We start from the raw sequence: 82,224 nt of genomic DNA on the forward strand, positions 1-82,224 counted from the left end.
TGTGACGCTCCAGGGCGTTACTGATTCCGACGGCGTCGCCCGCCAGCCCCTGGCCCCGACCCGCGAGGGCTACACCTTCGCCGGCTGGACCTACGACCGCGAGGGCACCGATCCTGTCGACTTTGATAACCCGCTCGTCGGCGGTAGCAAACACGCTACCCTTTATGCTCAGTGGAATGCCGTTGAGAAGGACAACCCCATCGACGTCCTCTACTTCGCCAACGGCGGTGTGTTCTTTGACGGCAACGTGACACTCCAGGGCGTTACCGACGGCGACGGCGTCGCCCGCCAGCCACTGGCCCCGACCCGCGAGGGCTACACCTTCGCCGGCTGGACCTACGACTCCAAGGGCACCGACCCGGTCGACTTCAGCAAGCCGCTGGTCGGCGGCGGCGACCACGCTACCCTGTTCGCTCAGTGGACCGAGGACAAGGGAGCTGACGTTGACGAGGGCAAGAACGTCAAGGATGTCCTCTACTTCGCCAACGGCGGTGTGTTCGTCGACGGTAATGTGACGCTCCAGGGCGTTACTGATTCCGACGGCGTCGCCCGCCAGCCCCTGGCCCCGACCCGCGAGGGCTACACCTTCGCCGGCTGGACCTACGACCGCGAGGGCACCGACCCGGTCGACTTCAGCAAGCCCGTCCAGGGCGGCGGCGACCACGTGACGTTCTACGCCCAGTGGACCAAGAACGAGACGCCTGCTGTCCAGACGCACAAGGTCAATTTCTATGTTGATGGTTTCACCACTACGGTTGAGGTCGAGGACGGCAAGACTGTTGCTCAGCCCAGTGATCCTTCCATCGACGGCTTCAACTTTGTCGGCTGGTCTTCTTCCAAGGAGTCCTTCAAGAAGTTTGACTTCTCTACTCCTATCACTGAGGACACCACTGTCTACGCTTTCTTTACCGCTAAGACCCCCAAGTCCGAGACTTTGAAGAAGGATGAGGGCAAGAAGCAGGTTGCTGCTGACAAGAAGGACGAGGCTAAGGCCGAGAAGAAGGACGCCGCTGCCCTTCCTACCACTGGCGACCCGATCTTTGTAGTGGCCTCAGCTGCTTCCCTTGCCGGCGCCGTGGCTGCCGCCGTGGGCATGTACATGACCAAGCGTCGCGAGCACTAATCTCTACTAGTGTTTACCTCCGGGCTTAATTAGCCCAAACCTGATAACCGCGTGGGGACCCGACCCCCACGCGGCTTTTATGTTTTAGTTATCTTGCTGAGTTTTGTCGGCTCCTGCATCCGTATTTAGATGTCCGCGTCATATAAAGGAGCGCCGCTGCGATGCGTGCAGCGGCGCTCCTTTGCGTTGATTCTTATTGTATGTGCTCGGCCCTAGGCCAGCGCGCGTACGTTTGAGGAGATCTTCAGCACCAAAAACTCGGTCGAGGAGCCCAGCTTGAGCAGGTCGCCGTCGTGGATAGGAATCTGACTGTCCTCGTCATCGGCGGTGCGCAGCGAGCGTGGCTTTTCGATAACGGTGGTCGTGCCGTTGCGTGTCACCAGCACCGTTCCGTTGGTGGAGTGCAGTCCGCTTGCGAGCCATGTGCCGTTGGAATACGCCACGCGCAGGTGCCGGCGGGATACATCGGGTCCTACGTTGGTGATGGCGTTTTGGTCGTGCGCAAAAGAGCCTAGTACCGTACCCTCGGGATCGAGGCTCAAAGGATAGATCGGCGGCAAGGCCGAGCCGTCTTTCGAAAGCCTGAGCAGTCCCAGTTTTGCAGGAGGCTCGTTGACCTTGCGGTTAGTACCTTGTACCTGGACGACCTCGGCGGTCTCGAGCGTGCCAAAGGTCTGGGCCAGTTGCGTTATGGCAAAGTCTTTGACCTCGGAGGCGGCGGCATTGGGATCAGCCAAGCATCCGCAGACCGTTAGCGCAAGGAGCTCCAAAAGGCGCCGGTCGCTTTGCTTGAGGCCCGGCATGACGGCGATGCGGTCAAAGATATTGCGCAGGATGGAACCATCGAGCCCCCAGTGTTCGAGCGACGTTGCCATGCGCTCGAGGGCGCGCGTCGTAATGACTTGCTGGCGAGCGTTGGCGGCCGCTGGACTGCTGCCGCTGCCGATTTTTGCAGCGGCAGCCAAGTTCTGGACGCTCTGCGAAAAATCGGCAAACATTTCGGGGTCGATCTTGTCGGTACCCGGAACGACGTGCACCACGCGTCGCGATAGAAACGTCTTTTCGGCAATGCGAAACCTAGGGGCCGGTTTGGCGCCCAGCGGCTTGTCCGAAACCAAGATACGCGCCGCTTCTCGATTATTGATCTGCAGGTCGCACTTAAGGAAATCAAAGAGCACCTCGGAAGGTGTTTCCGCGCGCATGATGCGAGGCTCCTTTCTGGTATCCGGTGAAGGTGTTAGATGCAAAAGCCGGGTAGGACATAGGTCTTTTGGTCTGGTTTGTTTCCGGGCGTTGCCCAGCTAAATACGTCGCCGTCTTTTCCAACGCGGTTAAAGTACGTCGAGTTGGCGCCCTCGCTGCAGTCGGCGCTGGGGGTGCGCTCCCAGTAGCAGATCTTTTTGCCAGCGACGGTGCGGATCATGGCATCGTTGGTGGTCAGACCGCTTACGCTCTGCTCGCGATAGAGCTGGTACTGCTCGCCTTCTCCGCTGTAGAGGGTAGAAAGGTACTCGTAGCCTTCTGCGAACGTTTCGGGCGCCTGGTAGCCGCACAGCTCGCTCATGGACGGCAGCCACAGCTTGTCATCGGTGGCGGTGATGCTGGAGGCGTCTTTGGTGCCGCCGGTGTTGTTGGTGAGCTTACGCACCGAGCGGATCTGATTACGGAGATCGTCGGGCAGCGTAGCCATGCCCTTGTCCGCCAACCATTCGCGAAGCGACGATTGCTCCCAACCGCCCGTTGCGGCGCTGTCGTTAACGGCGCGCATGGCGATGGGGGTACGGAACATAAAGGTGATGCCAGCGGGAAGGCCGTCATCGGTGAGTGTGTCTGCCTTAAAGCCCACGATCTGGACTTGTGCCTTGGTCCCGTCGGAAAGCCTGACGGTCTTGGTGTTCTCGTTTTCGAGCGACTGCTTGCTGTTTACCAGGTGGTAGGTTTCGGCAATCTCGAGCACCTTTTTGCTGGAAGATGTTTCTTGGATTTTGCGGGAGATCAGGGCGAGTTCTTCCCAGGTGTAATCGTCGAGTGACGGCTTGATGCCGTGCGCCAGGTCGATAAGCCCCCAGCATCCTGTGGCAATGGCAGAGCCTGCTATGCCGGCAACGCAGACGCCGCCGAGCACGAGCGCAGCGCGACGCGAGATGACTGGGTGGCGCGTCTGAGCCTTGTCGGAGCAGGAAGGCTTCGGTTGCTGGCTAAAGTCGACCGGGGTGGGCAGCGGCGTGCGCGGCTCAAAATCTATGTCTTTAATCCAGGCATCGAGCTTGCCGACAATCGTAGACAGCGGCGCGCGCTGGGACTGCTCGTTATGGATGCCGCTCATGATGACATCGACAAGCACTTGGTCGCCGGGTACGCGTGCCTCAAGCGGCTCGTGCTCGTGCTCGATCTTGTACAGGTAGGGCGACTGGTCCATATGCTCGTTTAGGCGATATGGCGTGTGGCCGGCATAGAGCGTGTAGAGTACGCTGCAGAGCTCGTATGTATCGATGCTGGGCGACGTACGCAGCGGCGCCAGCTCGGGGATGTCGTTGGAGAGCATCTCGGGTGGGGCGAACTCGGGGGTGCCGTTGCGCCAGATGCCGGTGGACATGGTAAACGAGGGGTCTGAGCGCTTGATGCTCGAGCTGCCCAGATCGACCAGGCAAAGGTCAAAACTGCAGTGTGCAATCTGCTGGGCAAGGGACCGGAGCGTCGTGCGAATGATGATATTGCGCAAGGAGATATCACGGTGTACAAACGGCGCATCGAGCTTTTGGGCACCCAGGAGAATCTCTCCCAGGCGTTTTCCAATCGCGGCGACGGTGTTTGCGGGAATGTGGCCGCCCTCGGCGGGGTCGGTTAGCTCTGCCGCAGCATCGCGAAGGGGCAGGCCTTCAATCCACTCCATAACGATGACCGGTACGGAGCCGGTATAGCCGTAGCCATAGGTTTTGGGAAAGCCGTCCAACAGTGAGACGGCTGCAAGATTGCGATACTCCTCGGTAAGCGTCTTGATGTCCGAGGGGCTGACGGCGGAGCCGTCTTCATCACAGCCGCTGAGGGGCCACAGCGTCTTGAGCGCAAAGGTCTCGCCCTCGGTGTTGGCGACCTTGCGAAGATGGTGGGAACCGCCGCCGACTGCCCCGCAATCCAACAGGGTGGTAAAGCGGCGAATAGTATCGGGGTCTTCGGTGGTCGCAAACATGGCGTTTGGTTCAAAGGGGGACAACGCGATGATATTCATATCCGTGTCGTACGTCACGGGGCGATCCTTTCGAGAAAAAAGTGCATGGCGATAATGTTAGTGAAAAGGTAGCGCAACCGTTGCCTTAATCGAAAAGGTGCCGTTATTTGCATGGGTTGATGCAAATAACGGCACCTTGTGCGTCGAAGATGTGTGGGCGGGCTAGTCTGTGATGCGAATGACCAAGAAGCGCGTCGTGGCGCCCAAGCAAAGCGTGTCTCCGTTGTGAATCTCGACGGGGGTGTTGGCAAAGTTGGCGGGGCGCTCGCGTCTAGGCGGTTCGATAGCATGTCGGCAGCGATCGACGCCCGAGATCAAAAACGATCCGTTGGTGGAGCCGAGGCCCTGCGCAAGCCAGCGTCCGTCTTGGAGCCAAATGCGCAGGTGCTGACGCGAGACATCGGAATCGACGTCGGTGATGGCGTTCTCGTCGCTCGTCAGCGACCCGATAATGCTGCCCACCGGGTCCGTGGTAAGGGGACGCAACGGCGGTCGTGCCGAGTTGCCCACGACGCGCAGCAGCCCCAGGCGAATGTCTCCCGTGGGGCGCGCGGTTGTCGAGAAAAATGAGGTGACGGTTGTCTCGACCGTGCCGAGTGTCGAGAGCATCTGGTCGGACACAAAGGACTCGGTGTATTCGATGGCGCGGGCGGGGTCGCCAAGGCAGCCGGTAACGATAAAAAAGACCAGATGGATGTAGAGGCGGTTTTTAATGTCGCTATCGTCAGTGGTCTCGATGCGCTCGACGCCGTTTTTAAAGAGCATGCCGTCGACGCCGCAATTGGTAAGGGCATCCTGCATGTCTGGGGCGCACGATTCCATATAGCGTTTAGCGACCCTGCACAGCGATTGGGGGTCGGAGCCTCGGTTTTGTATGATGAGGTTGAGTATCTGGCGCGCACTTTGTTCAAAGGGCGCAAACAGCGACTCGGGAAGGTCACCGGGTTTGGCGTGAACGATTTCGCGTGAGATAAACGACGGGACCGTCAAGCGTTCGGAGATGAGGCGTCCACCGTAACGGGCGTTGCCGTCCATGAGAATTTGCGCGGCGTTACCGTTGTTGATGCGACCGAGTGACTTGAGCCCGGTGTACAGTGCACAAGATGGAGTGTCGGCCATTTATTTTCACCCCCCCCCCCTCATCAAAAAGTGACATTGAATACGCAATTATCCTCAATTATAGGCGCTTTGCAGCTCGAAATGCTCGCCATGGGGCGCGGACGGTGTAAATTGCTGCCAGAAGACAGCAAATTAAAAAGAGGAAAGCGGATTAATTAGCTGGGAAACGCGTTGGCAAGACCGTTGTGGGCAACATTTGGCATGATGTCGCTTTGGCTTTTGGTCACGGGACCGTGCGGTACCATAAGCGTCAATGAACTTTGACGCACGACCCGCCGAGCTTGCCCCGGCGGGCTTTTGGCGTTGCGATGCCGGAGGAACAGCATGCTCATTCACCGTATAGCCGCGCAGCTCTACACTGCCGAGGCCTTGCAGACCGTCGAGGCCGGGCTCGACGCCGGCGAGGATGTGACGCTGGCCGTGTCGCAGTCGGGCCGCACGCTTATGGCGGCTGCTCAGTTTGCGCGCCGCCCGCGCCCTACGGTCTACATTGTGAGCGGCGAGGACGCGGCCGATCGCGCCGCGCGCAGCCTTGCCGCCTACGTGGGCCTGGCGCACGTGTGCCGCTTTCCCGAGCGCAAGGACTATCCGTGGCGCGAGCAGGCGCCCGACGATGCCGTGGTGGCGCAGCGCTGCGAGGCTCTGGGGCGTATCGTGCGCGGGGACAACTGCATCATGGTTGCCTCGGCCCGTGCATTGCTGCGTTGCGTGCCGCCAGTCGAGAGCCGCTACTGGGAGTCCACGACCTTTGCGGTGGGCGAGGAGATTCCTTTTGACGAAGTGCCGCAGCGCCTGGTGGGCATGGGCTACACCAATGCCGGCGCCGCCGACGCACCCGGCCTGTTCCGCGTGCACGGCGACACCGTCGAGGTATTCCCCGCACAAGAGAAAGCGCCCGTGCGCATTGAGTTCTTTGGCGACGAAATTGATCGCATTCGCCGTATGGTGAGCTCCACGGGCCAAACCATCGGCAACGAGGACAGCATCGAGATCTTCCCGTGCCGCGAGCTGGCGCTTACCGACGAAGCCGTTCACAACATGCACGTGGCGCTCTATCGCGCAAGCCAGAGCGACAGCAAGCTGGCGGCACTGCTCGAGATGGTTGATGCGCGTATCGTCACACCCGAGCTCGACCGCTTTTTGCCGGTGATGTACGGCCAGACCGTGAGCCCGTTGGCGCACGTGAGCGGCAAGGCGCTTGTGGTTCTGTCCGAGCCGCGCTCGCTGTTCGACGACTGCCTGCGTGCCTACGAGGATATCGAGGCGCGCGCCGGCGAGGCGGGGATTGACCGCTTGGACGGCCTGTACGTGCGCGCCCAGCAGCTCGACTTTGGTGCTCAGCAGCGCCTGAACTACGTGAGCCTGATCCGCGCCGGCGGTGCGGTTACGGCAGAGCTCAAGATTGAGCAGCCGGCTATCGCAGGCTCGGACAACCGCTTTATGACGCGCGTTCAGGAAGTCGTGGGCAAGCGCTATGCCTGCGTGTTTGCCATTCCCGACCGCGGAGCGCGCGAGTCGATGGAGCTCACCTTTGGCGACGAGGGCATTACCTTTGAGGAGTCGCTGGCGGCCGCCCCCGAAAATGCCGGCGTTATTGGCGAGCGCGTACGCGTGGCAGCGGCAGATTCTGCCGACCGTGCTGTCCGCCAGGAGGCCCATGCCTCGATCCGCGAGCGCCGCGTCGACGCACTCAACGCCCGCTCGCTCGAGGCGGGCGCCGCCCAGGCTGCCGCCGGTGCTGCCGTACCCACCATCTCGCGCGGACGCGTGACCTTTGTGGATGCTGCCCTGCCGCAGGGCGTGGTGGTGCCCGATGCCAACCTAGCCGTGTTCTCGATCGCCGATCTCAATGCCCGCATGGACGCCAACCGCGCGCGCAGCCGTCGCAAGGTGGACATTACGCAGATCACGTTTCCGTTTAAGCCGGGCGACTACGTGGTGCACGCTACCCACGGCATCGCGCTCTTTAGCGAGATCGCGCGCCAGGAAGTGGGCGGCAAGGAGCGCGACTACTTTTTGCTGGAATATGCCGACGGCGACAAGCTCTACGTGCCGCTCGAGCAGGTCGACCGCATCACGCGCTATGTTGGTCCCGACGGCGACAAGCCGCGCCTGACTAGGCTCAACACCGCCGACTGGACGCGTGCCACCAACAAGGCGCGCAAGAACGCCAAAAAGCTGGCGTTTGACCTGGTCGATCTGTATACGCGCCGTTCTTCGATTACCGGTATCGCCTGCCCGCCCGACACGCCCGAGCAGATCGAGATGGAGGAGAGCTTTCCTTACGACGAGACTCGCGACCAGCTGGAGGCTATCGCCGATATTAAGGCCGACATGGAGGCGCCCAAGCCCATGGACCGCCTGCTGTGCGGCGACGTGGGCTTTGGCAAGACCGAGGTTGCCCTGCGCGCGGCGTTTAAGTGCGTGGACTCCGGCCGTCAGGTCATGGTGCTCTGCCCCACGACCATTCTGGCCCAACAGCACTACGAGACCTTCTTTGAACGCTTTGCCCCGTTTGGCCTCGAGGTCGAGGTGCTCAGCCGCTTTCGCACGCCGGCGCAGCAGAAGCGCGCGCTCAAGGCGTTTGCCGAGGGCACGATCGACGTGCTCATCGGCACGCATCGTTTGCTTTCGGCCGATGTGAACCCCAAGAACCTGGGTTTGGTGATCATCGACGAGGAGCAGCGCTTTGGCGTGCAGCACAAGGAGCAGCTCAAGAACCTGCGCGAGCAGATTGACGTGCTCACGCTTTCGGCCACGCCTATTCCGCGAACCATGCAGATGGCCACGAGCGGCGTGCGCGACATGAGCCTGATCACCACGCCACCGACCGGGCGCCGCCCCGTGATCGTGCACGTGGGGGAGTACGACCCCGACGTGGTGAGCGCGGCGATTCGCCTGGAGGTGGGCCGCGGCGGCCAGGTGTACTACGTGTCCAACCGCGTCAAGACCATCGACGACGCCGTGGCACGCGTGCACGAGGCCGCGCCCGAGGCGCGCGTGGGCGTGGCGCACGGCAAGATGAGCCCGCGCGAGGTCGAGGACGTGATGATCGAGTTTGCGACCAAAAAGATCGACGTGCTCATCGCCACGACCATCGTGGAGAGCGGCATAGACAACGCGACCGCCAACACGCTCATCATCGAGGATTCGCAGCGCTTGGGTCTGGCGCAGCTCTACCAGCTCAAGGGCCGCGTGGGCCGTTCTGCCACGCAAGCCTACGCGTACTTTATGTTCCCGGGCGAGTTGCCGCTCACCGAGGAGGCTACGGCACGCCTGACCGCACTCTCCGAGTTCCAGGACCTGGGCAGCGGCATGCGTATCGCCATGCGCGACTTGGAGATTCGCGGCGCCGGCTCGCTCATGGGCGCCGAGCAGCACGGCAATCTGTCGAGCGTGGGCTTTGACCTGTTTACGCAGATGCTGGGTCAGGCCGTGGCCGAGGCGCGTGGCGACGATGATGCCGGTGTGGAGGCCGCGAGCGTGGGTATTAACCTGCCGGCCGACTACTTCTTGTCCGAGGAGTACCTGCCGGCGGTGGATCAGCGCGTGCTCGTATACCGTAAGCTTGCGGCGGCCGGGGACCTGGAGAGCATCGACGAGGTGCAGGAAGAGACCGAGGCCGCGCATGGCGAGCTGCCGTTGGCGGGACTCAACCTGTTCAATCGCGCGCGAATCCGCATTCGCGGCGAGCGCCTGGGGCTCGAGAGCGTTACACTCAGCGGCGGTCGCATCACGTTTTTGGGCGTCGACGTTCCCAAGAAGGTGGCCTATGAGCTTAAGACCCGCTATGGCGCGGTAAACTTCCCCAAGAGCCGCAAACTGTCGGTGCCCTACAAGGCGGGCGCCGGCGCGGGCAGCGGCCTGGGTCGCGGTCTCGACGCCAACGACGGCACCGGCCCCGTGGCCGCGGCACTCATGCTGCTGCAGCAGCTGGGCACGTCCGACGATGACTAACGGGTCGACGCCGTAAACGCTCCATTTGGGCAATCTGGTTCCATCGAAAGGAAAGCATGTTCGGGTACATTTATAAGAAAGATGCCGCTGCTATCGCGGTTATCCTTGCCCTCTGCCTGGGCGTGGGCAGTTTCTTCGATTATCAGATCTCGAGCGCGCTGTTCAACATCGGCAGCGTGTACGGCCGCTTTATCGAGGCGGCCGGCGAGCTGCCGTTTGAGCTGACGGCGAGCGTCGCGGGCGTTATGCTCGTGCGCGCGGTGCGTCCCGACTCCAGGGGGAGCAAATGGCTCGCCGTGCTCGGCATCCTCGTCAATGTTGGCCTGACCGGCTACGAGATCGCTTCGTCCCTGAGGGTTGGCGGCAAACTCATCGTGGCTCAGTTGGTGCTGACGTTTGTGCTGGCCATCGTCGCCAACCTTATCGTCTATCGCCTCACGCGCACGACCGAGCCCGACGAGCTCACACGCTGGGCGCTCATGGTGCTTGCCGTGTGGGTCGCTCAGGCCATCATCCTCAACGTGATCGTCAAGCCGCTGTGGTCGCGCCCGCGCATGCGCGTGGTCGAGGTGACGCCGGGGCTCGAGTTTCAGCCGTGGTGGGTGATCGGCAACCCCGACAAGCGGGCCTATATTGCCGCCGGTGTAGCCAAGGACGGCTTTAAGTCGTTTGCGAGCGGACACGCGGCGCACGCGGCGATCGGCCTTATGCTCGCCGGGCTTCCCGCAGCGGCCTTTAAGGAAAAGCCGTCGCGCCGTCGTGTGGTCTTTTGGACGGCGGCTGTGGTTGTGGCGTTCGTCGCGTTTGGCCGCATCGTGATCGGAGCGCACTTTTTGAGTGATGTGAGCTGCGGTTTTGCTCTGGTGCTGGCACTTGAGTGCCTTGCCGCGCGCATTGCCTATCCCAGCGGCGTACAATAGCTCCGTTTGAATCATCTGGCCGATACCCGGTAAGAGAGGATTGCCATGCTCGCGTTTAACAACGATTATTCCCACGGCGCACACCCGGCGGTGCTGCAGGCGCTCGTCGACACCAATATGGAGCCGCAGCCCGGATACGGTACCGATGCACATACCGAGCGTGCCAAGCAGCTTATCCGCGAGGCCTGTCAGGCCCCCGATGCCGACGTGTTTTTTCTGGTGGGCGGCACGCAGGCCAACGCGACGGTGATCGACATGCTGCTCGCGCCGTACGAGGGCGTCGTTGCTGCCGAGACTGGCCACGTCGCCTGCCACGAGGCGGGCGCCATCGAGTTTGGCGGCCACAAGGTGCTCACCATCCCCGGCTACGAGGGCAAGATGCACGCCGAGGACCTTGAGAACTATATCCAGGTGTTCTACGAAAACGAGAGCTACGAGCATACGGTGCTCCCGGGTGCCGTGTACGTGAGCCTATCGACCGAGTACGGCACGCTGTACTCCAAGGCCGAGCTCGCGGCGATTCACGCAGTGTGCCAGAAGCGCGAGATTCCGCTGTTTGTGGACGGTGCTCGCCTGGCCTATGCGCTGGCGGCCGATGAGTGCGACATTACCCTGCCCGAGCTGGCGCAGCTGTGCGACGTGTTCTACATCGGCGGTACCAAGTGCGGCGCGCTCTGCGGAGAGGCTGTGGTGTTCTGCGGTATGCACGCCCCGGCGCATCCCATTCCGCGTATTAAGCAGCATGGCGCGCTGCTTGCCAAAGGCCGCCTGACGGGCGTGCAGTTTGAGGCGCTCTTTACCGATGGCCTGTATTTTGAGATTGGGCGCCAGGCGATCGAGACGGCTCAGGCGCTTCGTCGCGTGCTGCACGAGCGCGGCTACCAGTTCTTTTTGGAGACGCCGACCAACCAGCAGTTTGTGATTCTGCCCAACGAGGACATGGCCCGCATTCGCGAGCATGCCTCGATTGAGTACTGGGAAAAGTACGACGAGACCCACACGGTGGTGCGCTTTTGCACCAGCTGGGCCACGACGCAGGAGGACATCGACGCGTTGGCGGCTGTCCTGTAGCCTGATGTAGTGACAAGGGGCTGCCCTGCGCCTGAGCTTGGCGCAGGGCAGCCTTTGTTTTTGAGGGGGAAGGGTTGTATGACCGAAATATCCGAGCCGACGATTCGCCTGGCGACGCCCGACGATGCGCCGGCGTTGCTTGCCATCTATGAGCCGTATGTGCGCCATACGGCGATTACCTGCGAATACGAGGTGCCGAGCGTTGAGGAGTTCGCCGGGCGTATCGAGCGTACGCTCAAGCGCTACCCGTATTTGGTGATGGAGCTGGACGGGCGTCCGGTAGGCTATGCCTATGTGAGTCCGCTCAACAGCCGCGAGGCATACGACTGGTCGGTCGAGACGTCGATCTACCTGGCGCGCGATGTGCGCCACGGCGGGCTGGGCCGCAAGCTGCACGATGCGCTCAAGCAATGCCTGATCGCGATGGGCATCACCAACATGTGCGCGCTCATCGCCGTGCCGCACGACAAGGACGACGAGTATCTGACGCACAACAGTCAGGATTTCCATGCCCATATGGGGTATCGCCTGGTGGGTGCCTTCGACCGCTGCGCCCAAAAGTTCGGTCGCTGGTACGACATGTGTTGGATGGAGTTGGTCCTAGCCGAGCGCACGCCCAACCAACCCAAACCAACCTGGTTCCCCGACCTCCCCAAACCTACCATTTAGGGACAGGTTTATTTTGGCAGGTTAGCCGATGGGTTCGGTGTATTTGGCGCGGTCGGTGCGTTGGATGCGCTTGGAGACATGGAGCGGTCGGCCGTCGGTGTCGTAGACGTAGTCGGTGATCAGGATCAGCGCCTGCCCGCGCTCAACGTTGAGCAAAAACGCCTCGTTTTGCGAGGCATAGCACACCTCAAAGGTCTTATGCCCCTGTGCCGGTGCGCGATGGAACTCCTGTCGCAGCGTGGCGTAGAGCGAACCGTTGATATCGCGATCGATGAGCGTCTCGAAGCTTGGCGGCAGGTAGGTGGTCTCCAGGCACAGCGGCGCGTCGTCCAGGTAGCGCAGGCGGACAAGTTTGACGAGCTTGCTGCCCACGGCGGCGTCAAAGAACTTAGCTATGCTGCCGGCCGCCTTGGCAAAGCCCGAGTCCACGGTGCGCGTGGTGGGCTTCATGCCCTGGCCTTCGACCTGCTTGGTATAGCTCGAAAACACCAGGTTGTTCTCGTGGAGCGCGGGCGTGTCGGCCACAAAGGCGCCACGCCCGCGCTCGGTGCGCACCAGGCCCTCATCAACGAGCACCTTAAGGGCGTGGCGTACGGTGCTGCGTGACAGCCCCGATTCGTCCATGAGTTCCATCTCGGACGGCAGCTTGTCTCCGCGCGCATACGTGCCGGCAGCGATGCGATCGCGCAGCGTGCCCGCCAAGCGCTCGTATTGGGTCAGTCTCCTCTTGACCGAAATACTCATACGGCTAACCTGTATCCTACTTTTATACCTAGTCAATCAAGCATATATCTTATATATCCATAAAACTGCTGGCAATGAGCCGGTGAAGGGCACGTACCTTTTCCTTTCACCAAGATTGAGCTGAGCAATATAGCGCATCTAGATATTAGTCAACTCATAATTAGTTTAGTTCTATAAGTTTTACTAATTAGCCATCTATTGACCGTTCGCCTCTAAAAATCTACCGTTTGTCCGGATTAATTGGATAATTAGTGTATACAACATATAAGACGTATATGATGACTTAAGTCAGACAGGTACAAGATCCGGACTTGTATGCTGCCCTTCGCAACATAGGATGTTGTGATTAGGAATAGTTGGAAAGGAGACGGTAATGAATCAGCTTTATGCAGCAGTAGCCGTTGGCCTCGTGGGTGTCATTTGTATCATGGACTCACGCATGTTGGGTCGATTGAGCGTTGAACGACCTCTTATTGGCGCGACTATGGTCGGTATCGTATTGGGAGATATTCCTACCGCTTTGGCGGCTGGCGCAACGCTGGAACTGATGAGCATTGGCCTGATTAATGTCGGTGCTGCAATGATTCCCGATATGAATATGGGATCAATTGTTGCTACGGCGTTTTGCATTCTGACGGGCGCTGGCCCAGAGGCTGCATTGACTATTGCGGTTCCCGTAGCTGCCTTTGGTCAGGCACTTGGTCTTGCGGTACGTATGGTACTCGCGGCGTTTTCCCATAAAACGGACGTTCTCATTGACCAGGGAAAGTTCAAGCAGGCGCTTCATCTGCACATTATTTGGGGAAATGTCCTGTATGCGCTGATGTATTTCGTTCCCATTTTCTTGGCAATCTATGCGGGAACTGATCTCGTGCAGGCTATTGTGGGCATGATTCCCGATTGGGTGACTAGTGGCCTTGGCCTTGCTGGAAATGTTCTTACGGCGCTCGGTATGGCTCTGCTGCTTAACATTATGCTCACGAAGAAGATGGCCCTGTTCTTCTTCGTTGGATTCTTTGCTGCCGCTTTCCTCAGCATTAACGTGACTGCAGTTGCTATCTTCGCAGTTCTGCTCGCATTTATACTCTCGGACATCAAGTTTAATAATGGCGGAAGCCAGCTCGCGGCGCAGTCGGCAGATGATTACGATCCGCTTGAGGACGACGACTAGGTATCGAGGAGGTCATTAAAATGGTGGAGCAGACTGTTGGAGCTCAGGCATCCGAAACTACTGAGCTTAAAAGCCTTGAACCGCAAAGCGTTTCTGAGAATAAACGACTTTGGCAATTCTTTTGGCGAACATGGGCGATTCAGGCTTCGTGGAATTACGAGGGCCAAATGAATCTGGGCTTCCTGTATTCAATCGCCCCTACTCTTGATCGAATCTATGCGGATGAATCGGACCCCGAGATTCTGCAGCGAAAGAAAGACGCTTATCATCGCCACACCGCTCTTTATAACATTACGCAGCAGCTTAATAGCTTTGTGCTTGGACTTGTTGCGTCCATGGAGGAAGAGTATGGGCGCGATCCGAAGAACTTTAACCCTGAAGTTATCAACAGCTTAAAGGTTTCGCTCATGGGTCCGCTTTCGGGCATCGGTGATTCGTTGCTCGAGGGAACCCTTCGAATTATTTCCTTTGGTCTGGGTGCGTCTCTTGCCGCTCAGGGTTCAATTCTCGGTCCAATTTTGGCTCTTTTGATTTCAGGTATTCCTAAAGCCCTCATTACCTGGTTCGGCGGAAAGATCGGATATACGCTCGGCGCTGATTATGTCAAGCAGCTACAGGGTGGCGGCATGATGGAGCGTGTCATGTATATGGCGAGCGTAGTCGGTTTGATGACCGTGGGCGCAATGATTGCCACCATGGTTGGGATTACGACTCCTCTGCAATTTCAGGACGGTGCCGTAGTGCTTCAGGATGTCTTGGACGGCATTTTCCCGGCAATGATTCCTCTGGCAATTACCATGCTGTTCTACTGGCTTCTTAAAAAGAAGGCAAGTCTGACAGTTCTCCTTCTCGGTGGTATCGCAGCGAGCCTTATCGCTAGCTTCTTGGGCGTGCTCGCTTAGACCTTGCTTTAAGAGGGATCAGACTAATATGTTTTAAATTAGGGGCATCGACCGTGTCGGTGCCCCTAATTTCGTCTAAAGTGATTCTGGATTGATGCCTTGTTGGTACTGTTTATAGAAAGTCGTTTTCAATGGCGTGATGACGAATCAGCTAATACTCATCGCTGCGCTGATCGTCTTCGACTAATGGGCATCCAGGCTTAAGTCAAGAGAACCGGGCTTATAGGACAAAATGCGTGTCCACATTGGGGGGCATCGGCGCAGGTCGATGCCCCTTTTTCAGCCGTTTAAATTCCGAGTCCGTTTTTAACCATTCGGGCAGAATATGTGTCCGGTTGCTTATCGTTCCCGCGGGTCGATGACCTTTTCCAGAACCGTTAAACCCTTTCGGAAGAGGTGCCCATGCAGGCCGTTTGCCGGATCGCTCGCCCTTTTTAGAAGAGGTGGATGCAGAGATGTGAATATGGGGGGGGGTACATGCGGGCTCCGGGCATGTTTACCCCTTGTGTCTGCGATTGTTCCTGCGCGGGTGTTTAGAACTGTCCGCGAGCAAATATAGGGTAGATTGGTTTGCGCGAGATTGTCGAGGCATTTGCCTTATTAAAATGTTAGAAGACTGCTGTCAGCGGTCGCTGAGGTGTGGCGTTTTGGTGCGACGAGGTGTCTGAGCGAATTCTTAGCCCTTGCTCCACGGCCTATAGTACATCCCAGTTGCCGTTAAACGGTTCGATACTTGTTTTCGTCGCCATTGGATTGCCAAGCGATGCGGAGGCGAGGGATTCCCATATTGGGTAACGGACTAAGGCATGGGAGGCTTTTGGGCTGAAGCGAGTACGCTGGTCGTTGCGGAACGCGATTGACTAATCTTTGTGGGCCTTGCGTTGCAGCGACTGGGGCGTGCTCGAGGTGATGGAGGGGTGCGAATGGTGGTTGAAATCGGGAAGACGGTCGGATCTCTATCCAAAGCCGGCAAATAGGGTTAAGTCTGCATGAACTATCAGCCGTATTCCAGGCGCTTGGATGCCGGATTGACTTGCTTCGAATCGGGCGTTGCTCCAACTATTTCGGTAACAAACCTGCTCTGGCTAGGCTCCATCTGTTACGTTAACTCCTCCTTTCATGCCTCTTTGAGGTCCGCTAGAACGGCAACGTCTTTTCAAAGAAAATGGGCATCAGCTGACGCTGACGCCCATTTTCAAAGCTGCTTGTCATCAAATTATCGTGTGCCAGCCGCCCCTATGCCCTCAATGCTGCGGTAGGCCTCTAAATAGGCAGACATCGAGCGTGCGTCTGCTGCCATTGGATTCGTGAGTGTTTCTGAATCCGTGCATTCAACGCTTAGAACTCCTGTGTAGCCGTTGCGCTCAAAGGTCATAATATCTTCCGCGATATTTCGATTGCCATCACCGAGTGCGAGATGAAGCGAACGTTCTCCTGTGTCAACATAATGCGAATGAATCAAATTAGCGCCAAATGCATCGAAATATCCCTGTATGGTATCTCCGGCGCTGACCATTGCACCGATATCGAGGCATACCTTAAGGGCCGTTTCATCAACCATCTCAAGTAGCAACTCGAGGTCCTTAACAGTATTGGCAATTCGCGATTCCGGTGCTCGAAGTGCTTCAATGGCGAGATTTATGCCTTGCGACTCTGCATAGTGTGCAACTTTCTTGAGCATAGATGCACTTCGCTCTCGTGCTTGTTCTACCGGTTCATCGTAGTATGCCCAACCGCTGGTAACTAATACCTGGCTTGCTCCAAGCGTTTTTGCAACATCGATCGCACGGGTAAAGTATGCAAGGGTGCGATTTTGAATTGACTCATCCTTTGCGGCCATATTGTGCGGCTTGGGGTTGCATTGTTCGGGGCAGATGCCGTGAACACGTACACCGAATTTATCCATTAATGCTAAAACGCGTTCCGTTGGATCGTTTTGCTGGTAATCCATAAAAAAATGCTGCGGGGATGTCCACAGCTCAACGCACGGATAACCCAGCTTGGATGCGTTTTCAAAAAAAACGTCCAAGTCATAAAACATGTAATGATGGTTCATGGTGGCAAGTTCGATGCGTCGTCCGGTCATCAGTTCTCCTTTCAGATAAAATGGTATTAAACGTCACAGACGTTATATATAATTATAGCCAAGGAAGTGCCCCATGCCAGTTTGCTTGTCTGTTCGCCGTGAACGGTAGCAAATAGCCGGCAAACGGAAAGAAATATATTATCTGGACATACACGTATATAACGTCTATGATGTAGACAACCGATAGGAGGTAATGATGAATCAGATAATTCTTGCATCGCATGGTGGGCTTGCCGCCGGAGCCCGCGATACACTTGAAATGATTATCGGAGATGTATCACGTGTCCATGTCATTTCATTGAAAAGAGATGATAAGGACCAAATTGACGAACGTACGATTGATTTGATCGATTCCTTTGATGCGTCCGATAAGGTTTACATTTTGACGGACATGATGGGCAGCAGCGTAAATAACTCAATGGTATCTGTCTTGTCAAAGAGGGCTTCAGTAAGTGTGATCGCCGGGATGAACTTCCCTTTGATTCTTGAGATAGCATTGTCGAGCGATCCGCTTCCGCAATCGCGGCTTGATGAAATAATTGCTCAGAGCAGGGCGGGTATTCAGGATGTAGCTGCCCTTTTGGCTCAGAAGGCACAGGAAGATGAGGAGGACGACCTATGATTAAGCTTGTTCGTTTGGATTACCGCTTGGTTCATGGACAGGTTCTGGCAGCATGGGTAAATCAAATCAGCGCACAACGAATTATTGTCGTTGACGACGCTGCGGCCAATGACGAGATGAGGTCTGCTGCATTAAAGTTGGCAAAACCTGCGGGGATCAGGCTCAATATCTTTACAACGGAAAAAGCCATTGCAAAGATGCCTAAGATTCTTGAGCTAAAAGAAAACATCATGATGGTATTCGGTACAACTAGGGCCTTAGTTGATGTTTGCAGTGCGACTGGTGCAATTACTGAAGTGCAGTACGGCGCGACCTTTAACAAAGAAGGCTCGAAGCAGATTGACCAAAGCGTTTTCCTGGACGATTCGGAAATCAACGATACGCGCGAGCTGCTTGGAATGGGGATTAAGCTCTACAGCCAGCAGACTCCGTCATTCCCGAAGGGTCCAATTACGTCTGTCTAGTGGTTGCTGAGTAGCGCAACATCCGACGCGAATGATGGATAAATTCGTGACCGCCATCGTGGGCGGCATCGCCCTCTCCGCGGCCGGCATCCTGGCCTAGTCGCGACCAAGCGCCTAACCGCTTTCCCCGGGAGGCCTGCCTGGCATCCCATACCCCAGGCAGGCTTCCATCCCTATACGTGACAATGGGACAGTCCCTTTGTCGCATCCTTAACGGGCCGACGAGTCGGTCCAAATCACGGTAAACCTGCGTGCGTCCGGCAAAGTGGCGCCGCAAAAATCGAAAGGAATGTGTCAGATGTACGAGATCGACCTTAACCTCCCTAAGCAGATTGTCGCTGACGTCCTGTCCAACCACGAGATCCACAGCGTCGCCTTCGTTGGCTGCGGTGCTTCCATGTCCGACCTTTACCCCGCCAAGTACTTCCTGGCCAACAACACGGACAAGCTGAACGTTCAGATCTTCACCGCTAACGAGTTCAACTACGACACGCCTTCCTGGGTCAACGAGCACACCTTCGTGATCACCTGCTCCCTCGGTGGCTCCACGCCCGAGACCGTCGAGGCCAACAAGACCGCTAAGAAGCACAACTGCCCGGTCGTCTCCCTCACCAACAAGGCCGGCTCCGCTCTGACCGTCGACGCCGACCACGTCATCATCCACGGCTTCCACGCCAACTACGCTGCCAAGTGCGAGAAGCCCGGCTATGCCATCGCTCTTGCTCTCGAGATCCTTCAGCAGACCGAGGGCTATGACCACTACGAGGACATGATCACCGGCCTCACCAACGTCTTCGACCTCTGCGAGAACGCCGCTCAGTCCTGCAAGAAGCTCGCCAAGAAGTTCGCCGAGGACTTCAAGGACGACAAGATGATCTACTTCATGGCTTCCGGTGCCTCCGAGAAGATGGCTTATTCTCACGCCGCCTTCCTGTTCACCGAGATGCAGTGGATCGACGCCGCCGCCTACAACACCGGCGAGTACTTCCACGGCCCGTTCGAGGTTTCCACCGAGGGTAAGCCCTACGTCTTCTTCATGTCCGATGGCGCTACCCGTCCGATGGACGCCCGCGCCCTCACCTTCCTTGAGCGCATGGGCGCCAAGGTCGCTCTGATCGACTCCAAGGACTACGGCCTGGCTGACGCCGTGCCCGCGAGTGTCGTCACCTACTTCAACCCGCTGCTGCACCTCGCCGTTATGCGCGAGTATGGCAACCAGATCGCCGAGGCCCGTCAGCACCCGCTGACCATGCGTCGCTACATGTGGAAGCTTTCCTACTAATCACAAGTAAGTAGACCTTACGGGTTGATTGAGAGGGGATGGGGTTTTCGCCCCGTCCCCTTTTTTGCTTTGGGGGCGTGTTTGTCGCGCCGCAAACCCCAGATAAAACCTACCAAAATAAACCTGTCCCTTTTTGGCAGGTGGAAGGAGGAGCGTATGATCAAGGCAGTGCTGTTTGACATGGACGGCGTGCTGGTCGATACCGAGTGGTTCTACAACCGTCGCCGCGTGGCGTTTATGGAAGAGAAGGGGTTCCACTTTGACGAGATCCCCGACCTTTCGGGGTCTAACGAGTCGGCCATTTGGAAGGCGCTGGTGCCCGACGATGTTGAGCTGCGTGAGCGCCTGCGCGTGGAGTACAAGCAGGTCTACAGCCCGCACCACCCTGTTCCGTATGCCGAGCTTCTCAACGAGCAAACGGAGCCGGTGATGCGTGAGCTGCATGAGCGCGGTGTGAAGTGTGCCATCGCGAGCTCGTCCTATCGCGAGCTGATCGACGAGCTGGTGGAGATTGCCGGCATCGCCGACGTGCTGGACTACACCATCAGCGGTCACGAGTGCAGTGCGTTTAAGCCCGACCCCGAGATCTACCAGCGTGCCATGGAGGCGCTGGGGGTGGAGCCTGCCGAGTGCCTGGTTATCGAGGATTCGCCTCTGGGCATCGAGGCTGGCAAGCGCTCTGGCGCCCGCGTCCTGGCGCTGCGTCCGCACGAGGGCGTCAACCTGGACCAGTCTGCCGCCGACGTTGTCATCGACAATCTGTGTGACATCCTACCTGCCATTTAGGGACAGGTTTATTTTGGCAGGTTTTATCTGGGCAAATGCCGAATTCGCCGTGAAGGGATCGCTCTCTTCACGGCGTTTTTCTTTTGAGTGGTTTTACGCGGTCCTTCTGATGGTTGTCGAGAGAGGGTGAATTGAGGCGCCCCCGCACGCTCCATGCTACAATCGCGGGCATGCCCCACAACTATATCTGCCTTCGAAAGGAGCCTGCGTGGCGGATGCCATCGATCAGCTCACGGACCGAGTGCTCGTACTCGGCCGCCTCACCATCGGCCGCCGTGCCATTACTGCCGTGGCAGTCACGGTCTCTGCCGTTCTCCAGACATTCCTGATCCAGGCGTTCATTTGGCCCGCTGACCTGCTTCCGAGTGGTCTTACCGGCGTCGCGGTCCTTCTCGATCGCGTTACCTCGCTAGGCGGCGTTCACATCGACATTTCGCTCGGTATGCTCGCACTCAACATCCCCGTGGCGCTCCTATGCTGGAGCGGCATTAGCAAGCGCTTCGTCATCTTCTCGATGATGCAGGTCGTGCTCTCGTCGCTGTTCCTCAACGTTTTTCACTTCGCTCCATTTTTGGGCGACAAGATCATGCTCATCATTTTTGGCGGCGTGGTCTCGGGCCTGGGTGCTGCCATCGCGCTTAAGTCCGGCGCATCCACCGGCGGCACCGACTTTATCGCGCTGTGGGTTTCCAACCACACGGGCAAGACCATCTGGGGCGTCATCTTTGGCTTTAACTGCTTTATCCTGGCAATCTTTGGTTTTATGTTTGGCTGGGACAAGGCGGCGTATTCCATTGTGTTTCAGTTTATTTCGACCAAGACCATCGACAGTTTCTATCATCGCTACGATCGTGTGACGCTGCAGATCACGACGCGCAAGGCAGACGAGGTCATGACTGCCTACGTAAACCATTTTCAGCACGGCATTAGCTGCGCCGAGGTCGTCGGCGGATACAGCCGCGAGAAGATGTACCTGCTGCACACCGTTGTCTCGACCTACGAGAGCCAGGACATTATCAGGCTGGTATGCGAGGTTGATCCCGGCGCCGTGATCAACGTGTTCCACACGCTCAACTTTGTGGGCGGTTGGTGGGGCGGTCATGTCGACGAACCCATGCCCACGGCTGTTCCCGATCCCGATAAGCCCGCACGCATGGCCAGCAGGCAGGTGCGCCTCAGCGAACAGGACAGCTTGCAACAGGACGACGGCAAGTAAGGTATTTGGCATTTTGCCGGCTCTGCTCAATCCTGTCCCTTTTTGGTAGGGAGGGTGTATCGTTTTATCGTTATGAGGTAACATAAAACTAGACGTTATATACGTATTTGTTATTCCGATATTTCGATAAGAGTGATTAGATATGCCTGCACCCAAAAATGCGCCGCTGTACCAGCAGATTTACGACGAAATCAAGGATTCGATCGAGAAGGGTGTTTATGCACCCAAGGAGCGTATCCCGTCCGAGCTTGAGCTTGCCGAGCAGTACGAGGTGAGCCGTATTACGGTGCGCCGCGCCGTAGAGGAGCTGTGTTCCGATGGCTATCTGGTTAAACAGCAAGGCCGTGGCACGTTTGTCTCCACGCCGCACATCAACCGCCAGTTTCATGCCTCGATGCTGCAGACGTTTACCGCGCTGTGTGCCGACAATGGCATGAAGGCCGGCGCGCATGTAATCGATCGCCAGATCGTCCCGGCGCGCCAAAACGAGATGGAGTTCTTTGGCCTGCAGAAGGGCGCGCTGCTGCTGCATATCAAGCGCGTGCGTACGGCCGACGGCGAGCCCATCTTTGAGGAGAACATCTTTGTGCCCTTTGACGCCTACCGTGAGCTGTTGACGGCCGATCTTGAGGACAAGTCGATTTTTGCCGAGGTCGAGCGTGTTGGTGGAACGCCGATTGCCTCGGTTGGCTACCGCACGGTCGAGGCCGTTCGCGCCAATGCCGAGCAGGCGGCCGAGCTGGGCATCGCTCCGCACGATCCGCTGCTCAACCTGCGTGCCGGCTTTACCGGTCCCAATGGCGAGCCGGTTTTGCTCGGCAAGCAGTACTACGTGGGTAGCCGCTACGTTATGGTCATGTAAGTTACGCGGTTTTACCAAACCGCGTAACGGCTCGACGCTACGCCTTTGGTTCCGCCGTTCTAACGAACGGCGGACCGGTCGACGCTGCAAACGCCCCTAAGCGGCAATCTGACGTTCAATCGTCGGTCGCGTACCGAAGTACGTTTCCCTCCTCTTTCACGTCACCTTGCTCGCTTAGGGGCGTTTTCGCTGACTTATGCTCAACCAGCGACGTTTCCGCGCTTGTCAAGAATGTCCCCAATGACTACCCGCAGAATGAGCGTGGACAATCTCCCGTTTTTTGCTTGGTGACGGGTTCAAAGTGGGAGATTATCCACGCTCGTTCCCATCGGATTACATTGCCCGTGACCGGCAGCCGTGCGGCACCGGTCCGCGTGGCGGCGTATAATCGGCGGCAGATGACTTGGACGTTAGGAAACCATGACCGATAGCATGCAGCAGATGGCGCTCGATACGCTCGGCGCCTATTTTGGCTACACCTCGTTTCGCCCGGAGCAGGACCGCATGGTCGATGCGATCCTTGCCGGCCGCGATGCGCTGGGCGTTATGCCCACGGGCGCCGGCAAGTCCATTTGCTACCAGGTGCCCGCGCTCATGCTGCCCGGTATCACCTTTGTGGTGAGTCCGCTGCTGTCGCTTATGGAGGATCAGACCCGTGCATTGCTCGCGGCGGGTGCGCGACCCAGCTATCTCAACTCCAGTCTTACTCCGGCCCAGCAAAACACCGTGCTCAAGCGGGCGCGCGAGGGCCGCTACCAGCTTATGTACGTGGCGCCCGAGCGTCTGCTCGAGCCGCGCTTTTTAGCTTTTGCGCGGGAGGCCGCGGCCGCCGCCGGCATTGGCGTGCCGCTCGTGGCCATTGACGAGGCCCACTGCGTAAGCCAGTGGGGCCAGGATTTCCGTCCCGCCTACCTGCAGATTCGCGAGTTCATCGATTCCCTGCCGCAGCGCCCCATCGTGGCGGCCTTTACCGCTACGGCGACCGAGCGCGTGCGTGCGGACATTCAGCAGATGCTCGGCCTGCAAAACCCCGCGACGGTGGTGACGGGCTTCGATCGCAAGAACCTCTACTTTGGCTGCGAGGAGATGGGCGACAAGGCCAAGGCCGCGTGGGTGCGCGACTATGTGATCGCACATTCGAGCGAAAGCGGCATCGTGTATTGCTCGACTCGCAAGACCGTCGATGCGCTGGCAAGCGAGCTTGCCGAGGCGCTGGGCTCCAGCGGCATTCGCGTTGGCCGCTACCATGCCGGCATGGGCAACGACGCCCGCCGGCAAAGCCAGCGCGCCTTTATCGACGACGATATCCAGGTAATGGTTGCCACCAACGCCTTTGGCATGGGTATCGACAAGCCCAACGTGCGTTACGTGATTCACAACAACGTGCCCGAGAGCATCGAGGCGTACTACCAGGAGGCGGGCCGCGCCGGCCGCGATGGCGACCCAGCCAGCTGCCATTTGCTGTGGAACGGCAACGATTTTCGCATGCGTCGCTTTTTGATCGACCGCGGTGATGCTGCCGACGAGGCGCTCGATGACGAACAACGCGCGTGGGCGCTCCAGAATCGATATCGCCTGCTCAGCCAGATGGAGGGCTACTGCAATACCACCGGCTGCCTGCGCGAATACATGCTGCGCTACTTTGGCGACGAGGCTGCGGCCGAGCATACCGCCGCGGCCGGTGCTAGCGGTGCCGCCACGGACGATGCTGAGGGCTGCGGCAACTGCAGCAACTGCCTCACGCAGTTCGAGGTCGAGGACGTCACCGATATGGCCCGCGCCGCCGTGCGCTATGTGGCTACGCGTCCCATGCGTTTTGGCAAGTCGCTGATCGCCGACGTGCTCCACGGCGGCAACACCGAGCGCATTCGCCAGATGCATCTGGACGAGGACCGCGGCTACGGTGAGCTGTCGAGCGAATCGGTCGGGCGCATCAAGGACATCATCGGGCAGCTGTGCGGGCGGGGCTACCTGGCCACCTCGCAGGGCCAGTATCCGGTCGTGGGGCTGGGCCCGCGTGCCGGCGAGGTCGAGGACGAGGCGTTTGCCTTTACCGTTAAGCGTCGTGCATCCAAGCGCAAGGCCTCGGCCCGCGCCCGCCGTGCGGTGGATCTGCTGCGCGAGGAGGCCGAGCTGGATCAGCGCCCGCGCGTGGGCGACGATGCCGAGCTGTTCGAGCGCTTGCGGGCACTCCGCAAGGAGATTTCGACCGAGCTGGAGATGGCGCCGTACATGGTCTTCTCCGATAAGGCGCTGCGCGGTCTGTGCCGCCTGCGCCCTCAGACGCGCGACGAGCTTATCCGGGTCAACGGCATTGGTGAGAAAAAAGCCGACGCCTTTGGCGAGCAGTTTATGGCGGCGATTGAAGAGTTTGAATCCGAGCATGCACGGGATGGAGCGTAACGATGGTAGCCGATAGCAAGACCGACCGTACTGACGTGTCCGCCGTGCCGCTGTACCAGCAGGTTATGGACGACCTAAAGGGCGAGATCGCGCGCGGCGTGTACGCTGCCGGCTCGCGCATTCCTTCCGAGATGGAGCTCGCGAAGTCCTACGGCGTGGGGCGCATTACCGTGCGTCGCGCCATTGAGGAGTTGTCGCGCGCGGGATATCTCAACCGTCAGCAGGGGAGGGGCACGTTTGTGTGTGCGCCCAAGCTCAAGCGCAAGATTGTCCAGAAAGGCGACGTCCAGAGTTTTACCGAGGCCTGCGCTGCCAACGACATGGCGGCCGGAGCGCGCCTGGTGTCGCGCACGGTGGTTGCGGCGACGCGCGAGGACGCGGCGTTTTTTGGCGTGGAACCCGGCTGCGAGCTCATCGTGGTCGAGCGCGTGCGCACGGCTGATGGCGTGCCCGTCATGCTCGAGAACAACGCCTTTGTGCTGGCCGACCATCCCTATCTGCAGCAGCTTACCGACGAGGACCTCGCCGACAATTCGATTTTTGCGCTCGTTGCCGTGCATTCGGGCCGCGCACCGCTCAAGTCCGATCCCTGTACCGTGGAGATCGCGCTCGCCGATGCTCAGACGGCCCCGCTGTTGGAGGTGCCGGTCGGCGAGCCGCTCTTTTATATGGAGGCGTACTTTACCGATGCGGACGAGCGGCCCTTGCTGCTCGGGCGCCAAAAGATCGTGGGCTCGCGCTACGTGTTCGACATCTAACGTCCATAGATAGAACAATACAGAACAAGTTCGGTGAAATGAATTCACCTGCGACAGCTTGCGTGCTATAAATAGGACAACATAGAACGACCGCAGGTACAAGCTGTCGCCGCTCAAAGTCGCCACACAGGGAGGAACGTCACCGTGAACACACACGATCTGGTTCAGGAAATTATCGAGCGCAAGGGTAAGATCGAGAATGTCTTTTGGATCGCCTGCGGCGGTTCGATGATTGACCTTATGCCGGCCAATGAGCTGCTCAAGCGCGAGGCAACCACGTTTACTTCGACGGTCTACACGGCGCGCGAGTTTTGCCTTATGGCCCCCAAGAGCCTAGGGCCGAAGTCACTTGTCATCGCCTGTAGCCACAGCGGCAACACGCAAGAGGTCGTCGACGGCTGCGAGATGGCGCTGGCCGCCGGTGCCGAGGTCGTGACTATGACTGACTACGCGGGCTCCAAGATCGATAACGGCAAGTGGACCACCTGGGTTTACCCGTGGGGCAAGGGCGAGTCGCAGGCCGAAGTTCCGCAGGGCATCGGCGCTCTGATCGCCGCCGAGCTGCTCGACCAGCAGGAGGGCTACGAGGCGCTCGCCGACATGTACGCCGGCCTTAAGCAGATGGACACACTGCTGCCCGCTGCCCGCGAGAAGGTCAACGCCGAGCTGGGCGATCGCTTTGCCGAGCTCTGCCAGCAGCACGAGTTCTTCTATATCCTGGGCTCCGGCCCCAACTTTAGCCAGACCTACGCCATGGCCATCTGCTCGCTCATGGAGATGCAGTGGCAGCACTGCTGCTACATCCACTCCGGCGAGTATTTCCACGGTCCCTTCGAGGCTACCGAGCCCGGCGTGTTCTACTTTGTGCAGCTTGGCGCTGGCGAGTGCCGCCCCATGGAGGAGCGCGCACTGGCATTTCTCAACACGCACACCGATACAGTCATGGTGCTCGATGCGCTTGAGTACGGCGTGGGCGAGGTGCCCGCCAGCGTGCGTTCGTACCTGGAGCCGATCTTCTTCTATGCGATGAGCTGTGAGCTGCGCGCCGCCCGCGGCAAGGTATTTGACCACAGTCCCGAGGTTCGCCGCTACATGGGCGTCGAGCAGTACTAGGTAACGGGGAACGCGATTTTTCATGACGGGGCCTTCGCCAAGCGCGGGCCCCGTTTGCGTTACGGCGCCCCTTTTTGTTTGTCGAAAACGAAGTCAAATACTTTTCCCGAGAAGTGAACGACCTATTTTGGACCCCCGAAGCATCGACATTTTTTGACGCCAAAACAGCAGGAAAATCTTAATGAAACTGCAGGAAATGGTCTCTATAAAGTGCCGATGCTTCGAGGGCTCGTTTTTGCTCGTTCACTTTTCAGGAAAAGTATTAGACCTAAATCTGCAAGCGTGTCGCGTGAGTCAAAAAGCGGGCCGCGCCGGTGGGTTTCCGGCGCGGCCCGCTTTACATTGTGTCCGTATGAGTGAGTTGTCGCATCAACCGGCGGACTACTTGGCGTCGTAGGCCTCGGCGTCCCACCAGTCGAGCTGGGCGATGTTGTCGCGGATGTGCTGACAGCTCTTGTGGAAGCCCTCGAGCTCGTGCTCGGAAAGGTCGAGCGTGTAGACCTCCTCGACGCCCTCGGCGCCGATCACGCACGGCAGGGAGGTAAAGATGCCCTCCTCGCCATATTGGCCGGTCATAAGCGTAGAGGCCGAAAGCACGGCGTGCTCGTTGTGCAGCACGGCGGCGCAGACGCGCGCGGCGGAGTTGGCAACGGCGTACTCGGTGCACTGCTTGCCGGCGTAAGTCACATAACCGCCCTTGCGTGCGAGCTCCTCGACTTCCATGTGGTCGAAGGCGTACTTGTCGGGGTTCTCGGCCTGAAGCTCGTTGAGGCTCTTGCCGGCGATGGTTGCGGCCTTAAAGGCGGCCAGCTGGCTAAAGCCATGCTCACCGATCATGTAGGCATCGATGGACTTGGGGCTCACCCCGACCTTCTTGGAGATCTCGGTGCGCAGGCGGGCAGAGTCCAGGCCACAGCCCGAGCCGATGATCTTCTTGGGATCGTAGCCGGTCAGGTGCCACAGCTCGGTGCACACGACGTCGCAGGGATTGGAGATGCTCACGAAGATGCCGTCGAAGCCGGCATCGACGATGCGCTTGGCAAAGGTGCGGGCGGCGTCGGTGGTAAAGAACAGCTCGCCGTCGCGGTTGCCGGCGGCCAGTGCGACCTTGCCGGCGGCGTTGACGATGACGTCGCAGCAGGCCAGCTCCTCGTAGTGGTCGTAGCAGTTGACGATCTTGGTGTTGTACGGGACAAACGAAAGGGAGTCGCGCAGGTCCTGGACCTCGGACGTCACCTTTGCCTCGTTGATATCGCAGAGGTACAGCTCATCGGCAATGCCCTGCATGAGCAGGCTGTTGGCGACATGTGCTCCTACGTGGCCCTGGCCGACCACACCGATCTTACGCGTCTGGTACATATACGTATCCTTTCGGCCGAGTTTTTCGCATCGAACCATTGTAGCGTCCTGCTGCCACTTTGCTAGGCTAAAGCGCCGTAGATTTTTGGGACATGCCTTAATCTCTACTTTTGGAGTGATTTGGGCCGCTGACGGTGTCTCGGGGCGATGCACTCGCGCGGATGGGGCCGCTCGTTGTACCATAGCTGCAACTGACTCGTAAGGAGCATCCATGCCCATTCGCATCCCCGACGCCCTCCCTGCCGCCGCGCAGCTCGAGAGCGAGAACATCTTTGTCATGACCGAGTACCGCGCGCTGCACCAGGACATCCGTCCGCTGCGCGTGCTCATCCTCAACCTCATGCCAACCAAGATCGCCACCGAGACGCAGATCATGCGCAAGCTCTCCAACACGCCGCTGCAGGTAGAGGTGGACCTGCTACGTACCAAGACGCACGAGGCCACGCACGTGAGTGCCGGCCACCTGGAGACGTTCTACCGTACGTTCGATGACATCCGCGATATCCACTACGACGGCCTGATCATCACGGGCGCGCCGGTGGAGCAGATGCCGTTCGAGGAGGTCGACTACTGGCCCGAGCTCTGCCAGATCATGGATTGGTCCACCACGCACGTGCACTCTACGCTGCATATTTGCTGGGGCGCACAGGCAGGGCTCTACCATCATTACGGTATCCAGAAGTGCGACCTGCCGGCCAAGGCGAGCGGCGTGTTTGAGCATTATCTGGTGAAGCCGCAAAGCCCGCTGGTCCGCGGCTTTGACGACCGCTTCTATGCCGTGCACTCACGCAATACCGATGTGCGCCGCGAGGACGTGGAGGCCGAGCCGCAGCTTGAGGTCGTGGCCGTATCAGACGAGGTGGGCCTGTACATCGTCAAGTCGACCGACAGTCGCCGCTTCTTTGTCTTTGGCCATCCCGAGTACGATACCGACACGCTGCGCCTGGAGTACGAGCGCGACGTGAAGCGCGGGCTCAACCCCCAGGTGCCGGCGCATTACTTCCCAGGTGACGACCCCACCGCCGAGCCGCGCAACGTCTGGCGCAGCCAGGCCCAGCTGCTCTACACCAACTGGCTCAACTACTACGTCTACCAGACCACGCCCTACGACCTGGCCCGCGCCGGCGAGGAGCACTAGGCTACGGCTGCGGTTGCGGTTGTGGCTGCGGCTGCGGCGTGACGAGCGTGGATTTTCGGATGCCCATCTTGCGGGTGCGATACAACGGCGGTTAGGCGCTGATGATGTGGGGTAGCGGCAGGTCGTGGGTGTCGGTGGGAACGTGGTCGACACGCTGATCGTCAAAGGCGATGCCGATGATTTGGCATGCGGGCGAGAGCGTGGGCAGGTAGCGGTCGTAGCAGCCGCCGCCATAGCCCAGGCGCGCGCCGGTGTGGTCGAAGGCTACGAGCGGCACGACGATCATATCGAGCGCCTCGGCAGGCACGATAGGAAAACGGCTGCTGTCGACGTCCGTGGCTGCGAAGGCCCGCGTAGGGTGGGCGATAAACGGGGCCTCGGACGCATCGCCGGCAGCAACTGCCCGCATGCACATGCGCTGGCCACAAGCCACGGTGTCAGCTGCCGAGAACATGCACGGATAGGCCACGCGCCAGCCGTGTTTTGCGGCCGCTGCGGCAAACGCGGCAGGATCTGCCTCGGAGCCCATGGCGGCATAGACGGCAACGGTGCGCGGGGCCACGGGACCCGAGCCGCCCAGCAACTCAACGAGCCGCGCGCATACAGCAGCAGACTTTGCCGCCCGCATATCCAAATCTAGAGCGTCGCGTCGGGCAATTACCGCCCGCCGCAACTCGGCCTTATCCATCCCGGCCCCTCTCTCAAACCTACCAAAAAGGGACAGGTTTATTTTGGTAGGTTTTATCTGGTCAAATGTCGAAACCACCACGCAAACCATCGCAAGGGGAGCAGTTCATGGACACCTTCGTGGGTTTTGACGAAGAGTGGGTGTTCGCGGCGGTGTGTCTCGATCTGTAACAGTAACTCGGCAAAATCGGGCCTAGATGTTACAGATTTAGACAAAGGGCCGGCGTCATCCGAAAACGTCTCGATTTGTAACATCTGGAGCCAATATTGCTGCCTAGATGTTACAGATTTAGACAAACTGGTGTGACGGGCTGAGCTGTCCCGCCCAAGCAGCGGCAAAAGAAAAGGTAGATTTTCAGGCATGTCCCAAAAATCTACCTTTGCTGTGCGTTAGCCCAGCAGGTCGATGACGTTGAAGCCGGCGTTGCTCTTGGCGATGACGTCTCGGCCGCCAAAGACGCAGGTGGGCGAGACGGCTGCGACGCGCGTCACGTCGGCGCCGAGCGAGCGCAGCTCACCGGGCGTGGCGGCGAGCATCTGGGCGCGGCGCTCCTCGCGTGCATGCGGATCGAGTCCGGCCAAGTAGGTCGTGTTGCGGCGTTTGGTGAGCGCGTACGGCTTCACCGGCGCATCCATGCCGCTCACGCAGCTCACAATAAAGCCCTCAAAGGCGGCCACGTCGGGCTCAAAACCGCCGAGCCATTCGCCTGCGCGCGCCACGCGCTCAATCGAGGGGTCGATTGCCGGGTCGCGGTAGGTGTAGAACGCCGCCTGACGCTCGCCTGCCGCGCGGAATCCGCAGCCGTACGCCCCGCCTTTCACGCGGATCTCGTTCCACAGGTAGTCGTAGGAGAGCGCGTTGGCGGCAACCGCCCAGGCGCCCGTCACGTCAATGCCCAGGCGACGCGGGTCGCATGCGCTTGCCGCAAAGCAGATGTCGCTGGGGATGACAAAAGCCTCGTGGCGGTCGCACGGCGTCGGCACCACGAGCGTGTCGCGGCCGGCAACAGCACCGTTGCCCGCGCCCAACCCCAGGTCGCCCGCGGCGGCCCAGTACGCGTCAAAGTCCTCATCGCTGCCGGTAAAGCTCGCCAGACAGCCATCGGACACAAAGATGCGGCCTGCCAGCTCGGCAAGCTTGGCGCGCAGATCGTCCAGACGCTCATCAAAGTGGTCGAGCAGATCGCGCAGGAACAAGTAGAAGTCCACGCCCGAAAGCTGCTCGCGCACCACGGCCGAAGGCGAGCTGTAGCTCATCGCGCGACCAAGAGCCGCCGAGTGACCGTTGTTGATAAAGCCCTGCTCAAGCCCAATGCGAATCTGCGTGAGCACGTCGCGCACGCGGTCGGCGTCGGCATCGAGCAACAGCGTGCTCGACCACACCTCGCGCGGCAGGCTCGCCAGCGCATCGATCTTCTCGGACAGGGCGCCGGCGCTCACCAGCAGGTAGGGGCGCACGCCGTCCACGTCGGGCTGGGTCATGACCTCGGTCGTAAAGCTCAAAAAGCCCAGCTTGCCGGCGATGAGGTTGTCGAGCTCCTCGGCCGAGTGCTCGCTCGTGGGCAACTGCTTGAACAGGCGGCAGAGCAGGGTCACATAGGGCAGGTCTTCAAACGCGACGCAGCTCAGGTCGAAATACTGCATGGCGTAGGCCAAGCGGTTGGTGGGGATGCCGTGGCGCAGGCAGGGGATGGGCGCGGTCGTGTCCACGACCAGCGGCGGCTCGGGGCGCGCCTCGCCAATGTCGGACACGCGCAGGCGTGGCAGCGTGGCCTTGGCCTCGGGCGCGTCATCCGCCTCCTGCGCGGCGCGCAGCGCGGCCGTGCGCTCGACCACATCGGCCAGCTCGGCATCGGTCATGGCATCGCGCTTGGCTGCCAGCTCGGCGGCTTCGGCGCCCTCCGCACCCTCGGCGGCATCCACCGGCACCAGCTCGACCAGCGCCATGTGGTCGTTTTCCAGCACCAGCTCGCGCAGCAGGTCCTCAAAGTAGCTGCCGTCCAGCTCGCCGCGCAGCTCCTCGTACACCGGGCCGTATTTGAGCGCCAGCGTCGCGGCGTCGTCATCGTAGAGCCACGTGCTCAGCGCGTCGCACGCAATGGCCACGCCGTCGGCGATACCGTAGTCGCGCTGGCGCAGGTCGTATTCGTTGCTGCTGATGATGGCCTCCAGGCGCTCGCGCGGAACGCCGTGCTCGCACAGGTCGCGGCAGGCGTCCTGGAACACGCGGCGCAGCTCGCGCGCCACGCCGGGCTGCGCGTTTTGCAGCATGATGAGCTCGTAGGGCTGCAGGCTCTCGGCCGCGGTGTAGCTCACCACGTTGCCGCCCAGGCCGGCGGCAAGAATGGCCTTCTTAACCGGCGCCTCGTTGGAACCCAGCAGTGCCTCGAACAGGATGTCCGCCGCGATCGTGCGCTTGCGGTCGAGCGCGCTGCCCAGCACAAGACCCAGGCCCACCAGGGCGTTCTCGGGCGTGGTGGCCATCTCGACGCGCTTGTACTCGCAGGTCACGGGCGCCTGCACGACCAGCGGATTGGGCGCCAGCGTGGACGGGTCCTCGCCGGCGGCGACGGCTGCGTCCATGCGGCGACTCGCGGCACTCGGCTGCGACAGATAGCGCTCGTCCAAAAAGGCCAGTGCACGGTCCACGTCCAGGTCGCCGTAGAGCGTGATGTAGGAGTTGGAAGGATTGTAGTGGCGCGCGTGCGTGTCCAGGAACTGCTCGTAGGTGAGCGCAGGGATCGCGCGCGGGTCGCCGCCGCTCTCGTGCGCATAGGCGGTGTCGGGATAAAGCGCGGCGTTGACGGCATCGTCCAGCACGCTCATGGGGTCGGACAGCGCGCCCTTCATCTCATTGAAAACCACGCCGTTATAGCGTAGCGTTCCCTCGCGCAGGCTTGCGGAACTGCCGTTGCCCTCGCCCTCGGCGCCCTCCGGCAGGTCCAGCTCGTAGTGCCAGCCCTCCTGCTCAAAAATGGTGGGCTTGGTGTAGATGGCCGGGTTGAACACCGCGTCCAGGTACACGTCCATCAGGTTGTACAGATCCTGCTCGTTGGTGGTGGCGACGGGGTAGATGGTTTTGTCGGGGTAGGTCATGGCGTTGAGGAACGTCTGCATGGAGCTCTTGATCAGGTCGACGAACGGCTCCTTGACGGGAAATTTGGCCGATCCGCACAGCACCGAGTGCTCGAGGATATGGAACACGCCGGTGGAATCGGCCGGCGGCGTCTTAAAGCCAATGGCAAAAGCCTTGTTTTCGTCGTCGCACGCCAGGTACAGCAGGCGAGCGCCCGAGGCGGTGTGGCGCAGCACGTAGGCGTCCGAGTCGAGCTCGGGCACGGTCTCGCAGCGCTCGACGGCAAAGCCGTGACAGGTGGTGCCGGGCACCAGCAGCGCGGCGGCAGCGGCGCGCGGGTCGGTTGAGGTGGTGGGCATATGCAGTCTCCTTTGACGCCCCAGCGGGGGCGAATCGAGTCGAATCCTCGTGAGTATACCCATATGGGGCCGCGGCTCTGCGGCGAACTGGAGACGATGCCGGCGGATTGGACAAAGGCCCCGCGTGCCCGCCGCGCGAGCGTGGATATTCGGTCACACGAGCGCGGATTTTCGGACCGTCCAAAAATCCTCACTCACGTGGCGGCAACCAAGATAAGGCGGCCAGCGCCGGCTTGATGAATGGTGCCGAAAGACGTCCTATGCCTGAGCGTCCGCGTGTCCGTCCATCAAGAACAGCCTAAGAACCAGCTTGATGGCATATCCCGGTTTGATTTCTGCCGCGTCAAAGACGTGGCGCTCGGCGAGCTCGCTGCAGTATGCATAGATGTCGCGGATAAGGTCCGCGCCCGAAAGCGTAAACATGTAGCCTGCGTCCGAAAGCGCATTGGGCGCGGCGGGCAACTTGGCCATGTGGCAGAACGTTTGCAGGTCGGGCGCCATAACATTCTGGTAGTCGAGGTGGCCGCTGGCATCCTGTGCGGCAAGCTCCAATTGGCGCACAAAATCCAGCGCCGCTGCTAACACAAAGCTCGGCGTAGGCGCATTGACGTCCTGAGTGGTCGCCACAAGCCTGCCCGCCGCCTGCGTGACAAGCCAAGCGACCTCGCGCTGGCAGCGCACGGCCTTGCGCGTCACCGGCTTGATGGACGAAGAAGAAACGCTTCCCTTAGGCGGATTCGAAGCAGCCATAAGACCCTCCCATGAACAATCCGGCCCAATAAGCCCGGATGAAACACGTGCTACATCAGTATACAGGGGAGTGGGATAGCGGGGTATGAGCGCGCCAGCGGCAAACCGAGAGCATCAACGATGTGCCGATCGCGGAATGAGATCTCGTAATAATTGACTCTCGGCCATATTATTGAGGGGCATGACCCGCGTTCGTATGGTTGTAGGTGCTGGCGATGAACGACATTGACCTTGCTGTTCCGTTGATGGATGGACCAAGCTATGACCGTGCCTGCAGTCTCGTGCCTTCCGAATACGTTGAGGCATGGGAGTGGTTTCTGGGTGAGGAGCAGCGCGGCGGCGTTTGGACCAGCCTTCCGCACCGCACCAAGGAAGATAGCCCTCAGTATCAGTATCGTTTGAGAATTGGCGCGGACTTCTTTCCCGTAACGCGGGATTCAGGGATCTTCTGGCCGGGCCAGGATCGGGTGAAGCAAGATCCCAATAAGATCTTTGCGCTTTCGGTCCATAACTCTAAAAAGAGCTTCTACACCGATGTTCCTCCGCTCTATTTGGATGACGGTACGTGGGTCATTAAGTATTCGGTTCAAGCGCCAGGCGTCGTTGGTTCTCGAGACCAGAATTACAACCGTAAAATGCTCAACTGCATGGAATATGGCGTACCAGTCGGAGTCATATTTGCAACCGAGGTGGGCTATAAGGTGCTTGGCCTTGCGTTTGTTGAACGGTTTGAGCCCGAAAACGGCTGGTTTGTTCTGCATGGTCCCGTTCATAAAGGCGGACCGGACCCTCGTTTTGCATCCGACATGAGCTATCTGAAGCACATGCCAGTCGACATTGAGTTTGCCGGGCAGAGTGCGACCGATGACGAAAAAGTTCGCTATGCGTTGAGACGCGAGCGATTGGGGCAGCAATGGTTCCGCAAGCAGCTCATTGCCGCCTATGATGGTCGCTGCGCGGTGTCGGGTTGTGGGGTTAACGAGGCACTGGAGGCTGCACATATCGAGAATTACTCGGGACCCAAATCACAGGTTGCCAGCAATGGCATTCTGCTTCGGCGCGATTTTCATGCTCTATTCGATGCTCATCTGATTTCGTTTGAGCCTGTTTGCGGCGAATATCGGCTGTGCGGATCGTACCTGCTGGATAAGACCGACTACGCTTCCTTTGCAGGTGCGACGCTAAGGCAGCCGAATGAGCGTCAGTGGCGACCCAATGCGGTGTTTCTCGAGGCCCATCGCATTGAGTTTGATCGCTCGGAAAAGAAGCGTGAAAAGGCGGGGCTTCTGCCGTATTAGCGTATTTGGCTTCGGCGGTCTTTTACGATCGTGTTGTTTGATCGGATCGCGTGGCGATGCAATCTCGTGCACGCCCGCCGGTGCATGCTCTTCCTGATTTGGATAGCGAGAGAGGAGCGCGTGTGAGCTGGCGAGGCGATATTGCGATGGGGAAATACGGAAAACTGCCGTGTGCCCTTATCGACAACAATATGTTTCCGGGCGTAGAGGTTGATTGCGGGTCGTTTGCTGTCGCCTGTCCTTGTTGCGGCTCGCAAATATCGTGTCTCGATATTCGGTTCATCGATGCGCGCGACAGACTCAGCGACGAAGTGAGAAAACGGACGGGCGTTCATATGCCGGTGCATCCGGAGAAATGCCCTGTTTGCGGCCTCGATATCGTGTACGACGTTTGCGACGGGGGATAGGTGATGCGGAGGAGCTGGCTGTGAAGGCCTCTCCGTCTCTACAAATAAATTCCCTCACCGAGTTGCTTGTGGAACTTGGCGTGATGGTCGCGTGCCCAGGTAAAGAGTGCCTGGTCAAAATTGGTATGCGTGGCCGGAACGCCAAAGACGCCGGCAACTTCGACGCGCACAAACTCCAGTGCCGGCAGCTTGTTGATGGCAGTGAGGGCAAACGGGGACGTGGGTTCTTCGAACAGATAGCGGCTGCCTTGCAGCGCGTCGCAACTGGTGCACGTGTTGCCGAGTGACGGGGCTTTGGAGGCTCGCGCGCCTACGGGCTTGTAGCCACAGCGCTTAGAAAGATAGTCGCGGATCTCGCCCGGGACGCAGCCAAGAGCGGGAACAATGGCGAGTGCGTTGGCATTGGTCGTGTCGATGGCAATGTGCCCGGCCTTGTTGGGTGCGTGAGCGATGGCGATGCCCTCGTCGTTATCGGTTCGATAGGGAATGCCGAAGGCCGCGACCGAGGTCTCTTTGTGGCATTTCCAGCATTCGCGCTTGCCCAGTACTAGATATATATACGGCGCAGAGGGGTCGGATCGGTCAACACCGGGCAGCCACTCGGCAAAGGGCTCGGGATTGACGCCGCTGGGTACATACCAGATCTTCTTGGTCCGGTCCCATTTGGCGCCCAGCGCCTTGGCTTCTTCTTTGCGCGAAAAGGGAACATCGAGCTCGGTGCGCATGGTGGCTCCTTGGTGCTGCAGGTGTAAGTGGCTCAAGGATACCGCAGGGCGTGGACGTTGTGGCGTTTTGCCGAGAAGCCGCGGTGCGGACTGGTTGGTTACGCCTTGGATAAACTGGCAAGTAGATGGTCGGCTTTTGGCCAGTTGAGCGGCAACCTTGCCAAAAGCTTGACGGATTGCGGTTTGGGCATCGTCGAATGAACACTTTGGCGCACCTCGGCGAAAAAACCGCCGGTCGTTTGTCGGAAACTTAACAGAACCGCCAGCCGCCGCCGGCGTGCGTGCTATCTTCGCGCCATGAGGTACTTTATCGTTTCACATAACGCCGCATTGGCGCTGTTGGCGCACATGCCGAACCCTCGCTTTGGGGATTCGGAGCCAGAGGTCGTGTCGATTGCAGGTGCCTGTGCGCTCTTGGACCAAGAAGCGCAGGAGGTTATCGATCGCTATGACCTGGGGATCGAAACGCTGGATTTGCTGGTGCCGTCGCGCGCCGGCCGTCGGCAGAGCAAGCATGTTAAGACGCATCTGTGCACCAACGAGCTCCCGGCGGGTTCGTTTATCTCGCTGGGCCACTGGATGGGCGACCTTGATGCGTATGTGTGCTCTCCCGAGCTGGCGTTTTTGCAGGCTGTGCACGATGGCGATATGGCAGCGGCCGTCTATGCCGGCTATGCGATGACATCGGATTACCGGCTGGATAACCTTGCTCCCGGTGGGGTAACAGGCAGGGATGCGGGCATGCGCGATAGCAGGCTCACGACTAAGGAGCTCATCGAGGCGTATATCGAGAAGTCACCCAAGGTGAGGGGTATCGCGAAGGCAAAGGCGCTGCTTGCATATGTGATCGAGGGGTCGCGCTCTCCGAGGGAGTCGGGGCTCTGCATGTTTATGTCGTTGCCTGCGCGCTACGGCGGGTATGCATTGGGCAAGGCCGAACTTAACAAGAAGGTCTTCATTCGCGATGGATACAATGATGGACGTGATCACAAGCTTCGCGTGTTGGAGCGCACACCCGACATAACGCTTACGGCTAAAGTCGAGGTGGGCATGGATAAAGTAAAGGCCGGGCTGCTGCCAGAGGTGCTGACCGCGATGGTCGATTACGATAGCGATGCCATTCATGACGGACGCGAGAAGATTTACAAGGATGCCGAGCGCCGCAACGAGTTGGAGCTGTTGAGCGGCGTGGCACACTTCACCGTGACGACTGAGCAGGCAAATGACTACGACAAGCTCATCCGGCTGTGCGAACGCATCCGACGGAAGCTGCATCGGAACAAGCGACCCATTTTTAACAAGCCCATGAGCGAGGAGCAGCGATACTTTGCCCTCAAGCGCGTCGAAGCGAAGCGGTTTAAGCTTTGGCAGGCCGTAATCGAGGCGCGTCAACATTGGTAGGGGCGGTTGCTGGGCATGGGACCAAGGGTCTCATTGTCAGGTCTAATACTTTTCCCGAGAAGTGAACGAGTCAAAACGGACCCCCGAAACATCGACACTTTTGGTGGCTTATTTCCTGCGGTTTTATCATTGGAATCCTGCGGTTTTGGCTGTAAAAAGTGTGGATGCTTCAGGGGTCCAAATAAGGTCGTTCACTTCTCGGGAAAAGTATTAGACCTGGTTATGGGAAGGCTGTCCGGATGTGGCCGCGAGGCTTGCGAAGGCCAGATCGGGGCGGTCGCCAAGGCTGTTTGGGTAATTTTGGGGCTGATTGGGGCGGTCGCCAAGGCTGTTTGGGTGATTTTGGGGCTGATTGGGGCGATCGCCGGGGTTGTCTGGGCGACTTTGGGTGTGGCAGGGGTAATTGTCGGCGATACCGAAGCAACTTGGGGTCTGCCGGGATGATTGCCGGTTATGTAGAGGCGGTATCAGCCTCGATTGGGATGGTTATTGGAGCTGCCGAAGCGGTTTTGGGTGCCACGGCGCCCTTTTGGCTTAGCAGATAAAACAAAACAGCCCAGAGGCATAGCCTCTGGGCTGCGAACATTTGGTGGGCGTTACAAGATTTGAACTTGTGACCTCTTCCGTGTCAGGGAAGCGCTCTCCCCCTGAGCTAAACGCCCGATCAAGGGTGCGCAAGTGCGCAAGGGATAATATAACGGAGCTTGAACTCGGTGGCAAGAATATTTTTTAAAATCGCTAACGTTGTGGAATCAAAGGGCTTTGTCGCGCCCATTTTAAAAGAGCTCGCTGCCGCGATTTGGCTATCGCATAATGCAAAGCCGTTACAATGCCGAACCATGGAAGAGACGTCTGCGGAATTGTCCTACCGATAAGCGGACAAGCCCCCAGCTGGTGCCTTCGCCGTGGTAAGGTAAGCCGAATTGTTTCCAGGCTGTTTCGGGGGAGCGGGATGAGCAGAGAGCGTGTCGAGCAGGTCGAAGGCACAGGGGCTTCGGTGCCGATGACCGATATATCGAACATTGATGTGCCCGAGGGCACCGATGAGCTCAGCCGCAGCACCCGCCGTGCATGGCGCGACCGCCTCAACGACGCCCAGACGCGCAAGATGATCGTGGGCATGTTGGCTACGCTCGTGGGCGGCTCGTTTTGGGGCTTCTCGGGCACCAGCGCGAGTTTTTTGTTCGATACCTACCATGTCGATACGCTGTGGCTTATGAGCATACGACAGATTCTCGCCGGCCTGCTCTTTATGGCTGTGGTTGTCACGCGCGACCGCGCACGCCTGGTTAAGCTTTGGACGACGCCGACCGACCGCAAGCAGCTGTTGCTCTTTACCGCCTTTGGCCTGCTGTTCAACCAGTTTTGCTATCTTTCGGCCGTGCGCCTGACCAACGCCGGAACCGCGACGGTCCTTCAGTGCCTGCAGCTGGTCATCATCATGGGATATACCTGCATCACCGATCGCCGCAAACCGCGCATGCGCGAGGTTATCGGTATTGGCCTGGCCCTTGGCGGCACGTTTTTGATCGCCACCGGCGGTGATCCCACCAGCCTGAGCATCTCGCCGCTCGGTCTGGTTGCGGGCCTTATGTGTGCGGTCAGCGCCGCCTGTATGGCGGTGATTCCCGCCAAGATCCTGCCCGAATACGGCAGCCCCATCGTTACAGGCTCTGCCATGCTCACGGCAGGCGTGGTCTCGTGCGTTTTCGTGCAGCCGTGGGCCCATATGCCGGCGCTCGATGCCGCCGGCGTCGAGGCGCTCGCGGTGTTTGTGGTCGTGGGCTCGTTTTTGGCGTACATGCTCTATATGCAGGGCGTCAAGGACATCGGCTCGGTGCGCGCGAGCCTCATCGGGACCGTGGAGCCGGTCTCGGCAACCATTACCAGCGCCGTTATGCTGGGCACGGTATTTTTGCCCACCGACCTGGCGGGTTTTGCCATGATTATCGTAATGATGTTTTTAACGGTGTAGTCGACGCAGCGGCTGATACAAGTTAAAAACTGAATAGGGATTCGCGCATGTTGCGTGTAATCAGGACGCATGTCTGGAGTTTAGCTGCGCGCGTTCAATATGACATAAACTGATAACGTTTATCGACTTTTGTATTGCGAGGATTTCTCTATGGCTGGAAATCATTTTAAGGGTAGCGGAGACGGCCGTCCTGCGGTCCCGCCGCGTTCTAACGGGGCGGGAAGGCCCAGCGCTCCGGGTGGCATTGGCCAGAACGGCGCCGGCAATCGCACGTCTCCGGGCGAGACGGCGATGTTTACCGCTCTGTATGAGCAATCTCAGAAGGCAAAAAAGGCCGCCCGCGCAAACGGTCAGGCCGCTGCGACCGGGGCTACCCCCGCAGTGCCGCCGCGCGAGGTCTCCGCAAATCCCGCGGGCAATGCGGGCAGCGCCAATGCTGCCGGCAACGCCTCGTCGTCCAAGGATGTAGGAATCACGGGCAACTTGGGCACGATTTACACGGGAGCTTCCGAGACCGGCACGTTTGCCCGTCTGGACGATAGCGGTGCCGAGTTTGTGGGCTCGGGTTCTAAAGAAGACTATTACGATTTTGGCCTGAACTACGGCGACGGCACTTCGTCGAGCACGACGTCGGACGGGCTGGTCCGTCATCGTCATCGCAAGGGCGAGAACAAGAACCGTTATGCCGCCACAGCGGTCGTTGCTGTCGTCGCGGTTGTCCTCGTTGCACTTGGCGTGAGCGGCTTCATGTTCTTTAACTCGGCAAAGACCGTGAAGGCCCAGGCAAAGGAGGCCGTGGGTATCGTCGCAGACCTTAAGGGTAAGGTCACGTCGGGCGATTTTTCGACCCTGCCCGACGATGCGAAGAAGATCAACGACCTTTGCAGCAGCATGAAGGCGGAGACCTCGAGCCCGCTGTGGACGATGGCCTCGTTTGTCCCGGTGTACGGCAGCGACATTAATGCCGTCCGCACCATGGTCGACGCTCTGTCCGATGTTTCGAGCGGCGCGCTGGTCCCCATGGCCGATAATCTCGCTCAGGCAACGCCCGGCAAGCTGTTCCAGGACGGAACAATCAACGTGTCCGCGCTGCAGGCGGTCGCCGATTCGCTCTCCGATAGCTCGAGGGCGTTCAAGAGCGCCAATGAAAAGATTCAGGGTATTGGCGATACGCATATCGCCCAGGTGACCGAGCTGGTCGATAAGGTAAAGGACGGCTTTGCCACCCTCAACGGCGCGGTTGACGCGGCGGAGAAGGTCGCCCCCGTTCTGCCCCAGATGCTCGGCGCCAACGGTCAGACGCGCAACTATCTTGTGTATGCCATGAACAACGTCGAGATTCGTGCTTGCGGCGGTTTTGGTGGTTCGCAGGGCCTGATTTCGGTCACCGACGGCCAGATGTCGATCGGTGACTTTGTTCCATGTATTGCGCGTAGCAAAGACGAGGCGGTTGAGAGCGTCGACGAAGAGGACGAGGCACTGTTTGGTGACCACAGTAACCTGTACAACTCTGGTAATGCGTATTCGCCCGATTGGCCCCGCAACTCGCAGCGTGTCGCCGCGCTGTGGAAGTCCCAGTATGGGCAGGACGTTGATGGCGTCGTCGGCATCGATCCGGTGTTCTTGCAGTACCTGCTGGGCCTTGTCGGTAATGTCTCGCTGCCTGATGGTACGGTCGTCGACGGTACCAACGCAGCGAAGGTTCTCATGCACGATGTGTACTGGAACTATCCGGTCGAGGAGTCGGACGGCATCTTTGCATCCGTCGCCAGCGCTGCCTTCGACAAGATCCTCGGTGGCATCGGTGACGTCGACGTTACGAAGCTTGTCGGTGCATTCGAGCGCGGTGCCGAAGAGGGCCGTCTGATTGCTTGGATGAGAAACAATGATGAGCAGAATGCCATCAAGGAGACGGGCATTGACGCTTCGCTGCCCGATCCGGATGATCCGAGTGCCGATCCCGTTGCCGGCGTTTACTTTAACAACCTGAGCTTCTCCAAGCTCGATTGGTATCTGAACGCCGATACGCAGATTGGCCAGGGCATCAAGAACGGCGACGGCACGTGCTCGTATCGCATCACCGTTACCCTGACGAACATCATGACGCAGGAGGAGGCAGGCAAGCTGCCCGACTACGTCGCGGCGAGCGCGCCCGACGCCGCGCGCGACGACGAGCGTCTGAATGTCTCACTGTTTGCCCCGACGGGCGGCAACATCAGTGGCCTTACGGTTGAGGGCACCCAGTTTGGTCTTGGCGCCGCTACGTGGCATGGAATCCCCTTCTATTCGGGCACCGTTGACCTGCATGCTGGCGAGACGACGACGATCACGTATACGCTGACCACGTCGGCCGAGGCGGGGGACAAGCCGCTTGCGCTGCGTCAGACTCCTACATGCCAGGCGGCTCGCGATAGCGCGTCGGCGTAGGGTTTTTCTGGTAGCGCAGATAATCGAGTACCATTTTGGGGCGGACAGGCAATCTGTTCGCCCCTATTTTGTAAGGAGATCGCATGAAGTACTTTGGCACCGACGGATTTCGCGGCGAGGCCAACGTTGGGCTGACCGTGGAGCACGCGTACAAGATCGGCCGCTTTGTGGGCTGGTATTACGGCGCCAGGCGCGGGGCCAAGGCGCGCGTGATCGTGGGTAAGGACACGCGTCGCTCGAGCTATATGTTCGAGGCGGCGCTGGTGAGCGGTCTGGTTGCGAGCGGTGCAGACGCCTATATGCTGCATGTGATTCCTACGCCGGGCGTGGCGCACCAGACCGTGGAGGGCTGCTTCGATTGCGGCATCATGATCAGTGCGAGCCACAATCCGTTTTGCGATAACGGCATTAAGCTCGTCAACAGCGACGGCTTTAAGATGGACGAGGACGTGCTGGAGCTCATCGAGGACTACATCGATGGCAAGGGCGAGGTGCCGCTGGCCACGGGCAACCAGATTGGTGCCACGGTGGACTATATGCAGGGCCGCAACCGCTATATTGCCTCGCTCATCGCGAGCGCGAACTTTTCGCTGCAGGGCGTCAAGGTCGGCATCGACTGCGCCAACGGCTCGGCGTCCTCGGTGGCCAAGCCGGTGTTCGACGCGCTGGGCGCCGACGTGCGCGTGATTAACGCCGCGCCCGATGGCTTTAACATCAATGTGGACTGTGGCTCCACGCATATGGAGCGCCTGCAGCGCCACGTGGTGGAGCAGGGCCTGGACGTGGGCTTTGCCTACGACGGCGATGCCGACCGCTGCCTGGCCGTGGACGAGCGCGGCCGTGTGGTCGACGGCGACCAGATTCTGTATGTGTGCGGCGTGTATCTTAACAAGCACGGGCGACTCTCGGGCGGTACCGTGGTTCCGACAATCGCCAGCAACTTTGGCCTGGTCAAGTCGCTGGAGCTTGCCGGTCTGAGCGCCGTGACCAGCGGTGTGGGCGACCGCCACGTGTATGCCAAGATGCGCGAGGGCGGCTACAGCCTGGGTGGCGAGCAGACGGGCCATACGATCTTTGGCGATATCGAGCGTACGGGCGACGGCATAATGACCTCGCTGCGCGTAATGGAAGTGATTCGTGCCGAACGCGAGACGCTTTCGCAGCTCGCGGTGCCGTGCAAGCTGCTGCCGCAGGCGCAGGTTGCCGTACGCGTGGCGGACAAGGATGCTGCGCTGGGCAACATGGGCGTGCAGGCCGCCATTGCCGAGGCCGAGGCGTCGCTGGCGGGCGAGGGCCGCGTGCTGGTGCGCAAGAGCGGAACCGAGTCGGTGATTCGCGTTTTGGCCGAGGCCCCCGACCAAGACGCCGCCGACGCCGCCATGAAGCGCATCGCCGCCGCGCTGGAGGCTCTGTAGTTACGCGGTTTTACCAAACCGCGTAACCGCTCGACGCTACAAACGGCCCCAAGCGGCAATCTGTCGCTCATTTTCAAGGGCGCGACCAGAAGGTCAGCGCCCTTTCATTTCACGTCACCTTGCTCGCTTGGGGCCGTTTTCGCTGACGTTGCCAAGACATCGACGTCAACATGGTTGGCGTTGGCGATGGCGTGCTGGTCAATCCTTACAGCTGGTACAGCGTGGTGAACTTGTCCTGCAGGTAGCTGCAGTAGTAGCGGGCATCGAATGCCATACCGCACGCGCCCTTGATGAGCTCCGGCGCGTCCTTGGCGCGGCCCCACTGCCAAATGTGCTCGCCCAGCCAAGCACGGACGGGTGTCAGGTCGCCGCTCGCACAGGCGCCGTTAAGGTCGACACCGTCGCGGCACATGGCCGGCACAAACATGGCATCGTAGGCGCTGCCCAGCGCATACGTGGGGAAGTAGCCAAACGAGCCGCCGCTCCAGTGCGTATCCTGCAGGCAGCCGCGCGTGTCGTCGGGAACAGGAATGCCCAGGTACTCGTCCATAAAGCGATTCCAAAGCGCGGGGATGTCCTTGGCCGTGGCCTCGCCGGCAAACAGCATGCGCTCAATCTCGTAGCGCACCATAATATGCAGCGGGTAGGTGAGCTCGTCGGCCTCGGTACGGATCAGCGACGGCTGAGCGATGTTCACGGCGTGGTAGAGCGTGTCCTCGTCCACGTTGCCGTAGACCTCGGGCGCGTGACGGCGCAGCACTTCGAGCAGCGGGCCCATAAAAGCGCGACTGCGGCCTACGGTGTTCTCAAAGAAGCGGCTCTGGCTCTCGTGAATGCCCATGGAGGTGCCGCCCTCCAGACACGTGCGCGCGTAAGCGGGATTGACGCCCAGCTCGTACATGGCGTGCCCCGCCTCGTGGATGATGCTATAGACGTTGGAGATGCAGTCGTTCTCGTAGATGTGCGTGGCGATGCGCGCATCGCCCACCGAGAAGCCCTCGCTAAACGGGTGCTCGGTAAAGGCGAGCGTGGTGTCGTCCAGGTTAAGGCCGACGAGCTTCATCAGGTCGAAGCTCATGGCGCGCTGGGCGGCCTCGGGCACGCGGGCATGCAAAAAGTCGGCAGTAGGCTGCTGCCCGCGCTCGCCGATGGCGTGCACGAGCGGCACGACGGTGGCCTTGACCTCGTCACAAAACGCATCGAAGCTCTTGGCGGAAAGGCCGCGTTCGTACTGGTCGAGCCAAACATCGTATGGGTCGCGCTTGGGGTCCATGAGCTCGGCCTGATGCTTAAGTTGGGCGACGATTCTATCCACGTAGGGCTCAAAGCTCGCCCAGTCGTTGGCCGTCTTGGCCTTGTGCCACACGGCGTCGGCCTCGCAGGTGAGCCTGGTCCAGGCTTCGGCTTCTTCGGTGGGAATGGCGCTTGCCTCGCGCTGGTCGCGGCCGAGCACACGGATCTCGTCGAGCAGCTGCGGGTCGTCGATCTTGCCGCCGGCGACGGTCTCGTGTGCCAGCGAGCCTACAAGCTCGACGGACTTTTTGCTGGTCAGGAGCTTGTGATGTTCGCCGGCAAGGGTACCCATAGCATCGGCGCGGGCCGCAGCACCGTTGGCGGGGGCAATCGTCGCGCCATCGAACTCGGCAATCTTGAGCAGGTACTCGCGGGTCCATAGTTTGCCTTCGAGCTTGCGGAGCTTCTTGATGCCCTTGCCCGCCTTGGCGTTCTTAGAGGCCTTGGCCACGGCGGCCTTGGCCTTCTTATCGAGTTTCTTTCCCATACCTATATCCTTGATCTCGCAGACCGGACGCCACGGGTGGGCGTGCGGCCAGTTTGCACAGCTATCTGCCTTGTACCCAGTGCGAACAAAACGGAACGCGGCGATATGCTCGCAGAATGTGTTATCCTATAGCCCAATGCGTTGACGGAGAGGGTTTTGCCCGCCGCGTCGCCGGCAAGAGAGGGAAGGTCATGGGCTGCAAGCCTTCCTGCGGTGGCAAGGGCCAAGCGTTCACTCCCGAGCAGCAACCTCAACGGGCGCGCGGCCAGCGGCGGCGAAGCCCCAGTAGGGAAGCCGTGAGCCTCGCGATAAGGGGCACAGAGTGGGCACGGCGGGCCAGACATCCGCCGGGTCAAACAAGGTGGTACCGCGGAATTCAACCGTCCTTGGGCAATGCACATGCCCGAGGACGGTTTTTTGTTACCGAACCGGGCCGCGTTTTTGCAACGCCAGACGGCGGCAGTCGTCCTGGCGAGCGGGGAACGCGAGAGACGAAAGGGAAGACATGAGTCTGATTGATGATCTGGTCAAACTCGAGGAAGAGGCCAAGGAGCTCGTCGCAGGCGCCGACGACGCCGCCAAGCTCGAGGCTGCGCGCGTTGAGCTGCTCGGCCGCAAGGGTCGTATTACCGGCCTGATGCGCATGATGGGCAAGCTCGCCCCCGAGGATCGCCCCGTGATGGGCAAGCGCGCCAACGAGATGCGCCAGCTGATCGAGGGCATGCTCGACGAGCGCACCACCGAGATGAAGGCCGCCGCCCTCAAGCACGCACTGGAGCACGAGGCCGTCGACATCACGCTGCCGGGCATTCGTCCGCAGATCGGCCACCAGCACCTGATCAAGCAGATCATCGAGGAGGCCGAGGATATCTTTAGCGGTATCGGCTACACCGTCGAGTCCGGTCCCATGGTCGACACCTCCTACTACAACTTCACCGCGCTCAACGCCCCCATGGATCACCCGAGCCGCTCGGCCCGCGACACCTTCTATGTGGTCGACAACAACCCCGGCAGCGTCGCGCACCCCGAGGCGCATGCCCACGGCGAGTCCGACGTGCTGCTGCGCACCCAGACCTCGGGCGTGCAGATTCACACCATGGAGTCGCAGAAGCCGCCCATCTACATGATCTGCCCGGGCACCGTCTACCGTCCCGACACGGCCGACGCCTGTCACCTGCCGCAGTTCAACCAGATCGAGGGCCTGGTCGTCGACGAGGGCATCACCTTTGGCGATCTTAAGGGCACGCTCGACTACTTTGTTAAGTGCATGTTTGGCGAGGACCGCAAGACGCGTTACCGCCCGCATTTCTTCCCCTTCACCGAGCCTTCCTGCGAGGTGGACGTGAGCTGCCACGTCTGCGGCGGCAAGGGCTGCAACTTCTGCAAGCACAGCGGCTGGATCGAGATCTTGGGCTGCGGCATGGTCGACCCCAACGTCCTGATCAACTGCGGCATCGACCCCGAGAAGTACACCGGCTTCGCCTTTGGCATTGGCGCCGAGCGCGTCGCGGCCCTGCGCTACGACCTGCCCGACCTCAGAACGCTCATGACAGGCGATATGCGTTTCCTGAATCAGTTTTAAGTTGACCTGTCCCGGCGGCTTCCCGAGCCACCGCACCTTGCCCCTCAAACCGTCGCTTGCGTACCCAAGTACGCGGCGCTCCTCTTTCGGGGCAATCTGCGGCACCTCGGAAACCCGTCTCCGTAGCTGGAGTTTTCCGTCTGTTTATTGCAGACGTTACAGATGAAAGGAGACCAGTTAGATGCGTGTTTCTTACGACTGGCTCAAGACCATGATCGATATTCCGGAGGATCCCAAGACCCTTTCGGACGAATATATCCGTACCGGCACCGAGGTCGAGGCGATCGACACCGTGGGCGAGTCCTTCGACCACGTGGTGACCGCCAAGGTACTCACCAAGACCCCGCACCCCGATAGCGACCATATGTATGTGTGCTCGGTCGACGTGGGTGACAAGAACCTCGACGCCGACGGCAACCCCGCTCCGCTGCAGATCGTCTGCGGCGCGCAGAACTTTGAGGCCGGCGACCACATCGTCACGGCAATGATCGGCGCCGTGCTTCCCGGTGACGTCAAGATCAAGAAGAGCAAGCTTCGCGGCGTCGTGTCCATGGGCATGAACTGCTCCGCGCGCGAGCTCGGCCTGGGTGGCGACCACTCCGGCATCATGATCCTGCCCGAGGATACGCCCTGCGGCATGCCGTTTGCCGAGTACGTGGGCTCGAGTGATACCGTGCTCGACTGCGAGATCACGCCCAACCGCCCCGACTGCCTGTCCATGATCGGCATGGCCCGTGAGACCGGTGCCATCTTCGACCGCGATTTCCACGTTGAGCTGCCCGCCATCAAGGCGGAGACCGGCCGCGCGACCGACGACGAGCTTTCGGTCGAGATCGCCGACGAGGGCCTGTGCGACCGCTATGTCGCCCGCATTGTGCGCAACGTGAAGGTCGGCCCGTCGCCCGACTGGATGGTCAAGCGCCTTAACGCCCTGGGCGTGCGTCCGCACAACAACATTGTCGACATCACCAACTACGTGATGATGCTCACCGGTCAGCCGCTGCACGCTTTTGACCTGGACACCTTTGCCGAGCGCGATGGTCATCGCCGCGTGGTGGTTCGCGCCGCCCAGCAGGACGAGAAATTTACGACCCTCGACGGCGAGGAGCGCACGCTCGACGCCGGCATGGGCCTCATTACCGACGGCGAGCGTCCCGTGGCGCTGGCCGGCGTTATGGGCGGCATGGATTCCGAGATCGAGGACGACACCGTCGACGTGATGCTCGAGAGCGCCTGCTTCGACGCCGGTCGCACCTCGCACACCAGCCGCGACCTGTCGCTGATCTCCGACTCCTCCATCCGCTTTGAGCGCCAGGTCGATGAGACCGGCTGCGTGGATGTGGCCAATGTTGCCTGCGCGCTCATCGAGGAGATCGCCGGCGGCGAGGTCGCTCCCGGCTTCGTAGATGTGTTCCCCGCGCCCAAGACCATCGACAGCATCAAGCTGCGCCTGGCCCGCGTGCACGCCATCTGCGGCGCCGACATCGAGCCCGATTTTATCGAGCGCTCGCTCACCCGCCTGGGCTGCACCGTCGAGCGCGACGGCGAGGACTTTATGGTTACCCCGCCGAGCTTCCGCCCCGACCTGCCGCGCGAGATCGACCTGATCGAGGAGGTCCTGCGCCTGTGGGGCATGGGCCGCGTGACAGCGACCATCCCGGCTGCCAAGAACCACATCGGTGGCCTGACCCGCGAGCAGAAGCTCACCCGCAAGGTCGGCGAGATCCTGCGCGCCTGCGGCCTCAACGAGACCACGACCTTTGGCTTTGCCGCCCCGGGCGACCTGGAGAAGATCGGCATGTCCACCGAGGGCCGCGGCTGCCCCGTGGTACTTATGAACCCGCTGGTGGCCGAGCAGACCGAGATGCGCCGCTCGCTGCTGCCGGGCCTGCTGCAGTCTGTGGCCTATAACGAGGCCCATGGCACGCCCAACGTGCACCTGTACGAGGTCGGCAGCCTGTTCCACGGCCGCGAGAACGCCAGCCTGCCCAAGGAGACCAAGTCCGTGGCGGGCGTGCTCTCGGGCCAGTGGAGCGAGCAGTCCTGGAACATGAAGTACCGCAAGCTGCGTTTCTTCTTTGGCAAGGGCATCGTCGAGGAGCTGCTCGCCCAGCTGCGCATCGAGAAGGTTCGCTTCCGTCCCGTCGAGGGCGAGGGCTATGCCTTCTTGCAGCCGGGCCGTGCCGCCGAGGTTCTGTCTGGCGGCACCGTGCTGGGCTGGGTCGGCGAGATCCACCCCGAGGCGCGCGAGGCCATGGGTATCGACGAGGTCGTCGTTGCCTTTGAGCTCGACCTGGACAAGCTGATCAAGGGCGCCCGCAACCAGGAGAACTACCGCGAGTTCTCGCAGTACCCGGCTGTTGAGCACGATCTTGCTATCGTGGTCGACAACTCCGTGACTTGCGAGGACCTTGAGCGCCGCATTACCAGCGCCGGCGGCAAGCTGCTCGAGGGTGTGCGTCTGTTCGACGTCTACCGCGATCCGGTCCGCGTGGGCGTGGGCAAGAAGTCCATGGCCTTTGCGCTTACGTATCGCTCCGACGACCACACGCTTACCAGCGAAGAGGTCGAAAAAGCGCACCAGAAGATCGTCACCAAGGTGTGCAAGGGCGTAAACGGCGAGGTCCGCGGCTAGGTCCTGCACTGGGGTATGGGTCAGCGGTGGCTGCTGCCGAGCCTTACATGACTGCTATCCTCGGTATAAGGCACTGCTGAGCCTGCATATATGACACGCGCATTGCATAACGGCGTGCTGCTTTGTCGGCAGTGCGCCGTTTTGCTATGATAGCCCGTGGCGTGTTACGAATCTGACAATACGTAACACTGGCAAGGTGATTTAAGCGGCGTTGTAATTCTGTGCGCCGATAACCGGGAGGCGTACATGCACATTCCAGATAATTATCTGTCCCCGCAGACCGATGTCGTCATGGCAGTGGCGATGGTCCCTGTGTGGGTTCACTGCATCAAAAAGGTGCGCGCCACGCTCGACCGCGAGCACATGGCGTTCCTGGGTATCTGCGCCGCATTCTCTTTCTTGCTCATGATGTTCAATGTGCCGCTGCCCGGCGGTACCACGGGTCACGCCGTCGGCGGCGCGCTCATCGCGCTGCTGCTGGGCCCGGAGGCCGCGGCCATCGCGGTTTCGGTCGCGCTGGCGCTGCAGGCGCTGCTGTTTGGCGACGGCGGCATCCTGTCCTTTGGCGCCAACTGCTTTAACATGGCCTTCGTGCTGCCGTTTGCCGCCGCTATCGTGTTCCGTGCGCTCAACAGCCGTTTGCACGACAAGAGCTGGGGCACCTCGGTTTCGGCCGTCGTAAGCGGTTGGGTCGGCCTGTGCCTGGCGGCCCTGTGCACGGCGATCGAGTTTGGTATTCAGCCGATGTTCTTTACCAACGCTTCGGGCGCGCCGCTGTACTGCCCCTTCCCGCTCTCTATTGCCATTCCGGCCATGATGATCCCGCACATGTTGGTAGCCGGCGTGGTCGAGGGCGTGGCGACGGCCGCCATCTACGGTTTCATTAAGAAGACGGCGCCGAGCGTTATCGTCGGGCCCGAGGCCGCCGATGGCCAGCTTGCTGCCGGGGGCGCTGCCGCCAAGAAGACCTCGCTGGTCCCCACGCTCATCCTGGTCGCCGTGCTTGTCGTGGCCACGCCGCTCGGCTTGCTGGCCACCGGTGACGCATGGGGCGAGTGGGACGCTGAGGGCGCCGCGACCGCCGTTCAGGAGGCTGGTGACGACAGTCTGCAGACTTCGGTCGGTCTCGATACCCCGACCTTTGCCGATGCCCTGCCCACGGGCGATTATCTGCAGGCCTATTCCGAGGAGCAGGGCCTTGGCTTTGCCGGCCAGGCCGCGATGTATATCCTCTCGGGCGTGATTGGCGTGGCGGTGCTCACCATCGCCTTTCGCCTGATCTCGCTGACGGTTAAGGAAAGCGGAGCCCATGGCGACGGTCGAGCTGCCTAGCTGGCTTGCGGCCGAGCAGCGTTATGAGCCCGCGGGGGCTCGGCATCGTGTGATGCAAAAGAATGTCCTGCACCTGGCGAGCCTGCTTGAGCGGGTTCGCCTAGGTGGCGGCGTGCATAAGGGCGGGTCGATTATCGACCGCGCCCTTTCTTCCGTTTCGGCGCCAGTGCGTTTGGTGGGGATGTTCGTCTGCGTCCTGTGCGTATGCCTGACGCAGAGCCCGCTGTACTTGATGCTGATGACAGCGATCGCGTTGGTGCTCGTTGCGGTGCGCCCCGTACGCGGGCTGCGCGCGACCTTTGTGCCGGCGTTGGCTGCAGCGGGGTTTGCCGTGGTTTTGGCGCTGCCGGCCCTGCTGCTGGGTGCTTCTGCCACGGGCGCCATGCTCAAGATTGCGCTCAAGACATTCATTAACGTGACGCTGGTGCTGGGTGTTTCGTGGACGCTTACCTGGAGTCGCATGTCGGCCGCGCTTAAGATGCTGCACCTGCCCGACGAGGTTATCTTTACGTTTGATATGGCGCTCAAACACATCGAGGTGCTGGGTCGCACGGCGCACGACCTGTGCGAATCGGTCATGCTTCGCAGTGTGGGCCGCGCGCCTGCAGGATTTTCGCGTACCGATTCGATCGCGGGTATCATGGGCATGACCTTTATCAAGGCGATGGAATGCAGCCGCGCGATGGACGAGGCTATGCTTTGCCGCGGTTTTGCCGGCGCATATCCGGCGCCTGCACGGAACGGATTTGGCTGGCGCGACGCGGTCTATGCGGCCGTTGTGGTGCTGCTCGCCGTGTTGTGCGCGGTGCTGTAGCGCGGGCGGTCAAGCCGTCGATGTGAATAGGGAAGGGCGACGTTTTGGCAAACGATACAAATGGTGCGATGGGTGCGAGCGGTGCTGCCGGCGCCAAGGCCACGCCGCTCATCGAGTTTCGTGACGTGGTGTTTTCCTATGCGGGCCATACGGTGGTCGATGGCGTGTCGCTGCAGGTTAATCGCGGTGAGCTGGTTGCGCTGCTTGGACCCAACGGCTGCGGCAAGACGACGATCATGCGGCTTATCAACGGCCTTGAGCTTGCGGATGCGGGTACGTACCTGTTTGATGGACATGTGGTCGATGCGGCATATCTCAAGGATTCCGCGATGGCCCAGCGGTTCCATCAGCGCGTGGGCTTCGTGTTCCAAAACGCCGATGCACAGCTCTTTTGCGCCACGGTCGGCGAGGAGGTCGCGTTTGGCCCGGCTCAAATGGGGCTTTCGGCGGACGAGCTTGGGCGCCGCGTCCGTGATGCCATGGAGCTGTTTCAGGTTGCCGATCTGGTCGATGCCTCGCCCTATCAGCTTTCGGGCGGGCAAAAGAAGCGTGTGGCGCTGGCTGCCGTCGTGTCGATGAACCCCGATATTCTGGTGCTCGACGAGCCTACCAACGGACTTGACGAGGAATCTTGCGACATCGTGGTCAACTTTCTACTGGCTTATGTTGCTGCCGGTAAGACGGTCTTGATGAGCACGCATCATCAGGATTTAGTACGACGTCTTGGGGTCCGTGCGATTTATATCGATCGATATCACCACGTGGTCGAGGCTCCCGTGCCATCATATGGAACCGAAAACGGTGCAGCAGAATAGTTGCCGCATAGTGGGGTTGCGGCCGCGCGCGTGACTTGCTGCGAATGGTATAGTTATCCGGGTTTTTACGGGGGTAGCTATGCCAAGTTGGAATATTCATATCGCTCAGACGGAACGACTTCTGGCGCGTGCCGGCGCGCTTGCCGATAACGTGCGCGACCGCAATGCCTTTTTGTTTGGCAGCGTGGTTCCGGACATTTTTGTGGGGTACATGGTTCCCGGTATTGCCGACCCCATCCCGTATCGCATCACGCACTTTGCCAAGCCCGAGCCCATTCCTAAGCCACGCGAGCATGAGTTTTGGGACACCTATGTGGCGCCGTTGCTTAAAGGTGCGCCGGCGGGTGCGCCGGCTGCAGCGACCTCGATTGTCGAAGAGCGTGAAAGGCTCAATCGGGTGCACTATCCGCAGCGCTACAAAGACGCCGAGCCGGTTGACGGCCCCGGCGCCGCCGAGTTTTCGCTCGCGCCCGATGACGTGGCGCAGTCGCTGCTCGATTTGACGCTGGGCGTTTGGTCGCATCTGGTGGCCGATACCGTGTGGAACACGCGCGTGAACCAATATCTCGAGGCGCGCGGCGGCAAGCCGTGCGAGGAGTTCCGCATTAAGAAGCAGGGAGACTTTGACTGGTTTGGCAAGACGCTCGGCATCGTTTCTATCCCGCGTGCGACCGATCGCCTCTATACCGCGGCGGCCCAGTTTGGTCAGTATTCGATTCCACAAGAGTATGTGCTCAAGACCATTGGCGTTATGCACGAGATTGTGCGCGAAAACCCCGGCGATCCGGATCATCCGCCGTACCGTCTGCTGACCGAAGAGTTCTTTGACGCAACGTTTACCGAGGTCGTCGAGCTAACCGAGGCGGGTTTTGCCGCCCGCGTTGCCGCTTCTGACGTCCCCGCAGTCCCTCTGATCGCTAGCTGCTAGCCGGCTGACTTCGCGGTGAACAGTTCATCCCAATTGACCAATAGCTCCCGCCGAAGGGTTTCTGCGGCAGTGAGTTCCAGCTTAGATTTTGGAACGTAAGGGAGCCCCGCCTTTTTATGAACTAGCTCGGCGATGCAGTTAAAGCTCTTCGTGTCCTTGATTTGATCATAGGTTATCTGGATAGCGTCATAGCCCATGCTTGTGAGGGCGGTGGTGCGCTCGGCATCGGAGAGGCTCGCGGCTTCGCTGTCATGGGCGGAGCGGCCTTGGCATTCCAGAATGACGCCCATGCTGTCGGTGCTGCTCTCTATGAGGATATCGGCGTAGCAGCAGGTTTTGTCATACAGTGAGCGCGCGGCGTCGCTGAGTGGGATGCGCACGTTGTTTGCGATATTGATGCCCATGCCGCCCTCGTTGCGGGGGAGCGAGACAAGCATGGAGGTCTGTACTTCGAAGGGCGAGGCGGTCTGTCCCGTCATGTGCTCGGCCGCCCAGCGCAGTTGTTTAACGCCGCGCAGGCCTGCGGCCTGCTTGGCGAACGCGGCGATATCCGCTGCGGAAAGAAGCGGCGTGCGCTTCCACAAGTTGGTGTCATTGCCCTTGGTGTCGACAACACGTTTCCAACCACAGTCGGGCGGAATGAGCTTAAGCGAAATTGCTTCATCGAGCTGCTGCTGAGCCCGTTTACAAGGCGTGAACACTGCAAAGGAGCCGCACATCTCGTAGCAAGCCATGAGTAACTGGTTGCGTGAGACCTGCGTAGCAAGGTTGAGCAGCGTAAACTCGGGCGACGTGACATCAAATCCATGCTCAGTCTGCCTAAACGACCCAGGAGGCGGCTCTTGGGTTAGCAGACGGCTATGAAATAGCTTTCCGTTCGCGCGCTGTTTTCTTTCGCCCACGAATCTCCAGACTGGTGTGCCGAGCAAGTCTTTAAATACTGGTTGTTTTGAGTAATGCACCAAGCGATGGTCAAGGTCGGGCGGCAGGATTGCCGGATAGAGTCCCAGTATCTGGGGCGGTATGCGATAGTACTGAAAAGCCGTGGGTCCGCAGGCAAGAAATGACATAGCGATCCGATCGTTTGAGCGTAGTTTGGGCTAGAAAAGCTATCGGTTTCGGAAGTGCGGGGAAAAAGACAAACAGGTCAACCACAAGCGGTATTTAAGCCAACTTTATCAGGGGTTTTGTTGAAATAAAAGGGCTTGTGCTCGGGGGTAGGCAATTTTTCCCCGCACTTCCGAAAACGTGGTCGATTTAGACCTTGCTAAAACGATTTATCAGCCCTGTGTGAGGTGTGGGTTTGCCACCGGGCGAACACTTTTAGCGCTTGGGGCTTTATTTTTTGGGCCTCGGAGGGCGGATTTCGCGCTTTTGGTAAAGAAATGGGTGCGTGTCATGCCGTGCGGTAGGCATCGGCGCACAGAAAAAGGGCCCGAAAGGCGAAGCCTTCCGGGCCCTTTTTAATGCAAATGTGCTTGCAAGTGCGATTTAGCGCACCTGAGCGACGTAAGCGACGTTGGTCGAGGAGACCTTGTCCTCAAGCTGGACGCTCATACGGGGATCGCCGGCGGTAGCGACGGTCAAATCGCCGGTCTCGACGTAGCCGAGCTCCTTAGCGGTCTCGATCGCCTTGACGATCGTGCCGTTGACGGTGCCCTGGGTAATCTCGGCCTTGTGCGGGATAACGCCCCAGTACATGATCATCTGCTGGACGGCCCAGTCGTGGCGGGAGAACGCGCAGATCGGCATGTTGGGACGGAAGTGCGAGATCAGGCGAGCGGTACGGCCGGTGGTCGTCGGCACGGTGATGCACTTGGCGCCAACGGTGGTGGCCATGTTCACAGCGGACATACCCACAACGTTGTTGACGACGCGGGTGCCGTGAGCATCGGCCGGAACCTCGAGCGGAGCGTGAGCCGGGAGGTACTTCTCGGTCTCGAGAGCGATGCTGGCCTGCATCTTGACGGCCTCGACCGGGTACTTACCGGCAGCGGACTCGCCGGACAGCATGACGGCGTCGGTACCGTCGTAAATGGCGTTAGCAACGTCGGCAACCTCGGCGCGCGTCGGGCGCGGGTTCTGCTGCATGGAGTCGAGCATCTGCGTAGCGGTGATAACGGGCTTGTAGGCCGCGTTGCACTTGGCGATGATCTCCTTCTGGATGTGCGGAACGAGCTCGGGCTTGATCTCGATGCCCAGGTCGCCACGGGCGACCATGATGCCGTCGGAAGCCTCGAGGATCTCATCGAAGTTCTCGACGCCCAGGGCGCACTCGATCTTCGGGAAGATCGTCACGTGCTCGCCGCCGTTCTCGCGGCAAAGCTCACGGATGCCGCGGACAGACTCGCCGTCACGGATGAAGGAAGCGGCGATGTAGTCGATGTTCTCGGTCAGGCCAAAGAGGATGTCCTGACGATCGCGCTCGGTGATGGCGGGCAGCGAGATGTTGACGTTGGGCATGTTGACGCCCTTGCGCTCGCCGATCAGGCCGTCGTTCTTGACGACGCAGGTCATGTCCTGGCCGTCGACGGACTCGACCTCGAGAGCAACCAGGCCGTCATCGATCAGGATGAGGGAGCCCTTCTCGACCTCGGAGGGCAGAGCCAGGTAGTCGAGGGAGATGTGCTCAGCGGTGCCGTGGAAATCCTCGGACGTGGGCTGAGCGGTGACGACGATCTTGTCGCCGGTCTTGACGGCAACCTTCTTGCCGTCGACCAGAAGACCGGTGCGGACCTCGGGGCCCTTGGTGTCGAGCAGGATGCCGACGGGCATACCGAGCTCCTTGGAAATACGACGGACGCGCTCGATGCGACCGTGGTGCTCGTCGTAGGAGCCGTGCGAGAAGTTAAAACGGGCGACGTTCATGCCCGCCTTGATCATCTCGCGGATGGTCTCGTCGCTATCGCAGGCGGGACCCATGGTGCATACAATCTTAGTGCGCTTGTACATTCAGACCTCCATCTGACATCGTCTTGCGCTGATAGATAAACCATAAGAAATAAAACTGAGTTGATTATAACGAAATACCGACCGAATACCCCAAAAAATCGACCGTATGCCGAATTAGAAGTTCATTTTTTACGGAAAAAACGGTATATGAAAAAACTTTATCAACCGCTCTAACCGCTGCTATCTGGGCGATATTTTAGTTTGGCGACGCGCCTAAGAAAAAACGTTTTATCAGTATTGAGCATCACACGGTCCGCATCGTTGCATACGGACCATATTTCCAAATGGATTGTTTTGGCTAGACGCGTCGCTTTGGGGTACCATAGCTCCACTATCAACTGCCGCTCAGCACGGCAGCCTTGATGAGCCCTTGCCCTTCTCCTGGGAATTATGATCGGGCATCAATCTGCTGAGTGGCCCGAATCCCAGGAGGGGACTCTATATGCAAAAGGAATACCTGTCCGCCGCGGCGGAGGTGCTCAGCGACCAAGGTGTCGATGAGAACCTCGGCCTGAGCAACGACGAGGCGTCGTCGCGCCTCGCCAAGACAGGCCCTAACAAGCTTGAGGAAGCCGAGAAGACGCCGCTGTGGAAGCGTTTCTTTGAGCAGATGGCCGACCCCATGGTCATCATGTTGATCGTTGCCGCCGTTATCAGCGCGCTCACGGGCATGGTTAAGGGCGAGGCGGACTTTGCCGATGTCGCCATCATCATGTTCGTCGTTATCGTCAACTCGGTGCTGGGCGTGGTCCAGGAAGCCAAGAGCGAGGAGGCCCTCGAGGCCCTTCAGGAGATGAGCGCGGCGCAGTCCAAGGTTCTACGCGACGGCAAACTCGTGCACCTGCCGAGCGCCGAGCTCGTACCCGGCGACGTGATCATGCTCGAGGCGGGCGACTCCGTCCCGGCCGACTGCCGCGTGCTCGAGAGCGCCACGATGAAGATCGAAGAGGCCGCGCTCACCGGCGAGTCGGTGCCGGTCGAGAAGCACGCCAACGTGATCGAGCTTGCCGCGGGCACCGATGACGTGCCGCTCGGCGACCGCAAGAACATGTGCTACATGGGCTCCACCGTTGTGTACGGCCGTGGCCGCGCCGTCGTGGTCGGCACCGGCATGGATACCGAGATGGGCAAGATCGCCGGTGCCCTGGCCGAGGCCAAGGAAGAGCTCACGCCGCTGCAGGTGAAGCTCGCCGAGCTCAGCCGTATCCTCACCATTATGGTGATCGTCATCTGCGTCGTGATCTTTGGCGTCGACATCGTCCGCCACGGCGTGGGCAACGTCCTTACCGACCCGACTGCCCTGCTCGACACCTTTATGGTCGCCGTCTCGCTCGCCGTCGCTGCCATCCCCGAGGGCCTGGTCGCCGTCGTGACCATCGTGCTGTCGCTTGGCGTGACCAAGATGGCCAAGCGCCAGGCAATTATCCGCAAGCTCTCTGCCGTCGAGACTCTCGGCTGCACGCAGACCATCTGCTCCGACAAGACCGGTACCCTTACCCAAAACAAGATGACCGTCGTCAAGCACGAGCTCGCTGCGCCTAAGGAGAAGTTCCTGGCAGGCATGGCGCTGTGCTCCGATGCCCAGTGGGACGAGGAACTGGGTGAGGCCGTGGGCGAGCCGACCGAGTGCGCGCTCGTCAACGATGCCGGAAAGGCGGGCCTCTCTGGTCTGACTGCCGAGCACCCGCGCGTGGGCGAGGCCCCGTTTGACTCGGGCCGCAAGATGATGTCCGTGGTCGTTGAGACCCTGGACGGCGAGTACGAGCAATACACCAAGGGCGCGCCCGACGTGGTGATCGGCCTGTGCACCCACATCTACGAGGGCGATAAGGTCGTCCCCCTGACCGAGGAGCGTCGTGCCGAGCTCGTGGCCGCCAACAAGGCCATGGCCGACGAGGCCCTGCGCGTGCTGGCGCTGGCAAGCCGCACCTACACCGAGGTCCCGAGCGACTGCAGCCCCGCCGCCCTCGAGCACGACCTGGTCTTCTGCGGCCTGTCCGGCATGATTGACCCGGTCCGCCCCGAGGTCGCCGACGCCATCCGCGAGGCCCACGATGCCGGTATCCGCACCGTCATGATCACGGGCGACCACATCGACACCGCCGTGGCCATTGCCAAGCAGCTGGGTATCGTCACCGATCGCAGCCATGCCATCACCGGTGCCGACCTCGATCGCATGAGCGACGAGGAACTCGACGCGCACATCGAGGACTACGGCGTGTACGCCCGCGTCCAGCCCGAGCACAAGACCCGTATCGTCGAGGCTTGGAAGTCGCGCGACCAGATCGTGGCCATGACGGGCGACGGCGTCAACGACGCCCCGTCCATCAAGCGTGCCGACATCGGCGTTGGCATGGGCATCACCGGTACCGACGTTACCAAGAACGTTGCCGACATGGTGCTTGCCGACGACAACTTCGCCACCATCATCGGTGCCTGCGAAGAGGGTCGCCGCATCTACGACAACATCCGCAAGGTCATCCAGTTCCTGCTTTCGGCCAACCTTGCCGAGGTGTTCTCGGTGTTTATCGCCACGCTCATCGGCTTTACCATCTTCCAGCCGGTGCAGCTGCTGTGGGTGAACCTGGTTACCGACTGCTTCCCCGCGCTCGCGCTGGGCATGGAGGATGCCGAGGGCGACATCATGAAGCGCAAGCCGCGCAACGCCAAGGACGGCGTCTTTGCCGGCAATATGGGCCTGGACTGCGTGGTCCAGGGCTTGATCATTGCCGCTCTGGTGCTGGCGAGCTTCTTTGTGGGCGTGTACTTTGACATGGGCTACATCCACATCTCCGATATGATCGCCGGCGTCGCCGACGAGGAAGGTGTGATGATGGCCTTCATCACGCTCAACATGGTCGAGATCTTCCACTGCTTTAACATGCGCAGCCGTCGCACGTCGCTGTTTAAGATGAAGAAGCAGAACAAGTGGCTGTGGGCCTCTGCCGCGCTGGCGCTGGTGCTGACGGTGATCGTAACCGTGCAGCCGACGCTTGCCGAGATGTTCTTTGGCCCCGTGACGCTTGAGCTCAAGGGCGTTATCGCCGCGCTGGGCCTTGCCTTCCTGATCATTCCGCTGATGGAGAGCTACAAGGCGATCATGCGCGCAGTCGAGAAGGAGTAACGTACCTGTCCGGGTCCGCCCCACGCCCTTTCTCCCTCACTGGTCCTCGCGCTTCGCGCTGCGGGATCGTTCGGGAGAAAGGGCTTCCGGGGCGGGCCCTGCGGTATCCTTGCTGGCTTTTCTCCCGCGCGGATGATAAAGGGCTGAGGGAAAGTTTGTGAGCCGGTCGAGCGTTTGCTCGACCGGCTCTTTTTGAGTTAGGGCTTTGCCCGGCCAGCTCTTTTTGATTTAAAATACCTGCTCAGTTGTGATTTGTGGTGCTGGGAGGCGCTTGTGGGCAAGGCTAGGGCTAAGGCGAAGAAAAAGACGACGGGGGCGCGGGCCAAGCGTGATCGTCGTCGGAAGCTTGCGACCGAAGCCCCCGCGTCTGCCGAGGAGCTGCTGGCGAGCGTGCCGGGACTCGATGCGCTGCAGGATGTTCCGGCGTTTGGCGATCTGCCGGTCGCCGCGGCTCAGCAGGCAGCATTTGACGATTTTTGCGCCCAAGCCGAGGAGCCCGAGCAGATGCAACTGGGTGCCGTGGTGCGCTTAGATCGCGGGTTTCCGCTGGTGGCGACGGCCGACGATACCTTTCGTGCCGAGCATGCCGTGGGGTTTGCCAAGTCGCGCGGCGAGGACGAGGTACTGCTGCCGGCTGTGGGCGACCGTGTGGCGGTGCGTCGTGCACCCGGGCACGACATGGGCGTAATCGAATGCGTCCTGCCGCGACGCACGAGTTTTGAGCGTTGGCGTGGCCGCGCCCGCGGCGAGCGTCAGGTGCTTTGTTCCAACGTGGATAGCGTGCTGATCGTGCAGGCACTTGGCGCCGGCGAAGTGCTGCTCGACCGCGTGGCGCGCTCGCTGGTGTTGGCGCTCGACTGCGATGCCGAGCCGGTGGTGGTGCTTACCAAGGCCGACCGCTGCGAGGCCGCGGAACTCGAGCGCGATCTGGATCGCGTGCGCCGTCTGGTGGGCCCGGACGTGCGCGTGATCGTGACGTCCTCTGCCGAAGGCCGTGGTTTGGATGAGGTGCGCGCCTGTGTGCCGGCGGGAACGTGTGCCATGATCCTGGGTGAGTCGGGGGCCGGAAAGTCGACGCTGCTCAATGCGCTGCTGGGCCACGATGCGCTGGCTACCGGTGGTGTGCGCGAGCGCGACGACCAAGGCCGCCATACCACGGTCGCGCGCGTGATGGTGGCGCTGCCGGGCGACGCCGGCGTCATTGCCGACGCTCCGGGCCTGCGCAGTTTGCCACTCGTTGGTCACGAGCGGGGCCTAGCGCGTGCCTTCCCCGAGATCGTCGAGGCGTCGCGTGCGTGTCGGTTTGGCGACTGCACGCATACCCACGAACCGGGCTGCGCCGTTCGCGAGGCCGCCGATGCCGGGCAGATCGATGGCCTGCGCCTGGAAACGTTCCAAAACTTGGCGTCATCCATGCGTGTGAGTGCCCAAATGCTCGATCCCGATGTCCATCTGTAATTGAATTTATCTATGACAGCCGTCTTCCAACTGTGCGGGAGGCGGCTTTTTTACTGGCGATGCGCCCTTAAATGAGCGTTTTGCCGACGCGCTGACCAAAACCTTGCCGCGGGCTTGACGGGTTGGTCAGCTCTTGGCTGGTAATTGGTTTGACACTTAAAACCAAGATGGTGATCGCGCTGTTTTGTTGCTTGGCCGCTCGGACAATAGTGGTACGGGCATCCCATCCGCCCAGTGCTGTCTTGAGAGGAGCTGCCGTGAACAAGAGCAAGCGCATCGCCATCAGTCTGGCAGCGGGCGTGCTCGCCGCGGCACTCTGCATGGTTTACGGGTCATCGGTTCGTTCGCGGGCTGAGCAGGCCCAGGCCGAAACCTTGGCCAAATACGGCGGCGATCGCGTCGAAGTTTGCGTTGCCGCACGTGATATCGATGTGGGTGAGACCCTCGACGAGACCAATGTCGTAACCCAAGAGTGGCTCGCGAGCCTGCTGCCGCGCGATGCGGCGACCGAACTGCGCCAGGTGCGTGGCGACGTGACGACCTCGCGTATTCCCAAAAATGCCGTGGTCTGCGATGTCTACACCAAAGCCGAGAGCCATACGCTCGAGGTGCCCAAGGGCAAGGTTGCCGTTTCGGTGGCGGTCGATGCCGAGCATTCGGTGGGCGGAGCCGCAGGCGTGGGCAGCTACGTGGATGTGTACGTGCAAAAAGACGGCGTGACCGACCGGCTGTGCGGCGCGTATGTGATCGATACCAGCGACGAGGCCGGTGCCACGCGCGAAGGCAAGGTCGAGTGGGTGACGCTGGCGGCCGACCCCAAAGACGTCAAGGAATTGCTGGGAGCCTCGGGCAAGGGAACGGTCAGCTTGACGATTCCCGCCACGGCACGCGGCAAAAAGAGCGGAGGCGACGAGTGATGAAGGCGATCTGGCTTGCGTGCTGCGCGTGTGGCGATTACGGACTGCTGCAGCAGGAAGTCGAGGGCCGCGATGCGGGCGCGCAGGTGCTTCGCGTGGGCGACCTAGACGGGTTGGTGTCTATGGCTCGGGCGTTTCCTTCGCGCCGTGGCGCTGCCATTATCGCGGCATCCCTGTTTGATACTAAAGATGTGAGAGAGACCGTCGCGCGCCTGACTGCCGAAGGACGCGTGAGCCGCGTCGTGGTGTTGATAGAGGCGCTCGATCCGTCGGATATCGAGGGGCTGTTTCGCGCGGGGGCGACCGAGGTCATCGCTGCGCACAGCATATGCGGCAGCGGACATGTGGGCGAGGGAGCGGTTGATTCCGATTGGGGCGTGTCGCCTGAGCCCGATGTTTTTGTTGATAGGGAACCCGGGGCGCCTCGCGCTACAAGAGGCCCGCGTGTTGATGACTATGGGAAAGCGGAAGCCGAGCATGTTCGGCGCCCCCCGGGCCCCCTTGCGTGTGATGACGCCGGAGCGTCGGTGCCGTATGGCGAAGACCTCCTGGCCGTAGATATGGGATACGTGCACGGCGTGAGCCTGGCCGATGGACTCGATGAGGTCGAGGGCCTTGTCGCGGGTGATGGTCCGCACGTCGACGTGACAGCGGAATCCCCAGTTCCGCCCCTACCGTTTGAGCAGCCTGCCGTGCCGGCGTGGACGCAGCACTTGGGTGCGGCTGGCGAGACGGGGGCGTTGCCGCCTACGTCGTCAGCCCCTGCGCCGCTGGCAGACGCTGCGTCGACGTCGCATCGAGCTCCGGTCATCTGCGCCGTCTCGGGATCGGGCGGCTGTGGCAAGTCGACGATTGTCGCCACGATGGCGCATGCCGCTTCGTTGCTGGGTCTGCGAGCTGCCGTACTCGATTTGGACCTAATGTTTGGAAATCTCTATGACTTGCTGGGCGCCGATGCCCCGCATGACATGGCGACACTTATCGAGCCGTCGGTCACGGGCGCACTTGCGGAGCCAGATGTGGTCGCTGCATCGATGCGCGTTGCCCCAGGCGTTACGCTTTGGGGGCCTGTCGCAGCGCCCGAGCGCGCCGAGCTCATGGCGCGTCCGGTAGAGCTGCTGCTCGACATCTTGCGTCGTGAGTCCGACGTGGTCCTTATCGATACCTCGGTCTTTTGGGGCGATGCCGTGGCGGCTGCGGTGGCAGCGTGCGACCGTTGCCTTGTCGTGGGTGATGCGGCAGTTTCTTCCGCGACGTCTGCAGCGCGCGTCATTGAGCTGGCGAGCCGTGTGGGCGTGCCGCGCACGCGCATGAGCGCCGTATTCAACCGATTTGGCGCGCGTGGGGCGGACGAGGATGTCGCCATGCGCTTTGAGATTGCCTGTGCGTTGAGCTCCAAGATTCGTATCGCCGATGGCGGGCAGGATCTCGCCGCGCTCATGGCGTTTGGGCGCGCTGACGAGGCAGTGGGGCAGACCAGCGCTTTCGCGACCAGCGTGCGCGAGGCCACGCGTGAGATGCTCGTGGAACTGGGGTGCGCCGTCGGCCCTTGGAGCGATATGGTCGCCGACCGTGCAACGCGCACCGAACGCCCGCGCATCCGCCTTCCCTGGTCGCGTGAGGGTGATTGCCGATGAGCCTGCAAACGAGAATTAAAGCAGCCGGTGCGGCAGCGGCGACGGCACCTGTCGATGTGGGACGGCGCCGTGCGGTCAAGCGCCGCACCAAGCGGGCCGTGATGGACCGCGTGGGCTACGACGAGGTGGCACGCATCAGTGCCTACATCGATCCGGTTCTTGCCCGCTCGGAATTGCGTCCTGCGGTGGAGGCGGCACTCAACGTGGAAGAACCGACCGACCTGGCGACGCCCGAGCGTGAGACCATCATCAACGAGATCTTGGATGACGTGGTGGGCTTGGGCCCGCTGCAGCCGCTCATCGAGGACGACACCGTCACCGAGATTATGGTCAACGGTTGCCGCTCGGCTTTCTTTGAGCGCGGCGGGGTCTTATACCCCATCGAGCATGCGTTTGAGGATGACGAGCAGATTCGCGTGCTCATCGACCGCATCATCTCGCCGCTGGGCAGGCGTATCGACGAGCGCAGTCCCATCGTCAACGCCCGCCTCAAGACAGGTTATCGCGTCAACGCGGTGATTCCGCCCGTGGCGATCGATGGGCCGATCCTCACTATCCGCAAGTTCTCGGATCGCATCTGTTCGTTGGACGAGCTTGTGGGCCTGGGGTCGCTGCCGCTTTGGTATGCGCAACTGCTTTCGTGTGCGGTGTCGCTGCGCCAAGATTTGGCGGTTGCGGGCGGTACGGGGTCGGGCAAGACTACGCTGCTCAACGCGCTATCGTGCGAGATATCTACCGGCGAGCGCATCGTGACGATCGAGGATTCCGCCGAGCTCAAGTTCGCGCATCACCCGCATGTGGTTCGCCTGGAGGCGCGCGAGGCTTCAATTGAGGGTGAGGGTGCGGTGACAATCCGCGACCTGGTGACCAACGCCCTGCGTATGCGTCCCGACCGTATTGTGGTGGGTGAGGTACGCGGTGCGGAATGTTGCGACATGCTGCAGGCCATGAACACCGGGCACGATGGGTCGCTCACCACGCTTCATGCGGGCACCGAGCAAGAGACCGTGGTGCGTTTGACGCTGCTTGCGCGCTATGGCATCGATCTGCCGAGCGAGCTTATCGAGGAACAAATCGCTATGGCGCTTGACGGCATCGTGATGTCCGAGCGCCATGCGGACGGCCGGCGTTTTGTGTCCTCCTATTCGGGGGTGCGACGCGGCGCGTCGGGTGGCGTGGAACTCGAGCGCTACGTGACCTTCGATGCCGCCGAGCGCACCTGGACCCTCAACCGCGAGCCGCCGTTTATCGCAGAGGGCTTGCGCTCGGGAACGCTTACGCAGGAGGAGGTGGACGAATGGAGGTCGTTGTGCCCCTCGTCGTAGGGGGCCTTGCCGGGTTTTCGGTCGCGACGGTATGCGGAGTGGAGCCTCATGTGCCGAGGGTGCCGCCGGCGGAGCTGGTGCGCCATATGTTTAAATCGGTGGCCGAGAAGCTGCCACGCGAGCTGGTGAAAAATGATCTGCTGAAAAAGATCGCCCGCTCCTGGGTATCGTTGGTTCCCGTGCGCCGCATCGGTCTTGTCGTTGAGGATGATGCTTCACGCTTAGCGTTCCTGTTGCTATCGAGTGGCGTCTGCTGCCTTGCACTTGCCGTGGTGTCGCTATCGCCCATCGGCTTTGTTTTGGGAGCGGTTGCGCCCTTTGCCGCGGGCGCCGCACGCGACATCTTTGACCACCGACGCGAGCAGCGCGATGTGGAGGAAGCCATGCCCGAGGCCTTTACGGCACTTTCCATGTCGCTTGCCTCGGGACATTCGCTGGCCCAGGGCATGCGGTTTGTGGGCGCTCACGCGCAAGAGCCGGTGCATACCGAGTTTCTGCGGGTGGCGGCGGCGATCGACTGTGGCATTTCGGCTGCCGATGCGCTCGACGACCTGCTTGTCCGCATCGACGCCCCCGGGCTTTCGCTTGTCACGTTGGCGCTCAAGGTGTCGCAGCGGACCGGTGCCCCGCTTGCCGATCTGCTGTCCGAGGCGTCGAGCATGGTGGGGGAGCGTATTGAGCTTAAGCGCCGCCTGGATGTCAAAACGTCGCAGGCGCGCATGTCGGCGCATATGGTCGCGGCGATGCCGGCGGGTATGTGCGCGGTGCTGGCCCTGCTTTCGGCAGATTTTCGCTACGGTCTCGCAACGCCGGTAGGCGCCGGTGCCGTGGTTCTGGGGCTTGCCCTTAACGGCGTCGCCCTAATGGTTATCCGACGCATTATGCGGGTGGAGCTGTGAGCGCCCTGGTTGCCGCCGCGGCTTGCCTGTGCGCCTTCGGCGTATTTGTCGCGACGGGCCTGGAGCACTCGGATGTGCGCAAGACCATGGAGATTTTCAGGGGCGAGGCGGTGCTGGTCGTTGCTGCGGCCCATTCGGTGATCGATGCCGCTATTGCGCGGGTGAGGGGCGCATTTGGCGTGGACAACTCAGCGCAGGTTTCGCTCGGCGAGGTGTCCGAGATGATTGATGTGGTGCGCCTGGGGCTTTCCGCCGGCCTTTCGTTCGATGCGGCGCTCGAGATCTTTTGCGCCAATCGTCGATCGGCGCTGACTGTTCGGCTTGAACGGGCATGCATGGCGTGGCAGGTGGGCGTGGGAGCGCGCGAGGACGAGTTGTTGGCGGCCGCGCAGGACCTGGACGTGCGGGCGCTCGAGACCTTTGCCATTACGGTGGGTCAAGCGCTCGCCCTGGGTGCCCCGCTTGCCGAGACCCTTGCTGCCCAAAGTCGCGAGATCCGCGCCGCCCATCGTGCCGCGGTCGAGCGCGAGATTGAACGAGCGCCCGTCAAGCTGCTGATTCCCACCGGCACGCTCATCTTGCCGGCACTGCTGTTATCCATATTGGGCCCGCTGCTGGGAGCAGGCGGGATGATGTAGGGAGGAATACATGAACAAAATGGCTGACGTTATGGGTAGGGTTTGGAGTCGGACGCTTTATCGTGCAATGCGTTCCTGTCAACGTGCCAAGGCGCTGGTGCAGGAGGAAAGCGCGCAGGGTACCACCGAGTACGCCATCTTGGTCGGCGTGCTCGTGGTAATCGCGATCATTGCCATCGTTGCATTTAAGGGCAACGTCGAAAAGCTATGGAACGCGATCAAAGACGGCATCAACAGCCTGTAGAAGGCGGGCATTCTGTTGGCGTGCTGCTGGTGCTCGCTTGCCTGATTGTGGCGATTGCGGCGACGCTCTGGGGGCTGAATGCCGTGCGACAGCAGCGTTCTGGGGCCGTCGCGGATGGGAGCTCGGGCGCGGTGGCGCCTCCCGATGACAAAGCGCGGGACACGGCCGACAGGGATGCCGCCGTCGCGGCACAAACTTTTCTGCGCGCCCTCGACGAACGGGCGGATGCTGCGGCGGGTCCATCTGCGGACAACGCAGTCGCAGCCCGGCTGACATGGGCCGAGGAGCGGCCGATGACCGAGGCAACGGCGGATATGTTACGCGCCTACCGCGAGGTGCCAACGGCCCAGCTCGCCCTGAGCGGCTATCTCGATATTAAGGGCAACGTATGGGGCGCCATCGTGCGCGATGGGCGCGGCTGGGTCGATATGGTGACGGTTGCTGCGGATGCCGGCGACGCCTCGTGCCGCTTACGCGCGGTGCGCTTGGTTCCGCAAGCATCGGGGTCAAAGGAGGGATCGTGAAATGCTTGACGTTTTGCGCGAGGAGTCTGCCCAATCGACCGTTGAGTACGCCATCGTCACCATGGCGCTGCTTTCCATCGTGCTGGCGATTGCGGGGCTTTGGCGCGCCGGCACCGACGGACGCTTGGCGGCGTTGGCTGCACGGGCGGCGTCCCATGGCGTCGCCTCGACATCGGTTATCGACGCCGCCGCAGGCGCCAAAGACATCGCGCTCTATTGATATCGCGCGCGAGGATTGGGCGCAGTCCACGGTCGAGGCCGCTTTTTTGCTGGCGACGTTTTTGACGCTCATCCTGCTTGTGCTGCAGCCGGTGTGCCTGCTCTATACGCGTGCGGTCATGGAGTCTGCCGCCGCCGAGACGGCGCGGCTCATGACCACGACGACGGCGGAGGACGACGACCTCAAGGAGTTTGCCCGCCGCCGTCTCGCCGCGGTGCCCGATGTCTCGATCTTTCACGCCGGCGGACCGCTGTCGTGGGATATCGAGCTTGGCCGGGCGGGCGCAGGGGGCGTTTCGTCTGTATCTATCGCGGGTGATGTAAAGCCGCTGCCCGTGATCGGCGCGTTCGCGCAGGCCATGGGCAATGTGGGGGGAGGAGGAAATGTTGAGTTGAAAGTCGACGTTTCGTACCGATCGCGTCCCGGATGGCTGGAGGGAGACTATGATTCGTGGATTGCCGCGTGGGATTAGGCGTCGCCTGCTTCGAATGATGCGAGGGCTCGTGTGCCGTTGCCGGTCGAATGCCCGCCGCAAGCGGGGCGGCTTCATGGGCCGCTCCGGTATCGACTTGTTTATCGAGGACGGTGCCTACACTACGCTTTCTTCGGCGGTCGTCATACTTGTGGTGCTTACGCTGCTGTTTTCGTCGACGGCGGCGATATGGAGTATGTCGCGTGCCGGGGATACCCAGGTGGCGGCCGATAGCGGTGCTCTGGCGGGTGCCAACGTGATATCGTCCTACCATACAGCAGCCACGGTGGTGGATGCGAGCATTTTGAGCTTGGGCTTGGCGGGGTTTGCCACAATCGGCACCGGCTTGGTTGCCATGCTGGTGCCGGGTGGGAAAATAGCCGCAAGCGATATGGTCGATACCGGGATTGAGATTATTAAGACGCGCAATAGGTTTGCCAAAAGTGCGTCGGAGGGTTTGCAAAAAGTCGAAACGGCTCTGCCATATCTGGTTGCCGCGCGAGCTACGCAGGCTGTTTCGGCGCAGGATACCGATAACGTGACCTATACCGGCACAGCGCTCGCCGTGCCCAGGACATCGGAGTCGGACTTTGTTGCGCTCAAAGGGTCAGAAATCTCGACCGATGCCATCGAGAGCACCTCAAAAGACCTTGACTATGCTGCCAAGGAACTGAAGAAAGCGTCCGAGAAAACGTCAAAGGCCAAGGAACGCGCCTGGCTTGCCGACTGCGGCGGATCGGACAGAGGCGCAGTCGGAAGCTGTTCGTGCATGTGGGAACGCGCGAGGAGCTTGGCGAAGCTTTCGGATATTGAGAATCCGCACTATGCCTCGAGTGTCACATGGGAGCCGCAAGTGTCGCTCGATCGCGCGAAGGCCTATTACCGCCGGCGCCTGGCAAATGAAAGGCCGCTTGGTGGGGGTGTAGAGATGGAAGCGGAGTCTGTCGCGCGCAAAGCGTTTTACGCTTATGCAATCGAAGAACTCGATCACTCGTATATTAAAGATGATGGTGAAAAAATCTTATCCCAGATCCCATTCCTGCCACGCACTCCAGATGAGGTGAAGGGAACCCAGCTCTACACCGATGCCATGTGGCCTACGAGTGATATTGGCGGCAAGACATACCTGCACTATGGGACCGGATGCCCCAACTATAAGAATGGGTCGCCGGGCGGGTTGGCATCCGTCGTCGATTACGATGGCCACGATGTGTGCGAGGAGTGCCAATTTGACGTCGTTGACCTGGGTCGCGCCCTCATGCCTCCATCATTTATCGAAAACGGCTTCGAATACCACTTTGACAAGTTCAAAGACGCCCTGGAAGATTACGTCGAATGTCGCAACAAAGAGCTCGAGCTTATGCGTCAGACCGAGGACGAGGCCGATCGCGCGGGTAATGCGTTTGACCAGGCCATCAAGGCGCTTTCGGGCGAGCGGCCGCGTATCGCCCCGCCCGGCCGAAACGGCGTGGTCGCCTTTGCGGTCTCGGGCGATATGACCAGTCCCGGTAAGCTCAACTCTTCATTCAATAAGCCGGTTACGCTCGGCAGTCGCGGTGCAATCTCTGCCGCGGTCTTGGCTCCCGACAACGCGACGGCGCAAAACAACGTGCTCTCGCGGTTTTTCTCGACACTGGAAGAGCGCTCGGGCGGCGTTGCCGGCGTACTCGATGGCGTCATGGATGTTTGGGGACGCCTGCTTGTGGGATACGGAGACATCCAAGGTTCGGCCGACGAACTTATGGACGAGATGATTAAAGACCTAGGAGGGGGCAGCGGCGCGTTGGGCTCCATTGCATCGTGGCTCGGCGATACCGTTTCGGCGTCCGTGGCGGCGCTGGGTTTGGAACCGTGCGACTTGCGCCTGCGAAAGCCGGTGCTGACCGATTCCGCTAACGTCATTAAGAGTCCGGGGTCTGACATTGCCGGTCTCTCTCAAGCGCAAGACAAACTGCGAAGTATTCCGTTGGGCGTGACCGATCCCAAGGCGCTTTGCGAGGCGTTGGAATATCAAGTCGAACGCACCATTAGCGGTACAGTGTTCACACTTGCGGAGATTCCGTTGCCCGGCGGTGGTTCCATCCCGCTTACCGTCGATGTCGCCACGCTGGTTGGCGCTCTGGGCGGTGGGTCGTAATGAGTATCCGCATGCGTCTGCGCGAGGAGCGCGCCCAGGCGACGGTCGAGATGGCAGTGGTCGCTCCCGTTTTGCTGGCGCTTGCGCTCATTGTGTACAACGTCATGGTCTTTGCCGGCGCCGTTGCGCGCTTCGATCGCGTGGTGCCCGATATCGTGCTGGCGCACGCTGTGGCGCCGGAAGGGGAGGGCGACAAGAGCTCTGTCGATGCCTCGGTGCGTGTCCAGTCCGAGATTCAGGCGGCTATGCAGGGCTATGATCTGCAGGTCGAGGTCTCGAGCGAGCAGAGCTCGGCGTCGTCTGACGGCGGCTTGCTCTCTCTGTCCGGGACGTTTAGGACCTATGCCTGCGTCATGTACTATGAGCCGTGGCCTAGATTGCTTAGCATTGCCGGCGTTTCTCTGGGGACGCCGGCGAAGCTGTCGCACGAGCGCGCGGTTACGGTCGATCCGTGGCGACCGGGGGTGGTCATGTGAGCGCCGTCTTGTCTTATATCGCCTACGCGCGTGCGCTCAATAGGCTCGGTTGGTCGCCGGCAGAGTTTATGGTGGCAGAATCGTTTGGCGCACGCTTGCGCGGCATGCTGGGCCGCGTGCCGATTACGGCTGACGGACTGCCGCTCGTCATGGCGTTTCCGTGCTGCTCTTCGGTCCACACCTGTTTTATGGCTTATCCCATCGACATTGCCTTTATTGATTGCAGCGGCAATATCCTTGCACGCTACGAAAATGTCCGCCCCTGGCGCATGTGCTCCTGTCCCGGTGCTTGGGCGGTGCTGGAACGCCTTTCAATCCTTGTATCGCCCACTGTCTTGCAACGAGTGCAGGCTTGAAGGCCCTGAGCGAAAAACTTCTTGCGGCCGGTTGATGTCTCTGACGTGCTGCTTTACAGAACCGAGGCGGTGTCCAAAAACTTTTTTCAAATTCTCGGTTGACCGGAGCGCGTCCTTGGTTATACTAATCAAGCCTTGAAACAAGGCACACCTCAAATGGCTGGGTAGCTCAGTTGGTAGAGCAGAGGACTGAAAATCCTCGTGTCAGGGGTTCGATTCCCTTCCCCGCCACCTTGAATTGACTAGGACCTCTGCGAAGGGGTCCTTTTCTTTTATGTAGCCCCCGCACGGAATCGAACCCCGCGAGGGCGCGGAGCTGAGGAAACGCGATAGCGTTTGCCAGCGTAGCTCGCAAGGCGCGCAAGCGCCGCAGCGGTCCGTCCGCGCAGCGCGCGGACGCGATTCCCTTCCCCGCCACCTTGAATTGACTAGGACCTCTGCAAAGGGGTCCTTTTCTTTTATGTGGACCCGCGGAAAACGCATCCCAGAATTTCAATCCTGAGCGGGATGCGCTTTCCGCTTTAGGGGCGCTTGGGAAAATGCGACCCGGAATGACGTGAAATTACGGGACATGCTTTCCGGTTGGGCCTGCTGGCGGAAAATGCATTCCATTATTGAGCAAAAAACGGGATGCGCCTTCCGGCGCCTGCCTTCGGCGTGCGTGCACATCTTGGCGTACCATCTCGGGTGTGCCCGCCCAGACATTACTCCTACTTTTGCGCCACTTTGCAGACCGTTCGATCGGCTGTCCGTGTGCGCGGGTATACTCAAAACGATACTTTTCCTATGCAATACGATGCGGGTTCGCCCTGCACGATTCGAAGGGGGCCGTGATGGAGAGGATACTCGGCGTTAATCTCTCTGGCTGGTTTATTCCCGAGCCTTGGGTGACCCCGTCGCTGTACGCGGCGACAGGTGCGTCCAATGCGGCGGAACTGCAAGAAGCCATGGGCACTGCTGCCTATAACGAGCGCATGCGTCGCCATTATGAGACATTCGTAAGCGAAGATGATTTTCGCCGTATGGCGCAGATTGGTCTCAATGCCGTGCGTTTGCCGGTGCCCTGGTATGCCTTTGGCTCGCAGGAGTCCGATGCGTCCTACATTTCGGTTATCGACTACATTGACCGTGCAATTGAGTGGGCTGCCAAGTACGACATTCGCGTGCTGCTCGATCTAGCGACTGTGCCCGGTGGCCAGGGCGATTCCAACGATTCGCCCACCACGCCGGAGGCTGTTGCCGAGTGGCATTCGTCCACCAACGGTCGTCACGTTGCGCTCGATGTGCTGGAGCGTTTGGCCGATCGCTACGGCGAAGCCGAAAGCCTTCTGGGCATTGAGCTGCTGGATACGCCGCAGATGAGTGTCCGCAAGAGTCTCTTTACCATGACGGATGGCATTCCGGCCCACTACCTGCGCAATTTCTATCGCGATGCTTACGAGCTCGTCCGTTCGTATATGCCCGAGGATAAGATCGTCGTCTTCTCCTCGTCGGGACATCCCGGCGAGTGGAAGCATTTTATGCGCGGCGCCAAGTACAAGAACGTCTGCATGGACCTTCACCTGTACCATTACCGCGACGAGCATGCGCTCGACATCACGAGCCCCCGCGGGCTGACGACGGCGATTTCCCGCAACAAGCGCGAGCTTAAAGAAGCGATTTCGACAGGGTTCCCCGTGCTGGTGGGCGAATGGTCGGGCGCGGCGATCTTTGCCAACTCGTCGGTTACGCCCGAGGGCCGCAATGCCTACGAGCGCGTGTTTATCGCCAATCAGCTGGCTTCGTTTGCGCCGGCTGCCGGTTGGTTCTTCCAAACGTGGAAGACCGAGAAACGCATCGCAGCATGGGACGCCCGCGCGGCGCTCGGTACGCTCGAGCGCGGCATGATTGAATAGGTTGATATGACGCAAAACAGCGCCCATACGGGCAAACTCTATGTGGTCGGAACACCCATCGGCAACCTGGGCGACCTGTCTCCGCGCGTTGGCGAGGCGTTTGCCGCCGCCGATGCGATCTGCTGCGAGGACACGCGCGTGACCTCAAAGCTGCTGATGCACCTGGGCATTTCCAAGCCGCTTGTCCGTTGTGACGAGAATGTGATCGCCAGCCGCGCCGCCGGCCTGGTTGACCGCCTGCTGGCGGGTGAGACCCTTGCCTTTGCCTCGGATGCCGGCATGCCGAGCGTGTCCGATCCCGGCCAGGCGCTGGTCGAGGCGGCGCGTGAGGCCGATGTGCCCGTCGAAGTTATTCCCGGGCCCTCTGCTTGCGTCACGGCGCTCGTTTCGTCCGGTATTCCCTGCGAGCATTTTTTCTTCGAGGGCTTTTTGGGCCGAAAGCACGGCGACCGCGTGCGCCGTTTGCAGCGCCTTGCCGTGGTGCCCGGCGCACTCATCTTCTACGAGTCTCCACATCGCATCGTGGCGACGCTCGAGGCCGTGGCGGAGGTCTTTCCCCAGCGCGAGGTTGCCGTCTGCCGCGAACTCACCAAGCTGCACGAGGAGGTCTTGCGCGGGCCCGCCGCCCAGCTTGCCGAGGGGCTGCGTGCTCGCGGCGAAGTAAAGGGCGAGATTGCGCTGGTCATTGCGCCACCGAGTGAAGACGAGGAGGCCGGCATCGTGCCGGTTGGCGCAGCGGCAGCGGATCCCGACGAGGCCCTGCGCGCGGATATCCGCGCCGCGCTCGAGGAGGGGGAGCCCGCCTCTGCGGTGGCCAAGCGTCTGTCTCAGAAGTATTCACGCCGCAAGCGCGATGTCTATGCCATGGTGCTCAATATGCAATAGATGGAGGATATCCAGCCCTTGCGTTAGAATCATCCCCTGTATGCAACGTTTTTCTGGAGGACAAACCCCATGGATCAAAGCAAGCCTTCGTTCTTTATCACGACGCCTATCTACTACGTCAATGCCGATCCGCATCTGGGCACGGCTTATTCCACCATCATCGCCGACGTCCAGGCTCGCTATCGCCGCTCCGCCGGCTATAACGTCAAGTTCCTGACCGGCATGGACGAGCACGGCGAGAAGGTCGCCGAGGCCGCAGCCAAGCATGGCATGACGCCGCAGGAGTGGACCGACAGCCAGGCTCCGCACTTCAAGGAGCTTTGGAGCAAACTCGAGATCTCCAACGACGACTTCATCCGTACCACCGAGCCGCGCCAGCATCATGCGGTGCAGTATCTGTGGGAGCGCATGAAGGAGTCTGGCTACCTGTATAAGGGCAGCTACGACGGTTGGTACTGTGTGCCCGACGAGACTTACTTTACCGACACGCAGGTCCAGAAGGGTGACGAGGAATACGGCAGCGTCGGCCAGCACCTGTGTCCCGACTGTCATCGTCCGCTCGAGCGCGTGCAGGAGGAGTCCTACTTCTTCAAGCTTTCCGCTTTCCAGGACAAGCTGCTCAAGCTCTATGACGAGCATCCCGATTTCGTCGAGCCTGCATTCCGCATGAACGAGGTGCGTAGCTTTGTCGAGGGCGGCCTCAACGACCTTTCCGTGAGCCGTACGAGCTTTGACTGGGGCATCCAGGTTCCGTTCGATGAGGGCCATGTGACCTATGTGTGGTTCGACGCGCTGCTCAACTACATGACGGCTGTCGGCTACGGTGTCGACACCGACGAGGCCCGTGCCGAGCTGGCCTATCGCTGGCCTGCGCAGTTCCACATTGTGGGCAAGGACATCATTCGCTTCCACTGCGTCATTTGGCCCGCTATGCTCATGGCCATTGGCGAGGCTCTGCCCGAGCACGTCTTTGCCCACGGCTTTCTGACCGTGCGCAATGCCGAGACTGGCAAGGCCGAGAAGATGTCCAAGAGCCGTGGCAACGCCATTGCCCCGCAGGATGTTATCGACATGCTGGGCGTCGAGGGCTATCGCTACTACTTTATGACCGACGTGGTCCCCGGCACCGACGGCGCTATCAGCTTCGATCGCATGGAGCAGGTCTACAACGCCGATCTCGCTAACAGCTGGGGCAACCTCATCTCGCGTTCACTCAACATGAGCGGCAAGTACTTTGACGGTTGCGCGCCCGCCAAGCCCGCATCGTTCGATGCGTTCGATAACCCGCTGGCAAAGATCGCCGATGGCCTGGCCGAGCGCTACATGGCCAAGATGGACGTGCTCGATTACGGTGGAGCCAAAGACGAGGTTATGGAGCTCATCCACGCCGCCAACCACTACATCGAGGACTCCGAGCCCTGGGCACTTGCCAAGGACGAGGCCAAGGCCGACGAGCTGGCGTTTGTGATCTACAACCTCCTCGAGGCCATCCGCATTGCCGCTCACCTGCTGATGCCGCTCATGCCCCAGACTTCTACCGAGGCCCTGCGCCGCCTGTCGTGCGAGGACGAGGCCGCGAGCGACGACCTCAAGGGCATTTGCGCTTGGGGTTTGCTTGCCGGTGGTCAGCCCGTCGAGAAGGGTGAGCCGCTGTTCCCGCGTCTGGGTTAAGACGCCGCGCGCCATATCGGCAATCTGCTGTTTAGGTGTAAGGGCATGGCCGCAACGGTCCATGCCCTTTTGTTTCAAGACGCCGCCACCATGTTAAGGAGGCAACTATGACAACTTCGCCTTTGGCAAACCCCACGGCAACAAGGGAGCTGCTGGAGGAGTTTGGCCTTGCGACCAAGCATCGCCTGGGCCAGAACTTCCTGATCGACAACCATGTGATCGAGCGTATTTGCGAGCTTTCCGAACTTGCGGGCGATGAGCGCGTGCTCGAGGTTGGTCCGGGCGTTGGAACGCTCACGCTTGCGCTGCTTCAGGAGGCGGCGTGCGTCACGTCGATTGAGGCCGATCCCGAGCTCGAGCCGGTGCTCGACGCCCATGCCACCGACTATGCCAACTTCCGCTTTATCATGGGCGACGCGCTCAAGGTGTGCCCGGAGCAGATTGAGCAGGCCGCGGGCGGTGAGCCGACGGTATTTGTCGCGAACTTGCCCTATAACGTGGCAGCGACGATCATTCTGCAGTTCTTCCAGACGATGCCCGCGCTCAAGCGCGCCGTCGTCATGGTTCAAAAGGAGGTTGCCGATCGCATTGCCGCAACGCCGGGCAACAAGACCTACGGCGGCTATACGGCAAAGCTCGGCCTGTATGCGCAGGTGACGGGTCGCTTTGAGGTGCCGCCGCGCTGCTTTATGCCGGCGCCGCATGTGGATTCGGCCGTCGTGCGCATCGACCGTGTCGACGGCGTAGCGCCCGAGGGGCTTGATCGCGAGTTTGTGGCCCGCGTGATTGACGCTGCGTTTGCTCAGCGTCGCAAGACCATCCGCAATTCCATGAGCGCCAACGGCTTTGCCAAGGACGCGCTCGATGCCGCCTTTGAGGCTTGCGGCATCGCACCCAGCACGCGCGCCGAGACGCTTGGCGTTGCCGATTTTGTCCGTCTAGCTCAGGAGCTAATCCATGATGCCTAATGACGAGCGCGTGACGTTTACCAAGAAAAAGAAGACGGTTGCTTGCCCCGTGCCCTTGGCGCCGCTTGCCGATACGCATGCGCACTTGCTCTCGTTTTGGGGCAAGGAAGTACCCGAGACGCTTGTGCGCGCCAAGGCTGCAGGCGTCGACCTGTTGGTGACGATCTTTGATCCCATTGCCGACAAACGCAGCGTGACGGACTATAGCGACTGGCTGGTGCGCGAGATTTTACCGATGCGGGATATTCCGCAGATAAAGTATCTCGCCGGTGTGCACCCCTATGGCGCGCCGGACTATACCGATGACATTCATGCACAGGTCGTTGCTGCGCTTGATGATCCCTTATGCGTTGGTATCGGCGAGATCGGTCTGGACTACCACATGGATTACGACGACGACATTGCGCCGGCGCCCCACAGCGTGCAGATCGACTGTATGGCACGTCAGCTCGAAGTTGCTGTGCGTCGTAACGTGCCGGTGGAGTTGCATCTGCGCCACGAGGATGCGGATGGGGAGCGCTCCTCGCATGTGGATGCGTACAACGTGCTGCGCGAGGTGGGTGTGCCTCAGGCCGGTTGCGTGCTGCACTGCTTTGGCGAGGATCGCGCCACGATGGAGCGCTTTGTGGGTTTGGGCTGCTATATCGCCTATGGCGGCGCGGCCACCTTTAAGCGCAACAATGATGTGCGCGAGGCATTTGCGTCAACCCCGCTCGATCGAATTTTGTTCGAGACGGATTGCCCGTATATGGCTCCGGAGCCCATTCGCGGTCTTGAGTGTGAGCCGGCAATGATTTCCATCACGGCAAACGCGCTGGTTAACGACCGTGTCGATCGTACCGGCGAGAACGCCGAGGCAATTGCGCAAGCTGCGTGGGACAATGCCTGCAAACTTTTTCAAAAATAGTTCTTGCGTTCACGGTGGCGCTCCGTTATTCTAATTCCTGCACGCGGGCGTGGCGGAATTGGCAGACGCGTACGGTTCAGGTCCGTATGGGGGCAACCCCATGAAGGTTCAAGTCCTTTCGCCCGCACCATTGATTGAAAGAGCTCCCAGCAATGGGAGCTTTTTTGTTATGGGCCCATCGCAGGGACTTGAACCTGCGAAGGAGCGAGCGTCAAGAAAACGCGGAGCGTTTTTAGCGAGCTGGCGAGTCCGCCGGCAGGCGGGCGAAGCCGGTGCGGATCCGCGCAGCGGATACGCGGACGTCCTTTCGCCCGCACCATTGATTGAAAGAGCTCCCAGCAATGGGGGCTTTTTTGTTATGGGCCTCCTGATGGTGTCACATGGCTGCTTTGTGCGGGTATCCTAGTGCCAACGTGTGCCCATCGGAGGAGAGACCATGCTGTTATCCGGTATTATCGCTGCCCTTACGAGCCTTCTACTTCCCATCATCATTTTGTTGCTACTGCTTCCCAACGCCTGCTATGTCGTTGAACAGCAGCATGCTGTGATCATCGAGCGCCTGGGCAAGTTTAACCGCATCGTCAACGCGGGTTTCCACATGAAGGTGCCCGTGATCGACCGCAAGGCCGCCACGGTGAGTCTGCGCACCATGAAAAACGGTTTTGGGATCGACGTTAAGACCCAGGACAACGTGACTATCGGCCTTGAGGTCTCTGCTCAGTACCACGTGAGCTATGACATGGGAGCCGGCCCGGCAGATTCGGGCATCTACAAGAGCTACTACATGCTGCAGGAGCCCGTCGACCAGATGCGCGACTTCATTACCGATGCCCTGCGCTCTTCCATCCCTGTCTATACCCTTGATGAGGTCTTTGCCAAGAAGGATGACATTGCCAAGGACGTCAACGCCACCGTATCCGAGCAGATGGCCGCCTACGGCTTTACCCTCGTGTCGACGCTCATCACCAAGATCGCGCTGCCGACCGAGGTCGAGAACTCTATGAATGACATCAACGCCGCCCAGCGTAAGCGCGCTGCTGCGCAGGAGCTCGCTGAGGCCGACCGCATCAAGCGCGTTACCGAGGCGACCGCCGAAGCCGAGGCAATGGAAAAGGCTGGCGAAGGCATCGCCAACCAGCGCAAGGCCATCGCGCTGGGTATCAAGGATTCGCTCGAGATTATCCAGGAGACGGGCGTCGGCAACGATGAGGCCAACCAGCTGTTCATGTTTACGCAATGGTCCGAGATGATGACGGAGTTCGCTCGCATGGGTAAAACATCGACGGTCGTGCTGCCGAGCGACTTTTCGCAGTCGGCCTCTATGTTCGAGCAGATGCTGACCGCCGGCAAAGTTCAAAACGATTCGAAGGAGTAGGCGCGCGTGAAGTGCACCGTTGTATGCGTCGGTAAGCTCAAAGAGCGTTTTTGGAAGGATGCCTGCGCCGAGTACACCAAGCGCCTGGGCGCCTATGCCAAGGTGGATATGCGCGAGGTGGCCGATATCGACCCGGCCAAGGCGGGCGGCGTGGATGCCGCGCGCGACAAGGAGGGAGCGGCGATTCTTGCAGCCCTGCCGCCCCGAGCGCATGTGATTCTGCTGGCCATTGAGGGCAAAGAGCGCTCGAGTGAGGAACTCTCGGCGCGGCTCGATGATCTTATGTTGCGAGGCAACAGCGACATCGCCTTTGTGATTGGCGGATCGGACGGCGTGAGCGACGATGTTCGCTCACGAGCTGACGAAATGCTCAGCTTTGGACGCATTACCTTGCCGCATAACTTGGCGCGCGTGGTGCTGCTGGAGCAGGTCTACCGCGCCTGCAAGATTAGCCGTGGTGAGCCGTATCACAAATAGGTCGGCAACACGAAACAATGCCGTGGGACAATAGCTCTCGATTTGAAGAACCTGTCTGAGAGGACTATGAGATATGAAGATTGGATTTGTCGGTTTTGGCAATATGGCGAGCGCTATGGCCGATGGCTGGATTGCCGCCGGTGTGGCTGCGAGCGACATGTGTGCCTGCGCGGGCCGCTACGATGCCCTGGTTGAGCGCTGTGAGGCGCGCGGGATACTTGCCTGTCGTGATGCGGCGGAGGTTGTCGCTGTATCCGATATCGTGGTTGCTGCGGTCAAGCCGTACATGATCGAGAAGGTCTTCGCTCCGCTCAAGGATACTCTTGCCGATAAGGTCGTCCTTTCGGTCGCCTGGACTTGGGACAGTGCCAAGTGGGAGCAGGTCCTGCCGGGTGTCGCGCACATCTCGACGGTCCCCAATACACCGGTTTCGGTGGGCGAGGGCGTCATCGCCTGCGAGAAGTCCTCTACGCTCAACGGCGAGCAGCGTGCCGTGGTGCTCGACCTGCTCGGAAAGCTTGGCACTGTCGTTGAGCTCGATACGAGCTTGCTGTTTGTGGGCGGTACCGTGGGCGGTTGTGCCCCGGCATTTGTTGCCATGGCGATTGAGGCCCTGGCCGACGCGGCCGTCAAGCACGGCATTCCGCGCGCTGACGCCTATCGCATTGTGAGCCAGATGGTTCTGGGTACGGCGAAACTGCAGCTTGCAACTGGTCAGCATCCTGCGGCGATGAAGGATGCCGTGTGCTCGCCCGGCGGCGCAACCATCAAGGGCGTCGTCGCACTCGAGGACGCCGGCATGCGCAGCGCCCTGGTCAAGGCCATCGACGCCACCCTTCAGTAAACCTGTCCCTAAATGGCAGGTTAGTCCCAGAAGCTGTCTTGATCTTCTTCGGATTTGGGCCCGCGGTCGACGTAGAGCTTATGGGTGCGCTTCTCCATTACAAAGGCAAGAATCGCAAACAGCAGGATGCCGCCGGCGAAAAGGATGGCAAAACCGGTGCGGGTGCCAAACAAAAAGGAAAAAACTGCGTCCATTGGGTGCCTTCTTGCGTAGTTGAGTTGGGTCGTAAACGCTCATAAGTATATACTTGCCCATACATGTACAAGGTTGCAACCTAAATGGAATGTATATCGCCGGAGGATCTAATGCTTGATATCAAGTTTGTTCGCGAGAACCCCGATGCCATCGATACCGCCATGGCTAACCGCCAGACGTCTTGGGATCGCGAGAAGTTCTTTGAGCTCGACGATGAGCGTCGTGCCGTCATCACCGAGGTCGAGGAGCTCCAGGCCACGCGTAATGCCGAGTCCAAGAAGATCGGCGCCCTGATGAAGGAGGGCAAGAAGGACGAGGCCGAGGCCGCCAAGGAGGCCGTGCGCGCCGTCAACGAGAAGATCGACGGTCTGGCCGAGCGCCGCACCGCTCTCGAGCAGGAGCAGTACGACTTTATGGCTCACCTGCCCAACATTCCTTGCGAGGCCACCCCGTACGGCAAGGACGAGGACGAGAACATCGAACGCCGTCGTTGGGGCACCCCACGCGTGTTCGACTTCGACTTTAAACCGCACTGGGATCTGGGCACCGACCTCGACATCCTCGACTTCGAGCGCGGCAACAAGCTCTCCGGTAGCCGCTTCACCGTTCTCGGTGGCGCCGGCGCCCGTCTGGAGCGCGCCCTCATCAACTTCTTCCTCGATACGCACACCAGCCGTGGTTTTAAGGAGTGGTGGCCGCCCATCGTCGTCAAGCGCCAGACCATGTTTGGCACGGGCCAGCTGCCCAAGTTCGAGGACGACGCCTATCATGTCTCGGGCGATAACTTCCTGATCCCCACCGCCGAGGTCGTGCTTACCAACCTGCACGCCGGCGAGGTTCTCGATGCCGACACCCTGCCGCGCCGCTACACCGCCTTCACCCCCTGCTTCCGCGAGGAGGCCGGCTCCGCTGGTCGCGACACCCGCGGCATCATCCGCCAGCACGAGTTCGACAAGGTCGAGATGGTCAAGTTTGCCAAGCCGGAGGAGTCCGACGAGGAGCTCGAGAGCATGACCGCCGAGGCCGAGTTCCTGCTTCAGCAGCTGGGTCTTCCGTATCGCGTGATTAGCCTGTGCACCGGCGACCTGGGCTTCTCTGCCCGTCAGACCTACGACATCGAGGTCTGGCTGCCGAGCTACAACGCCTACAAGGAGATTAGCTCCTGCTCCAACTGCGGCGACTTCCAGGCTCGCCGCGCCAACATCAAGTATCGCGATCCCGAGAACTTCAAGGGCTCGCGCTACCTGCACACCCTTAACGGTTCCGGTCTGCCGGCTGGCCGCACCATGGCCGCCATTCTGGAGAACTACCAGAACGCCGACGGCACCATTACGATCCCCGAGGTTCTGCGTCCTTACATGGGCGGCCTCGAGAAGATCGAGCCGGTCGCGTAGGTTTGCTGCATAAGCGATTTGCGGGGGCGCCCCTATCCGGGGCGCCTTTTTTGTGCGCGGAGCCTTACCATGTCGCGCGGACAGCTCAATAGAAAATACACGAACAAATGTTCTGTATACGGTCGTCTACCTGCTATGCTTTTACTAGATACGAGCGAGAGAAGGGGATGTGATGGACCTGTTTGATGAGCGGGTAGTTTTGTTTGAGAGCGATGAAGGTGGGGAGCACCTGCTAGTTACGTGTGAGCCATCGGGTATGGGTGGCTTGGTGGTGAGGCAAGCGAGCGAGGGTCCGTTGACCCAATGGTGCTTTGAGGAGTCGCCACATGTAGTTGAGACCTTTGTGACGCACGAAGGGCTTGCAACACTCGAACGGTTCTATGGAGTCGGGACTTCTAACCAGGTGGCACGCATGCTGAGTATCTCGTTTGCCGAGTATGATTGCGCCCAGCGGGTGCGCTCGCTATTGAGGAATCTCGGTGTTGGGTTCGATGTGGTTGAAAAGCCGATCGATCGTATGGGAAACGGTGATACATGCGGAGCTGCATGAGGAAAATGGTCTAGAAAAAAATCAAGATTGTGCTTGACTCCAATTAACTAAAATGGTTTCATATGTCTTGCGCTGCGGCGTTACCTCAGCTGGATAGAGGGTCTGACTACGAATCAGAACGTCATAGGTTCGAATCCTATACGCCGCACCAATCGAACTTGAAGCCTCCGGCAACGGGGGCTTTTCTTTTTTGGAAGCCATGCACGGATTCGAACCTCGGTCGAGGCGCGAGCGTAAAGAAAACGCGGAGCGTTTTTAGCGAGCGGGCGAGCGCGCCGGCAGGC

Annotated in this window: 67 protein-coding genes and 4 tRNA genes; 55 read left to right on the top strand and 16 right to left on the bottom strand. The window is 60.3% G+C overall.

All coding sequences use genetic code 11. From position 1 onward, the window contains the following. Window positions 1-1,123: InlB B-repeat-containing protein (locus ACTQ1E_RS03780; RefSeq protein ID WP_441564816.1), on the top strand; the 1,123-nt coding region annotated here is incomplete at its 5' end. A gap of 212 nt (window positions 1,124-1,335) precedes the next feature. On the opposite strand, the gene ACTQ1E_RS03785 is transcribed toward ACTQ1E_RS03780, so the two are convergent. The 3 genes from ACTQ1E_RS03785 to ACTQ1E_RS03795 all read right to left on the bottom strand — a co-directional run bounded on the left by ACTQ1E_RS03785 (window position 1,336) and on the right by ACTQ1E_RS03795 (window position 5,471). Further along, entirely contained in the window at window positions 1,336-2,325 is a 990-nt protein-coding gene (locus tag ACTQ1E_RS03785) for an FHA domain-containing protein (RefSeq protein WP_441564818.1), read from the bottom strand. Window positions 2,326-2,360: 35 nt separating this feature from the next. After that, window positions 2,361-4,370 carry a DUF6273 domain-containing protein gene (locus ACTQ1E_RS03790; RefSeq protein ID WP_441564820.1) on the bottom strand — a complete coding sequence of 670 codons (2,010 nt, stop codon included), beginning with the start codon at window positions 4,368-4,370 and terminating at the stop codon, window positions 2,361-2,363. Between the two features lie 144 nt (window positions 4,371-4,514). After that, window positions 4,515-5,471: an FHA domain-containing protein gene (locus ACTQ1E_RS03795; RefSeq protein ID WP_441564822.1), complete on the bottom strand. Its 957-nt coding sequence runs from the start codon at window positions 5,469-5,471 to the stop codon at window positions 4,515-4,517. Between the two features lie 324 nt (window positions 5,472-5,795). Here ACTQ1E_RS03795 and mfd point away from each other — a divergent pair, with 324 nt between their 5' ends. From mfd to ACTQ1E_RS03815, 4 genes are all read left to right on the top strand, one after another. Beyond that, the gene (mfd, locus tag ACTQ1E_RS03800; RefSeq protein ID WP_441564824.1) at window positions 5,796-9,428 is read left to right on the top strand and encodes a transcription-repair coupling factor; all 3,633 of its coding nucleotides are present in this window, start codon (window positions 5,796-5,798) and stop codon (window positions 9,426-9,428) included. A gap of 56 nt (window positions 9,429-9,484) precedes the next feature. After that, window positions 9,485-10,348 carry a phosphatase PAP2 family protein gene (locus tag ACTQ1E_RS03805; RefSeq protein WP_441564826.1) on the top strand — a complete coding sequence of 288 codons (864 nt, stop codon included), beginning with the start codon at window positions 9,485-9,487 and terminating at the stop codon, window positions 10,346-10,348. Between the two features lie 45 nt (window positions 10,349-10,393). Further along, the gene (locus tag ACTQ1E_RS03810) at window positions 10,394-11,419 is read left to right on the top strand and encodes a threonine aldolase family protein (RefSeq protein WP_441547226.1); all 1,026 of its coding nucleotides are present in this window, start codon (window positions 10,394-10,396) and stop codon (window positions 11,417-11,419) included. Window positions 11,420-11,497: 78 nt separating this feature from the next. After that, window positions 11,498-12,088 carry a GNAT family N-acetyltransferase gene (locus ACTQ1E_RS03815; RefSeq protein WP_441547227.1) on the top strand — a complete coding sequence of 197 codons (591 nt, stop codon included), beginning with the start codon at window positions 11,498-11,500 and terminating at the stop codon, window positions 12,086-12,088. 21 nt (window positions 12,089-12,109) lie between these two features. On the opposite strand, the gene ACTQ1E_RS03820 is transcribed toward ACTQ1E_RS03815, so the two are convergent. Continuing rightward, the gene (locus ACTQ1E_RS03820) at window positions 12,110-12,832 is read right to left on the bottom strand and encodes a GntR family transcriptional regulator (protein ID WP_441564828.1); all 723 of its coding nucleotides are present in this window, start codon (window positions 12,830-12,832) and stop codon (window positions 12,110-12,112) included. Between the two features lie 373 nt (window positions 12,833-13,205). Between ACTQ1E_RS03820 and ACTQ1E_RS03825 the strand changes: the two genes are divergently transcribed. Both ACTQ1E_RS03825 and ACTQ1E_RS03830 read left to right on the top strand, forming a co-directional pair. After that, window positions 13,206-14,003, top strand: a complete 798-nt coding sequence (locus ACTQ1E_RS03825; RefSeq protein WP_441564830.1) for a PTS mannose/fructose/sorbose/N-acetylgalactosamine transporter subunit IIC — start codon at window positions 13,206-13,208, stop codon at window positions 14,001-14,003. Between the two features lie 20 nt (window positions 14,004-14,023). After that, window positions 14,024-14,905, top strand: a complete 882-nt coding sequence (locus tag ACTQ1E_RS03830; RefSeq protein WP_441564832.1) for a PTS system mannose/fructose/sorbose family transporter subunit IID — start codon at window positions 14,024-14,026, stop codon at window positions 14,903-14,905. A 1,216-nt stretch (window positions 14,906-16,121) separates the two neighbouring features. Here ACTQ1E_RS03830 and ACTQ1E_RS03835 read toward each other — a convergent pair. After that, on the bottom strand, window positions 16,122-16,991 hold the full coding sequence (locus tag ACTQ1E_RS03835; protein WP_118385299.1) for a sugar phosphate isomerase/epimerase family protein: 870 nt from the start codon (window positions 16,989-16,991) through the stop codon (window positions 16,122-16,124). A gap of 196 nt (window positions 16,992-17,187) precedes the next feature. Here ACTQ1E_RS03835 and ACTQ1E_RS03840 point away from each other — a divergent pair, with 196 nt between their 5' ends. The 9 genes from ACTQ1E_RS03840 (at window position 17,188) to ACTQ1E_RS03880 (ending at window position 26,497) form a co-directional block, all read left to right on the top strand. Further along, a complete protein-coding gene (locus tag ACTQ1E_RS03840; protein WP_441564835.1) occupies window positions 17,188-17,613 on the top strand; it encodes a PTS sugar transporter subunit IIA in 426 nt (141 codons plus the stop codon). Continuing rightward, entirely contained in the window at window positions 17,610-18,077 is a 468-nt protein-coding gene (locus tag ACTQ1E_RS03845; RefSeq protein WP_441564837.1) for a PTS sugar transporter subunit IIB, read from the top strand. Before ACTQ1E_RS03840 ends, ACTQ1E_RS03845 begins: the two co-directional genes overlap by 4 nt. A gap of 298 nt (window positions 18,078-18,375) precedes the next feature. Then, entirely contained in the window at window positions 18,376-19,359 is a 984-nt protein-coding gene (locus ACTQ1E_RS03850) for an SIS domain-containing protein (protein WP_229770738.1), read from the top strand. Window positions 19,360-19,515: 156 nt separating this feature from the next. Further along, window positions 19,516-20,145 (top strand): HAD family hydrolase, encoded by a 630-nt coding sequence (locus tag ACTQ1E_RS03855; protein ID WP_441564839.1) that lies wholly within the window; start codon window positions 19,516-19,518, stop codon window positions 20,143-20,145. A 208-nt stretch (window positions 20,146-20,353) separates the two neighbouring features. After that, window positions 20,354-21,361 carry a YitT family protein gene (locus ACTQ1E_RS03860; protein ID WP_441564841.1) on the top strand — a complete coding sequence of 336 codons (1,008 nt, stop codon included), beginning with the start codon at window positions 20,354-20,356 and terminating at the stop codon, window positions 21,359-21,361. A 142-nt stretch (window positions 21,362-21,503) separates the two neighbouring features. Beyond that, window positions 21,504-22,223 carry a GntR family transcriptional regulator gene (locus tag ACTQ1E_RS03865; RefSeq protein WP_441564843.1) on the top strand — a complete coding sequence of 240 codons (720 nt, stop codon included), beginning with the start codon at window positions 21,504-21,506 and terminating at the stop codon, window positions 22,221-22,223. A 420-nt stretch (window positions 22,224-22,643) separates the two neighbouring features. After that, a complete protein-coding gene (locus ACTQ1E_RS03870) occupies window positions 22,644-24,626 on the top strand; it encodes a RecQ family ATP-dependent DNA helicase (RefSeq protein ID WP_441564845.1) in 1,983 nt (660 codons plus the stop codon). Window positions 24,627-24,628: 2 nt separating this feature from the next. Beyond that, window positions 24,629-25,384 carry a GntR family transcriptional regulator gene (locus tag ACTQ1E_RS03875; RefSeq protein WP_441564847.1) on the top strand — a complete coding sequence of 252 codons (756 nt, stop codon included), beginning with the start codon at window positions 24,629-24,631 and terminating at the stop codon, window positions 25,382-25,384. Window positions 25,385-25,528: 144 nt separating this feature from the next. Continuing rightward, a complete protein-coding gene (locus tag ACTQ1E_RS03880; RefSeq protein ID WP_441564849.1) occupies window positions 25,529-26,497 on the top strand; it encodes an SIS domain-containing protein in 969 nt (322 codons plus the stop codon). A 381-nt stretch (window positions 26,498-26,878) separates the two neighbouring features. Here the strand turns inward: ACTQ1E_RS03880 and ACTQ1E_RS03885 are convergent, their stop codons facing one another. After that, window positions 26,879-27,856 carry an L-lactate dehydrogenase gene (locus ACTQ1E_RS03885; protein ID WP_152067319.1) on the bottom strand — a complete coding sequence of 326 codons (978 nt, stop codon included), beginning with the start codon at window positions 27,854-27,856 and terminating at the stop codon, window positions 26,879-26,881. 211 nt (window positions 27,857-28,067) lie between these two features. Here ACTQ1E_RS03885 and metA point away from each other — a divergent pair, with 211 nt between their 5' ends. Next, entirely contained in the window at window positions 28,068-28,994 is a 927-nt protein-coding gene (gene metA, locus ACTQ1E_RS03890; protein WP_427719472.1) for a homoserine O-acetyltransferase MetA, read from the top strand. Window positions 28,995-29,085: 91 nt separating this feature from the next. Here the strand turns inward: metA and ACTQ1E_RS03895 are convergent, their stop codons facing one another. From ACTQ1E_RS03895 to ACTQ1E_RS03905, 3 genes are all read right to left on the bottom strand, one after another. Beyond that, entirely contained in the window at window positions 29,086-29,682 is a 597-nt protein-coding gene (locus ACTQ1E_RS03895; protein ID WP_441564851.1) for a 5-formyltetrahydrofolate cyclo-ligase, read from the bottom strand. Window positions 29,683-30,071: 389 nt separating this feature from the next. Continuing rightward, complete coding sequence (locus ACTQ1E_RS03900) at window positions 30,072-33,116, bottom strand: insulinase family protein (protein ID WP_441564853.1); 3,045 nt, start codon at window positions 33,114-33,116, stop codon at window positions 30,072-30,074. Between the two features lie 258 nt (window positions 33,117-33,374). Further along, window positions 33,375-33,866: a hypothetical protein gene (locus ACTQ1E_RS03905; RefSeq protein ID WP_441049000.1), complete on the bottom strand. Its 492-nt coding sequence runs from the start codon at window positions 33,864-33,866 to the stop codon at window positions 33,375-33,377. Window positions 33,867-34,081: 215 nt separating this feature from the next. Between ACTQ1E_RS03905 and ACTQ1E_RS03910 the strand changes: the two genes are divergently transcribed. After that, complete coding sequence (locus ACTQ1E_RS03910; RefSeq protein ID WP_441564855.1) at window positions 34,082-35,164, top strand: HNH endonuclease; 1,083 nt, start codon at window positions 34,082-34,084, stop codon at window positions 35,162-35,164. 445 nt (window positions 35,165-35,609) lie between these two features. Here ACTQ1E_RS03910 and ACTQ1E_RS03915 read toward each other — a convergent pair whose 3' ends face one another. Further along, window positions 35,610-36,296: a DUF5710 domain-containing protein gene (locus tag ACTQ1E_RS03915; RefSeq protein WP_441564857.1), complete on the bottom strand. Its 687-nt coding sequence runs from the start codon at window positions 36,294-36,296 to the stop codon at window positions 35,610-35,612. A 387-nt stretch (window positions 36,297-36,683) separates the two neighbouring features. Between ACTQ1E_RS03915 and ACTQ1E_RS03920 the strand changes: the two genes are divergently transcribed. Beyond that, entirely contained in the window at window positions 36,684-37,697 is a 1,014-nt protein-coding gene (locus ACTQ1E_RS03920; RefSeq protein WP_441564859.1) for a hypothetical protein, read from the top strand. A 587-nt stretch (window positions 37,698-38,284) separates the two neighbouring features. Here ACTQ1E_RS03920 and ACTQ1E_RS03925 read toward each other — a convergent pair. Beyond that, a tRNA-Val gene (locus ACTQ1E_RS03925) sits at window positions 38,285-38,359 on the bottom strand. 290 nt (window positions 38,360-38,649) lie between these two features. Between ACTQ1E_RS03925 and ACTQ1E_RS03930 the strand changes: the two genes are divergently transcribed. From ACTQ1E_RS03930 to glmM, 3 genes are all read left to right on the top strand, one after another. Next, a complete protein-coding gene (locus tag ACTQ1E_RS03930) occupies window positions 38,650-39,672 on the top strand; it encodes a DMT family transporter (RefSeq protein WP_441564861.1) in 1,023 nt (340 codons plus the stop codon). Window positions 39,673-39,822: 150 nt separating this feature from the next. Beyond that, window positions 39,823-42,099: a DUF4012 domain-containing protein gene (locus ACTQ1E_RS03935; RefSeq protein WP_441564863.1), complete on the top strand. Its 2,277-nt coding sequence runs from the start codon at window positions 39,823-39,825 to the stop codon at window positions 42,097-42,099. Between the two features lie 83 nt (window positions 42,100-42,182). Beyond that, on the top strand, window positions 42,183-43,514 hold the full coding sequence (gene glmM / locus ACTQ1E_RS03940; RefSeq protein ID WP_441564865.1) for a phosphoglucosamine mutase: 1,332 nt from the start codon (window positions 42,183-42,185) through the stop codon (window positions 43,512-43,514). A gap of 205 nt (window positions 43,515-43,719) precedes the next feature. On the opposite strand, the gene ACTQ1E_RS03945 is transcribed toward glmM, so the two are convergent. After that, on the bottom strand, window positions 43,720-45,294 hold the full coding sequence (locus ACTQ1E_RS03945; RefSeq protein WP_441564867.1) for a carboxypeptidase M32: 1,575 nt from the start codon (window positions 45,292-45,294) through the stop codon (window positions 43,720-43,722). Window positions 45,295-45,799: 505 nt separating this feature from the next. Between ACTQ1E_RS03945 and pheS the strand changes: the two genes are divergently transcribed. From pheS to ACTQ1E_RS03975, 6 genes are all read left to right on the top strand, one after another. Beyond that, window positions 45,800-46,876: a phenylalanine--tRNA ligase subunit alpha gene (gene pheS, locus ACTQ1E_RS03950; protein WP_154517607.1), complete on the top strand. Its 1,077-nt coding sequence runs from the start codon at window positions 45,800-45,802 to the stop codon at window positions 46,874-46,876. Between the two features lie 181 nt (window positions 46,877-47,057). Then, window positions 47,058-49,511 (top strand): phenylalanine--tRNA ligase subunit beta, encoded by a 2,454-nt coding sequence (pheT, locus tag ACTQ1E_RS03955; protein ID WP_441564869.1) that lies wholly within the window; start codon window positions 47,058-47,060, stop codon window positions 49,509-49,511. Between the two features lie 246 nt (window positions 49,512-49,757). Continuing rightward, window positions 49,758-50,843 carry a cobalt transporter CbiM gene (cbiM, locus tag ACTQ1E_RS03960; protein WP_441564871.1) on the top strand — a complete coding sequence of 362 codons (1,086 nt, stop codon included), beginning with the start codon at window positions 49,758-49,760 and terminating at the stop codon, window positions 50,841-50,843. Then, window positions 50,821-51,657, top strand: a complete 837-nt coding sequence (locus ACTQ1E_RS03965) for an energy-coupling factor transporter transmembrane component T family protein (RefSeq protein WP_441564873.1) — start codon at window positions 50,821-50,823, stop codon at window positions 51,655-51,657. Before cbiM ends, ACTQ1E_RS03965 begins: the two co-directional genes overlap by 23 nt. 44 nt (window positions 51,658-51,701) lie before the next feature. Next, complete coding sequence (locus tag ACTQ1E_RS03970; RefSeq protein ID WP_441564875.1) at window positions 51,702-52,472, top strand: energy-coupling factor ABC transporter ATP-binding protein; 771 nt, start codon at window positions 51,702-51,704, stop codon at window positions 52,470-52,472. 79 nt (window positions 52,473-52,551) lie between these two features. Then, on the top strand, window positions 52,552-53,400 hold the full coding sequence (locus ACTQ1E_RS03975; RefSeq protein WP_427795218.1) for a hypothetical protein: 849 nt from the start codon (window positions 52,552-52,554) through the stop codon (window positions 53,398-53,400). Here the strand turns inward: ACTQ1E_RS03975 and ACTQ1E_RS03980 are convergent. Both ACTQ1E_RS03980 and pyk read right to left on the bottom strand, forming a co-directional pair. Beyond that, a complete protein-coding gene (locus ACTQ1E_RS03980) occupies window positions 53,397-54,470 on the bottom strand; it encodes a hypothetical protein (RefSeq protein WP_441564877.1) in 1,074 nt (357 codons plus the stop codon). The genes ACTQ1E_RS03975 and ACTQ1E_RS03980 overlap by 4 nt on opposite strands. Before the next feature lie 421 nt (window positions 54,471-54,891). Beyond that, entirely contained in the window at window positions 54,892-56,352 is a 1,461-nt protein-coding gene (gene pyk / locus ACTQ1E_RS03985; protein ID WP_441564879.1) for a pyruvate kinase, read from the bottom strand. Window positions 56,353-56,794: 442 nt separating this feature from the next. Here pyk and ACTQ1E_RS03990 point away from each other — a divergent pair, with 442 nt between their 5' ends. Both ACTQ1E_RS03990 and rsgA read left to right on the top strand, forming a co-directional pair. Beyond that, window positions 56,795-59,476, top strand: coding sequence for a cation-translocating P-type ATPase (locus ACTQ1E_RS03990; RefSeq protein WP_441564881.1), 2,682 nt, complete (start codon window positions 56,795-56,797; stop codon window positions 59,474-59,476). Between the two features lie 504 nt (window positions 59,477-59,980). Beyond that, window positions 59,981-60,934 carry a ribosome small subunit-dependent GTPase A gene (gene rsgA / locus ACTQ1E_RS03995; protein ID WP_427795936.1) on the top strand — a complete coding sequence of 318 codons (954 nt, stop codon included), beginning with the start codon at window positions 59,981-59,983 and terminating at the stop codon, window positions 60,932-60,934. Between the two features lie 67 nt (window positions 60,935-61,001). On the opposite strand, the gene ACTQ1E_RS04000 is transcribed toward rsgA, so the two are convergent. After that, window positions 61,002-61,205, bottom strand: coding sequence for a hypothetical protein (locus tag ACTQ1E_RS04000; RefSeq protein WP_195838599.1), 204 nt, complete (start codon window positions 61,203-61,205; stop codon window positions 61,002-61,004). On the opposite strand from ACTQ1E_RS04000, the gene cpaB reads away from it, so the two are divergent. The 22 genes from cpaB (at window position 61,192) to proC (ending at window position 79,801) form a co-directional block, all read left to right on the top strand. Further along, window positions 61,192-61,851: a Flp pilus assembly protein CpaB gene (gene cpaB, locus ACTQ1E_RS04005; RefSeq protein WP_427719097.1), complete on the top strand. Its 660-nt coding sequence runs from the start codon at window positions 61,192-61,194 to the stop codon at window positions 61,849-61,851. The two genes, ACTQ1E_RS04000 and cpaB, sit on opposite strands and share 14 nt — an antisense overlap. After that, window positions 61,851-63,488, top strand: coding sequence for an AAA family ATPase (locus ACTQ1E_RS04010; RefSeq protein WP_441564883.1), 1,638 nt, complete (start codon window positions 61,851-61,853; stop codon window positions 63,486-63,488). Before cpaB ends, ACTQ1E_RS04010 begins: the two co-directional genes overlap by 1 nt. Further along, the gene (locus ACTQ1E_RS04015; protein WP_441015631.1) at window positions 63,485-64,813 is read left to right on the top strand and encodes a CpaF family protein; all 1,329 of its coding nucleotides are present in this window, start codon (window positions 63,485-63,487) and stop codon (window positions 64,811-64,813) included. The genes ACTQ1E_RS04010 and ACTQ1E_RS04015 overlap by 4 nt, the downstream gene beginning before the upstream one ends. Further along, window positions 64,786-65,712, top strand: coding sequence for a type II secretion system F family protein (locus tag ACTQ1E_RS04020; RefSeq protein WP_441564886.1), 927 nt, complete (start codon window positions 64,786-64,788; stop codon window positions 65,710-65,712). The genes ACTQ1E_RS04015 and ACTQ1E_RS04020 overlap by 28 nt, the downstream gene beginning before the upstream one ends. Beyond that, window positions 65,709-66,350 (top strand): type II secretion system F family protein, encoded by a 642-nt coding sequence (locus ACTQ1E_RS04025; protein WP_441564888.1) that lies wholly within the window; start codon window positions 65,709-65,711, stop codon window positions 66,348-66,350. The genes ACTQ1E_RS04020 and ACTQ1E_RS04025 overlap by 4 nt, the downstream gene beginning before the upstream one ends. 10 nt (window positions 66,351-66,360) lie before the next feature. Then, on the top strand, window positions 66,361-66,594 hold the full coding sequence (locus tag ACTQ1E_RS04030) for a hypothetical protein (RefSeq protein WP_427719148.1): 234 nt from the start codon (window positions 66,361-66,363) through the stop codon (window positions 66,592-66,594). 293 nt (window positions 66,595-66,887) lie between these two features. Then, a complete protein-coding gene (locus tag ACTQ1E_RS04035; protein ID WP_441564890.1) occupies window positions 66,888-67,118 on the top strand; it encodes a hypothetical protein in 231 nt (76 codons plus the stop codon). Between the two features lies 1 nt (window position 67,119). Beyond that, window positions 67,120-67,338, top strand: a complete 219-nt coding sequence (locus ACTQ1E_RS04040) for a hypothetical protein (RefSeq protein ID WP_154517649.1) — start codon at window positions 67,120-67,122, stop codon at window positions 67,336-67,338. Then, window positions 67,274-67,810: a TadE/TadG family type IV pilus assembly protein gene (locus ACTQ1E_RS04045; protein ID WP_441540458.1), complete on the top strand. Its 537-nt coding sequence runs from the start codon at window positions 67,274-67,276 to the stop codon at window positions 67,808-67,810. The genes ACTQ1E_RS04040 and ACTQ1E_RS04045 overlap by 65 nt, the downstream gene beginning before the upstream one ends. A gap of 76 nt (window positions 67,811-67,886) precedes the next feature. Then, window positions 67,887-69,947 carry a hypothetical protein gene (locus ACTQ1E_RS04050; RefSeq protein ID WP_441564892.1) on the top strand — a complete coding sequence of 687 codons (2,061 nt, stop codon included), beginning with the start codon at window positions 67,887-67,889 and terminating at the stop codon, window positions 69,945-69,947. After that, window positions 69,947-70,423: a hypothetical protein gene (locus tag ACTQ1E_RS04055; RefSeq protein WP_441564894.1), complete on the top strand. Its 477-nt coding sequence runs from the start codon at window positions 69,947-69,949 to the stop codon at window positions 70,421-70,423. The genes ACTQ1E_RS04050 and ACTQ1E_RS04055 overlap by 1 nt, the downstream gene beginning before the upstream one ends. After that, the gene (locus ACTQ1E_RS04060) at window positions 70,420-70,779 is read left to right on the top strand and encodes a DUF192 domain-containing protein (RefSeq protein ID WP_441564896.1); all 360 of its coding nucleotides are present in this window, start codon (window positions 70,420-70,422) and stop codon (window positions 70,777-70,779) included. The genes ACTQ1E_RS04055 and ACTQ1E_RS04060 overlap by 4 nt, the downstream gene beginning before the upstream one ends. Before the next feature lie 158 nt (window positions 70,780-70,937). Next, window positions 70,938-71,010: transfer RNA gene (locus ACTQ1E_RS04065), tRNA-Phe, on the top strand. A 602-nt stretch (window positions 71,011-71,612) separates the two neighbouring features. Next, on the top strand, window positions 71,613-72,674 hold the full coding sequence (locus ACTQ1E_RS04070; RefSeq protein WP_441564898.1) for a glycoside hydrolase family 5 protein: 1,062 nt from the start codon (window positions 71,613-71,615) through the stop codon (window positions 72,672-72,674). A gap of 6 nt (window positions 72,675-72,680) precedes the next feature. Then, the gene (gene rsmI, locus ACTQ1E_RS04075; protein WP_441564900.1) at window positions 72,681-73,559 is read left to right on the top strand and encodes a 16S rRNA (cytidine(1402)-2'-O)-methyltransferase; all 879 of its coding nucleotides are present in this window, start codon (window positions 72,681-72,683) and stop codon (window positions 73,557-73,559) included. A 69-nt stretch (window positions 73,560-73,628) separates the two neighbouring features. After that, window positions 73,629-75,230 carry a methionine--tRNA ligase gene (gene metG, locus ACTQ1E_RS04080; protein ID WP_154517665.1) on the top strand — a complete coding sequence of 534 codons (1,602 nt, stop codon included), beginning with the start codon at window positions 73,629-73,631 and terminating at the stop codon, window positions 75,228-75,230. 107 nt (window positions 75,231-75,337) lie between these two features. Continuing rightward, window positions 75,338-76,198 carry a 16S rRNA (adenine(1518)-N(6)/adenine(1519)-N(6))-dimethyltransferase RsmA gene (gene rsmA / locus ACTQ1E_RS04085; protein WP_441564902.1) on the top strand — a complete coding sequence of 287 codons (861 nt, stop codon included), beginning with the start codon at window positions 75,338-75,340 and terminating at the stop codon, window positions 76,196-76,198. Continuing rightward, a complete protein-coding gene (locus tag ACTQ1E_RS04090; RefSeq protein WP_441564904.1) occupies window positions 76,188-77,105 on the top strand; it encodes a TatD family hydrolase in 918 nt (305 codons plus the stop codon). The genes rsmA and ACTQ1E_RS04090 overlap by 11 nt, the downstream gene beginning before the upstream one ends. A 43-nt stretch (window positions 77,106-77,148) precedes the next feature. Continuing rightward, window positions 77,149-77,235, top strand: a tRNA-Leu gene (locus ACTQ1E_RS04095). Between the two features lie 306 nt (window positions 77,236-77,541). Further along, window positions 77,542-78,480, top strand: coding sequence for an SPFH domain-containing protein (locus ACTQ1E_RS04100; RefSeq protein ID WP_441564906.1), 939 nt, complete (start codon window positions 77,542-77,544; stop codon window positions 78,478-78,480). A gap of 6 nt (window positions 78,481-78,486) precedes the next feature. Further along, window positions 78,487-78,957 carry a 23S rRNA (pseudouridine(1915)-N(3))-methyltransferase RlmH gene (gene rlmH / locus ACTQ1E_RS04105; RefSeq protein ID WP_370450649.1) on the top strand — a complete coding sequence of 157 codons (471 nt, stop codon included), beginning with the start codon at window positions 78,487-78,489 and terminating at the stop codon, window positions 78,955-78,957. Between the two features lie 73 nt (window positions 78,958-79,030). After that, complete coding sequence (gene proC, locus ACTQ1E_RS04110) at window positions 79,031-79,801, top strand: pyrroline-5-carboxylate reductase (protein WP_441564908.1); 771 nt, start codon at window positions 79,031-79,033, stop codon at window positions 79,799-79,801. A gap of 20 nt (window positions 79,802-79,821) precedes the next feature. Here the strand turns inward: proC and ACTQ1E_RS04115 are convergent, their stop codons facing one another. Further along, window positions 79,822-79,995 carry a DUF6724 family protein gene (locus ACTQ1E_RS04115; protein WP_195838594.1) on the bottom strand — a complete coding sequence of 58 codons (174 nt, stop codon included), beginning with the start codon at window positions 79,993-79,995 and terminating at the stop codon, window positions 79,822-79,824. Window positions 79,996-80,106: 111 nt separating this feature from the next. Here ACTQ1E_RS04115 and serS point away from each other — a divergent pair, with 111 nt between their 5' ends. The 3 genes from serS (at window position 80,107) to ACTQ1E_RS04130 (ending at window position 82,091) form a co-directional block, all read left to right on the top strand. Continuing rightward, window positions 80,107-81,390, top strand: a complete 1,284-nt coding sequence (gene serS / locus ACTQ1E_RS04120) for a serine--tRNA ligase (protein ID WP_427729163.1) — start codon at window positions 80,107-80,109, stop codon at window positions 81,388-81,390. Between the two features lie 172 nt (window positions 81,391-81,562). Further along, on the top strand, window positions 81,563-81,940 hold the full coding sequence (locus ACTQ1E_RS04125) for a hypothetical protein (RefSeq protein ID WP_441564910.1): 378 nt from the start codon (window positions 81,563-81,565) through the stop codon (window positions 81,938-81,940). A 74-nt stretch (window positions 81,941-82,014) separates the two neighbouring features. Further along, a tRNA-Arg gene (locus ACTQ1E_RS04130) sits at window positions 82,015-82,091 on the top strand. The last annotated feature ends 133 nt before the right edge of the window (window positions 82,092-82,224 follow it).

This window comes from Collinsella sp. LCP21S3_C7 (assembly GCF_052118485.1).
In the GTDB taxonomy this organism is placed as follows: Bacteria; Actinomycetota; Coriobacteriia; order Coriobacteriales; family Coriobacteriaceae; genus Collinsella.

What these genes read in the sequence shown, in the direction of transcription:
- ACTQ1E_RS03785 (WP_441564818.1), bottom strand. Translation starts at nt 2,325, where the DNA reads ATGCGCGCGGAAACACCTTCCGAGGTGCTCTTTGATTTCCTTAAGTGC.
- ACTQ1E_RS03795 (WP_441564822.1), bottom strand. Translation starts at nt 5,471, where the DNA reads ATGGCCGACACTCCATCTTGTGCACTGTACACCGGGCTCAAGTCACTC.
- mfd (WP_441564824.1), top strand. Translation starts at nt 5,796, where the DNA reads ATGCTCATTCACCGTATAGCCGCGCAGCTCTACACTGCCGAGGCCTTG.
- ACTQ1E_RS03805 (WP_441564826.1), top strand. Translation starts at nt 9,485, where the DNA reads ATGTTCGGGTACATTTATAAGAAAGATGCCGCTGCTATCGCGGTTATC.
- ACTQ1E_RS03810 (WP_441547226.1), top strand. Translation starts at nt 10,394, where the DNA reads ATGCTCGCGTTTAACAACGATTATTCCCACGGCGCACACCCGGCGGTG.
- ACTQ1E_RS03815 (WP_441547227.1), top strand. Translation starts at nt 11,498, where the DNA reads ATGACCGAAATATCCGAGCCGACGATTCGCCTGGCGACGCCCGACGAT.
- ACTQ1E_RS03820 (WP_441564828.1), bottom strand. Translation starts at nt 12,832, where the DNA reads ATGAGTATTTCGGTCAAGAGGAGACTGACCCAATACGAGCGCTTGGCG.
- ACTQ1E_RS03825 (WP_441564830.1), top strand. Translation starts at nt 13,206, where the DNA reads ATGAATCAGCTTTATGCAGCAGTAGCCGTTGGCCTCGTGGGTGTCATT.
- ACTQ1E_RS03830 (WP_441564832.1), top strand. Translation starts at nt 14,024, where the DNA reads ATGGTGGAGCAGACTGTTGGAGCTCAGGCATCCGAAACTACTGAGCTT.
- ACTQ1E_RS03835 (WP_118385299.1), bottom strand. Translation starts at nt 16,991, where the DNA reads ATGACCGGACGACGCATCGAACTTGCCACCATGAACCATCATTACATG.
- ACTQ1E_RS03840 (WP_441564835.1), top strand. Translation starts at nt 17,188, where the DNA reads ATGAATCAGATAATTCTTGCATCGCATGGTGGGCTTGCCGCCGGAGCC.
- ACTQ1E_RS03845 (WP_441564837.1), top strand. Translation starts at nt 17,610, where the DNA reads ATGATTAAGCTTGTTCGTTTGGATTACCGCTTGGTTCATGGACAGGTT.
- ACTQ1E_RS03850 (WP_229770738.1), top strand. Translation starts at nt 18,376, where the DNA reads ATGTACGAGATCGACCTTAACCTCCCTAAGCAGATTGTCGCTGACGTC.
- ACTQ1E_RS03855 (WP_441564839.1), top strand. Translation starts at nt 19,516, where the DNA reads ATGATCAAGGCAGTGCTGTTTGACATGGACGGCGTGCTGGTCGATACC.
- ACTQ1E_RS03865 (WP_441564843.1), top strand. Translation starts at nt 21,504, where the DNA reads ATGCCTGCACCCAAAAATGCGCCGCTGTACCAGCAGATTTACGACGAA.
- ACTQ1E_RS03870 (WP_441564845.1), top strand. Translation starts at nt 22,644, where the DNA reads ATGACCGATAGCATGCAGCAGATGGCGCTCGATACGCTCGGCGCCTAT.
- ACTQ1E_RS03875 (WP_441564847.1), top strand. Translation starts at nt 24,629, where the DNA reads ATGGTAGCCGATAGCAAGACCGACCGTACTGACGTGTCCGCCGTGCCG.
- ACTQ1E_RS03885 (WP_152067319.1), bottom strand. Translation starts at nt 27,856, where the DNA reads ATGTACCAGACGCGTAAGATCGGTGTGGTCGGCCAGGGCCACGTAGGA.
- metA (WP_427719472.1), top strand. Translation starts at nt 28,068, where the DNA reads ATGCCCATTCGCATCCCCGACGCCCTCCCTGCCGCCGCGCAGCTCGAG.
- ACTQ1E_RS03895 (WP_441564851.1), bottom strand. Translation starts at nt 29,682, where the DNA reads ATGGATAAGGCCGAGTTGCGGCGGGCGGTAATTGCCCGACGCGACGCT.
- ACTQ1E_RS03900 (WP_441564853.1), bottom strand. Translation starts at nt 33,116, where the DNA reads ATGCCCACCACCTCAACCGACCCGCGCGCCGCTGCCGCCGCGCTGCTG.
- ACTQ1E_RS03905 (WP_441049000.1), bottom strand. Translation starts at nt 33,866, where the DNA reads ATGGCTGCTTCGAATCCGCCTAAGGGAAGCGTTTCTTCTTCGTCCATC.
- ACTQ1E_RS03910 (WP_441564855.1), top strand. Translation starts at nt 34,082, where the DNA reads ATGAACGACATTGACCTTGCTGTTCCGTTGATGGATGGACCAAGCTAT.
- ACTQ1E_RS03915 (WP_441564857.1), bottom strand. Translation starts at nt 36,296, where the DNA reads ATGCGCACCGAGCTCGATGTTCCCTTTTCGCGCAAAGAAGAAGCCAAG.
- ACTQ1E_RS03930 (WP_441564861.1), top strand. Translation starts at nt 38,650, where the DNA reads ATGAGCAGAGAGCGTGTCGAGCAGGTCGAAGGCACAGGGGCTTCGGTG.
- ACTQ1E_RS03935 (WP_441564863.1), top strand. Translation starts at nt 39,823, where the DNA reads ATGGCTGGAAATCATTTTAAGGGTAGCGGAGACGGCCGTCCTGCGGTC.
- glmM (WP_441564865.1), top strand. Translation starts at nt 42,183, where the DNA reads ATGAAGTACTTTGGCACCGACGGATTTCGCGGCGAGGCCAACGTTGGG.
- ACTQ1E_RS03945 (WP_441564867.1), bottom strand. Translation starts at nt 45,294, where the DNA reads ATGGGAAAGAAACTCGATAAGAAGGCCAAGGCCGCCGTGGCCAAGGCC.
- pheS (WP_154517607.1), top strand. Translation starts at nt 45,800, where the DNA reads ATGAGTCTGATTGATGATCTGGTCAAACTCGAGGAAGAGGCCAAGGAG.
- pheT (WP_441564869.1), top strand. Translation starts at nt 47,058, where the DNA reads ATGCGTGTTTCTTACGACTGGCTCAAGACCATGATCGATATTCCGGAG.
- cbiM (WP_441564871.1), top strand. Translation starts at nt 49,758, where the DNA reads ATGCACATTCCAGATAATTATCTGTCCCCGCAGACCGATGTCGTCATG.
- ACTQ1E_RS03965 (WP_441564873.1), top strand. Translation starts at nt 50,821, where the DNA reads ATGGCGACGGTCGAGCTGCCTAGCTGGCTTGCGGCCGAGCAGCGTTAT.
- ACTQ1E_RS03975 (WP_427795218.1), top strand. Translation starts at nt 52,552, where the DNA reads ATGCCAAGTTGGAATATTCATATCGCTCAGACGGAACGACTTCTGGCG.
- ACTQ1E_RS03980 (WP_441564877.1), bottom strand. Translation starts at nt 54,470, where the DNA reads ATGTCATTTCTTGCCTGCGGACCCACGGCTTTTCAGTACTATCGCATA.
- pyk (WP_441564879.1), bottom strand. Translation starts at nt 56,352, where the DNA reads ATGTACAAGCGCACTAAGATTGTATGCACCATGGGTCCCGCCTGCGAT.
- ACTQ1E_RS03990 (WP_441564881.1), top strand. Translation starts at nt 56,795, where the DNA reads ATGCAAAAGGAATACCTGTCCGCCGCGGCGGAGGTGCTCAGCGACCAA.
- rsgA (WP_427795936.1), top strand. Translation starts at nt 59,981, where the DNA reads ATGCAACTGGGTGCCGTGGTGCGCTTAGATCGCGGGTTTCCGCTGGTG.
- ACTQ1E_RS04010 (WP_441564883.1), top strand. Translation starts at nt 61,851, where the DNA reads ATGAAGGCGATCTGGCTTGCGTGCTGCGCGTGTGGCGATTACGGACTG.
- ACTQ1E_RS04015 (WP_441015631.1), top strand. Translation starts at nt 63,485, where the DNA reads ATGAGCCTGCAAACGAGAATTAAAGCAGCCGGTGCGGCAGCGGCGACG.
- ACTQ1E_RS04020 (WP_441564886.1), top strand. Translation starts at nt 64,786, where the DNA reads ATGGAGGTCGTTGTGCCCCTCGTCGTAGGGGGCCTTGCCGGGTTTTCG.
- ACTQ1E_RS04030 (WP_427719148.1), top strand. Translation starts at nt 66,361, where the DNA reads ATGAACAAAATGGCTGACGTTATGGGTAGGGTTTGGAGTCGGACGCTT.
- ACTQ1E_RS04035 (WP_441564890.1), top strand. Translation starts at nt 66,888, where the DNA reads ATGACCGAGGCAACGGCGGATATGTTACGCGCCTACCGCGAGGTGCCA.
- ACTQ1E_RS04040 (WP_154517649.1), top strand. Translation starts at nt 67,120, where the DNA reads ATGCTTGACGTTTTGCGCGAGGAGTCTGCCCAATCGACCGTTGAGTAC.
- ACTQ1E_RS04045 (WP_441540458.1), top strand. Translation starts at nt 67,274, where the DNA reads ATGGCGTCGCCTCGACATCGGTTATCGACGCCGCCGCAGGCGCCAAAG.
- ACTQ1E_RS04050 (WP_441564892.1), top strand. Translation starts at nt 67,887, where the DNA reads ATGGGCCGCTCCGGTATCGACTTGTTTATCGAGGACGGTGCCTACACT.
- ACTQ1E_RS04055 (WP_441564894.1), top strand. Translation starts at nt 69,947, where the DNA reads ATGAGTATCCGCATGCGTCTGCGCGAGGAGCGCGCCCAGGCGACGGTC.
- ACTQ1E_RS04070 (WP_441564898.1), top strand. Translation starts at nt 71,613, where the DNA reads ATGGAGAGGATACTCGGCGTTAATCTCTCTGGCTGGTTTATTCCCGAG.
- rsmI (WP_441564900.1), top strand. Translation starts at nt 72,681, where the DNA reads ATGACGCAAAACAGCGCCCATACGGGCAAACTCTATGTGGTCGGAACA.
- metG (WP_154517665.1), top strand. Translation starts at nt 73,629, where the DNA reads ATGGATCAAAGCAAGCCTTCGTTCTTTATCACGACGCCTATCTACTAC.
- rsmA (WP_441564902.1), top strand. Translation starts at nt 75,338, where the DNA reads ATGACAACTTCGCCTTTGGCAAACCCCACGGCAACAAGGGAGCTGCTG.
- ACTQ1E_RS04090 (WP_441564904.1), top strand. Translation starts at nt 76,188, where the DNA reads ATGATGCCTAATGACGAGCGCGTGACGTTTACCAAGAAAAAGAAGACG.
- ACTQ1E_RS04100 (WP_441564906.1), top strand. Translation starts at nt 77,542, where the DNA reads ATGCTGTTATCCGGTATTATCGCTGCCCTTACGAGCCTTCTACTTCCC.
- proC (WP_441564908.1), top strand. Translation starts at nt 79,031, where the DNA reads ATGAAGATTGGATTTGTCGGTTTTGGCAATATGGCGAGCGCTATGGCC.
- ACTQ1E_RS04115 (WP_195838594.1), bottom strand. Translation starts at nt 79,995, where the DNA reads ATGGACGCAGTTTTTTCCTTTTTGTTTGGCACCCGCACCGGTTTTGCC.
- serS (WP_427729163.1), top strand. Translation starts at nt 80,107, where the DNA reads ATGCTTGATATCAAGTTTGTTCGCGAGAACCCCGATGCCATCGATACC.
- ACTQ1E_RS04125 (WP_441564910.1), top strand. Translation starts at nt 81,563, where the DNA reads ATGGACCTGTTTGATGAGCGGGTAGTTTTGTTTGAGAGCGATGAAGGT.